The sequence below is a fragment of the Mucilaginibacter sp. genome, from assembly GCF_025359345.1.
In the GTDB taxonomy this organism is placed as follows: Bacteria; Bacteroidota; Bacteroidia; order Sphingobacteriales; family Sphingobacteriaceae; genus Mucilaginibacter.
The window spans coordinates 1-115,343 of sequence record NZ_JANYGQ010000034.1; the positions used below are offsets into that span (position 1 = coordinate 1).

The following is a 115,343-nucleotide window of genomic DNA, read 5'->3' on the forward strand; positions in this document are numbered from 1 at the left end:
CTTAAGTACTATCCCGGCATAATGCAAACCCAGGTGGGCGGACCTGACTACAAGAACTTCACTGCAACAGTGGCCAATACCTTTACGTCAATTACTGCAACCCCTACAACGCAGGATCCGACAGCTACAGTTACAATAAATGGAACGACAGTAGCCTCGGGCGCCACCTCCACCCCCATAGCGCTGAACGTTGGCCTTAACACCATTACTACGGTTGTAACGGCCCAGGATGGAACAACAAAAACCTATAAGTTAACCATAAGACGTCAATCGTCGGCATTGCTAACCGGCCTTAGCTACAGCCCGCCAATTGTACAAACTACAGTAGCAGGCCCTAACTACAGGGATTACACTGCAACCGTACCTAACAAAAACAGTTACATTATAGTAACCCCAACGGCGGCAGACCCCGGAGCGACCATTAAAGTTAACGGCACCATAGTACCGTCAGGTACAGCATCGGCACAAGTGCCATTGTTAGCCGGCCAAAACACTATCAATACAGTGGTAACCGCTGCCGATGGCTTAAGCTCAAAAACATATAGCCTGGTGGTAACAAGACAGCAATCGAGTTTATTAACCACACTAAAATACTACCCTGCATTGATGCAAACATTAGTATCCGGAAGCAACTACGCTGATTACACGGCTACTGTAGCAAACGATTATACCTATGTTAAGGTAACGCCAACCTCACAGGGCGCCGGTGCAGCCATTAAGGTTAACGGAACCACCGTAGCGTCAGGCTCAACATCCGGCCCTATATCGCTTGATGTCGGCTCAAATCTGATTACTACCGTGGTGACCGCAAGCGATGGCTCATCAACCACTACCTACACATTAACCATAACCAGGCAAGATGTGCCTCCGGTTGCTGTTGTTATGCAATATCAGCCCCAGGAATCGCCGATCACTAACACCGCAATTGTTGTTCACCAGAACGTATCGCCAAATGGCGACGGGAACAGTGACGCATTGGTTATTGAAGGTATCGCTGCGCATCCCGATAACAAGATACAGATCATGAGCCGAAGCGGAGCTTTGGTATACGAGGCTAAAGGTTATGACAATGCAACAAAATCGTTTGATGGACACTCCAGCACCAACGGTAAATTACAACAGCCCGGTACTTATTTCTACTCTTTGGAGTATAAAGACGGAAATGAAACTAAACACAAAACCGGCTTTATTGTACTTAAGTACTAGCAAAGTCTGAAAGATGAATTTGAATAGAAGCCTTGCCCAGTTTAAAAACTGGGCAAGGCTTCTTTATTCTTAGTCGTTAACGGTAATGAACTTGCGCCCTGTGACGTTTTTGGCAAATAGCCCGGTGCATCGTAGATCATCGAAGTTTAATCAGCGGCCATTAGGAAAACCCAATCGCTCCCTTCTTCTACATCCAACCACCATAGCATTGGAAGTACCCCGTGCAATAGGGTAATAAAAAAGAGATCGCAGACCAGGGGAAACAATCCTGCTCAATCTTTGATCTCTTTAAATCCTGGCTAATCTATAATATTAATCCCTATCCCTGCTCAACTTAGAGAACACCAGCGGATTTTCCTGAAGCTCTAGGGTCTCGCGGCGATGTTTAACAATGTGCATTGCCGTAAACATTGCTTCGCGGAAAGAAATTTCTGACGCCTGGTTTTTACCGGCGATGTCATAAGCTGTACCATGGTCGGGCGAAGTGCGTACAAAGTTCAATCCGGCCGTAAAGTTAACGCCCGATTCAAACGCGATTTGTTTAAATGGTATAAGGCCCTGGTCGTGGTACATGGCCAGCACAGCATCAAACTGCAAATAAGTTCCGTTTGCAAAAAAACCATCGGCAGCGTACGGACCGAAGGCCAATATATTATTGTTACGGGCTTCTTCTATTGCCGGGGTAATCACATTTTGTTCTTCGGTACCAATAAGGCCATTATCGCTTGCGTGGGGGTTTAGGCCCAAAACGGCAATCCTGGGCTTGCGTATCCAAAAATCGTTACGCAGGCTGGCATCCATTAGCTTAAGTTTCGAAAGTATTTTGGCAATAGTAATACTTTCAGCAACTTTTGCCAGGGGAATATGGCCTGTTACTACGCCAACGCGAAGGGTATCGCTCACCAAAAACATTAGCGACTCAGCGGCCCCGTCCTTTTCCTGCAAATATTCGGTATGGCCGGGAAAATTAAATTGTTCACTTTGTATGGTATCCTTGTTTATAGGGGCGGTAACCAACGCATCGATATGGCCGTGAATTAAGTCGCTGGTGGCCCGTTCTAACGACAAGAAGCCGTATTTGCCAACTTCGCTATTGGTAACGCCTGGCTCAATCTTAACATCTTCTTCCCAGCAGTTAATCATATGTGGCTTTTTGTGATCGCGCCTGGCGTCCTGTGCCTGGTTAATCACAAAAAAGTTAAGATCTTCCACCTGTGTGGTACGACGGTAAAACGATGCTACCTTGGTATGCCCATATACTATGGGAATGCAATAATCATAGATACGGCTGTCGGCCAATGCTTTGATAATAATTTCGAGACCTATCCCGTTTACGTCGCCTATGCTGATCCCAATTTTTATTTTTTCGCTCATATTATTTTATGGTTACACCGATTTAGGTATGACCTCACCAATAAAGGTGATTTCGTTGACTTTTACGGTGAATAATGTACCTGGTTTATTTGAAGGCTTTGGGCTTTTTGCTCTGTGCTTTCGGCTTTAACCACCACAAATAAAAAGATTTTAACCTATTAAAGCACAAATATGCCTTAATTTGCTCAAATATTTGATTAATAATGACATTGGTAAGAGCAAAAAAGCATTTAGGTCAGCATTTTCTTACTGATAAAAATATAGCTGCTAAAATAGTTGACAGCCTTCGCCCCGAAAATGGTTACCGCCAGGTACTTGAGGTGGGCCCCGGGATGGGCATATTATCCGATTTTTTGCTGCAGAAACCTGAACTGGAGGTTTCGTTAATTGATATTGATACCGAATCATATGAGTATCTTCAAAAAAAATATCCTGTTTTAGGCAAACGGCTAATCAACGCCGATTTTTTGGAGATGGATTTTGCCGCGTACTTTAACGGACCACTCGGTATTATTGGCAACTTCCCTTACAACATATCGTCGCAAATACTTTTTAAGGTGCTTGATAACCGGCAGCAGGTTGTTGAAGTGGTAGGTATGTTTCAAAAAGAAGTTGCAGAGCGCTGCAACGCCAAACCTGGCAGTAAGGAATATGGCATCCTGAGCGTGTTTTTGCAGGCCTACTACAAAGTGGAATATTTGTTTACCGTAAAAGCCGGGGTATTTAACCCACCCCCAAAAGTATTGTCGGCAGTTATCCGGTTGACCCGTAATAAGACCGAACAGTTAGGGTGCGACGAGAAATTGTTTTGGCAGGTAGTAAAGGCCGGATTTAACCAGCGCCGTAAAACCTTGCGCAATGCGTTGTCATCGCTAATCAATAAAGAGAAAATGACCGCTGAGCCAATGCTCGATTTACGGGCGGAGCGATTGAGTGTAAATGATTTTGTAAAGCTAACTAACCAGATAACCGCAAACAGGTAAACAATTATTCTATAATGATCACAACCGGCTCACCATGTAACTTTTTTACCGAATGCGCCATCCGTTTTATAAACAAATAGTTTGCAGTGCCGCCAATTACCGCACCAACAATTGGCACCAGTCTTTCGGCAGTGCGGGTGCCTAATATCATCAGCAACTTTTCGGCAATGCCTTCCATCATTGTTTTGGTAAGGGTAACACCAGCCTCAACCTTTAACGATGTAGCTATGAATTGCATAAATTCATCGAACCCTACCTAGTAGTTGCCCCTAACATTATACATAATTGCCATGGTAACACGAAATTGCTGGGTTATCAGGTTAACAAAGTCAAGCGGAACGCCAACAACCATGGTTAACATGCCACCGGTGCCCGAAATAACGCCTGAACCAGCGGCCATGTAAGCGCATTGTTCAATAAACTTGTCAAGACCCATTTTATCAACCCCTGCTTTTATGTTAAGCTGGTTGATGCGGTCGAATATTTGTTTGAAGCCTTTCTCTGAAAGCCTGCCGGCTTGTATTTTCATGTCGGCCCCTAATTTTTTAAATCTCATTGGTTTTATTTCGCGGGGATTTACCCGCACAGTATCAACAGGCGATAAGCGTGCCAGTTTTAAAAAAGGCGCAAAATGTCATATTTTATTAATAAATGGTTGCGTCAGTGTTAATTACCTGGCATTTTCTAATTTTACACCCTTAAATAATTCAAAACGCTCTTGAAAAATAATATCCTTATTGTTGACGATATCCACCCGGTATTTATTGAAATGGCCGAAGCAAAAGGCTATGAATGCGATTATCAACCTAAAATTACTGCGGCTGAAGCCCTGGAAATAATTGGCGGCTACGCCGGACTGGTAATACGTTCTAAGTTTAGAGTAGATAGAAAAGTGATCGACATCGCCAAAAACCTGTGCTTTGTTTGCCGTGCAGGTGCAGGCATGGATAATATTGACGAGCCATATGCTGCAGAAAAAAACATAAAATTAATAAATGCTCCGGAAGGGAACATGGATGCCGTTGGCGAACATGCCGTGGGCTTGTTATTAGCCCTTATGAACAACTTTAACGTAGCAGACGAACAAGTACGTGCCGGTAGCTGGCTGCGCGAAGCTAACCGGGGCTACGAGTTAAAAGGACGGACCGTAGGCATAATTGGTTATGGCTTTATGGGCAGAAGCTTTGCGAAGAAGCTATCGGGTTTTGAAGTAAATGTTATTGCTTACGATAAATATAAAACCGGTTTTAGCGATAAATACGCCCGCGAAGTAAGCATGGAAGAAATTGTGAAGCATAGCGACGTGCTCAGCTTGCATGTTCCGCTAACCGCGGAAACAGCAGGATTGGTGAACGAAGAATATTTGTTCCATTTTAAAAAGCCTATTTTCTTTATCAACACCTCGCGTGGCAAAACCGCGCAGATAAGGCCGGTCCTGAATGCCATAAAACAGGGTAAAATTTTAGGCGCTGGTCTTGATGTGTTGGAGGTAGAAAAGTTCCCGGCGCTTGCCGAACAGGAATGGTTTGATGAGCTGAAGCAAAGCGGTAAAGTGATACTTACCCCCCACGTTGCCGGCTGGACGTTTGAATCGTACCGTAAAATCAGCGAGGTGATGGGCGGGAAGCTGCAAGTCTATAGTCCAAAGCCATAAGTCGTTAGTCTTTTTGACTTCAGACTATAGACTTAAGACTCAGGACTTCAACATCACGTTATCTATCAACCTCGTCTTTCCAACCTTTGCGGCTACAAGGGCGACAATCTTTTCAGAATCCGGGGTTGCTGTATGCAGCGTATCGCCATCGGCAATTTCAAAATAATCCAGTTCAACACCCCGTTCAGCGTTTATCAAGTGGGCTGCTTCCTGTTTCAAAGCAGGAATGCCATGACTGTCAAATTTATCTTTAATAAAGTTTAGGGTTTTTGACAATACTAATGCATGAAGCCTGTCATCTGCAGAAAGATGTATATTCCTCGAGCTCATTGCTAAGCCGTCAGTCTCGCGTTTTATAGGACACATTACCATCTTAACCGGCATGTTCAGCATATCAACCATTTTGCTGATGATCAAAAACTGCTGGTAGTCTTTTTGCCCGAAGTAAGCCGCATCCGGTTTAACAATATTAAAAAGCTTGTATACTACTTGAGTGACGCCCTGGTAATGCCCCGGGCGAAACTCGCCTTCAAGTAAATGCTCGGTTTCGCCTATGTTTAAATGCCATTGTTCATTGTCATCATACATCTCATTTACCCCGGGGTTAAACAAAATATCGCAGTTACCTTGCTCCAAAAGCTTGATATCGGCTTCAATAGTGCGTGGGTATTTCTCCAGGTCTTTAGGGTCGTTAAATTGGCTGGGATTTACAAAAACACTGCAGATAATTACGTCGTTATGCTTTTGCGCCAGCTCAATTAACGATAGGTGCCCCTGATGCAGCGCCCCCATTGTGGCCACAAAACCAACGGTTTTGCCCGATGCCTTTATTTGTGATAAATACTGGCCTACAGCCGCTTTGGTAGTAAATATTTTCAATACAACAGAATTTAAAAAACGCGGTAAAGTTGTGCAATTGATTAATATTTACCAAAAGTTACTTGCATAATTGGTTGCCAGTTCATATAATAATGCTTATATTTGCAGACTCAAATTTTTGACTGACTTCTTTAATAAATTTAATAACTGATATAGTGATGGGTAAATCTAAGCTTCTGTTTATAACTCACGAAATGTCTCCCTTTCTTGAAATCTCAAAAATTGCTGAAATTACACGCCAGCTTCCGCAGGCTATGCAGGAAAAAGGTTACGAAATTCGTATCCTTATGCCGCGTTTCGGGAATATTAATGAGCGCAGGAACAGGTTACACGAGGTGATTCGCTTATCCGGTATGAACATTATCATTAACGATAATGACAATCCGTTGATCATTAAAGTTGCGTCTATCCCTGCTGCACGCATGCAGGTTTATTTCCTGGATAATGAAGAGTACTTTCAGCGTAAACATGTATTTGCCGATAAAGACGGTAAATTTTATGCTGACAACGATGAGCGCATGATATTTTTCTGCAAGGGCGCTTTAGAAACTGTTAAAAAACTAGGCTGGGCGCCGGATGTTATCCATTGCCATGGCTGGATGAGCGCTTTAGTTCCTGCTTATTTAAAAACTACTTACAAAGACGACCCGACGTTTAAAAACTCAAAAGTTGTTTACTCTATTTACAAAAACGACTTTGCCGGGGAACTGGATGCTGATTTTTCGCAAAAAGCCGTTATGGGTGATATGAGCGAAAAACATACCGAAGTTTACAAACCGGGAAACAATTCGGCATTATATGCCGGGGCAATACAATACAGTGACGGGATTGTGCTGGGTGATGAGAATATCGATGAAGATGTGTTAAATAATGTTAAAAACAGCAATAAATCGGTTTTAGAATTCGAATCGACCGCAGATTTCGAAAATTATTACAATTTTTACGACGAAATTGCCAACGAGGAACTGGCACATGTTGTATAAGCTTTGAGATCATATATGAAATTTTTCCGCTTAGACTTATTGACGTTGTTGATAAGTCTTTTTATTTTGAATAGTTGTAAAAACCAGGATACTATTGGCTTGGGTGTTAATTCACAAACCCAGGTTAATGGCACTATGATTGATACTTCAACAATAGTTGTTAACACAGTTAAGGAAGATTCGGTTGTAACATCGGGGCTTACCAAGTTACCCCTTGGTTATTTTCAGGATCCAATTTTCGGCACAACAGAATCAAACCTGGCCGCCAGCCTTAGCCTGCCAGGAGCCACAGCATACGCTCTTCCGTCAGGCACAATATCTATCGACTCAACAAGATTGGTACTGCGCTATTCTGACGGTTTTTATGGCGACTCGGTTGCTTCAAGCTATAAGCTGAATCTTTACCAGTTACAAGAGGCATACAGCTCGAACACCGGATATTACGGCAACAAAGTATGGAAAGTTAACCCGGCGCTGCTAGGTTCAATTACATTTAAGGCCCGCCCGCACGACTCAATTAAGATTAACAACATTATAAAAGGGAAACCCGACTCGCTGATAAAAGTACCATCGCAAATCAGGGTTCCTATTGATAATAATTTCATAATCACCAATTTTTTTAATGCCAGCAGTGCAACGCTTGCTTCAAACAGTGTTTTCCAAAATGCTGTTAAAGGCTTATATTTAACCCTCGATAAAACTTTATCAACAGGTGCAGGCGGTACGCTTATGTTATCAAACACCGACTCGGTTAACGTTTATTGCAAAATATCAAATAACGGCGTTATTGATACGACAACCATAAAGTTGCCGATAAGCCAGTTTGCTGCATCAATTACACATACTTATTCAACAACTATTAATGCCGAGCTTGCCAACACAACTACCTCCGGCAATGTATTTTACCTGCAGGGACTTGCCGGCTTGCGTACTAAAATTAGCTTTCCTAATTTATTGGCCAACTTACGAAACGACCTGTTGAAAAACGGTGAAGATATTGTGTTAAACCGCGCCGAATTGGTTATTAGCCCGGCACCGGGATCTTATACCCAGTACCGGCCGCTGCCAAAAATCTCCATGTACAGATTGGATATTGCACACCAGCGTATTTTACTGCAGGACGCTACACCAAGCGATTCCCGTTCACAGGGCGTAGGCAGTTTTGGCGGTTACTACAGCTCTAAAACAAACCAGTATCATTTTATTATCACAGCATATTTACAAGACCTGTTACTGAAAAAAACGTCCGACTATGGCACTTTTATAGCCCCGGTTGATACACTTAATAAAAGCAGTGTTGATTATACGGCTACCCCTTCAATTGCTGCAAGGAGTGTTGCCGTTGGTTCAGACAAAACATCGCCTTACAAAATAAAGCTTAACATTATCTACACTAAGATAAAGAGATAAGCGCTTATAGCTATGTACTGGCGATAAATTAAGCATAAGAAAAAAGGGAGATAAACAAGCTTGTTTATCTCCCTTTTTTCTTCAAATGCCTTAAAACATTTTTCCGAGCCGGATCTTCATTTCGCGATATTCGGGAAGTGGCGGCACTTTTTAAAATAATTTAATATTAACCATATCCGGTATAATCCAACAAATAATCATCAATGTTGTTATTTTTGCGCGGAAAACATTATTAAAAGAACTATCTATTTATGTGTGGAATTGTAGGTTACATAGGCTTTAGGGATGCTTACCCTATTGTTATAAAAGGGCTTCACAGGCTTGAATACCGCGGATATGACAGCGCCGGGGTATCTCTATTTGATAAAGAATTAAAAGTATATAAAAAGGCCGGCAAAGTTAGCGACCTGGAAGATTTTGTAAAAGATGTTGACCTTGGCGGCACAATTGGCATGGGCCATACCCGTTGGGCTACGCATGGCGTACCAAGCGACCGGAACTCGCACCCGCATGCTTCGGGTAATCGCAAGCTCACTATCATCCACAATGGCATCATCGAAAACTATGGTAACATTAAGGAAACTTTGTTGAGCAAGGGTCATGTGTTTACCAGCGATACGGATACCGAGGTATTGATACATCTTATAGAGGAGATACAGGACGTAACCGGGTTAGACTTGCAGGAATCTGTAAGGGTTGCCTTAAACAGGGTTGTAGGCGCCTATGCAATTGTAATAATGAGCGAAGACGACCCGGACCTGCTTATAGCAGCCCGCAAAGGCAGTCCGCTGGTAATTGGCGTTGGCAAAGGCGAGTATTTTGTAGCATCAGATGCTACACCTATTGTTGAATACACTAAAAACGTAATTTACCTTAACGACAACGAAATTGCCTACCTGCGCCGTGAGGACCTGCTTATAAAGAATATTGACAATACTGTTCAAACACCTTACATACAGGAGCTTGACTTAAAACTGGACGCGCTTGAGAAAGGCGGCTTTGATCACTTTATGCTCAAAGAGATATACGAGCAGCCCCGTTCAATACGCGATTGTATGCGCGGCCGTATCTATCCTGAAAAAGGCCTGGTTAAGCTGGGCGGGCTAAAGGAATATACCGAAAAGCTAAAAAACATCGACCGTATTATCATCGTGGCATGCGGCACATCATGGCATGCCGGTTTGGTGGGTGAGTATTTGATTGAAGAATATGCCCGTGTACCGGTTGAGGTTGAGTACGCTTCGGAATTCAGGTACCGTAACCCGATTATTACCGAAAAGGATTTGGTAATAGCCATCTCGCAATCGGGTGAAACTGCCGATACCATGGCTGCTATTGAATTGGCAAAAGAAAAAGGCGCTACTATTTTTGGTATCTGCAACGTAGTTGGTGCGTCCATCCCGCGTACTACGCATGCCGGTGTTTATACACATGCCGGACCTGAAATCGGTGTTGCATCAACCAAAGCGTTCACTGCACAGGTAACCGTTTTAACACTGATTGCTTTTTACATAGCTCAACAACGTGGCACGATTAAAGAAAGCAAGCTTATTGAATACTTAACCGAGCTGGATGAGATACCTGAATTGGTTGAACAATGCTTACAGTTAAACGACCATATAAAAGATATTGCCTGGGAGTTTAAAGACTCTACCAATTGCCTGTTCTTAGGCCGTGGCAGCTCGTTCCCGGTAGCGCTTGAAGGTGCCCTTAAGCTAAAGGAAATATCTTACATACACGCCGAAGGCTATCCTGCTGCCGAAATGAAGCACGGACCGATTGCCTTAATTGACAACGATATGCCGGTGGTATTTATCGCAACTAAGGATTCGTCGTATGGCAAGGTAGTGAGTAATATACAGGAAGTAAAAGCCCGCAAAGGCCACGTTATTGCCATTGTAACCGAAGGTGATACCGAAGTAAAGAGCATGGCCGATTACGTGATTGAAATACCGCAAACCGGCGAGGCATTTGTGCCGCTGCTGGCAACCATACCACTACAATTACTGGCCTACCACATTGCCGTAATGCGCGGCTGCAACGTCGACCAGCCAAGAAATTTGGCGAAATCGGTAACGGTGGAGTAGTGAGGAGTTCAAAGTCTTGAGTCGAAAGTCCTGAGTCTGAATTCTGGTTACATCTAATAAATAAAGCCGGGGAGTCATTAGACCCATCCGGCTTTATTATTATACAGCCTAAGACTTTCGACTCCAGACTTTAGACTAAGGACTAATTCACATATGCGCCGCCATCGAACTCATTGCTGCGTCCATGTCAAGCTGCAGGCCTTTGGCTATGGCCATTCCCAGGCCAATATCAGCCCTGAACCAGTGGCAAAGCTGGCGGTTTACTATCAAATCCTTTTTAGGCCCGCCAATGCCTCCCATGGAGTTAACTATGTTGTTTATTAAATCACGTTTGGCACTATCGTCCATCAGGCGGTATAGATTGCCCGGTTGCGTATAGTGGTCATTTTCGCCTTCTGCGTTGCGGTCGTACCAATCGGCTACGCCTGTCCCCAAATCCCATGATGGTTCTTTGTATGCTTCATCAGCAACAATGTCGTCAAAGCTGTTAGGGAAATAGTTTGGCGCCGAGCCCTGGTTACCATCAACACGCATCTGGCCGTCGCGTTCATAATTATTTATGGCAAACGGGCAACGGTTTACGGGTATCTGCTCATAGTTGCCGCCCAAACGGTGCCTGTGGGCATCAGGGTATGAAAGCAGGCGACCCTGCAGCATTTTATCTGGCGAGTAACCAATGCCATCAACTACGTGAGCCGGCGCAAATGCAGATTGCTCAACATGTGCGAAGTAATTATCCGGGTTTTTATTCAACTCAAGTACGCCAACATCAATCAGCGGAAAATCGCCGTGCGGCCACACTTTGGTAAGGTCAAAAGGGTTCCATTGATAGGTTTTGGCCTGCTCTTCGGTCATAACCTGTATCTTCATATCCCACTGCGGAAAATTGCCGGCATCAATATTGGTTAGCAAGTCGTGCTGGGCAAAGTCGGGGTTTTTACCGCGCATTTCTCCCGCCTCAGCATCTGTAAAGTTTTTGATTCCCTGTTTGGTTTTAAAATGGAACTTTACCCAATGCCTTTCGTTATTGGCGTTAATCATGGAGAAGGTGTGACTGCCAAAGCCATCCATATGGCGGTAACCATAGGGTGTACCCCTATCGCTCATCAAAATAGTTACCTGGTGCAGGCTCTCCGGGTTCAACGACCAAAAATCCCACATCATGGTTGCGCTTTTACAATTGGTATATGGGTCGCGTTTTTGGGTATGGATAAAATCGCTGAACTTTTTAGGGTCTTTCACAAAAAATACCGGGGTGTTATTGCCCACTAAATCCCAGTTGCCTTCTTCGGTATAAAATTTCAAGGCAAAGCCACGTGGGTCCCGTTCAGTATCGGCCGAACCCTTCTCGCCTCCGACGGTGCTGAAACGCAGGAAAGTCTTTGTTTCCTTGCCAATGAAGTTAAAAAGTTTGGCGCGGGTATATTTTGAAATATCATGAGTTACTGTAAAAGTACCATACGCGCCTGAACCTTTTGCGTGCACTACCCGTTCAGGAATACGCTCGCGGTTAAAGTGCGCCATTTTTTCGTGCAGGATAAAATCCTGCAATAATATGGGGCCTCTTGGCCCAACACTCTGCGAATTCTCGTTCTCGTAGTAGGGTATGCCGGATGCCGTGGTGAGTTTCTTCTTGTTAGTTTCCATAGTAGTTTAGTTTTATAACAATCAAACTTCATCATAATAATTCAATAGAAAAAATCAATAATTACTATATTTGAATAGAGAAAATCTATATAGAGAGAAGCAAGAGTCAAGAAACCAAGAGTCAAGAACGGGAAGAGATACTTTGGCTCCATTTTCTATCTTGATTCTTGACATCTTGATTCTTGCATCTCATTTTTAAACCATGACCATTACCCAACTTGAATACATAGTAGCTGTTGATACTTACCGGAGTTTTGTTGCAGCAGCCGATAAATGCTTTGTTACCCAGCCTACGCTTAGCATGCAGGTGCAAAAACTGGAAGACACACTTGGCGTAAAAATATTCGACCGCAGCAAGCAACCGGTAACGCCTACCGAGATCGGCATCGAAATTATAACACAGGCCCGGATTATGCTGTCGGAAAGCGAAAAGATAAAGGAGATAATTACCGACCGGCAAAAGGAACTGTCGGGCGAGCTAAAGGTTGGCATTATACCCACGATTGCCCCTTACATACTGCCAAAAATACTGCACGGCTTTATTGAAAAATACCCGCAGGTAAAACTGATAGTTTGGGAGCAAACAACCGAACAGATTATAGCGCAGCTGAAGCTGGGCGTTATTGATTGCGGCATACTATCAACCCCTCTGCACGAAAGCACGCTTACTGAAGTGCCTGTTTTTTACGAAAACTTTGTGGCCTACGTATCAAAAAACAGCAAGCTATCAAAAAAAAAAAACATTGTGCCCGACGATATTGATATGGAGGAGATTTGGATACTAAACGAGGGCCATTGCATGCGCGAACAGGTTTTAAATATTTGCCAGCGCCGCAAGGCTACCCAGGGCTTTAAACATTTTGAATACAACACGGGCAGCGTTGAAACCCTGAAACGTATGGTCGACCAAAACAATGGCGCCACCATTTTACCTGAACTCGCCCTTGCTGATCTTACCGACAAACAACTGGACAAGGTGCGCTACTTTAAAGCCCCCGAACCGGCCCGTGAAGTGAGCATAGTTATACAGCGTAATTTTTTAAAACGCCGCATGATAGAGGCACTAAAAAACGAAATACTGGAGTTTTTACCGAAGCGTATGAAGAGTAAAAAGAAGAAAGAGGTAATGGAGATATAGAGGAGAGTACGAAAAGTCGGAAGTTAGTAAAGTCTGAAGACGAAAAGCCGGTTTCCAAACAAATTTGATTATCGAACATTAATATATTATTCCGTAAATTAGCATAAAAGTACCGGCAATGCATACCACAATACCTGCAACAGCAATTGATATTTACAGGAGCCTGCCTGAAGGCACCAGGTGCGAGGTATTGTACAACCAGCTAATTATGACACCTGCACCTAATACGAGCCATCAATTTTTATCATTTAAATTAGCCGGCCTAATTTTTAACTTCCTGGAAGAAACGGCTATAGGGGTGGCCTTGTCTGCACCGACAGACGTTTATTTAACAGAACAGCAATCGGTTGTACAACCAGACATTTTGGTAATATTGAATGAAAATAAAGGCATTATTTACGATGACGGGATTCATGGCGCTTCGGATATCGTTTTCGAAATACTGTCGGGAAACCACATCCATGATACTGTGAAAAAGAAATCACTTTATGAAGATGCTGGCGTAAAAGAATATTTTATTATCGACCCATCCAATAAAATGGTGATAATGTTCGCCCGGAACAACGACGGCAAGTTTGATATTATTTACGAATTAACAGGGAAAAGCACTTCGGGAATTTTGGCAACAAGTTTCGATTTGTAATTATACACCCACCACACTAAGTTGGCTGTATCCGTCGGGGGTCAATAGCCTGCAAAGCGGCATTGGGGGAAAGAAAAGCACGAAATCACCCCATTCAAAAAAATCCGAAATCGAACATCCGAATTCCGAAATCACTACCTTTGCCCCATGGCTAATGTTCAATCTTTTGTAAACAACCCTTACCAGGAAAATACCTATATTTTGTTTGATGAAACCGGCGAGTGTGTTATTATAGACCCGGGAATGGAAACTGCGAGTGAGCAAAATGCTGTGGTAAATTTTATCCGCAATAACAACCTGAAGCCTGTTTTGCTGTTGAACACCCATTGCCACATAGACCATGTGCTGGGCAATAAATTTATCTTCGACCAATATGGCCTTAAGCCAAAATTTCATGAGGGAGAACTACCATTGCTGGAGGCTGTATCAGCCTATGCGCCGTCAATGGGCATACGATATGAACTTTCACCTGTGCCGGACGAGTTTTTGCCCGAAACAGGTAGCATAAGCTTTGGCAACACTACGCTGCATTTAATATTTGCCCCGGGTCATTCACCTGCGCATTTATGTTTTTATGACGAGGTTGGTAACCTGCTGATAGGCGGCGATGTGCTATTCAGGGGCAGCATAGGCCGCAGCGATTTACCCGGTGGCAACTTTAGCCAGCTGATTGATAATATCGAACAGAAATTATTCCGGCTGCCGGGCGATTGCGTTGTTTATCCTGGTCATGGCCCGGAAACTACCATAGAATATGAAAAGATGACCAACCCTTTTCTGAATTAAGCAATGGACTGTATCACTGTACTGGTCAGTAGAGCAATACGGACGATACAAGACTAACCCTTTTCCGCTGCAATATAAAAATGAGACCTGCTGTATCGCTTGTATCGGTGTATTGAGCAAGGTGGTGATACAGAACACTTGCAAAGTAGTCTGAAATTAATGTACTGTATCGTCTGTATCGTGGTATTGGTCAATACAGTGATACAGAACACTTCTAAAGTCTCAAATTAATGTACTGTATCGCTTGTATCGTGGTATTGGTCAATACATTGATACAGAACACTAGCAAAGTAGTTGTCTCAAATTAAGTTATTGTATCGCCTGTATCAATGTATTGAGCAAGGCAGTGATACAGAACACTTGTAAAGTTGTCTCAAATTAAGTTATTGTATCGCCTGTATCGATGTATTGAATAATATAGTGATACAGAACAGTAGCAAATTAATTTATTAAGTATTTATATCTATAAAATAGATTGGCTTTGATAGTGGCATAGAATTCTCAAAACAACTTTAAATAGAATATATTGAAATATAAATATAAAATAATAGTAAAGTGTATTGCTGTATCACCAAAGTGACCAGTACACCGATACAAGCGATACAAAACCTAACAACTTAAATCTACATAAGCTATAAATACAACTGACGTATCACTGTATCACTAAAGGGACCAATACACCGATACAAGCGATACAAAACCTTACAACTTAAATCAGTATAAGCTATAAATACAACTGACGTATCACTGTATCACCAAAGTGACCAGTACACCGATACAAGCGATACAAACTTTACCCGCCAGCCAACCGTTGCATAAATATTGCCAAAAAGCGATACCTTTAGGGCGTTTTAATGCATGTTTTAATCATTAATTCTACATTCTGCTAATTTGAACACGTCCATCTACATAGCCAAAAGGTATTTATTCTCGCGCAAAAAAATGCACGCTATCAATATCATTTCGGGCATATCAATGGTTGGGGTATTTATTGGCAGTGCCGCCCTGATTATTATCCTGTCGGTGTTTAATGGTTTCGAAACAGTTATCCTATCGTTTTACAACAACTTTACGCCTGAATTGAAGATTGAGCCCAAACTTGGTAAATCATTCAATCCTAATACTGCGTATTTTAACTCGCTAAAAAACGACAAAAAGGTATTCTCCTATATCGAGGTATTACAGGAAAAGGTATTGGTAAAGTATGATGGCCGCCCATTTATCGGCACCCTAAAAGGCGTGAGTGCACAGTTTATGAAAAAAGGCAAAATGGACAGCATTGTGCAAACAGGCTCGTTTACGCTTAAAAAAGATGGCATTAACTTCGCAGTGATAGGTTCAATGGTGCAAAATAGCCTGGGCATTAGCATACGCGACCAGTTTACCCCGATGGAAATATTCTCGCCAAACCGCAGCGCAGGTATTGGTGCCAACCCGTTAGATGCGTTTACTGTGCGGCCCATCAACGCATCCGGCGTTTTTACGCTGGGCCAACAGTTTGACGACCTGGTGATAACCCCTATTGATTTTGCCCGCGATTTGCTGAATCAGCCGGTAAACGTTACCTCGCTTGAGTTGAATTTTAACAAAGGGACAAAGATTGCCGACGTGCAGGAAGCCATACAGGGTAAAATCGGCAAGGACTTTACCATCAGGAACCGCGCCCAACAGGACACCGAATTGTACAAAACGCTGAATTATGAGCGCTGGTTTATATTTATGATATTGGTATTTGTATTAATTATTGCAATATTTAATATCATAGGTTCGTTAACCATGCTGGTTATGGATAAACGTAAAGACATAGCCATTTTAACCAGCCTTGGCGCAAATAAGCAGCTTATACAGGGCATCTTCTTTTTCGAGGGGATGATGATATCGATAATTGGCTGTTTGGCAGGTATTTTTTTCGGATTTGTATTTTGTATATTGCAGCAGCGTTTTGGTTTGGTAAAAATGGGCTCCACAAAATCAATGATAGATGCTTACCCGGTTACCCTAATGGCCGGCGATTTTATCCTTGTTTTTTTAACGGTGGGCATCATTGCGGTTATTGCTGCAGGCATAAGCGCGCGCTTAAGCATTAAAGGACTTAATGATATTAAACAGGACTTGTAAATTTAGGGAATGCATTTAAAGCGGATTAAAATTTTGGCGGGGCTGGTGATAATTGCGATATGCTCATGCAACGGCGGTGCCGATAAAACTCCACATGTGGTTTTTAAAGGCTTATACAGCTTTGGCCCGGGCGTTAATTCGTTTAAAGATTGCGACAGTGGCCGGGAGTTTTGGGTTACCGACAGCACCAAGCAAATGGAGCTAAAGTACTCGCAGCTAAAATTCGAAAAGCCTTATGAGCCGGTTTATGTTGAAGTAGAGGGAGCAAAGATACACTCCAACAAAGAGGGCCTGAGCCTGGAATACGACAGCACCGTAGTGGTAAAAAAACTGATAAAGATAACGAAGGAAATCCCGGATGATATGTGTAAGTGAGGTGATTAGCGGTTGGAGATTAGAGATTAGTTAAACGCGGGATAGAATAGAATAAAATAATGATTGCTTAGGGCTTTCTGCTCAACAAAATATATGGAATCAAAACGTCAGCAAAAATTTGCAGGAGTAATACAAGAGGACCTTGCCGCCATATTTCAGCGCGAGGGTATGGGCTATTTACCAAACACGCTTATCACCATAACCAAGGTAAGGGTAACGCCTGATTTGGCTATTGCAAGGGTGTTTTTAAGCTTTTTTAAAAATGACAATGCACAACTGGCGCTGCATACCATCAAATCGCATGCATCCGAAATAAGGTACAAGCTGGGTGCACGTATAAAAGACCAGGTGCGTATAATACCCCAACTGGAGTTTTTTGTGGATGATACCGGCGAATACGTGGAGCGCATGGATAAGATTTTTGATAAGATAAGCAAAGAAGACCGGCAACCCGAAACCGAATAATTGCGATGGACGCTACCCAACGGTTAGCTGCTTATATTGAGACTCATCCCGATGCCATTAGCAAAGTGGTGAATTTTGATGCTGTGTCAGACAGGCTCTATCATTTTAATTTCACAGCTTCGAACACCGAACTGGATGAAGCTACATTTTCGGATACCGTTAAATTCAGCGCGTGGGTAAACCAACAACTCAGTGATAACAATTGCCGGTATGGCGTAGGTGGCTACATGGAGCACCGCACTATTTATGCCCGCAGCGCACACTTTGATACGGATGACGAACCACGCCGCCTGCATTTGGGTGTTGATATTTGGTCACAGGCCGGTACAGCGGTTTATTCACCTTTGGATGGAATTGTCCACAGCTTTCAAAACAACAATAACTTTGGCGATTACGGGCCAACTATCATCCTGGAACATCAGCTCGATGGCTTAAAGCTTTATAGCCTATACGGTCATTTAAATACCGAAAGTTTGGATGGATTGTATATTGGCAAACCTATCAGCAAAAATGAAAGGATAGGCAGCTTTGGCACAATGGATAAAAATGGCCATTGGCCGCCGCATCTGCATTTCCAGCTGATGTTTGATATGGAAGGCAAAAAGGGCGACTATCCCGGGGTTTGCCGCTTTTCGGATAAGGCCATCTACCAAAAAAACATTCCCGACCCGCAACTGATTTTGAGGTTTCCGCAGGCTGTTAACGCCCGGTAACAACCCGGCTAATTGTAATCTAAATTGTCGCTCTTACACTTTTGGCTAAAGCCATCATCACACCTTTCGAGGTCCGTTCCTTAAAAGGAACGGCAATGATCAAACAATCATATTTGATTCATTGCCGTCTGGCTTTAGCCGACGGATCAAAAATAAGAGCAACATCCGGCTTTAGCCAAATTGTGGGATGTGATCTAATCGGAAAAATGAGTAGGTATTGAATCATTAAAACGGTGTTCCGAGCTGCGCTTCAAACCCGGCGAATTGCCGGGAACTATTTATATTTGCGTTAAGCATCTAACCAATTATGGCTGAACCGAATTTTTACGATAGCGTTTACGAAGTAGCCAGACTGATACCCAAAGGCCGGGTAACGTCATACGGTGCCATTGCTGCTTATTTAGGCACCAAGGGCTCGTCGCGCATGGTTGGATACGCTATGCAGGCTGCAGGCAGGGTACAGCCACCTGTACCGGCACACAGGGTTGTAAACAGGCAAGGCTTACTGACAGCTAAATTTCACTTTGGCGGCAACTTGATGCAAACTTTACTTGAAAATGAGGGCGTAAAAGTTGTTGACGACCAGGTGCAGGACTTTAAAAATGTTTTCTGGGACCCATCAATAGAGTTGGCGCTATAGCGTCAAACCTGTAGAGACACAATACTTGTGTCTCGGAACCCGCATTGTGAAAAGAAAAACTATTTATTTATCAGAGACACAAGTATTGTGTCTCTACAAAAAAAATCCGATTATAATTTTGCCATGCTATGCACACTGTCGCCGCGGTAATCGGTAACCAGCCAGGTCAGCAGCAGGCAATTGCCAAATATTACGTAAAACAACTTGCCGTTGGCATTACCATCGAACAATGTGTAGGCCAAAATAATTACGGCTACTGCAACAACAAATTCGATCAGTTCATGAATGCTTACCGGGATAATTTTTACCAGGCCCATGCTTGAGTCTGTTAACAAAGTAAGCGCCAGGTGTGCCACACCCAATGCATAAGTAAAAGTTGCCAGGGTGCCTGTAAAGCCAAAAATTATAGGCGACGCCAGTAAAAATACACAAACCAGTATATCTATTATTCCGTGAACTTTGGGCGACATGAATTTCATAACTGTACGTTTTATTTGTTTGCCGGTAACTAATCTACAATTTTATATTTAATATACAACACTATTAATCAAGGTATTGCAGCAATTCCACCCGGTTGCCAAAAGGATCGTGGAACGAAAACCTGTTGCGGCCCGGAATTACCGCTTCCTGCAATACTTGTACGTTGTGTTTTTCCAAATGTTTCGCCGCCGCATCAAGATTTTTTACCTCGAATGCAATATGCCGTATCGATTGCGGTTTAGGCGGTTCGATACCAATATGCAACTCAATATCAACTACCTGGAACCAGTAGCCGGGTGCACCAAAAACGTCAGGGCGATATTTTTCGGGCAATCCGATTACATCCCGGTAAAAGAGCCTCGCTTCTTCAAGTTTTTCGGGTGGTACACAAATATTAACGTGGTCGGTGCGGGTAAATTCAATCATTATTCGTCTTCGGCAAAAGTGAGCACATAGTTGTTATTATCCAGTATCGAAAACTCGGTGGCGCCGTAAAATGTTTTGTCCAACCCCTTCAATACCGTCACGTTATCCTTTATCAGATCAAAATACTCACGGATTTTTTTAATGTTGATATAAAGCAGCATAGAGGCGCCATTTTGCCGGCTTATTTGCGGCAGTTCTTCGCCAAGGCTTACAAACGACTGGAACATAAAGGTAACGTTGCCATTTGTCATCATCGCCCATATCAAATCGCCGCCATCTTCGGGAACGGTCATCGTTAAAGTAAAACCTATCGATTGATAAAAAGCAATGGTTTCAACCATGCTTTCAACAAAAATATTGGGGGTTAAGTTTTCCATGCCTTATAATTAGTGAATTAGTGAGTGGGTGAATTAGCGAATTTTGAAAAGTTAGATTTAAGATTCTTTACAATTGAAAGAGGAAAATTACAAAAATGAATTTAATCTATATTGTAACTTGCGCTTAATATTCCGGATTAATTAGGCGCTGAAATTGAACGATGAGATCCGAATCCAAATAAATCACTAATTCACCAACTCACTAATTCACTAAATAAACACCTATGGGAAAGCTGATTGACGATTTTGAAAGCTATCGCACCAAAATGAACGACCGGATAATGGAGTCGTCGAACACCAATATCAAACGTTTTTTCGCGCTGGATACCACCACCTATGCCGATGGCGCGCTCGATGTAAAGACCAAAGAAATGCTGGGCATGGTAGCATCGATGGTGCTGCGTTGCGACGATTGTATAAAATATCACCTGGGCAAATGCCACGAGGCCGGTGTAAATCATGATGAGATGAACGAGGTGTTTATGATTGCGAACTTGGTAGGCGGCTCAATTGTGATTCCGCATTATAGAAGAGCGGTGGAATATTGGGATGAGTTGAACGAAAGCTAAATTGTAGCTTGCATTGTTATTTGTTGCAATATTGTTGCAAATTAAAAATAAACAGCTTAGATTTAGGTTTCAATTTAAGCAATGTATAAAGCGAAACGTAATTGGTTGCGGCCACGAGTCGATCTTATCCCACTATGTGATATTGCTATAGTGATATTATTGTTCATGGCTTTTAGATGGGGTACTACCTTTTGGAAACCTATGAAGATAGAGGAACCTGCCATATCGGTCGCGCCTCAATACAGTAGTCCGCGAGGTGAGTTTAAAAGCACGGTATTTATAGGCCGCACACGGGCTGTAATGTACCAGCTTTTTGATAAGCACCTTCGCAAAGCAACCTTACAGCAAATGGGAGAAATATACAACATACAATTTGATTCTGCTGAAATTGAAAAGTTTTCAAAAATCGACGTTGTTTGCGTGCCCATTGCCAGCCTAAAAAAATATCTTGCCGCATATAACGACAAACAGCCCTTTTTTAATCAGCCAGGCATTCCGGTTACTCCAGGAAATAACGAATTAGCAGATTGGATTTTAGAGTCTAGAAAGGTCAGCAGGGCTTTGCAAGGCCATGATTTAAATGTGGCGATAGATGCAGATAAAACGCTTCTATACCCTGATATTGAAAATATATTTAACACTTTACGCAAACAAAATATTTTTTTCTTTCGGTTGATTGCGTCGATAAATCCTTCGAACGACAACTCAAAAGATTCGGAATCCGACTCCATGAAACGAAGTGACTATAGCCGGGTTATTTATTAACACAAAAAGAAACTAAGACCATGTACAAAGGCAAACTAAAGCGTCAAAACCTGTCGGTAGACATGGCGGCCATGTGCGATATTGCATTCCTTATATTGATCTTTTTTATTTTATGTGCAACCCCCAAGGCACAACGACCGATTGATGTGGAGCGTCCACTGGCATCAGGCGGTATTTATGACCCCGGGGAGGGCAATTTTAAAATAATACTTGCACAGGGAAAGACTATGATTGAACTCGAAAACAGGGACCGGGCAAAAGTATTGACAAAAATGGGTGAAAAATATCATATTAGCTTTACAGCAGCTGAGCTGGCAAAGTTTAATAAAATTGAAACCGTAGGCGTGCCTATGGCCACGATGAAACAATTTATTGATGGCTATTACAACGTAAAAGCGTTTATGGAACAGCCCGGTATCCGCATGGATTCAAAAAAAAACGAACTGTTTGATTGGCTGATTGCAGCAAGACAAGTATCAAAAGAAAACCATGGCTACGATTTGAGTATGACGATCGACGCTGATAAAAGCGCAATGTACCCCGAAATTAAAAATGTGATAAACACCTTAGAAAGTCAAAAAATATTTAAGTTTGAGTTGATGCACGACATCAAACATTCCAAAGCTGCTATTTAATGACCAAAGAACTACACCGCTGTAAATGGGCCGGAACAGACGATCTCTACGTAAAATACCACGACGAAGAATGGGGTAAGGAAGTCCATGACGACCATACCTTATTTGAGTTCCTTATTCTTGAGTCGGCGCAGGCCGGCTTAAGCTGGATAACCATACTGCGCCGCCGGGAAGGTTATAGAAAAGCCTTCGCAAATTTTGATGTAACGAAGGTCGCCGAATTTACCGATGCCGATGTGGAACGCTTGATGAACGACGCGGGCATTATCCGCAACCGTTTAAAAATACTCGCGGCCATTAATAATGCGAAACTGTTTATTGAGGTGCAAAAGGAATTTGGCTCGTTCGATAAATATCTGTACAGCTTTATGCCCGATGGAAAGTCAATCAATAATCATTCGGGGCTTACTCCGGCCAGTACACCCATATCCGATGCCATTAGCAAGGACATGAAAAAACGCGGCTTCAAGTTTTTCGGCACCACCATTTGTTATGCCCACATGCAGGCTACAGGAATGGTTAATGATCATGTGCCGGACTGTAGTTTTAAATAGAGGATTACACCGATTGTTTTGATTACACTGATTACCATTGATTTTAAAAAACCGCATTACTGTTGAATTACTCCACAACATAATTGTATTTTTGAATTCACTCAAATGGTTAACGGGTTAGTTAAAGCGTAGCAAATCTGTGTAATCAAAACAATCGGTGAAATCATTTAAATACAATGAAAAAACTATTTCTTTTGGATGGCATGGCGCTTATTTACCGGGCGCATTTTGCATTGAGTAAAACTCCGCGGTTTACATCAAACGGATTTAATACATCGGCGGTTATGGGCTTTACCAATACACTGCTCGAGGTTTTACGAAAAGAGAAACCCACCCACATGGCGGTGGTATTTGATACCGATGCCCCAACCGAACGCCATACCGATTTTGCCGACTATAAAGGCCACCGTGAGGCTATGCCCGAAGATTTGAGCAAGGCACTCCCCTACATATTTAAAGTGGTATTGGGTTTCAATATCCCGCTGATAACTTCTGACGGTTTCGAGGCCGATGATATTATAGGCACGCTTGCCAAAAAAGCCGAAGCAAAAGGTTACCAGGTTTACTGTATGACTCCTGATAAGGATTTCGCGCAACTGGTATCGCCGAACATATTTATTTACAAGCCCGCCCGCATGGGTAACGATATGGAGATATTAGGTGTAAAGGAAGTGCTGGAGAAATGGGAGATTGAGCGCGTTGAGCAGGTGATAGATATTTTGGGGCTTTGGGGCGATGCAGTTGACAATATCCCCGGTATCCCGGGCATTGGCGAAAAAACGGCTAAGCTGCTTATAAAACAATATGGCTCAATGGAGGAAATCATCGCCCATAGCCACGAATTAAAAGGCAAGCAGCGCGAAAACGTTGAAAACTTCGCTGCCCAGGGCCTGATGTCGAAAAAACTGGCTACCATCAATTTGAATGTGCCGGTTGAACTGGATGAAGCAGGTTTGGAAATGTGCGCCCCAAGCAAAGATTTACTGGAGCCATTGTTTGCCGAACTGGAGTTCCGCACGCTGGGCAGGCGTGTTTTTGGCGATGATTTCAGCATCACTGAAACCAAAGCAGTATCCATCCAAACCGACCTGTTTGGGAATGCAGTTGCCGAAGGCCGCACCACAATGTCGGTCGACGTGCAGGATATTTACGAGCCACCTGTTCCGGTTGATATCAAAAACATCAACACCGTACCACACGAATACCATTTAGCTGATACTTTCGAAAAGCGTGCAGAGTTAATCAACCTGCTGAAACAGCAAAAAGATTTCTGTTTTGATACTGAAACTACGGGTACAGATGCCAATAATTGCGAATTGGTGGGCCTTTCGTTTGCCGTAAAAGCAAGCGAGGCATGGTATGTGCCCGTACCAGTTGATGATGAAGGGATCAGGAAGATTGTCGCCGAATTTAAGCCTGTACTGGAAGATACATCAATCGGCAAAACAGGGCAGAACCTGAAGTTCGACATATTGATGCTGAAATGGTATGATGTTGAGGTGAAAGGCGACTTGTTTGATACCATGATGGCGCATTACATTATCGACCCGGATACCCGCCATAACATGGATATCCTAAGCGAAAATTATTTGAGCTACAAACCCGTTTCAATTACTGAACTGATTGGCGCCAAGGGCAAAAACCAGGGCAGCATGCGCGATGTGGAAATTGAAAAGATAAAGGAATATGCTGCTGAAGATGCGGATATCACCCTGCAGCTGCGCACCGTTTTTGAGCCTAAACTAAAAGAAGCCGAGGCCGAAAAACTGATACACGAAATTGAACACCCACTGATTTACGTATTGGCCGATATCGAATACGAAGGTGTAAAAATAGACCACGACACACTCCGTGAGTTCTCGAAAGAACTGGAAACAGACATAGCCAAACTGGAGAAAATAGTTTACGAAAAGGCCGGCGTACGTTTCAACATAGCATCGCCAAAACAACTGGGCGAGGTTCTTTTTGAAAAACTGATGCTCGACCCCAAGGCTAAAAAAACAAAAACCGGCCAATACCAAACCGGTGAAGATGTGCTGCTGTCACTGGCTGCCAAAAGCGATATCGTACGCGATATTTTAGATTACCGCCAGCTGCAAAAACTAAAATCGACCTATGTGGATGCCTTGCCAACCATGGTTAACCCCAAAACCGGCCGGGTGCACACGTCATACAACCAGGCGGTAGCAGCAACCGGGCGTTTAAGCTCAACCAACCCTAACCTGCAAAACATCCCCATAAAAACCGAACGCGGCCGCGAGGTGCGGAAGGCATTTATCCCACGGGATAGCGGGCATACCATCGTATCTGCGGATTATTCGCAAATAGAGCTGCGCATTATTGCCGAAATAAGCAAAGATGCCAATATGATGGATGCGTTTGTAAACAACCTGGATATTCACACCGCAACTGCTGCCAAAGTGTATGGCATCGGGCTTGACGAAGTAAGCAGCGAACAGCGACGGAACGCAAAGGCGGTAAACTTTGGGATTATTTACGGGCAGTCGGCATTTGGATTATCGCAAAGCCTGGGCATACCACGTAAAGAAGCAGCCGAGATTATTGAAAACTACTTTGCGCAATACCCGGGCATAAAAAACTACATAAGCGATACCATGAACTTTGCCCGTGAGCATGGGTATGTGTGTACGCTGATGGGCCGCCGCCGCTATCTGCGCGACATTAACAGCGCTAACCAAACCGTACGTGGTTTTGCCGAACGAAATGCCATTAACGCTCCCATTCAAGGTTCAGCAGCGGATATGATTAAAATAGCGATGATCAACATCCACCGCGAGTTTTGCCTGCGAAAACTGGATGCCCGTATGACCATGCAGGTACATGACGAGTTGGTATTTGACGTGCCCCACCATGAGGTGGAAATAGTGAAGCCCATTATTATGGAGAACATGAAAAACGCTATAAAAACCACGGTGCCAATAATGGTAGAGATTGGAACTGGTGTAAACTGGTTAGAGGCGCATTAATTAATTAATGGGTGAGTTGGTGAATTAATGAGTTTATTACGGCAATGGATTAATGGTCGATCAGATCAATTCACTCTTAAAACATTTTCGCCAACCATAAATACCGGTAAAGAGCCAAGATTCAATATCCTGTCGTGAAAGTTTTTGATATTGAATTTGGTGCCTTCCCGTTTTTGTAATGTTTGTTTCCATTGCATTATCTGGCCGGCGCCGTATTTATAGGTGATGCACTGGGCGGGCCAGCGTTTTACCCGCGCAATTTCGCGCAGGGCTATATCGTCCTGGTTTTTAATGTTCTTTTTCCAAAAGGCAAGCGCCTGGTCGTCCGTCCATCCGTAGTAGTTAAGACCGATATCCATAGGCACGCGTACCGAGCGCACGATATCCCATTCCCATTTGCCGAGTTCTTCGTATGGCGTTTTATAAACGCCCACATCTTTGCCCAGTTCTTCTACGTAAGCACCCCAGCCTTCTTCGAGCCCCAAAAAATAAAAAAGCTGGTGAACTTTTGATTGCTTAACATCGGAATTAATTGACGACTTGTAGTGATGCCCCGGCACCGCTTCATGCAAAAAAAGCCAGTCGAACTGGCGTTTATTATACGGTTTACTGAACAGGTTGTAGTAAAACACATTGTTATCATAATAGCCAGGTGTTTGTGCCATTGCGGCGTTGGCACCTTGCTCAATTTTCAAGGCCGGTATTTTACGCAGACTAAATACATTGCCCAGGTGGTTGTAAACAATATCTTTAGTATGCTCAAACTGTTTTTGCACTCCTCTGGGGTCGGCAATAAAAAACTCCTTTTCGTTTAAATGCTTATAGAATGCTTCCTCGGTTAGTCCGCTTTGTTTACGAATGGCCTCAATATGCCCTTTTACCCTTTCAACCTCACTAAGGCCGAACTTGTAAATATCATCGGGCGTAACGTTTGCACTTAGCCAGTTCTTTAAAAAATATGCGTACCAAGCCTTACCATTAGTTATAGAATGCAAACCCGCGGCTGAAATTTCTTTGGGCTTATTGGCTACCCACTGTTTTTCTAATGCCAGTCGCTCAAGGTTCAGGTCGGTTTCGTAGGCAATCAACTCGTAGTCCTGCTTTTGGTCGACGGTTAGTCCCATGGTGCTGATTTTCTTTTGTTCTGACTTTATAGTTTCAAAAAAATCCGTTTGCTTTTTGATTTCTTCCGCCGGTTTGATTTGTTTCAGCATATTAACGTAGCTGAGCTCCAATTGCGGAATTTTAAGTGCGGTGTAGCCTTTTACAAATTTTGCAGCAAACCGGTTAAAGTCAGGCTGATTTCTAAATCCCGACAGGCAAAGCAAGCAAACAAATAAATAAGCTGATTTAATTTTCATAAGTACCCTGATGTTAATTAATGCGGAACTAATTTACATTAATGTATCGCAAACTTACTTTTAAAAGCACGCGTTATCATCACCCGTTAAGAGGGATATTTACAATCTGTTTAACCAAGTGAAATTTAACAAACATTAGCACCTGGCTGTTAACTAAAGTTAAATAGCACTTTCCGGTGAAATAAACAATTGGATTATTGGTTTTTGGAGAAATAAATAAACATAAAACCTTTAATCATTATGAAAAATCTATCAAAATTTGTTGTGGCCGCTACTTTTATTGCTGCTGCGTTTTTTACCCCCGGTGTTAAAGCACAGACCGCTCCGGCAAGCCCCTTCAGGTTCGATGTCGGAGCCGAAAGCGGCATCACCAACGGTGCCATGCATTACACCTCCAGCAGTTATATTGGCCTTACGGCGCGATTGCAATATAGCCTTTCGCAAAACTTTGCCTTAACGCTAACTTCTGGCTATTACGAATTTTTAGCGCGAAGCACATACGCATCCATGGGCATGATTCCGGTAAAAGTTGGATTTAAATACTTTGTGGGCCAGCACTTCTATTTTAGCGGCGAAGCAGGCGCAGGATTTGAACTAAGCGATTTTCACGCGTATAAAAATAGCTCCTTTGGCATCCCTAAAAGCACTAAACTGATATGGTCGCCAGGGGTGGGTTATACGTTTAAGTCGTGGGATTTTGGATTGCGATATGAAAATTTCTCAAGCAGAAAAACATTCATCGGCGAAAGAAACAATTATGGTTTCGTTGGGTTACGGGTTGCGCATAGTTTTGGCTTATAAAACTGTATAAAACAAGAAGCGCCCCTGATGGGCAGGGGCGCGTTCTAACCAATTATAAACCTAAATTATGAGAAGACTTTTTTAATATCTTAATGGTGTAAAAGTAACACTATCTTTTTATATTATCGTAATTAAATTGTAATTTTTTTGTGCTAAATCAATTACGCCTTATTCACATCACAAAAATACAAACATTTCATTAATAATATAATAATTTTTCATTTTTTTTCAAATTTATCTCATCAATTTCAGCTTGTTGGCGTTTTTTATCTAAAAAATTGACAAAATTTCACTATATAACTCGCGATATAGTGAACTTTAATTGATATTATCTTAATGTTAACTCGGAAATTAAGATAGTTTTTGAATTAAACGCGGCTTTATTCAAAAAAGTATCGAGTTAGCCATCAAAAAATAGAACAACATTCATATTTTTTCGATTTTTAAGACTATTTCTATCGCCGTTAGTGAAGAATCCCTTTAAATAAGCAAGAATACTGCCATTCTTTCAATTTTAATATACGTTTGATGAGTTAAACGGATCAAATTGTTCATCCCAGCCATAAAATATTGCACAAACCAAACATCAAAATAAAAATGCTTCGCCATTTTTGCGCATAATTGATAAATAAAGCAATGCAAAACAGCCACAATCCAAAAAATCACCCGGGACTTACCCCGCTAACTTTATGGATAATGACTGTGGCCACCGGCCTTATTGTGGCAAACCTGTACTACAACCAGCCATTACTCGAAGACATGGCCAATACTTTTCATACTACCAGGGCTAAAGTCGGACAGGTTTCTATGCTTACTCAAATTGGTTATGCCACGGGCATGTTCTTTTTGGCGCCATTGGCCGATATGGTAAAACGCAAGCGCCTGATGATGGTGGTTTTCGCCTTTATTGTTTTATCCCTTATAATAACTGCGCTATCTCCGTCAATTAATATACTTGTAGCGGCAAGCTTTTTCCTGGGGGCCGCATCCATGATTCCGCAGCTATTGGTGCCTATGGCGGCGCACCTTGCAAAGCCCAGCGAACGCGGTAAAAAAATTGGCGTTATAATGAGCGGACTGTTAATAGGTATATTATTGTCGCGCACGTTTAGCGGATACATTGGCGACTATTTTGGATGGCGGGCTGTGTACTACATAGCCGCCGGGATAATGCTGCTGATGTGGCTAATGATCGGTCTGTTTTTGCCAGAAGTTGAGCCTGAATATAAAGGCACCTACAAAAAGCTGATGATTTCGCTTATAGATTTGGTGAAGAACGAACCGAAATTGCGTCTTGCTGCTTTGCGTGGAGCACTGTGTTTTGCCTGCTTCAGTGCCTTCTGGACAACCATCGTGTTCCTGCTAAAACAAAACTTTAACATGGGCAGCGGCGTAGCAGGCGAATTTGGCCTTGTTGGCGCTTTCGGTGCATTGGCTGCCGGCTTAATGGGCAGGTTGAGTGATAAAATGGATGCGTATAAATTATCGGGCTTTACTTTATTGCTGATACTGGTCTCGTTTATCATCTTTTACTTCTCAGCCTATAGTATTGTTGGATTAGTTATAGGCGTAATTATTTTAGATATGGGTGTGCAGGCAACCCACATTTCAAATCAATCCATAATATTTGCCTTAAAGCCCGAAGCGCGCAACCGCATCAATACCATTTACATGGTTACTTATTTTATTGGGGGTTCCATCGGCACCTCGTTTGCCACACAGCTCTGGAAAAACTACCAGTGGACGGGGGTATGTATTACCGGAGCTACTTTATCCATCATAACACTCATCATCCACTTTGCAAACCATGCCAAAACCTCAAATAAACCCGTTGCTGCTTAATTTTTGACTACTGTTTACAACAACTGTACTAAAATTTTAACAGTAAAAGGTTTGGCAAAGGTAACTCATGCTGACGCGAGTTTGTTTATTTTATGTTGATTTTCAGCGCGTTGCAAAAATCATATTTACATATTGATGTACAACTTCGACTACATTGATTTTTTTGGCACTGATTTGGAACAGTACATATCAAATGCAATACAGGATGGCACTCGATATCAGGAAACATCGCGAAAGCGGAGAGAAAGAATGGGAGAACCCTGTTGAGCCGGCAAACACTTCGGACGAGCGGGATAAGGAACAACTGTTGCGGCAATATAAAGAAGCTAAACGCCGAAAAGATAATTTAACCGAAAGTGAAGACGATAAGACCGGGAAAACTAACAAATAGACTAAAGACATTAACCATGAAAACTTACAATAAACCCGCCCCAACCAAAATACTGGCAAAGTTTGATAATGAACTTAAGAATTTGCTGGCTAACGATTTAAAAGAATTTATGGGCCGCAACCCATTTTTAATGCGCAAGAAACAGGCTATGACGCAAAACACTTTGTTTGTGGCCTGACCATCATATATCTATTCTATCTACCGAAAAACCGTACTAACATCACCTATGAAAACGATAGAGCTTTGCAATATGCAGGGCTCTATTTTTTTGTGGTGTATTTTATAATAAGTTCTGCTGTTTTAGCTGAAGCACCGGGCTTGCCCATTTTCACGTCAAGCTCGTCGTAGTCCGCAAGCATTTTTTTGCGATATGCTGTATTGTTTACTATTGCTTCAAGTTCCGCGCTAATTTTCTCGGCCGAGCAATCGGCCTGTATCAATTCATTAACTACTTCGCGGTTCATTATTAAATTAACCAGCGATATAAACTTTATTTTAACCACCATGCGGGCTATACCTATAGATATAGGGTGCCCTTTATACACCACCACCTGCGGAACGTTAAATAATGCAGTCTCCAAATTGGCAGTGCCCGATGCTACAATAGCAGCTTCGGCGTTGTTGAGTAAATCATAGGTGGCATTAAAAACAACCGGTATATTTTCGCTGCGAATAAATTGTGTATAATAATCGACAGTAAACGAAGGGGCGCCAGCTATAACAAACTGATGATTTGGAAACTTTTCGATAACGGCAATCATTTCCGGCAATAGCCTACTAATTTCCTGCCGGCGGCTGCCGGGTAGCAATGCAATTATTTTTTTTGCAGGAAGACGATGGTTACCCGCGAAGCTTTCATCCGGCTTAAATGCCGCCACAGCATCAAGCAGCGGGTTGCCTACATAATCAACCTCCATTCCCCAACCCTTATAAAAATCAACCTCAAAAGGCAAGATGCAAAACAGGTGGCCGACAATCCGTTTTATTTTTAAAACCCGTTTTTGGTTCCAGGCCCACACTTTAGGCGAGATATAATAGCAAACCAAGATATTATTCGCTTTGGCAAACTCAGCAATTTTCAGGTTAAAGCCGGGGAAGTCAATCAATATCAATACGTCCGGCTGCCATGTCGTAATATCATGCTTACAGGCTTTAAGATTTTGTAAAATAGCATTCAGGTTAAGTACCACCTCAATAAAACCCATAAAGGCCATATCGGCATAATGCTTTACCAGCGTACCACCTTCGGCCTGCATAAGGTCGCCGCCAAAATAGCGGAACTCTGCTTGATTATCACGCTCTTTTAACGCCTTCATCAGGTTTGCGCCATGCAAATCGCCCGATGCCTCTCCGGCTACCAGGTAATACTTCATCGTGCACGTACTTTAAACATAAACAATACCAACATAATAGCAAATGTGCCCAGCATTACACCCCTTGCAGTTTTATCCAAATCCTTTTTAACGGTAAAACGCAACATCAATAAATTCAAAGCTATAGCTATAACATATGGCAGCGCCGGTTTGTTGATGAGATCAACATTGTTTTTTAATAAAGATGCTACCAACCATGCAATGGCCGGAAACGGAAGGGCGAGTAAAACGCCCATTAGCATGGTATTTTTGTATTGCATTTACTTATATATTAAATTCCCAGCTATTTAAAACCGGGATGGCATGGTGTGCCGTCATATCAAATTGTACCGGCACTACCGAGGCATAATTATGTTCGAGCGCCCAAACGTCGGTATCTTCGCCATTGTCGCTGGTTTGAAATACACCTGTTAGCCAGTAGTAAGGCCGCTTGTGCGGGTCCATTCGCTCGTCAAATTCTTCGGCCCACTTGGCATTTGCCTGGCGGCAAATTTTTATCCCTTTAATATGTGGCCCTGCGGGGAAGTTGACATTAAGCAAAGTGGCAGTCGGCAAGCCGTTTTGTAAAACCTGCAGCGCAATTTCCTTAACAAATTTTAGGCAATGGCTAAAATCGGCATCCATCGTATAATCATCAAGCGAAAATCCTATTGACGGAATGCTTTCAATAGCCCCTTCAACCGCTGCCGACATGGTGCCGGAGTATAATATATTAATGGAGTTGTTTAACCCATGATTTATACCCGAAACACATAAATCGGGCTTTTTGCCTTTAAATATCTTGTTCACTGCCAGCTTCACGCAATCAACCGGGGTGCCCGAGCAGCGGTACATTTCAATACCTTCGTAAATGTCAACAGGGTCAAGCCGTAAAGGTTTACCTATGGTGATGGCATGCCCCATACCCGATTGCGGACTATCCGGCGCAACTACTACCACACGACCAATTTCGGCCATGGTTTCCAGTAAGGCTTTAATACCAGGGGCAGTTATGCCATCGTCGTTTACTACAAGTATAGTGGGTTTGGCTTTTGTCATTTGGCACAAAATTAGTTATATTTGATTTATGCTTGCCGTTGAAAAGAAAAAGAAATACACCGTTGCTGATTATATGCTGCTGGAGGAAGGTGCGCCTTTTCAATTAATTAATTATGATTTAGTTATGTCACCAGCTGCGAACCCTGTTCACCAGGCGATTGTTGCGCGCCTGTCGCAATTAATACTTAATTTTTTAGAACTTAAAAATATAGGAGGCTACACTGCCGGTACAGTTGATGTGGTTTTTGATGAAGGAAATGTACTTCAGCCGGACTTTCTATATATTGCGCCAGAGCGTGAGGCAGATATCGTTAAAAACAAAATTGAAGGTGCGCCCGATTTGGCCATAGAAATACTTTCGCCATCCAATGCCTACTACGACCTTCGACAAAAAAAAGATGTTTACGAAAAATATGGCGTAAGAGAATATGTAATTATCGACCCTATTGTTCAAACAATAGAATTATATGCTTTAATGGACGGAAAATATTATTTACATAAAAAAGCAAAAAAACCGGAGCATCTTGATTCCCTGGTATTGGCCGGGTTTACTTTTGATTTGAATAAGATATTCCGATAATTACACTATATCGCCTTCTTCACCCCCGGCATCAATACCACCAGCCCGGCCAGTAAAAAGCTGCCAACAACAGCAACCGGTGCAACCACCAAAAGTTTCAGCACAGGGTCAATATTCCAGTTATGCACCGCAAGCGAAGCTGAAATCACTACCAGCGGATGAAAAATATAAACAGCGAAAGTATACCGGGACAATTTTGCCAATAAAGGTGATGACCTGTTCCACAATTCCCTGCCAAAAACCAACAGCGTAGTAATAATTGAAAAGCCTATAAGCTGCTCCCATACTGCATATAATATAGCCTGGAAGTGAAATCCGCCCGAATACCATTCACCGGGCATATGGAATTTTGTTTGGATGATATAAAACACCGGGAAAAACATTAATAAAAAAAGAAAGAAGAAAAAAAGCTGCTTCCCTGTTTTGAATGTGATTGTATTTAGCCAGTTGTTTTTATAGGCTACCAGCCCTAAAATAAAAAGCGCAATGTATTGCGAGAAGTGTGCAGGCTGAAACCCCAAAGGCTTTAACACCCAGCCCACCGGTAGCCGGGTGCGCACAAAAAAGCTGGCTATGCCAACTGCCGCCGCAAATAACATAATTGCACCTGCTGAAGGCGCTGCGAGCGGCTTTGGCACCCAATTCTTAGTGTAGGCTCGTACAGCCACATATACCAAAGTAAACAACAACAATGCTGCGACAAACCATAGTACACCAAAATCAATCCACGGATGGAAACCACCGAGGTATTGCAAGTACGTAACATGCTGCCCGTATCCAAAGTAATAAACAAGGTAACTTAACAGCGGGGAAAGTATGAACGAATAGAAAACCAATGGTACACCCAGTCTCAACAACCGGTCGGTTATAAACTTAGCTGCACCCTTCCTGTCATACGACGGTTTTATAAAATAAGCCGACAGGAAGAAGAAAAAGCCCATAAAAAACGCCTGGTTGACGCTCACAAAAATGGTCATGGGCACAATGGCGATCGCGTTCTTCGCGTTTTCGCTGTAGTACCATCCGCCGGGTGCACCATAAGTGATAAAGCAATGATGCAGCACCACTAATATGGTAAGCAATACCTTCAGCGTATCGATGTAGTGAATCTTTTTTGGCTGGTTTGCTTTTTGTGTTGTGGGTGATGCCGGCATAAACTAAAGGTTGATTACATGCGAATAGACATAAACTTATTTTTATAGTTGCAGCCGGGCAAGTTTTTGCACCCCAAATTTTGCCTATTATTTGCTGCCAACACAATATTTCTTTACATACTCGTCAGCTTTTGGCACATTAAGTAATTGAGCTCTCGTAAAATCTGTACACGCCGAAACTTTTCTATCCAGGTAATATTCATAGATCCCTCTGTATAGGTAGGCCGAGTTTGCCGTGGTTTTCAAATCAATAGCACTGGTTAAATCATCAATAGCCTCTTTATATTGCTTGCTTTCGCCGTATAGAATTCCCCTGTTATAGTAAGTGGCGATATTGCTTTTATCCAGCCTTAAAACTTCCGAATAGTCTTGTATCGCCCCTGCTATATCCCCAATATTGCGTTTCATGGCGGCCCTCGAAGCGAATGCGCGGTAAAAATCAGGTTTAAGTTTGATCACTTTATCAAGGTCATCAATAGCCTTTTGTGCGTCGGCAATTGCGATATATTCGGTTGCCCTCGTGTAATATGCAAAGGCAAAATCATTTTTCAATTCTATTGCCCTGGTGTAATCTGCAATCGCTTCCTTGGATTTGCCTTCTATTTGCTTTACTTGTCCATCCGCATAATAAGCCATCATAAAATTTGGATTTAGTTCAACAGCTTTATCAAAAGCTGTGATTGCATTGTTTGAGTTTCCGGAATAAAAATAGCAATATCCTAACTCGTAATAAGAATTTGCGTTTTTAGGATTAACTTTAAGTGAAAGTTGAAGTTCAGACTCTGCTTTTTCAAAATCATTTGCGAGTAAATAGTTAACTCCATTTATATAATGATCGTCACAAGCAGATTCAACTCTATTTTTACAGGAGGCGATAAAAATAATGGCAGCAATTACAATAAGGTTTTCCAGGTGTTTCATATTTCAATAAATATAAAACACTTTCCGTTTAAAACCGAAGACTGTAAAATAAAACGGGCTATTCGCCCAATGCCATTAAGTTAAGGTCTATATAGCTTTTTACAACTTGTAAAACAAGACCGCTTTTCTCTCGACTACCGGAAAAAAGAACGAAAAATTGGCTTTCACCAGGATTAAAACTCATTGTCGGTGGCGATTTTTCGACATTTTAATAGATAGCAGTTATACCTTACTATGCCTCTTGATTATTAGCGCCTGTTGCTAATCATCTATTAAGATAGCAGCGTATTGTTTTGAGAACGAATAAAAAAAAGATAAAATGTCGTCCTTTAAAGAAGTTAAATAACAACTTACAAAAAATTAATTTTAACATCTGCTAAGGTTTTCTACCCCCATGTGACTAATTGTATAAATATCAATAATTGAAAGAGCAGTTCATTTTATTAATAACCAATAATCAAGGCCTGATTCTAAAGGTTTGCAATATGTATTGCAATAGTCGCGAAGATAAAGAGGACCTTTTCCAGGACATCATATTACAACTTTGGCGAGCCTATAGCTCGTTTAACGGTGACTCAAAAGTTTCGACATGGATCTACCGGATAGCGCTAAATAATGCCATAACCCGGCTTAGAAAAGAGACCAAACGAGAAAAATTTGCTGGACTTGACGATCATGCTTTTAATATAGCGGCTATAGACAATAAAGGAGAAAACGAACAGGTACAACAAATGTACAACGCTATAAAAAAACTATCAGAGGTGGAACGGGCCATTACCATGTTGTATATGGACAATTATAGCTACAAGGAGATCGCCGAGGTTATGGGTCTTTCCGAATCGAACATTGGGTTCAAACTAAATAAAATACGCACCAAATTGAGAACAATTGTAAACAACGGATAATATGGAACTGGACGAATTTAAAGCGCACTGGAACATAATCCAGGATAAAGAATACCAACAACAGAAAATTTCACCAGAGAAATTAGAAGAAATTATTATGACTACAACAGACACATTAGGCCAAATGCATTCAAAAAGTATTTATTGGAGAACAATCGGCAAGCTTACTATCAAAATTCTTATTGGTTTAGTGGCAGTAGTTTTTCTGATTATATTAATAAAAGGCATTTACCTGCATAGTCTGAGCGTCATTCTAACGTCTATTATATACCTGATTATATTAGTACTTTATTGTATCATTACTTTATGGGTTTTTAAAAGGCAGGAACAAATATTTACTATAAACAATAGTGGCAATGTAAAGGAATCCATTAAACATACCATTGCAGCCTTCAAAAGATTTTATTTGATAGTTAACATTATTTACCTGTTTTTATATCCTGCATACTATTATGCCGTTATTAAACTTTTCATGCCTTACTGGCATCCGTCCCCACAAACCATCTTTATAACCTGCGCAATTGCAACTGCTTTATCACTTATAGGTGGTCATTGGTATTACAAAGTTAAATTCTTTAAAAAGCTAAAGTCGCTTGAGGAAAATTTGAAGTATTTAGAAGGTTAACAGTCTTAATCATGTCGACACTGAAGCGAAAAAGATTAGATTCTACAAAAAAAGGGGCCTTTCGCGCCTTAGTATTTCTATAACTCGTTAAGCCATTTTACCAGCTCATCGCGGCCTTTGCCGGTCTTCTTTTGCATTTTACCCAACAGTTCATCGTCCTTGCCTTCTTCGCGCACCAAATCGTCGTCGGTAAGGTCGCCGTAGGCTTGTTTTATTTTGCCCTTCAACTCGTTCCAGGTGCCTCTTATTTTTAAATCGCTCATGATGTTTTTTATATTAGATGTACTTAAATAACATCCAAAACATCATAAGGTTTGACAAAAGAGAGACAAGAAATCAAGAATCAGGAGTCAAGAGGGAACATTATCGGTTTTTTTATCTTGATTCCTGACTCTTGCCGTCTTGATTCTCTTCCTACAAAGCTCCCTTCTTTATATCCTCCACTACACCCGGGTCAAGCAATGTAGAGGTATCTCCCAAATTACTGGTGTCACCCTCAGCTATCTTCCTTAAAATACGGCGCATTATTTTGCCGGAGCGTGTTTTGGGCAGACCTGTCACAAACTGGATTTTGTCCGGTTTGGCTATTGCACCTATAATACGCTGTACGGTCATCATGATATCTTTACGGGCCAGTTCATCATCTCCATGATTACCCGGACTTATAACAAAGGCGTAAACGCCCTGTCCTTTGATGTCGTGCGGGTAACCTACCACTGCCGACTCAACCACGCTGCTGTGCATATTAATGGCGTTCTCCACCTCGGCAGTACCGATACGGTGACCGGAAACATTCAGCACATCATCTACACGACCAGTTATACGGTAATACCCATCTTCGTCGCGCAGGCAGCCGTCGCCGGTAAAATACATGTTTTCGTAAGTGGCAAAATAGGTGGTGCGGCAACGCTCATGGTCGCCATAGGTGGTGCGCAGCATGCCCGGCCATGGGAACTTGATACAAAGGTTGCCGCTTACGCCGTTTCCTTCAATCACATTGCCGTTTTCGTCAACCAGAACAGGTTGAATGCCTGGCAGTGGCAAGGTTGCGTAACCCGGTTTGGTTGGTGTTACGCCGGCAATAGGCGATATCATTATGCCGCCGTTTTCGGTTTGCCACCAGGTATCAACTATCGGGCATTTATTTTTGCCGATATTGTCATCGTACCAATGCCAGGCTTCCTCGTTTATCGGTTCGCCTACCGAGCCTAATTTTTTGAGTGAGCCAAGGTCTTTATTTTTTACAAAATCAAGCCCGAAACTCATTAGCGAGCGAATAGCCGTAGGAGCTGTGTACAATATATTTACCTTGTGTTTATCTACAATATCCCAGAAACGACCGGCATCCGGAAAGGTTGGTATCCCTTCGAACATCAAAGTTGTGGCTCCCTGTGATAACGGTCCGTATAAAATATAGGAGTGCCCGGTTATCCAGCCCACATCGGCTGTACAAAAAAACACTTCGCCGGGCTGATATTGGAATACATTGCTGAAAGTGTAGCCCGCATACACCATATAGCCGCCGCAGGTATGTACCACACCTTTAGGCTTACCGGTTGAGCCGGAGGTGTATAATATAAACAGCATATCCTCGGCGTCCATTTCCTCGGCCGGGCTTGCAACGTTACCCTGGGTTTCAACTTTCTTAATTTCATCTTCCCACCAAACATCGCGGCCCTTTATCATCGATACCGGCGTACGGCTGCGGGTTACCACAATTACCTTTTTTATCGATTTGCATTGCACCAGCGCATCGTCAATCACGCCTTTCAGCTGTATTTCCTTATTTCCCCTGAAGCTGCCATCTGCGGTTATAACAATGCTGCATTCGGCATCATTTATCCTGTCGGCAATTGATTGTGCCGAGAAGCCACCAAAAACCACCGAATGGATGGCACCTATACGTGCACAGCCCAAAACGGCTATAGCCAGTTCGGGTATCATTGGCATGTAAATACAAATACGGTCGCCTTTTTTAGCGCCATTGTTTTTTAGCACGTTGGCAAACTGGCAAACTTTTTCGTGTAGTTGTTTGTAGGTAAGCACGCGGTGGTCTTCATGCGGATCGTTTGGTTCCCATATCAAGGCAGGTTTGTCGCCCAGGGTTTCCAGGTGGCGGTCGAGACAATTTTCGGTAATATTAAGCTTAGCGCCCTGGAACCATTTTATTTTTGGTTCTTTAAAGTTCCACTCCAGCACTTTATCCCACTTTTTGCGCCATTGAAAATTTTCGGCAATACCGGCCCAAAATTCTTCGGGATGCTCAACGCTTTGCTTATAAACTTGTTTATAGTCGTCGAAAGACGTAACCTGTAAGGGAGTTCTCATTGTCTACTAATTTGGTGGGTGAAAATTAGTCATTTTTCGAGAAAACAGATAATAAATAAAGACTTTTTAAATTATTTTAAGAAGTTATTTATTTTACGGCTATATCATCGTCGCATCATAAGATTCCTTTTTCAAACTATTGAAAACTTAGTCTGCCTATCGTGCTTCGGCCGATAATAATTGGACGTAAGAGGTTATTTTTCTTGTCGTATATTCTATCTTTAACAATGAATTTATTTAAGTCATTATTGATATTGATGATTTTTCTGATTGCTTCCTGTAAAAAGCAAGTTCCGCCGCTAACACAAGTGTACGATTTTGGTGAGGTAGAGGCACTGCGCGGAAAGGTAAAACAAATAATAATGGGTGCAGATACTCCCCATACTAACTTTTTTTATCGAGCTGATTTTAACAGGGAGGGTTACCTGACATATATAAGAAGTACGCGCCCGGACACACGTACGGTCCGCCGAAAAACAAGTAATTTGATAAATACGCGCGAAACCGGTTATAAATATGAGTTTGACAAAAATGGAAATAAAACCGCAGTCATTGCTTCTACTCATGCTGATAGTAGTTTTATTTCAAAATATGAGTTTGATAAGAATGGCCTGTTGATAAAATACATTAACAACACTCAAGATAGCTTATCTTATATAGGAAGTTATAATTACGATATAGATGGCAATATATTGGGAAGTAAAATTGTTTTGAACAACAACACAGACACCGCAGTAACTAAGAACAGGTTTGATAGCCATGGAAATATGGTAGCTTTTGAATATTTCAGAAACAGAACGTTGATTTTTGCAATAGACTTTAAAATTCTTTTGTTTGATTCACATAAGAATTGGACAAAATGTATCATGGTCACCAAACCTGGTTTGTCTACTTCATTAAAGGCCTATCAAGATACCATTAACCGCAAAATCACCTATTATTAATCGCAAGTAAAAACAATACCCCCTTTTTTAATGATTTGGTTGACATCACGATAAAAAGATTTACCTACTCCAAATAGCCTATTTCGAAACAGCAAACTCAATATGGAAAAAATCGCTATTCGATATTATTTGCTGATCATCATTTTTGCAGGTATTAGCCGGTGTTTGGGTCAAACGCCCGATTCCGTATTAATAAAACATGAAAACGCTACCGGACTGGAAAAAATCTACATTCATTATGATAGAAATAACTATTCTTTAGGTGATACGGTGTGGTTCAAAGCCTATCTTTTTAATGGACGGGCTAAATCGAAAAGCAAAAACTTCTATTTTGAATTATTTGATGATAAAGGCAAACTTTTAAAGAGAATAATAGCGCCAATATTTGAATCAACGGCTTCTGGCAGCCTTGTTCTTCCTGAAGATGATAACATCAACGGGTTGTTTTGCAGGGCGTACACTGCTGCGATCCTGAATGAAAATCCCGCTTTAGCATACAACAGGCAATTGCCGGTAATTGACCTGAAACGTGAAACGCGCTCAAGTACAAATAATCCGGTAAGTATCCGTTTTTTACCGGAGGGTGGGGATTTGATAACTGACATTCCATCAGCAGTAGCATTTAAAATTACTGACTTGAATGGGTTCCCTGTCGCGGGTTCAGGAAAAGTAATGTTTAGAGATTCAGTTGTTGCAATGTTTTCTACCGTACACGACGGCATGGGGGTATTTACCATGGTTCCGAAAGATGGCCAGGTTTACAGAGCCATATGGACAGATCGGTTTGGCACAAATCACAATACGCTGTTGCCGGCGCAAAAGCCGAAAGGTGTTGTGATTCACATTGGTGAAGCTACAAATGGGAAAAAGTTTTTTGTTTTCAGATCGCACCAGGTTGACGAAGCCGACAAAACGCTGCTGCTCACTGCCACACAAAATGGTCGTATTGTGTACGAAGCAAAATTAAATTTATCAGGATCGGAAAGCGCGAGCGGCACGATCCCCGTTAAGGATTTACCCTCTGGAATCCTTAAAATCACCATTTTTGATAAATCTTTAATGCCAGTTGCTGAACGAATAACTTTTGTCAACAATTATGAATACAACCTTGATGCAGACATTAAAGCAATTGCTATTAACACCCAAAAACGATCAATAAATAAATTTAAACTTATTCTGAAGGATACCACGAGGGCGAATTTTTCGATTTCGGTGACCGCTGCTGATTCAGCGACCTCATTGACACGCAAGGATAACATTATTTCGTACCTGTTTTTGACAAGCGATCTTCGCGGTAAAATCATAAATCCAACTTACTACTTCGGAAAAAATAGTGATAGCCTGGTAAAACACTTAGACCTTGTGATGCTAACCAACGGGTGGAGAAAATACAATTGGAACGATGGTGATAAAAGCGCCCACACACAACAACTTACAGAACATAATTATTTGACTATTGAAGGAAATATAAGCGGCGTTAAAAACCTTTCAAATATGGCGCATTTGGAAGGCAATATTATTGTACAAACTGAAGATTCCGCTAGAACATTATTGCCTGTAAACATTAATAAAAATGGTTTTTTTTACAAAGGTGGGGTGATTTTTTACGGTGATGCGAAGTTGAGTTTTAAATTTAGCGATAACGCGTTACTAGCTGAATATGCTCGTTTAACGATCAAAAATGGATTGATTGATAATCTACATATTCCACCATTTAAACCGGTGGATTTATTAACTGATATTGAAAATCCTGCTTCATTTTCCGCAAACCCCGTATCGAATTATCCTGCAAAAAAAGGAACTAAATTATTAAAGGAAGTGGTTATTAAAGGTAGTCGCGAATCCCAAATTCATAGATTAGATGACAGCTATACATCAGGATTGTTCAGTCGGGGTATTTCCACCAATTTCATAGTCGGCGAGGACCCGAAAGCATTAAATAACTTCACCATTTTTCAATATTTGCAAAACAAAATACCCGGGCTGGAAATATTTAACCCTGTATCTGACAATCCGACGGTACGGTGGAGAGCCGAAACCCCGGTAAAATTCTTTCTGAATAATATTGAAAGTAACACCCAGGATATCAGGGAAATCGGCATGGGGGAATTCGACTATGTGAAAATTTATGATCCGGCGATGGGTGGTGCGTTTGGTGCTCCGGGAGGTGTAATATCAATTTATACAAAAAAAGGCAAAGGGTTTAATTTCGACGTTAATGATAAACTGAATACTACAATGTCCGGCTATACGCCTGTGAAAGAGTTTTATTCTCCCGATTATGCTACAACGGCAAAAACATTGGCGAATGACACGAGAACTACGCTCTATTGGAACCCCAATATTATTTTAGACAATAAAAACAGGGAATTCGATCTGCAATTTTATAACAATGACATTACTCGCAAATTCAAAATAGAAATGGTGGGGTCGATCAGGATGGTAAATTGATAAGTATAGAAAAAGTTGTTGAATGACGTTTACATTTATGGGAGTTCTCATTGTCTACTAATTCGGTGGTGTAAATTAGCAAAATTATGAGAGATGGGTAATAGTAAAATTATCTCTATAATATTGGTAATTTTATATGCCTAATTCAAATAGATGAAGAATTTTGATAACTTGAAATTAATTGCGTTTATACCGCTTCTCCTTGGCATTCAAAATGCTAACGCACAAAGAACCAAGATTATATTACAGCCTGAATATATTTATAGCCGAGTAAAAGCAATCGTTGAAACACCCCATGCCAAAGATGGAATAACTCAAACTAAGGAAACAATCATCAATGTATTAGACGACAGGCTAAACTTTATTAAATGCTATGCAACCGATACAACAAAGGACGCCAAAGAAGTTCCTATGCAATGCATAGATGACCAATTTATTAAACCAACTAACACTCAAGACACAGCAAAAAAAGGTTTTATTGACGTATTTGACGCAAATGGTAACAAAATAGCTTTGATATGCGAATTAAAAAACGGGACCATGTATTTTAGTAACAAATACAAATACGGAGAAAACGGTATCGGAAATAACATAACGGAATTTTGTATTTATAACTCAAAAGATAGCCTTGTTTTTAAGCAAGGTTATCTTTTTAACGACAAGCATTTATTGATTGAGGTAAATAACTACTCAGGTGCAAACCGCATAACAGACAGGGCGATTTATAAGTATACCGCGTATGATAAAAACGGGAATTGGATAAAAAGAACAGAAATTAAGAAATCACGGAAGGGGAAAATTACTGCGCTTGTTGAAACTAATAGAAAAATCGTCTATGATTAAGCCACAGCAAATGTTTTTTCAAATATTGAATATAAGGTGTTATTAACCCCAATTATGTTCAAAACTATCGTCCTAAAATAATTTGAAAAAATAATTTAAATCAGTATTGCCTATTTCACTTAAAATCCTGATATTTGCAAACTCTTTACAAAAAGGGAGAATTAAAAAGATTTCGTCATGTCAAGAATTTGTGATTTAACAGGAAAGGCATCTTTAGTTGGTAATAACGTTTCAAACTCAAACGTTAAAACAAAACGCAGGTTCCATCCAAACTTAAAACTTAAGAAGTTTTATATTCCTGAAGAGGATAAATGGATTACCTTAAAGGTATCTACTTCGGCTGTTAAAACTATCAGCAAAAATGGTATCACTGCGTGTATCAATAAATTTGTAAAAAAAGGATACATTTAGTAGAGGGTTGTTGGTTGATTAGGTGAGTAGTTGATTAAGTTTAGCTGCAAGTCCAAAATCACTAATTCACTCATTCGCTAAATCAATAAATAGAAGAAAATGGCTAAGAAAGGCAATAGGGTTCAGGTAATTTTAGAATGCACCGAGCATAAAACAAGCGGCATGCCTGGTATGTCTCGTTACATTACTACCAAGAACAAGAAAAACACAACAGAAAGACTGGAAATGAAAAAATTCAACCCGGTTTTAAGGAAAGTAACTGTTCACAAAGAGATTAAGTAATTTGTTGATTAGTCGACGTTAAATCACTAATTCACCAACTCACTAATTCAAAATTAAAAAAACATGGCAAAGAAAGTAGTTGCAACACTGAAAGTAGCAGGTAAAGGCAAAGAATATTCAAAAGTTATAACAATGGCTAAGTCGCCGCGTACAGGTGCTTACTCATTCAAAACACAAATCGTAGCTAACGATTTCGTTAAGGATGCGATAGCCGGAAAATTATAAGGATAATTTTTGACCACGATATTAAAGCCATCTTGTTTACACGGGAAGGCTTTTTTTGTTGATATAATTTGATGCCTGGTCGAAATGGCTTAAATTGGGTTTAATGAATATGTCTGTTTACTTACAATCTGCAGCTATTAAATCCGCACATTTGCATATCAGCACAATTGCACATTAAAAGAATATGGGATTATTCGATTTTTTCAAGAAAAAGGAAAGCACGCCACCGGAGCAAGAGGCGCTGGATACCGGGTTGGAAAAAACCAAGGATAACTTTTTTTCAAAAATAACCAAGGTTGTCGCAGGCAAGTCTTCAGTTGATGATGATGTGCTGGATGACCTGGAAGAAGTGCTGGTAACATCGGACGTTGGCGTTAAAACCACCCTGAAAATTATAGAGCGCATACAGGCCCGTGTTGCCCGCGATAAATATGTAAGCACATCTGAGCTTAATACCTTATTAAAGGACGAAATACAAAAACTCCTCGCCGAAAACAACAGCAACGATTTTACCAGTTTTGAATATGGCAACCAAAAGCCCTATGTAATAATGGTGGTCGGCGTAAACGGCGTAGGCAAAACTACCACTATTGGTAAGCTGGCTCATAAATTAAAACAGGCCGGTAACAAAGTAGTATTAGGTGCAGCAGACACATTCCGTGCAGCTGCGGTTAGCCAGATACAGCTTTGGGGCGAACGCGTTGGCGTTAAAGTTGTAGCCCAGGCTATGGGGTCCGACCCTGCGTCAGTAGCTTACGATACCCTGCGTTCAGCAGTGGCCAATGGTGATGACGTGGCAATTATTGATACTGCTGGCCGTTTACACAACAAAGTAGGCCTGATGAACGAGCTCACCAAGATCAAGAATGTAATGCAAAAAGTGGTGCCTGGCGCCCCGCACGAGATCTTGCTGGTACTGGACGCTTCGACCGGGCAAAATGCCATTGAGCAATGCAAGCAATTTACCGAAGCAACTGACGTAAATGCCCTGGCTTTAACCAAGCTTGACGGTACTGCAAAAGGTGGCGTGGTAATAGGAATTTCGGATCAATTTAAAATACCGGTAAAATATATAGGCGTGGGTGAAGCCATGAATGATTTGCAGTTGTTTGACAGGCAAGCATTCGTTAACTCACTATTCAAGCAATAAATAACAAACTTTGTCATTGCGAGGAACGAAGCAATCTCGTCGTAAGCATGGCAAATATACATTGGCGACGAGGTTGCTTCGTCATTCCTCCTGGCAATGACAAACGGGCGTAAGTTATGAGAACAAAATCAATCAATGAGCCGATACTAAAAGCTAAACCCCGTGTAAACGTGGTTACATTAGGCTGCTCAAAAAACATATACGATTCTGAGATATTGATGGGCCAGCTGAAGGGCAATAGCTTTGATGTGGTGCACGAGGCCGAAAAGGTTAACAGCAATGACATAATCGTAATTAATACCTGCGGATTTATTGACAATGCCAAACAGGAATCGATAGATACCATTCTGCAATACAGCGAGCTTAAAGAGCAAGGCAAGGTTGGGAAAGTAATTGTTACAGGCTGCCTTTCCGAACGCTACAAACCTGAGCTGGAAGCTGAAATTACGAATGTCGATTCCTGGTTTGGGACAAACGATTTGCAAAACCTGCTAAGTTCTGTTGGTGCAAATTATAAGCACGAACTGATTGGCGAGCGCCTGTTAACCACCCCAAAACACTTTGCATATTTTAAAATAGCCGAAGGCTGTAACCGTCCGTGCTCGTTTTGTGCTATCCCCTTAATGCGTGGCAAGCATTTAAGCCAACCGATAGACCAATTGGTTAAAGATGCACAAGCCCTTGCCAAAAATGGCACTAAAGAGCTGATATTGATTGCCCAGGATTTAACCTATTACGGGCTCGATCTATATGGCAAACGTAACCTGGATGATCTGCTTCGCCGCCTATCAGATGTTAACGGCATCGAATGGATACGGTTGCAATACGCCTACCCTTCAGGCTTCCCGATGGAGATCCTGGATGTGATGAACGAGCGCGACAATATTTGCAAGTATATGGATATGCCGTTACAGCACATCAGCGATAATATGCTGAAATCAATGCGCCGTGGTATTACCAAGCAAAAAACAATTGATGTTGTTAATGAAATCCGCGATAAGGTTCCCGGCATAGCCATGCGCACCACGCTGATAACCGGTTACCCCGGCGAAACTGAGCAGGATTTTGAAGAAATGCAGCAATGGGTTGAAGAAACCAAGTTCGACCGGTTGGGTTGTTTCACTTACTCGCACGAGGAAAAAACTCACGCCTTTTCGTTAGTGGATGACGTACCTGATGAAGTAAAACAACAACGCGCCGATGCGATAATGGAAATTCAGCAAGGAATCAGCTTTGATAAAAACCAGGAGAAGATAGGTAATACATACAAAGTGCTGGTGGATAAAAAAGACGGCGGGTATTTTGTCGGCCGTACTGAATATGATTCGCCCGAGGTGGATAACGAGGTTTTGATAAATGCAGCCGTTGATTATGCCACTATCGGCAGCTTTGTAAACGTGCAAATTGATACCGCCGAGGACTTCGACCTTTATGGACATATTGTAAAATAAACAGGTTTTAGGCTAGCCTTCTTGATTTTAGAAATTTAAAATCTAAATTCGGCTTGGTTTTGTTTGATGCCGCTGTTAAATCCGACATCGAAAATCCGACATCCGAAATTCAATGGACTCAGCCTGTATAAACTATAAAGACACAGGGGCCTTCTCCCCCACCGTTATCGATTACCTTGAAGATGCCCCGGCGCTTCGCCCTTTTTATGGTTACCGCCCCGACTTTAACGGCTTTGCCGAACTCCTAAAAAGCAAAAAAGTTGTTGCAGACCGGAAAATTTTGTTTGAAGTATTAACTGAGCAGTACAGCCATCTAACCCCGCTGCTGCCTGTTCAAAATAACCTTTCTCTTCTAAAAAAAGAAACCACTTATACTGTTACTACCGGCCATCAGCTTAACATATTTGCCGGCCCGCTCTATTTTATCTATAAAATTGTAACTGCCATTAAATTGGCACAACAGCTAAAAAAGCATTTCCCGGATAAAGATTTTGTGCCTGTTTACTGGATGGCGAGCGAGGACCATGATTTTGCGGAGATAAATTACACCAACATTGGCGGCAAAAAAGTGCATTGGTGGTACGAAGCCTCAGGTGCAACCGGTCGCATCAATCCGGATACTATGCGGCAGGCAATCAACCAGTATAAGGGTGCACTTGGTATCGACCATCACGCCGATGAACTTGCTGAAATTGTTGAAACCGCATACACCAAATTCGACAAACTGGCCGATGCGACCCGATACCTGGTAAACGCCCTGTTCGGCCAATACGGCTTGATAATTATTGACGCAGATGATCATCGCTTCAAACAATCATTTTCGCCAATAATTGAGAAGGACATCATCGAACAAAACAGCTTTAAGAATATTGAGGCTACCAATAAACTACTGCATGATTTAGGCGTACATATACAGGTTAACCCACGCGAGATTAACTTCTTTTACCTGCTGGAAGGCCTTCGCGAGCGGATAACTTTTGAACATGAGGTATATAAAGTATTAAATACCGAGATCAGCTTTACAGAAGCTGAACTGAAAGCTGAGATTGCCCAATACCCCGAACGGTTTAGCCCCAACGTGGTTATGCGCCCACTATACCAGGAGTGCATTTTACCAAACATTGCTTACATTGGCGGCGGCGCGGAAGTAGTTTACTGGCTGGAGCTTAAATCCAACTTTGACCATTATAAGGTTGATTTCCCTATTCTTATACTGCGTAATTCGGGTTTGGTTATCGGAAAGGAAACCGCATCAAAAATCGCCAAAATGGATTTGCAGCCAGCCGACCTATTTAAAAGCAGCGATGCGATAAAAAACGACTGGATAAAAAAGCACAGCGAACATACTTTATCCCTGGCCGATGAATGGCGCGAGCTAACCGCAGTATTTGAAAAACTGAAATTGCGCGCATACAAAATAGACAACACGCTTGCGCCATCGACAGAAGCCGTGCAGGCAAGGTTAAAACATGCCATTGACAACTTAGAAAAGAAATTAATAAAGGCAGAGAAGCGTAATTATCACACCCGGCTGGAACAGGTGGAGCACATTAAAACCGACATTTTCCCAAAAGACAGCCTGCAGGAACGAACCGAGAACTTCGGTTTGTTTTATGTTAAATGGGGACAGGGTTTTATTGATGAACTTGTGCGCGTTTTTGAGCCGCTTGACTTTAAGTTTACGGTGCTGACGGAGAAATAAACCATTTTATATTTCACAAATGACCTTTCAATCAACCATCCTCATCATTCCCGGTCTTGGTAATTCAGGTCCGCAGCACTGGCAGTCGCTTTGGGAGCACAAATTTAATTTTAAGCGCGTTGAGCAAAAAGAATGGGATGCCCCGTTTTGCACCGACTGGATTGAAAATATCAATAACGAAGTTAAAAAACACAACCCAGCCAATGTTATTTTGGTTGGCCATAGCCTGGCCTGCTCAACTATAGCATACTGGGCCTTAAAATATGATGTGAAAATCAAAGCGGCGTTATTGGTGGGACCGAGTGACACCGAGGCTGATACTTACCCACCGGGAACAACCGGTTTTAAACCCGTGCCGTTATTTAACCTGCCATTTAAAACCATAGTTGCCGCCAGCACCAATGACTTTTTTGTAACCTACGAACGCGCCAAAATTTTTGCAGACAGCTGGGGCAGCGAGCTGGTTAATGTTGGCGATGCCGGACATATCAATTTATCATCGGGGTACGGGGAGTGGAATGATGGATTGGAATTATTGAAGAGGTTAGATTCGCTATAAAGTCTTAGTGCTCTCTGTGCCTCCTCTGTGACTCTGTGGTTAAATTAACCACAGAGTCACAGAGGGAAAAACGCAGAGGACACAGAGAATAATGAGAAAGGCTCTGATCAAACCTACTATATTTGTCACATGCTTATTTCCCAATCAGCTCTTCGCGCTTTCACCGAAAACATATTTCTAGCCATGGGCTGCAGCGCCGAACATGCTGCGCTTGCTGCTGATGTTTTATTGCAGGCCGATTTACGCGGCATTGATTCGCACGGCGTAGCCCGGCTTATCGGCTACGTAAGGCTTTGGGAGAGCAAACGCATTAACACCAGCCCCAATATCACGATAGTACACCAAACGCCCACTACGGCCACCATTGATGGCGATGCAGGCCTGGGTTTAATAGTTGCCCCCTTTGCGATGCGATTGGCTATTGAAAAAGCGGAGCAATACGGTTCAGGTTGGGTATCGGTGCGCAACAGCAACCATTTTGGTATAGCCGGTTATCACGCTTTAATGGCCGTTGAAAAAAACATGATTGGCTTTGCCATGACCAATGCCAGTCCGCTGGTGGCGCCAACATATTCAAGTGAACGGCTGTTAGGTACAAATCCTATGTGTTATGCCTTCCCCGCAGGCAAATACCCGCCGGTGGTGGTTGATATGGCTACTTCGGCTGCGGCGAATGGTAAGCTTGAGATAGCACAGCGTGCAGGCAAGCCCGTGCCCGAAGGATGGATACAGGATGCCGAAGGCAATTACACCACCGACCCGCACGCGTTAAAATCAGGCGGATCGCTTTTGCCTTTGGGCGGTGATAAAGAGCATGGCAGCCATAAAGGGTTTGGATTAAGCGCAACCGTCGACATCCTTTCGGCTGTACTATCGGGCGCTAATTATGGCCCTTGGGTGCCGCCATTTGTTTCGTTCCTGAAGCCCCCTGCTGATCCGGTTGGCCTGGGCATCGGGCATTTTGTTGGCGCTATGCGGGTTGACGGGTTCCGCCCTGTTGATGAGTTTAAAACCCACATGGATAACTGGGTAAACCGGTTTAAATCAGCTCAAACGGTTCTTCCTGACCAAAAAGTCATTATTCCCGGTGAGCCAGAACTGGAAGCAAAAGCACACAGAAAAGTGAATGGTATACCGCTGGTTGATGCGGTAGTGGACGATTTGAATGGGTTGGCGGAGAAGTTCGGATTAAAAAAATTATAAAATTCGTCATTGCGATCCGCTGGCGAGCGGAGGGCAACCGCACGCCGTGCACAACTGCCAATGCAAGTTGGCTACCTATATATTCGCCCTGTAAAGTGTGCGGTTGCCGCACTCGTTCCTCGCTCGCAATGACAAAAGGCGCTATTTTATTCCCTTAAATATCCGCCCCCACCTTGTTTGATGTAAAAATCCCGCAGTTTCATCAGTACTCATCCATATAAACAGCGCCTTGCCAACAATATGGTCTTCGGGTACAAAGCCCCAGAAACGGGAGTCTTCGGAGTTGTGACGGTTATCGCCCATCATCCAGTAATAATCCTGCTTAAAGGTATATTCCGTAGCTTTTTTTCCGTTGATAAAAATTGTATTGCCTGCTACTTTAACCTTGTTATTTTCGTAAACCCCGATAGCCCGTTTGTACATAGGGATGGTTAATTCGTTAAGCTTAACTATCCATCCTTTTTTTGGGATAATTATGGGGCCAAGGTTATCCAGCGTCCAGTTAAAATGCTTGTCGTGCGGGAAAATGCCTGGGTTATATCCTGATACTGACTGGTAATATTCAATTACATTATTAATTCCTGGATGCTTTTGCAATTGCCTGGCTGCTTGGCGAGTCATCAGCATTTCGTAGTCTTTGCTGCTGTATTTTAGTTTTACATCAATGTGCAAACTGCGGGTAAACAGCGAGTCGAGGGGTTTTCCGTTAGTGTGTACAATGTAAGCTTGCTGACCTTCAGCCGGCTCTGGCGATTTTTTGCCGTTAACATAAAGCTGGGCGTTTATTACCCTCACTGTGTCGCCGGCTACTGCCACGCAGCGCTTGATAAAGTTTTCGCGTTTATCAACCGGCCGGTAGTAAGGTGAGTCCGCATCCATTGGGTAATTAAAAACTATCACATCGCCTCTTTTAATCTCACTTAAGCCCGGAAAACGATAATATGGTAACTGTATGCCATCCCAATAGGCTTTCGTATAAATAAGCGGTAGGGTGCTATGTGCAAATGGGAAAGAAATTGGTGTTATCGGGAACCTGGCGCCATAATTCACCTTGCTTACCAGTAAATAATCGCCGGTTAATAGTGAACTTTCCATCGATGGGCTGGGGATTAAGTAGGCCTCGATAAAAAACGTGCGGATAAGCGTGGTGGCCAGCAAAGCAAACAGGACAACTTCGGTCCATTCCCGTGCCGGAGATTTCCTTAGTTGCTGATGCCTGGCCTGTTTAAATTCTGAAGATGCGGATGGACCCAAATATTGCGTCCGTTTTTCTATACCCCATTTTGGAAGAAATACAAATGGCACCAGGATGGCCGCCGCCTGCTGTCGTATGGTAAATTTGCCGTACGATTTAACAAAATCGGTATAAATAACAACGGCAGCAATTGCATTGATGACGGGGACGAAAAACCACAGCAGCCACCAAACAGGCCTGCCGCTAATTTTCAACATTATGTATACTGAATAAACAGGGATAATCGCTTCCCAACCAGGGCGACCAGCTTTTTTAAACAGCAACCCAAAACCAGCGAGGCAAAGAAAACCGAACAGGGCCAGTATAACATAAGTTGCCATGGCGCTGCAGGGTGGCTATTAGTGTATACCGTTAAACAACCTGCTCCAGCGTATTTTACTGAAGAACGATGCGTTTTCATCCCAGCTCATCCATATGAACAGAGCCTTGCCCACAATATGGTCCTCGGGCACAAAACCCCAGTAACGCGAATCGTCAGAGTCGTGGCGGTTATCGCCCATCATCCAGTAGTAGTTTAATTTAAAAGTATAGCTGTCGGTTTTTTTGCCATTGATATAAATATCGCTGCCTTTAACTTCAAGCTTGTTGTTTTCGTAGGTGTTAATGCAACGCTCGTAAATAGGGTACGTTAAACTGTCAAGTTTTACCGTCCAGCCTTTTTTAGGTATAATTATCGGGCCGTAGTTATCTACGCTCCATTTATAGTCGGGCTGCTTGCCATTGAGCATTAAGTTAGGCGGGCCAACCGGGTGACCAGGATTTGTTGGGTAAACCGGGCTTTGCGGATCGGTAACGCCTTTTTTAGATAACACCGGTTTAAAGTCTTTTACATTCGAATACCCTTTTAACGCATCAGCGGACGCTTTGGTCATGGTCTGGTAATCGCGACCCGGGTATTGTGTTACGTTCAAATCGCTCAAAACCTGCGGGTTAAGATCGCCCCCATTTGTAGTGAAGGTGTACTCCATTTCAGATCCCGGCGGGGTTGGTGCAGCCCTCCCATTAACATACACCTGTGCATCAACAACACTCAACGTATCGCCAGCGATGCCCTGGCAACGCTTTATAAAGTTTTCGCGTTTGTCAACAGGGCGATACAACGGCGAGTCGGCATCCATAGGGTAGTTAAAAACTACTACATCGCCGCGCTTTACATCGCTTAAGCCAGGCAGGCGGTAGTAAGGTAGTTTTATACCGTCCCAATAAGCCTTTGTGCCAATTAACGGCATGGTATGATGCGCAAACGGGAATGCTATCGGTGTTATAGGTGTACGTGCGCCATAGTTTACTTTGCTGACAAATAAAAAGTCACCAACCAGCAAACTCCGTTCCATTGATGGAGTAGGTATTACGTAGGCTTCAATAAAAAATGTTCGTATTAAAGTTGCTGCTATTACCGCAAATACAATGGCGTCAGTCCACTCGCGCAAGGCGCTTTTCTTTTTTTTAGGGGTAGTTTTATTTTTTTTACTCCAGAATTTCCAGTTCATCTTACAATATTGGTGATTTTTATTTTAGAATCAAGAGTCAAGAGCCAAGAATCAAGACAAAAAGTGTTTGTCGATTCTCCAGGATCCTTATATCCTTATCTTGTTCCCTGATTTCTTTTTTTTTATTTCTTGATTCTTTTCTCTCGATTCTTGGTTCTTGATTCTTTCCTCTTGGCTCTTTCCTCAAAAGTCAAACATATCCTGTACCGAATAAAAACCTTGTTTGCCCTGTATCCATTCGGCAGCCAGTACCGCACCAAGTGCAAAGCCGTTACGGTTATGGGCAGTATGTTTAAATTCGATGGAATCGACCTCCGAATCGTAAATAACAGTATGCGTGCCCGGCACGCTGTCAATTCGGTGCGATTCTATTAACAATTGATCGGCTGTAACGTTTGCGTCGTCGGTTTGGGCGTCATCAGTGCTTAACGCATTAACCCATTCTTTTTTCGCATCAAGGTTTTCAATAATTCCTTCAGCTATAGTTATGGCCGTGCCGCTTGGAGAATCAAGCTTTTGGGTATGGTGAATTTCTTCAACCTGTATGTCGTAATACGGGTAGTTGTTCATCAATTTAGCCAGCACCTTGTTTACGTGGAAGAAAATATTTACGCCAACGCTAAAGTTCGACGCATAAAGCATGGCAGTATCGCTGCTTTCAAATTTTTTCTTTAAAACAGGCAGGTTATCGTACCAGCCGGTAGTGCCTACCACAACCGGGACGCCTGCATTTAAACACTGTTCGATATTAGCTAATACAGTGTGCGGGGTACTAAACTCAATAGCAACATCAGCCAGTTGCAGGTTTTCGACGGTAAGTTCGTGCTGGTTATCCTGGTCAATTTTTAATATAATTTCGTGTTTGCGGTCGTGGGCTATCTTTTCAATTATTTTGCCCATTTTGCCGTATCCTAATAGTACAATCTTCATATCTGTATTAAAAGGCACTAATTTCACGAATTAAGGCGAATTTCACGAATTTAAAATCGAATGTAGAAGCAGATTGATGAAAATTCATCTTAATTCGTGTAATTCGTGTTTTCTCAAAGTGTAAACGTAATTTTTAACCCCGGGATATATGAAATTGGTGAATTTTGAGCGTACACCGGTTGATTGATAAAGTCGGGGGCTATACGCATGGTAAAGTTATTATCGAGCGTATAGCTGTGTATAAACTTGGCATCGATATAGGCATCAATAGTATTTATACCCCAAAAAGCCACAAAACCTAATATGCACAAATCGCGGTCGCGGCGGTAACCGTCCTTCGCGTTATAAATTGCCTGGTCGCCGAATTGCGAATACTGGTTAAACTCTAAATAGTAAGGATCCTTGGGTCCCGGCGTTATTAAATGATTTCGATATTTTGAGAGCGCCAAAAACAGCCGGTAATTTTTTGCATTATAAACATATGCCCATCCAAACCCAATCAATCCGCCATAAACAAGTGGCACTTTCCAAATCTTGTGGTTATAAACCTGCCCCCAGCCCGGAACAATAAGCGAACGCATAACCGCCCGGTGCGGGCTGTGTGTAGTATCAGGATGATAGACTTTTTCTTTACGCACCTTGGGCTTGCGCGATTGCATAAAGTCGGTATCTGCCCGCGATGCTTTCAGCGTATCCATTTTATTTTTTAAAATGGTTGACGATGTTGTGTCGGGATTTTGGGCCCTGGCAGTAAGCGCAAACCCGGCAAGCAGGCAAATTACAAGCAAGTATTTATACATCTGTTAGTTAAAAACCCCCGGGGTATTGGGGATGCTGTTTACCAATCCATAATTTCAAGGATGCGGGTAAGGTCGCTTTCGGATAAAAAAGGAATCTCGATAGTACCGCGCCCCTGGCCACCAATTTTCAGCTTAACCCTTGAACTGAATTTCGAAGCCAGGTCATCCTGTATCTTTTGAATCTGGAACGATATAGGCTCGGGTTGTTTGCCTTCTTTCTTTATCGGCGCCGTTTGCATATCGCGAACCAGTTCTTCAGTTTTACGAACGGATAAACCTTCCTTAATAATATGCTGATGAATAAATATTTGTTTGGCAGGGTCGTCGATAGTAATCAGTGCTTTAGCATGGCCCATGGTGATTTCGCCTTCGCGGATGGATGCCTGTACAACCGGCGGCAGTTTCAACAACCGCAAATAGTTAGATACGGTCGAACGGTTTTTACTCACCCGCTCGCCCAGTTCATCCTGTTTAAGGTTACATTCCTCAATCATTCGCTGTAAACTTATGGCTACTTCTATTGCATTCAGGTTTTCGCGCTGAATGTTTTCAATAAGCGCCATCTCCAGCATTTGCTGGTCGTTGGCAGCCCGTACGTACGCGGGAATTTGTGTTAAACCAGCAATTTTTGATGCACGGAAACGCCGCTCGCCAGATATCAGCTGGTAGCTATGGGCGTTTAAGCGCCTAACGGTGATTGGCTGTATCAGGCCCTGCAGCTTAATCGAGTCGGCCAGTTCCTGCAATGCATCCTGGTCGAAATCGGTACGGGGCTGAAATGGGTTTACCTCAATTTCAGACAGCTTAATTTCGTTTATCGAGCCCAGGTTGTTTACCTCGGGGCTTGATGCGGCATTGTTTTTATCGGTATTGTTGTTTTGATTGTGGTTAACGCTTTCCGAATCTTTCAGCAATGCACTTAACCCTCTGCCTAAAGCGTTTCTTTTTTCTCCGGTCATCTTTATAATTAAACTATTGCTGTATTAGTATCGGCCTCCTCTTTAACCAAGCCGTTTTTGCGCAAAATTTCGCGGGCCAGGTTCAGGTAGTTTATTGCGCCCTTGCTTGTAGCATCGTGCATAATTACTGATATACCAAAGCTTGGGGCCTCGCTTAAACGGGTATTACGCTGTATAATGGTATCAAACACCATATCCTCAAAATGGCTCCGCACTTCTTCAACCACCTGGTTCGAAAGGCGAAGCCTTACGTCGTACATGGTTAACAATATGCCTTCAATTTCGAGTGTAGGGTTCAACCTCGATTGTACAATCTTAATGGTATTTAATAACTTACCTAAACCTTCCAATGCGAAATATTCGCACTGTACCGGAATAATTACCGAGTCGGCGGCAGTTAACGCATTTATGGTTATCAGACCCAGCGAAGGCGAGCAGTCGATGATGATGAAATCATAGTCGTCGCGTACACTGTTAAGTACCGCTTTCATTTTATATTCGCGGTCGGTAAGGTTTATCATCTCGATCTCGGCGCCTACCAGGTCGATGTGGGCTGGTAAGAGGTCGAGATTGGGTGTTTCGGTTTTCTGGATAGCCTCACGCGGGTCAACCTGGTTGATTATACACTCGTAAATACTGTTTTTTATGTTACGGGGGTCAAACCCAATACCCGACGTTGAGTTAGCTTGCGGATCGGCATCAACCAATAATGTTCTAAACTCCAACACGGCCAAACTTGCGGCCAGGTTTATAGATGATGTGGTTTTACCAACGCCACCTTTTTGATTGGCCAAAGCAATAATTTTACTCATTTTATACGTTAAAAAAATTTATAAATGGGTTTTTAGTAACAACGAAATACAGGAACGGTTAATATACCTTCCCATAAGTTTTAATGCGGGCTAAAGATACGTATTTATATAATTCCGAAATCCACAGGTTTTGCCTATTTACAAACAGTTTGAGCCCGGAAAACCGGAAAAGTCCGGTAGTCCGATCGCGCGCCGCCTTAGCTCTATCGGTGGCACAAAGAAGCTTCGCGCGTGGATATGTGAGGCGAACTCAAATCAATACATTGTCAATTTCCCAATCACTAACTCGCTAAATCACTAATTATTTTATTACTTTGTTCCTCCGTGGGTTTGCCAAATCGCTAATTCACCAGTTCACTAAATAAATCAATGACCACTACTATCATATCATCCACTAACCGGCCCAATAGCTCAACTTATAAGCTATCGCAATATTACCAGAAGCGATTGCGCGAAAAAGGGGTGGACGCCGGCATTTTGTCCTTAACACAACTGCCCGCCAACATCATCGAAAGCGATCTTTATAATAAACGAAGCGAGGCTTTTAAACCGATACAGGATATTGTTAGCCAGACTGATAAGTTTTTATTCATCATACCTGAGTACAATGGGAGTTTCCCGGGAGTTTTGAAAGTATTTATGGATGCCTGTACCTTCCCCGAAAGCTTTTATGATAAAAAGGCAGCCCTGGCGGGTTTATCGTCGGGCAAATATGGCAACATCCGTGGCATCGACCATTTTACAGGCGTTTGCCATTATATGCACCTGCAGGTTATGCAGCTTAAAATTCATATCGGCAGTATTAATAAGGAATTCGATGCGGATAATAACCTGTTCCAGAAAGACACTGTGCAGTTTACCGAAGAGCAGATGGATAAGTTTATTTTATTTTAGTTTTAAGATTTCACCGATTGGAGAAATGATTGCACCGATTTTTATTCAGTGCTTTCGCCCGGTGGCGTGTTAATCTATAAACGCATTAATTATTAAGGGAAATTTTATACCTTGTTTTCTTATTTATGCAACTATCTTAACCTTTCAAAAATTCACCCCTAAAATTTAATTTAAACCAAATCACATGAAGATTTTCTACAAGCTTTTTTCGTTTGCATTTCTTTTGCCATTTTTTTCGTTGGCACAAAGTAATTATAAACCCGGATTTGTTGTTAACCTAAAAGGAGATACATTGCGTGGATTTATTGATTACCGTGAATGGAGCAACAACCCGAATGCCATTTCATTTAAGCACCAGGTGACTGACGCCTCCGGTGCCAAATATACTCCGGCTGATATTAGCTCTTTTAATATCAATAGTATAGAAGCCTATCAAAAGTATACCGGGCTAATCAGCATGGATGTTGTAAATACCGACCATTTAACCACCGGCAAGGATACTAGCGTTAAAATGGCCGATGTTTTTTTGAGAATATTGCAAAAAGGCAAAAATGTGACATTATACAGCTATACCGACGACCTGAAAGCCCGCTATTTCATTGGCGATGGGCCCAACTTTTTCCCAAAGGAATTGGTATACAGGATATATGAGGCCAATGATTCAAACGGAAATGGAAAAACCTTTACCGACGAAACTTACCTTAAACAGTTAAATACACTCGCCATAAAATACAGCGCTTTAAATGACGATTTGGCCCACACGCTTGAAAAGGCCGATTATCAAATGCCGCAGTTAATGGTTATCGTAAGTAAAATAAACAACATTACAAAGCAGGAATTTAGCGCCAAATATGACGATAAGGGTAATAACTATTTTTACGGCGGGCTGGGTTTGGCCATCGCCACCACAACCCCGTCACCAGGTGGCACCTACAAGCAAGCCGGGGGCAAACCTTGTACGTCAATATTGCCCGCTGTTAAATTTGGCATAAATGTTTTTGCCAGCCCGAACAGCGAGCGCCTTTCGTTCCGTTTTGAGCTGTCGGCAGCGCTGATAAAATATACATCAACTTACGACAACGCATTTTCGCCATATGTAAACATTACCTATGGTTACACGAATCTTGCTATAGCTTTTTCACCGCAGATCATATACAATTTTTACAACGGGGAAAACCTGAAAGTGTTTGCGGGCGGCGGTATCGAGATATCAAAGTACACTTATTTTAGCCGTGAGTATAAAAACAATAAAGATGGCAGCCAGGTGCCAACATCTGCTAATCCGTTCAGTCAAAATAACTTCAGTTTACCCATAGTAGTTAAAACGGGGATATCTATTAGCAAGAAAATTGACATTTATGCTGATTACCTGCTCGCCGGGCCGGTTTCTGACGATTATGTGTTTCGCTTAAACACAAGTTCCGTTCAGGTGGGGGTTAACTACAGATTTAAGTAAGATATTTCTTATCATGAAAAACTTAATAAGGATTTTTCTATTTATAGCCGCTTTGCCGTTGCTTGCAACGGCGCAAAGCAATTACAAGCCGGGCTATGTTATTAACCTGAAAGGCGATACGCTGCGTGGGTTTATAGATTATAGAGGGTGGGACACAAACCCGGACGTAATAAAATTTAAACAGGCACAAACCAGCACAGTTGAGAGGCTGACCGTAAATGAAATTAACTTTTTCAGTCTTGATAAAGTTGTCTCCTACAAGAAATATACAGGCACCCTGTCAATGGATAATGCCAACCCCGACAACGTACAGGAAAATAGGGATACCACTTTTAAGATAGCATCGGTGTTTTTGAAAGTGCTGCAAAAGGGTAAAAATGTCGCTTTATATTCTTATTCGGATAATATAAAAACAAGGCTGTTTATTGGCGACCAGCCCAACTATCAACCTGCTGAACTGGTTTACAGGTTGTATTACGACATGGAAGCGGTAAAGATTTTCGAGCACGGCCGTACGGTTAACGAAAACACCTACATGTCGCAATTATATACGCTTGCTGCTAAATACAATGCGGTTTCGACCGCATTGCAGCGCGATATCGAGGATTCCGCCTATAGGGAATATTATGTATTGCAGATTGTTAAAAAAATAAACGAAGCGGTCAAATAATGTATCTAACAAACTCAGGCATGAAAAAATATCTTTATACCACTTTAGTAGCGCTCTTTTTTATTCCCTTTTTTGCAGTTGCGCAGGACACCACACCCGATAAAATATTTTTCTACGGCGCGGTCGCGATGAATATCACAACTAATACGCCGGGTTCAACGGCACCCTATGCTCAAAACGGCGGAAAAGCTTATACTTCGTATCTGCCTGCGTTTTCTTTTGGCTTTAGCGCCCCTACCGACCCCAATAGCGGAAAAGTGTGCTTCAGGGGCGAGCTATCCGTTTCTTTTTCAAAATATAACTCGCAATATAAAAACAGGGCGTATCCATATGTTAGCGCCCGGGCATCGTATAATGAAATGTCAATAGGGTTTACGCCACAAATAATCTATAATTTTTATAATGCTCAAAACTTTAAAATATATGCGGGGGCGGGTCTTAATATCTCAAAGCCATCATATAGCAAAGTATATTACGGTCCTCAGGACCCTGGCACTTATTTCCCGCCGAACAACACCTATGATTTTGTCGATTTTGATACCCGGGTTTTATTAAAAGGCGGCATACAGGTACATAAGCACTTTGAAGTGTTTTTTAATTATTTAACAAACGCCGAAACGACTAACCGAGGCTATTTTCAGTTAAATAAAAACACCGAGCAGGTTGGTGTAAATTATATCTTATAAATTGGAGGGAACTGTGGAATGGCATCAAAACACGGACATTAGACCTGTTTATTTGAGCAGATTATACGCCAGCAAACTCGCTGCATAAGCCAGAATTGTCATATAAGCAAATTGTATAGCCGGCCAGCGCCAATTTTTAGTTTCGCGGTAAACTACGGCCACGGTGCTGGCACACTGCATGGCAAACGCGTAAAACATCATTAACGAGAAAGCCACCGCCAGAGAAAACACCGGCTTGCCTGTCTCCGGATTTTTAGCTGAGCCCATCTTTTTTTGTACCGATTCTATTTTTTCAGCATTGCCGTCAACGCTGTAAATGGTGGCCATGGTGCCTACAAATACCTCGCGGGCAGCAAATGAGGTTATAAGTGCTATACCAATTTTCCAATCAAACCCCAATGGCCTGATAGCTGGTTCTATAAAATGTCCCAATGCCCCGGCATAAGAGTTTTCCAGCTTTTCGGAGTTAATAGCCCGGGTAAGATCATCAGGTTTTAGTTTTTGAGCGTATTGTGGCTGTTTATACTTTTGTTCGATTTTTGCAAAGCGGTCGCCCGGACCGTAAGATGCCAGCACCCAAAGAATGACAGACACAGCGATAATTACTTTACCGGCTTGCAATACGAAAGCTTTCGATCGGTCATACATGCTGTAGGCAACATTGTTCCAGCGGGGCATGCGGTACACCGGCAGTTCCATAATAAAATAGCCGCGTTCCCGCCCTTGTAATATCAGCTTAAAGGCAAACGCTACCACTACTGCGGATATGAGGCTGAATATATACATGCCTGTTAATGCTAACCCCTGGAGGTTAAATACCCACCAAACATTGCGGTTAGGTACCACCAAACCGATAAGCAATACATAAATAGGCAACCGGGCCGAACAGGTAACCAACGGGGTAACCATAATGGTTATCATCCTGTCTTTCCAGTTCTCGATTGTACGGGTGCTCATAATTGAGGGCACAGCACACGCAAAGCCACCAATAAGAGGCACTACCGATTTACCGTTGAGGCCAACCTTGCGCATCAGCTTATCCATCATAAACGTAACCCGCGACATATACCCGGTATCTTCCAGTATGGATATAAAAGCAAAAAGGATAGCTATTTGGGGGATAAATACCATTACGCCGCTCAAGCCGCCCAGTACACCATCAACAACCAGCCCTGTTAACGGGCCGGCCGGTAAAACCTGGTGCAGGAAGTTTTGGGCCCAGGCAAACAGGTCACCAATTTTTTCCATCGGGTAGGCCGACCATGAAAAAATAGACTGGAACATAAATAATAATATCCCAAGGAAAATAAACAGGCCGAATACCCGGTGGGTAAGCACCTTGTCTATCTTATTACTTACGGTTTCGTCCTTTGCGGTTTCCGGTATTTTAACCGTGTCGTACAACAGATCATTAATAAAGCTGTAACGGGCAATGGTTTCTGCACCCTGCGCTTTTTGCGAGTGGAACGAAAATTCCTTTTCAAGCTCCTCAATCCGGTCGCTTTGCTGTGGTGTTAAAAACTTTACGGTTTCATGCTGGTGGGCAAGCTGCAGGGCGAAGTACGGGTTATCGAGTTTTAATTCTTCGCTTATTTGTGCTATCAGCTGCGGGGCTATTGCCTCCACATCAATCGAAGGCTCCTGCAGCGCAATTTTGTTGGCAAAGCCGATTGCTGCTTTTAGTTTATCGATGCCTTCCACTTTGCGCGCCGAAATGGGAATGACGGGCACGCCGAGTTTTTTGGCAAATAGATCAATATCGATAGTTATCCCTGCCTTTTTCGACAGGTCAATCATATTTAATGCAACGATAACCGGTATTTTAAGGTCGGCAACCTGGCTGTAGAGCAGTAAATTACGTTTGAGGTTAGTTGCATCAATAATTACGACAACCAAATCGGGTGTGTGGGCATTTGCCTTATCGGCCAATACAGAAAATACAATAGATTCGTCCTGGCTTTTCGGATAAAGACTGTAAGTGCCCGGAAGGTCAATTATTTCGGCCGTGCGGCCATCAGGCAGGGTGCAAATGCCGGTTTTTTTATCAACCGTTACCCCTGGAAAGTTTCCAATTTTTTGATTTAAACCGGTTAATGTGTTAAAAAGAGTTGACTTACCGGTGTTGGGGTTTCCTACTAGCGCAACTCTTATATCGGCCTTCAATGGTTAACGTGCTACTGCAGTATAATGGTCGACGCTTCAAATTTCCGGAGGCTGAGCTGGTAACCCGATACGTTGATAGCAATTGGGTCGCCAAGCGGCGCAACGCGCGACACGGTGATTGACTCGCCGGGCAAGCAACCCATTTCCATTAATTTAACCGACATTTCAAGGTCAGTAAACTCTTTTACAATTCCAATTTCACCGGGTACAAGTTCTGAAAGCGTCATATCTTTATTTAAAACTTAGGTCAAATGTAAAGCTTATTTAAATTAAATCCAAATAAGGAGTAGCAAAATTTACATCATGGTGTTAGTTTTACGAAAATGCGCCTGAAATAGTTGTCGGTGCCCGTTTTTACTTAATAATAATTACACCAGGCGTTGTTTTTGCGGGTGCTTCAGCCTTGGCGGTAAAAGGACATCTAAAACGAGCAGGGAGTAGTTGGGGAGTAAAATTTCATTCAAGAGGCTGACAATTAGCCAATTAAGCCATTCCTGCTTTTGGAAGAACCGTATGGTTTACACTCCCAAAGGTGGGGCAACCGCAACCTTTATGGAATATACCGCATGAGGAAAGAGCAAGTAACCCAAAGAGCGCTAAAAAGATGAGTTTATTTTTTTTCATAGCTTGTTGCTTTAAGCATTATAAAGATACTAAATGCCGCCATTAAAACCCCTATAATATCGGCGAACAAATCGTTCCACTCGCCGCTTCGCCAGGTAAAGATATATTTTTGCAGTATTTCAATCGTTCCGCCGTAAATAACAGTAATAACGGTTAGTATTGCTATTGCTTTAACGGATAGAACGACCGGAGTATGTTTCCTTGTATAACCGGCTGTAATGAAAACCATCATCACAAAAAACAACCCGCAGTGCACCAGTTTATCAAAGCCCGGGAAAAACAAAGGCGATGCGGAAACTTCGCCCAGCTTAATACTGCAAAGTATTAAAATAAACAAGGCCCACAAAATTGCGGGCCAGTAATATTTTAAAGCGACTTTCATTAAGCCCCAACAAGCGATTGGTAGCTATCGGCAGATAATAAGGCATCAACCGAAGCAGCGTCTGAAACAGTGATTTTAACCATCCAGCCTTCGCCGTACGGATCGGAGTTTACCAGTTCGGGCTGTTTATCCAGCGCTGGGTTAACCTCATTAATTGTACCGGCTACCGGCATAAAAAGGTCAGATACGGTTTTAACCGCCTCAACAGTGCCAAAAACTTCATCTTTGGCTACTTCCTTACCTAACGAATTAATATCGATATAAACTATGTCACCAAGTTCGCGCTGTGCAAATTCGGTAATGCCTATGTATGCAACATCGCCTTCAACTCTTATCCACTCGTGGTCTTTGGTGTACTTTAATCCTGCCGGAAATTCCATGATTTTTTTGATTTAATGGGTCAAAAATAATAAAACTTTAAGCTAACGCAATAGGTAACAATTTAATAAATTGATTGCTGGCATGTCACCCGACTTTATTAATAGAAACTAAACGAAGTCTGCTTTGTTTATAATGTCCTTAACAACATCAAATTTATGAAAAAGCTAAGCCTGTGGATTTCGGTTATAATCATTGCCCTATCCGCTAACGCGTGTAAAAACAACAAGCACGACAGCGTGTCAAAAGCCGATAGCCTTAATAAAGTGAAAGACACTACCAAAAGTTTAAGCATAGCTGTTGACCGGGTTGATGCCGAATTTACTGTTAAAGCAGCCAGCGGCGGCATGGCCGAAGTGGAACTTGGCAAACTGGCGCAGCAAAAGGGAGTAAGCAAGCAGGTTAAAAACTTTGGAGCCATGATGGTAACAGACCACTCAAAAATTAATGATTTTATAAGGGCGCTGGCTGTAACCAAAAATATATCTATCCCAAAAGCACCCGGTGCACGTGATCATAAGGCTATCGGCAAACTCGCAGGAAAATCGGGGAAAGCGTTTGATAAGGCTTACATTAATAGCATGATTGACGACCACAAAGCTGATATCAAATTATTTGAAACAGCCGCCAAAAAATGTATCGATCCTGATGTTAAATCCTTTGCGGTAAAAAATCTCCCTATTTTGCAGGAACACCTGGATGCTATCAGTGCGATAAAAGACAGCATGGAATAGGGTTAAGAACCAAGAGCCGGGAATCAAGTGGACCGGGAAATCGCAGCTTAATTAATAGTCCTGAAGATCCGGTTCCACCTTATTTTGTCGAAAAACGTACCGGCCGAATCAATGCTCATCCAGGTTATCATGGCTTTTCCTACCACGTGGTCTTCCGGCACATAGCCCCAAAAGCGCGAGTCGAGCGAGTTATGACGGTTATCGCCCATCATCCAGTAATAGTTCATTTTAAAGGTATAGGTATCCGCCTTTTTGCCGTTGATTAAAACCTCTTTCCCTTTTACCTCCACCTTATTGTTTTCATAAAGCTCTATTGCCCTGCGGTATAAGACCATGGTCGAGTCGTTTAGCGGAACTGTCCAGCCGCGTTTTGGCATCACCAGGGGGCCGAAGTTGTCCTGGTTCCATTTAAATTTTTCGTTATGAGGAAAAACGGTGGCATCATAGTCACCGGGTGTCTGTACAACGGGAGTTACGCTTTTTATATTGCTAAACCCCTTCAACGTCGCAAGGCTCGATTTGGGAACCGTCATCGCATAAGTGCTGGCGTTTTGTCCCAATACTTCTATATTCAAATCTTTAAGTCCCTGCGGGTTAATATCGGTACCGTTGGTAACAACCTCGTACGTTGTTTGTGATTTTTCGGCGTTTGGTGCAGCTTTTCCATTAATATATACCTGCCCGTTTACAATGGTCAGCCTGTCGCCCGGTGTAGCCTGGCAGCGTTTTATAAGGTTGGTGCGTGCGTCGACTGGTCTTTTATAACTTGGATCAGCTTCTTCTGGTTTATTAAAAACCACGACGTCGCCTTTTTTAACTTCAGTTAAACCCGGTAGGCGGAAGTAGGGAAGTTTAATACCATCCCAATAGGTTTTAATGCTATCTTTTGTAATTGTCGATTCTAAAAAAGGGACTGAAACCGGCGTAAACGGCATCCTTGGGCCGTAGCTTATTTTACTTACAAACAGGTAATCGCCGGTAAGCAGGGTGCCTTTCATCGAGTCCGATGGAATTGCATAAGCCGAAAACAACAAACCGCGGATAATGGTAGATGCAATTAATGCAAATAGTATCGCATCAACCCACTCGCGTGTTTTTGTTTTTTTGGGCTTAATGCCGTTGGCTTTTTTAGTAAAAGGCAGCTTCCATTTCATAGCAAAAGGTTTTTGTAAATGGTTTGACGCACAGGATTATGGTTTGTTACAATTTGCTCCTTTAAAAACTGAGACAATGCTGTCGGCGATTTCGTCATTAAAAATTGGCGTTTGGTGTTTTTAAATGGGCGATACATGCAAACCTGTTATATATTTAGGCAATGAAACGCAAGTATGTAATTTTATTGCACACAGTTTTCTGGGTTTTGTACCTGGCGAATAACGTTTGGAGCTCCATTTCGAGAGCGATACTTACGGGGCATAAAAGCACTCTCCTTAACTTTCCTCTGTTTACTAAATACCTGGTTGTGGAAACAGGGTATATAATTATCCCCTTAGCATGTTTTTACGCTGCCTGTTTATTGGTGGCCCCGCAAATAACCGTTAAAAAAAGCTATGGTAAGGCGGCGCTGTTCACCCTGCTAACGGCGCTATTTATCATCGTTTACAGGTACGCGCTGGAATATTATTTCTTTTTGCCGGTACTTGGCTTTGATAATTACAACGGCAACGCCTGGCCTGCCGGCAGGTACATAACCAACATCCTGCTTTTTTATTTCCCAAGTTATTTTATATACGGGCTGATGTATTTTTTTATAACCGACTGGTACAAAAACCGACACTGGCAGCAAGAACTTGAAAAGGAAAAAGCTGCTGCTGAACTAACCTTTTTACGATCGCAGTTAAACCCCCATTTTTTGTTCAACAGCATCAATGATATTTACTCGCTCACTTACCAGCAGTCGGACCAGGCACCGGCTGCTTTGCTAAAACTGTCGGACATATTGCGTTATATGCTGCGCGAAGGCGGGCAGGATACCATGCCGCTGCAAAGCGAAGTTAAATACCTTGAAAACGTAATTGAACTGCAGCGCATCAGCACCAAGGGCGCCGCCAGTATTAATTTCAATATTGAAGGGTATATTGGCGGGCAAAAAATAGCCACATTGCTTTTAATTGCCTTTGTTGAAAACGCTTTTAAACATGGCATATTAACCGACCCGGAAAACCCTGTTGACATTAGCCTAGCGGCCACGAATGACAAAATTGACTTTTACGTGCACAATAAAAAGAATGACCATCAAAAAGATAAAACACCGGGCATAGGCTTAAACAATGTGCACCGGCGGCTTGCATTAATGTACCCCGGAAAACACAGGTTGGTAATTACTGATGATGCCGGATTTTATACCGTTACTTTAAATCTGAAGGTAATATGAAACTAAGATGCCTGGTAGTTGATGATAAGCCTTTGGCCATTGATGTGCTGGCCGACTACGCCGGCAAAGTTCGGTTTTTAGACTTGGTTGCCACTACAACAAACCCAATTGAAGGGTTAAATATTGTGAGGGAACAAAACATCGACCTTGTTTTTTTAGATATCCAAATGCCGGAGCTTAATGGGATGCAGTTTATTAAATTAGCAGGCAAGCAATGCAAAATAGTGCTTACCACCGCCTATGCCGACTATGCGCTTGACGGTTTTGAACACGATGTGGTCGACTACATTTTAAAGCCTATTGCTTTTGAACGATTTTACCGGGCGGCCGAAAAGGCATTAAATTTATCCTTACACAAACCAACGCCAGGCAACGAAAGTCCGCTTGTCTCGCAACAACCACCACCAGAGTACTTATTTGTAAAAACAGAACATCGCATCCAAAAAATAAACCTGGCTGATATTTTATACGTCGAGGCGCTGCAAAACTATGTATCGCTTAATACCACAAACGGCCGCGTGATGAGTTTGCAGCCTTTAAAGAAAATTGAAGAACAACTGCCGGCTGCAGAATTTGTTCGGGTGCATAAGTCCTATATCGTATCGTTAAGGCATATCGGCTCAGTTGAACGCAGCCGGATATTTATTGGCGATACTATTATACCTGTTGAGGATAGCTACCGGGAAGGGTTTTACAAGTTGATAGACAAAGGCTGAATTAATACTCCAGCCACTTGTTCAGCTTCAAATTAACCTTGTTGCCTTCGGCGTATTTGCCGAACTGGTCGTTAAGTACGCGGATGGTTACGCCGTTGTACTCAAGTATTAAATCCTCATAACAACCTTTAAATAACACCTGCGTTACTTCCCAGTCGTTGTTGGTCCAGGTCTTAACGGTTTCAATCCATTCGGGGTAGATCACTACGTGTTCGGATTTTGTTTTCAGTCCACAAATTTTTGCTTCAGCAGCGGTTAGTACTGTGCAATTGGTTAGCAACCGGGCGGTGTACAGATTTTTCGGGGCCTGGTACATTTCTTTAGGATTTCCTAACTCAAGGATGTTACCGTCTTTCAGCACGATCAATTCATCAGCCATTGAAAGCACTTCGGCCGGGTCGTGCGATACAATGATTACGGTAAGGCCGGTTTCTTTAACAATCCGCCTGATATCCTGCTGCAAGCCCTCGCGGAACGAGGTATCAACCTGGTTAAAAGGCTCGTCAAGCAAAAGCACGTCCGGGCTGGTTATCAATGCACGGGCTATGGCTACCCGCTGCCTTTCGCCCCCGCTAAGGTCGGCTACCCGTTTATCGGCAATGCCGGTCATTTTTAGCTGGGTAAGCATTTGTTCGGTTTTCTGTTGTTTGGCTTTAAGGTCGGTGCTGGGCAGCATAATTGCTACGTTATCACGAACCTTGGCAAAAAGGTTCAAATCGTCCGATTGCTGGGTGACCATTTTCATCGAGTCGTGGCCGGGTATCAGCTTTTCCTCCGGCCCCCAAATGCGTTCGCCTTTAAATTTTACTGTGCCGTTATCCGGCGACAATAAACCATACAGCAACTTTAACAGCGTACTTTTCCCACTGCCGCTTTCACCAATAATAGCGGTTATAAGTCCTTGATTTATGGTTAAATCTGTTTTATTAATTCCCGAGTTTTGTGCACCAGGGTATACCTTGCTTACCGAAACCGCCTGCAAAAAGGGTGTATTTGCCATCGGCGGTAAAGATAAACTAAGATTTTTAGGATTAAAAGATTGCGGGATTTTTAATCCTATTTTCAAGAAATCCTATAATCCAACCAATCCTATAAATCTTAGTTTAGTTTTACGCAGCCTTCGAAATATATTTCACCAAACTCCTTTTTGCCACCGGCAGCAGGGTTTGCTCGAGCGGGAAGGTGATATCGCTTTGCACATAATAAACTGCGGGGTTAGGCATGTATTGGTTGCGGCGGATGAGGTTGAGCTTTAAGGCCTCCGGCGTATTCAAAATACTTTCCTCATAGGTGTCAATAAAATTAATGTTGATGCCGCGGTACTTATCGTCCTTGTTTTCAAATATGGTTATGTTATACTCGTAAATAAAGTTGGTGCGTTGGCGGCCATTGCGAAGCGAAAAGTAGCCATTGAACGGTTGCAGCGGCACAATGCCCACAGGGTCGATATTTAGCTGGCTTTCCACAAAATCGTAGATCTCTTTGCCGGTTTGTATAGCTGGGTCCATCTTTTGCAGTGCGTAGGCTATTATCTGTTCAATTTCGCGCATCGAGCTGTCATCGTCCACAATTTTTTGATACGTGAGTTTTACAGCGGCAATGTCGGCCTGGGTTAAACGCTGTGGAAATGCCTGCTGCAGCATGCTTTTGTTCTTCTTGAAATACAGTAGATTGTTGTAATGAAATATTAAATCGGTAAGGTTGGGGTAAAGTTTACTCTTGTCGAAATAGCGATTTATCTCTTGCAGATAGTCGAGCAGGATATACTTTTTATACTCAAAATCGATAGAACCTTCTATAAACCAGTTAATGCCTAATGATTTCATATTTTCAATTCCCTTTCAATAGCTTAAATTAAACAAAAAACAGCAATTTTGCAATATGCCTTTAGGAACACTTTATTTAATACCCGTACCCCTTGCCGACGATGCCGCTGCGAAGTCATTCACCCCTTACCTTGTTGATACCATAAACAGTATTAAAGAATACATTGTGGAGAATGAAAAAACGGCCCGCAGGTTTTTAAAAGAGGCCGGGTTAAAAACACCACAAAGCGAGCTGGTGATACACGATTATGGCAAACATAACCGTGCTGACGGCACAGCCGAGTTTTTTAAAGGACTACAAGCAGGCAACGACGTTGGCCTGATGAGCGAAGCAGGCTGCCCCGGCGTTGCCGATCCGGGCGCCGAGTTGGTAGAAAAGGCTCACCGCATGGGTATAAAAGTTGTTCCTTTGGTTGGCCCAAGCTCTATTTTAATGGCGCTGATGGCATCAGGCTTTAGCGGGCAAAGTTTTACATTTCATGGTTATTTACCTATAGACAAGGCAGCACGCAGTAAAAAGATAAAAGAGCTGGAAATACTTTCCGAAAAAAACGACCAAACGCAGCTATTTATCGAAACGCCTTTCCGCAACAACCCTATGCTGGAAGAGATTTTGAAAACAGCGCACCCCAAAACACGTTTATGTATAGCGTGCGATATAACCGCAGCAACAGAATTTATACAAACAAAAACCATTGCCGACTGGCAAAAGAAAGCGCCCGAATTGCATAAACGGCCCGCAATTTTTTTAATATATCACAGATAATTGCTCATTACAGCAACACATACCAAAGTACTGATAGTTGGCGCCGGTCCATCCGGCCTGATGATGGCTGCACAGTTGCTAAGATATGGCATCATCCCTATAATTATAGATATTAAACAAGGCCCTACCGACGAATCAAAAGCGTTGGCGGTACAAGCACGCTCGCTGGAGATTTACCGGCAGATGGGTGTTATTGACCGTGTGATTGAAAACGGCAAACAGGCCAAAGCTGTAATTTTTAACGAGGATGGTAAGCAAGTAGCCAGCCTGGCTATGGAAAATGTAGGCGAAGGACAAACCCGCTTCCCTTACATCCTGCTTTACCCGCAAAGCAAAAATGAGCGTGTGCTGCTTGATTATTTAACCATTAACTGTTGCCCGGTTTATTGGGCGACTACCCTTAAATCGTTAAAACAGACTAATAGGCAGGTTGAAGTAGAATTGCACAATGGCGAAGACATTACTTTCATTAATTGTGACTGGGTAGTTGGATCTGATGGTGCACATAGTACGGTGCGCAAACAATTGAACATCCCGTTTGCAGGAGACACTTACAGCCATAATTTTTACCTGGCTGATGTGGAGCTGGGAGGTAATCATTTTGATAACGATAAGGTGAACCTGTTCCTGGCTAAAAATGGATTCTCGGCTTTTTTCCCGATGCCGGAGGCCAGGCGTTTTCGTGTGTTGGGCAACCTGCCGGATGAGATGGTGAAAAAAGAAGATTTAACAATAGAAGACATCCTGCCCGGACTCGAAAAAAACACTGGTAAACCAATAGAAATAAAAAAAACTTACTGGTTTACCAGCTACCGCCTGCACCACCGTATGGCCGATAGCTTCAGGGTGCAGCGCTGTTTTTTGGTGGGCGATGCAGCGCATATCCATTCGCCGGTTGGCGGACAGGGTATGAACACCGGCTTGCAGGATGCCTATAACCTGGCCTGGAAATTGGCCGGAGTTGTTAACGGGCGATTTGATGAGAAAATATTAGACAGTTATGCCGCTGAACGGATGCCGGTAGCCAAAAGGTTACTAAGCACCACCGATAAGGTGTTCAACATCATAATATCGCGCAACTGGATTAACCGGGTTTTTAAACGCTGGATAATACCCCCATTACTTAAGCTGGCTTGGGGTAATGAAAAACTACGGGCAACATTTTTTAAACAGGTATCGCAAATTGCCATCAGCTATCGCGATAGCAGTATCAACCTGCATGTGGCCCAATCAACCCAAATAAAGGCCGGCGACAGGCTGCCGTACTTAAAAGTATTCGACGAAAAGAAACAACTGGAAACCGACCTGCACGAATGGTGTACTAAACCAGGCTTTACGCTTATTGTATTAGGCAAATTGGCAGAAGGCGACCTGTTTGCCATCGCCAAATGGATAACCGTAAAATATCCCGGTATGCTTAACTTTTTCTACCTGCCGCAATCGACAAAAAACCAGCATATATTTGATGCATTTGAGGTAAATATCAAAGTGGGTAAATCAATAATCGTGCGGCCTGATATGTACATCGGCTTTATGAACGATAAGATCGATATGGTGCTGATGGAGAACTATTTAAAGAACGTTGTCAGCGTAGTTGATAGTCCATAGACCATGGACGATAGACCATAGTAGCGGCAACTTTATAGTCATGGTCTATAGACCATGGACTAATAAAAAGCGCCTGCACTCTCCAATGCAGACGCCAAACAACAATTATTATTAAAAAAGGGGTATTACTCGCTAATGCGGGACGGTTTCGCTGATAACCGAATCGCTGATTTTCACCACCAAATGGCTACTTAAAACTACCAGCTTCCTCAACAATTTCCTGGTAAGTAGCTATTGATAAATCGGGCTGCATCTTTATTACGAATGTGAGCGCAGGTTCATTATCAGCAGGATTATCTTTGGTAAGTAGCAGGTATTCCCCCATAAAATCAATCAACATTAATGTTTCTGTTTGATAATTGATTGCTACTTTATGTAACTGCACATCTTCGGTGTGTGATTCTATCAGCTCAAAAGCTGCCGTTTCAAATGCCAGCTTATTGCCCAGGTTATCTTTCAATACTGGTATTTTATTATTGAGCTGGTCAATAAAATGCAGCACAGAAAAACTGAGCTTATAATGCAGCGAGTTTGCACGGCCGTCGTTGGCCTTCATACGGCTGAAAGTTTTAAACTTGCCGTCCAGATTATAGGCCTGCGATTTAAGCAGGAACTCCTGGTATGATGCCTGTATGATCGCTTTTTCAAATGCACTTTCAGATTGTGCATCAATTACCTGTTTATAAACCAATTTTATTTTTGCCTTGTACATGGTTTGTTTTTTATTTCGGGCGTATGCAATACGCCCCTACAATTTTGCCTGTTAAATGTGCCGTTTAACGTTGGGGCGTATTACACACGCCCTAACCACGATTAATACCTACAACGCCAACCCAATATTATGCGAACCGCTATACCCCGCAGAGATGCTGCCCACCAATGCAACGGTTTCGTTAGCAAGGTCGGTGGCCGAGTCGCCGAGGATACTGTCATTGGCGTTCCGGGTTGGGTTTACACCGAGGGAGTAAAGCGTTGAAACATGTACAGCATCTGATATTGTTTCGGAGAAGGTTATCTGGGTGGTTTTCTTCATCACATTGTTTACATACACTTCCAGGTGTATGTGTGTGGCCCTGCCGCTGTACCAACCCGGGTAAATGGTGGTGAACGTTACTGCTCCGTTTGTAGTGCTAAGCTGGTAACCGCGCAAGAATGTTTGGCCTACGAAGCTTTTGCCGCCGCCCTGGTTGGCATAGCCTGAATAATACCCGTCCTTATTACAATGCCAGATATCCACCCTTGCATCGGCAACCAGGTTACAATTGTCGTTAGCATTTACTACCAGGAAGGTAAGCGTTAACGGCACGCCGGTTTGCCCGGCTGTGATGTCTGCCCTGTTTAGCGGATTGGTTAGCTCGCCGCCTACATATGGGTATGGCCCCTCGGTTTCGGTTGGCGATACTACACAGCTGCTGCTACTGTCGGATGTAGTGGTTGTAGTTGTCCCGGTGGTTGTAGTGCTTTTGGTGATTGATTCTTTTTTACAGCCATCCAATATTAGGGGGCCGGCTGCTGCCGCTACTGCAAACGCTTTCAGAAAGTTTTTCCGCTCCATGGTACAAAAGTTTAATTGTCAATAATTTGATTAACTGTTGTAAACTTATTGCGGATTAACAGGTGTTTCTTAGGAGTGTCGGTGAACGGTAAGTATGTGCCGATAAACCGGCTCTTTTCATTTAAATTTCATCCAGTTACGGGCAAAATCGGTGTAACTGTCACTGATGGGCAGTTCAATACCAGCCAATTGTACCCTGCGGTTATGGATAGATTTTATCTTATTTACAGGCACAATATAGCTGCGGTGTATGCGCTGAAATTTATCGGCGGGCAGTTTTTCCAGCATCTTTTTAAGTGGCATAAGTGTTAAAATTGTTTTGGCATCGTTTACATGGATTTTTATATAATCCTCCATACTCTCGATATATTCAATATTGGCAAGGTCGATTTTCACCATCCGGTATTCAGAGTATACGTAGATGCTTTCATCCTGCTTTTCATTAGCGGCGTTTTTATATTTGTAGTAATCAACCGCCTTTTCCACCGCTTTGGCAAAACGTTTAATATCTATCGGTTTTAATAAATAGTCAATGGCTTCCAGCTCGAAACCTTCGAAGGCAAAGTTTTTATAAGCGGTGGTAAATATCACCAGGGGCTTTTGCTGTAATGAGCGCACCAGTTCAATGCCGGTAATATCGGGCATGTTAATGTCGATAAACAGCAGGTCGGTTGTGCCTTGTTTAAGATATTCGGCTCCGGATATGGCATCCTCAAATGTTTGCACCATTTGCAGTTGCGGGAATTCCAGTACATATTTTGCAATCAGCCTCAGGGCCAGTGGCTCATCGTCAATAGCAATACATCTAAGCCTTTTCATCAGGTTTGCAGGGTGAGGTTAACCGTGTATAAGTTGTTTTGGTTGTTGATAGTTAGTAAATACCTGCCGGGGTATAAATGTTCCAGCCGCTTGCGGGTATTTTTAAGGCCGATGCCGGTGCGGTTGTTTTCGTTTACATCCTGGAAAATACGGTTCTCACAAAAAAAGGCAATCTCATCTTTCGTGGTAGAAATTTTTATAACTATGGCTGATTCTTCGTGCTTGCTTACGCCATATTTAAATACGTTTTCAACAAAGGTTATCAATATAAGCGGGGCAATGCTTTTGGGTTCGATATTACCTGAAACACCAAAATCAATAGTCGTTTTTTTGCCCAGCCGCAGGCGCTGCAACTCAATATAATCATTAATGCAATCCACTTCGCTTTGCAGCGCTACAAAATCGGCATTGGCATCGTCGGTTACATAGCGCATAATATTCGATAGCTTCATGATACTGTCGGGCGCATTATCATCTTTCATTACCGCCAGGGTGTAAATATTATTTAGCGTGTTAAACAGGAAATGCGGGTTTATCTGCGCTTTTAAAAAAGAAAGTTCGGCGCTGGCTTTGTCTGCCTCGGCCTGGGTGGCCCGATGCTCGGTAAGCTGCCATTGCCTTATGGTTTTAATAGCGGTGCTCAAGGCCATTATCATCATAAACAAAAAAAGACTTGTGGTGTCGAAAAACACATGCCTTCCGCCCGGTGCCGGGCCAAACTGTGGCGGTCCTTCACCATAGCTGGGCGGCAAATGTGCCGGCGCTTTGTGCATACCATCATCCGCCGGCGGTGGCCTGTGCCCACCCGGGCCTTCATCAAATGGCGGTGGTGGCGCATGTTCACCGGGATTAATTGTTTGCATAGGAGGAGCTGGCTGGCGCATTGCGGTATTGTTAGGGCCGCGCTCATTATGCCGTAATAAATTATCATAAGGCATTAAATAGTATATGCCGGCATACAATACAATAACCACGAAAGCGTATTGAACATATCGCCTTTTTATGAATAATCTTGGGATAAAAAAATAGCCATTTATGTAAAACAAGAAGATATAAGTGGCACAAAACAGCCAGTAATAAGGCGACAGTAACAACTTAAAACCCTCGCCACCCTGTTGCCCGCCGTTTAAAAACAGCAGCGGGAAGGCCATAAACAACAGCCAGCCCGCAATATGCACCACCACTAAATAGGTTTTAACCCGAAACATATACAAAGCAACGTATTACAAATCACAATTTACAAAATGTATCGGTGATTGGGTAGTTTGTGCGGACGAGACCGGGATTAAACTGATTTGACGGATGCGGAAGGATTTTCATTCTGAACCTTGATTCACAAGATTTAAGGAGTTGCAGGATATTGTCCGAACCTTGATTGTTCACCAGTTGATTGTTTTTTATTGGCGTTCAAGAAGGCTGCGCCGTTCGCTTAACTTTAAGATTGAAGGATGTTCGCCGAAGCAATCATGAAAATCCTTTAGTCGTGCGAATCATGGTTAAGACAAACACTTAATCTTCTATAAACTCCACCGGCTCCAAATCCTTCATTTCCTCATCAGTAAACAGGCGGGAGTGGATCATAAAACGATAACCGGTAGGTATTTCGATTGAAAAGCTGGAACCACGGCCTTTGGTGATGCCGATGGTTAGCTGAGTATGCTGCCAGTATTCAAACTGATCTTTGCTCATCCAAAATTCGCACCCGTCAATAGTGCCAAGCTTAACATCGCTGCCACCAAGCTTAAACTCGCCTTTTTCGAAACACATAGGCGATGAGCCATCGCAACAGCCGCCGCTCTGGTGAAACATCAGGTCGCCGAAGCGGGCTTTAAGTTCTTTTATAAGATTGGAAGCTTCGGCATCAACTAATACTCTTTTTGTCATGGGGTGGTTTTGTGCAAGATACAAAAAGGGAGATGTCATGGTGAGCCTGTCGAACCACGACATGCGGGCAAAAGCCTCTGCGCGCGTCGCCCTTCGACAGGCTCAGGGTGACATCCCCTTATTAAAACAATAAGATGCTAAAAAAAGCCCAGCTTGTTTTTATTGTATGATATCAGCATGTTTTTTGTTTGGCGATAGTGGCCCAGCATCATTTTGTGGTTTTCGCGGCCAAAGCCTGATTTTTTGTAACCGCCAAATGGTGCGTGGGCAGGATAAGCATGATAGTTGTTTACCCAAACCCTACCGGCTTGTATGGCACGCGGTACCTGGTAAATTTCGTGTGCGTCCCGGGTCCACACGCCGGCTCCAAGTCCGTATAAGGTATCGTTGGCAATGGCAATGGCTTCTTCGGTAGTTTTAAAGGTGGTAACGCAGGCAACAGGGCCAAAAATTTCTTCCTGGAAAATGCGCATCTTGTTATGCCCCTTAAACAAGGTTGGCTGTATATAATAGCCGCCGCCAAGTTCGCCGTCCAATTTTTTTACCTCGCCGCCACACAATACTTCCGCCCCTTCTTCGCGGCCAATTTTAAGGTACGATTGTATTTTTTCGTACTGATCGTTCGATGCCTGGGCGCCCATCATGGTATCGCCGTCAAGCGGATTGCCCATTTTTATGGCGTTTGTACGCTCAATTACCCGCGACATAAACTTATCGTAAATGTTTTCGTGCACCAGAATACGCGACGGGCAGGTGCAAACTTCGCCCTGGTTTAAGGCAAACAAAACGGCACCCTCAATGGCCTTGTCGAAAAATTCATCATCGGCGGCACCTACCGATTCAAGGAAAATATTTGGCGATTTGCCGCCCAATTCCATTGTTACCGGTATCAGGTTTTCTGACGCGTATTGCATAATCAACCTGCCGGTAGTGGTTTCGCCGGTAAACGATACCTTGGCGATGCGCGGCGACGATGCCAGCGGCTTTCCTGCCTCGGGGCCGAAACCTGTAACGATATTTAATACGCCCGGAGGCAATATATCCTGTATCAGCTCCATCAGCACCATTATTGATGTTGGCGTTTGCTCGGCGGGTTTTACCACGCAGCAGTTGCCGGCGGCAAGGGCGGGAGCAATTTTCCAGGTAGCCATCAGTAAGGGGAAGTTCCATGGGATAATTTGACCAACTACGCCAATAGGCTCGTGCAGGCAAATGCTTACGGTGTATTCGTCATGTTCGGATATACCGCCTTCTTCGGCGCGGATTACCCCGGCAAAATAGCGGAAGTGGTCGATAACCAAAGGTAAATCGGCAGCCCGTGTTTCGCGGATGGCTTTGCCATTGTCAATACACTCAACTATTGCCAGGTATTCAAGGTTCGCTTCGATAACATCGGCAATTTTGTTAAGTATGGATGCCCTGTAGGCCGCTGATGATTTACCCCAGGTTGCAAATGCTGAATGGGCGGCATCCAATGCAAGCTCTATGTCTTCCTTACCCGAACGGGCGGCCATTGTAAATGCCTTGCCATCAATTGGCGAAATGTTTTCAAAATACTCGCCTTTAACCGGCGGCACAAATTTGCCGCCAATAAAATTGCCGTACTTTTCTTTAAAAGCTGGTTTTGCAGGAATGCTCATGTTTTTTAGTTTTAATTGGTGGTACTAATTTAGGGTTACCACAAACGGGGCATTTGCACGATGGTATCAAATGGTAGCACAATAATATCAATTTGCGCAAGTTGTTGTAAATGAATTATAGTATGCCTAATTTGTACTCCAATAGGCCGCAACCAATTATGACCAATAAAAACCTGGTATCGCCGTTAGCGCTTTCAAACCGCAGGGAAATAAGTACGCTTGTTGAAAACAGGAAGGCCTATACTTTGAACCAGTGCGAGCTTAATATTTTTGAAACTTACCAGCGCAGCGAGCTGGTGCCGCTTACATTTAGCGACCTGGTAATTACGAGCATGTTGCGCGGTAAAAAGGTAATGCATTTGTTTGATCAGCCGGGATTTGATTACCTGCCCGGCGAAACGGTGATTGTGCCCCCTAACATTACCATGAAGATTGATTTCCCGGAGGCAACGGCCAACCAGCCCTCGCAATGCACTGCGCTGGCCATAAACCAGCAGGAAATAATGAGCACGCTTGATTTTTTAAACGAAAATTATCCCCGCGAAGACAACCGTACCTGGAAGCTTAATTATAACCAGTTTCATTTTTTTAATAATTATGAACTTGCTCAGCTTATCAATAAACTCATCCGCATCAGTACCGGGGATGCTTTGACTAAAGATGTGTTAGCCAATCTTACCCTAAAGGAACTGCTGATACGCATTATGCAGATGCAAAACCTGCACGAGGTAAACACCAATATGCACGAGTTGTCGCAAAGCAGCAGGTTTGCTTACGTGGTTGAATACATCAGGATTCATCTTACTGAAAAACTGAATATAGATGCGCTTAGCCAGATGGCTTTTATGAGCAAGCCCAGCTTTTTCCGGGCATTTAAGCATGAGCTGGGGGTATCGCCGGTTGATTACATTATTAAGGAAAGGATACAGTTTGCCAAGCAGTTGATGAATAACCCTTACAACAGCATATCTGAGGCCTGCTTTAAAGCTGGTTTTAATAATCTCAATTATTTCAGCAGGGCCTTCAAGAAGATTGAAGGGATAACCCCGAGTTTATACAAGTCGGGAATTAGAAATGCCTGAAACGCACTGTTAATGTGCAGGCGCTAACCCTACAGGTAAATCAAACACATTAGTGACTGATTGACAATTATTTATCAGCATTATTGTATTTTAGGCTATTGAAAAAACTTGCATGTGTAAATTCTTAATTTCCTGTTTCCTGCTATTGAGTTTATTTGTGCTAAAGTCGACGGCTCAAAGCAGTAGCGTGGGCGCTTACGAAATTAAAACAGATACCGCCTATCGATTACAACTACCCCTAACCAACGTGCAGAAGCTGGAAGACCAGTCGGGTAAATTAACCATTAGCCAGGTGAGTTCGCCGGCTATGGATGCAGGCTTTGTACAGCTTACCAATAAGAATCGCATCATTAAAAAAAATGTAAATGTGTATTGGCTGCGCTATCGCCTAAAAAATATGATGGCCAGGCCCGTACGTGTAATGATGTACGCCAACAACGGTGTAGTTGAATTTTATATGCAGCAGCCGGGCGGCACCTGGTTAAAACAAACCACGGGCAGGGATGCTGAATGGGACAAAAGGAATGGTTATAAACAAATATTGGCCGTGTACTACGACCTGCAGCCCGGGCAGGAGTCCATATTTTACAAGCGTAGTTATGTTGATAATTTTAACCTGGCCAAATTAGCCGGGAAGTCCACTTTAGGCGCGACCGTGGGTTATTTCGAGCCGTTTTTGAAGGCGCGTTTCCCGGAGGATAATAAATACCTCACCACTACCAACGAAATGTGGTTGTTCGGTTTTATGGTACTGGCCGGCATTATAACCCTTATATTTTATGCCCTTATTAAGGACAAGCTATACCTTTATTTTGGTATAGCTGCAATTTGTTTTGGTTTCATAAGCGAGAATGTTAGTTACGATTTGTTTTTTAGTAACAGCCCGATATTGTACCGGTATCTCGGCAACAACTTGCTACAAGCTATTTTTATATTTGCGGTATGGCGGTTTTTCGATCTCTACTTTGAGTTCAGGAAAAACTTTCCGCGGCTCGGCAAGCTTATGCTTGGGTTAACTTTACTTTTAACGGTACTTGAATATTTCACCGACATTATTCCAGGATTGGTATCTGATACGTTTGGCGTAGTAGCTATAAGTTATGTGCTGTTAGCTATAGTAATAATTCTGGTGTGCCTTATTAATCGCAAAACAAGGTCTGCAAAAAAAATACTTACTGTATTACCCTTTATGCTGGCTTGCTTCTTTGCTTTTTTTAACGGTGTATCCAACGGGATATTCAAGGTGTCATTAAGCCAGCAACTGGTTGGCCAAGTAACTGTTGCCTGTATCTGCTGGCTTGTGGTCTCGTTTTTATGGACGTTGCTGGACCGCCTGATGAACACCATAAAGCAAACCGAGGCCGAGCGTACCAAACTAGTACAGGAACAAAACCTACAGCTGGAGTTAAAGGTTGAAGAACGCACAGCAGCACTTAAAGCGTCAATAGACGATTTGCGCACCACCCAGCGGCAACTTATCCAATCAGAAAAGATGGCGTCGCTTGGCGAGCTTACTGCCGGCATAGCGCACGAAATACAAAACCCGCTAAATTTTATCAATAATTTTTCGGAGGTGAGCGTTGAGTTGATTGCCGAAATGAATGATGAGCTAAAAACCGGCAACATTACCGAAGGCATGGAGATAGCGGCGGACATTGAAACCAACCTCCAAAAAATAAACAGCCACGGCAAACGCGCAGACGCTATTGTAAAAGGCATGTTGCAGCATTCGCGCCAAAGCTCCGACAAAAAAGAACCTACTGACATCAATGCCCTATGCGATGAGTATTTACGGTTAAGCTACCATGGATTAAGGGCTAAAGACAAAGCTTTTAATGCCGTGCTCCAAACTGATTTTGAAACCGGCTTGCCTTTGATTAACGTTGTTCCGCAGGATATTGGCCGGGTAATGCTGAACCTGTTTACCAACGCATTTTACTCGGTAACCGAAAAGAAAAAGCAGGGTACTAAATTTGAGCCGAAACTGAACGTCACAACAAAACTAACTAACGGTTTTATAGAAATAACTGTTAGAGACAATGGGATTGGGATACCGCAAAAAATTATCGATAAAATTTACCAGCCATTTTTTACCACCAAACCAACCGGGCAGGGGACCGGGCTTGGCCTGTCATTAAGTTATGATATTATCACCAAAATGCACAATGGCGAACTTTTGGTTGATACCAAAGAAGGAGAGTTTGCACAGTTTATTGTGCGGATACCAATGACAGCATAAATTTTACCCGGGAGCACAGCATTGTGTTCCCGGGTAAAATTATTATTTAAACGTTAGCAGCCAGCCAATCGCCAACTTCAGTTGTTTTATAGGCTTTGTTTTTACCGGCTAAATCTTCGGTAACAATTCCTTCAGCTAATGATTTATTTACAACGGCGCGAATTGCTTCGGCTTCGTCTTTTAGTTTAAAGGCATCCTCAAACATCATAGCGGCTGATAACACAGTTGCCAATGGGTTAGCGATGTCCTTGCCTGCAGCCTGCGGGTATGAGCCGTGGATAGGTTCAAACAATGATGTGTGTACACCTATCGACGCAGATGGCATTAAGCCCATAGAGCCTGATATTACAGAAGCTTCATCAGTTAAAATATCGCCGAAAAGGTTTTCGGTTATCATCACGTCGTACGTGTTTGGCCATTGTACCAAACGCATGGCAACAGCATCAACAAATTCGTAGGTTACTTTTACTTCGGGATAATCTTTTTCCATGTCCTGCACGGTTTCGCGCCACAGGCGTGAGGTTTCAAGTACGTTAGCCTTGTCAACACAGCAAAGGCGTTTACTTCGGGTCATAGCCATTTCGAAACCAAGTTTTGCAAGGCGCTGAATTTCGGCACGGGTATAGGTACAGGTATCAAATGCGGTGTTGCCGTTATCCAGCCTGCCACGCTCGCCAAAATAAATACCGCCGGTAAGTTCGCGCAGGATGATCATATCAGTCCCTTCAATACGTTCGCGTTTTAAAGGCGAACTATCAATTAACGATGGGAAAGTAAACGTAGGGCGCACATTTGCAAACAAGCCCAGTTTTTTACGCATTTTAAGTAGTCCCTGCTCGGGGCGTACAGTAGCTTTCGGGTCGTTATCAAAACGCGGGTGACCGATAGCGCCAAACAGAACAGCATCGGCCGCCATACAAACCTCGTGGGTCGAATCAGGGTAAGGTTCGCCAACAGCATCAATTGCGGCAGCGCCGGTAAGGGCAGGTGTCCAGTTTATTTCGTGGCCGAATTTTTTTGCAACGGCGTCAGATACTTTTACAGCCTGGGCAATAACCTCAGGGCCTATTCCATCTCCGGCAAGGAGTGCGATGTTTAGTTTCATTTAGATTTTATGTGTTATGCTTTGTTTAGGTATCAATCCTGGCGCTTTGCTATTTTTGGCTAAAGCCGAACCTAACCATTCTTTCTACCGTTGGCTAAAGCCAACGGCAATGATTTATTTTCTTCATTGCCGTCCCATTTATGGGACGGACTAATATAGATTACTTTTGGGCTTCAGCCAAATTTCCGCGTTGCCGTTCTGCTTTTCAGTCATCAAATATTCAATTCTTCTTCTTGATTCCTGCCGTCTCGACTCTTGTCTCTATATTATATTCAACATTTTCTGCGTAGCCTTAATTGCGCAAACTGTTTGGTCGGAATCCAGGCCCCTGGTAACAAACTTTTTCTTATCATCCTTCCAGGTAATAATGGTTTCGCACAATGCGTCCGAACTACTGCCGGGAGCTATACGCACAGCATAGTCAATCAGCTTTGGCAGGCAGCGTTGTTTTTTAACGTACACCTTGGTGAGCGCATTCATAAAAGCATCAAACTGGCCATCACCTTGTGCATTTTCCTCAAACTTCTCGCCGTCAATTTTTACGGAGATGGTAGCGGATGGGCGCAATCCCATCGAATGCATTAATACATATGATTCTATAATAACCTTTTCTTCATAAAGGTTGCTGTCAAGCACATCCGATATAATATAGGGCAGGTCCTCCTTAGTTACCGTTTCCTTTTTGTCGCCCAGCTCAATAACTCGCTGGGTTACTTTTTTAAGATCGGCATCATTTAGTTTGAGGCCCAATTCCTGCAGGTTTTTTTCGATGTTGGCTTTACCGGATGTTTTGCCCAAAGCATATTCGCGTTTGCGGCCAAAACGCTCGGGCAACAGGTCATTAAAATACAGGTTGTTTTTGTTGTCGCCATCGGCGTGGATGCCCGCAGTTTGGGTGAATACATTGTCGCCAACAATTGGTTTGTTGGATGGTATCCTTACGCCCGAAAACGTTTCAACCAGCTTGCTTACTGTATAAATAGCCGATTCTTTGATGCCGATTTTTACCTCAGGCACAAAATCATTTATTACCGCTACGGCACTGGCCATGGCCGCATTACCTGCCCGTTCGCCCATGCCGTTTACGGTGAGGTGCAGGCCGCTTACGCCGGCTTTTACCGCTTCCAGAACATTGGCGGTACCCAAATCATAGTCATTATGTGCATGAAAATCGAAATGGGTAGCCGGGTATTTAGCAATTAGTTCTTTTAAAAACTTTGCGGTTTCTACCGGGGTTAATACGCCCAGTGTATCGGGCAATAAAATCCTTTTTACAGGTTGTTTGGTAATAAACTCAAGGTACTGGTAAACATATTCAGGCGAATTTCGCATGCCGTTGCTCCAGTCTTCCAGGTAAACGTTGGTTTCAATACCCTTGCTGTGGGCAAGGTCGATTACATTTTTAATCTCGGCAAAATGCTGTTCGGGCGTTTTTTTAAGCTGATGGGTTAGATGATTTAACGAACCCTTTGTCAGCAGGTTTTGAACCTTCACGCCCGATTTTACCATCCAGTCGATAGAAACACCATCATCAACAAATGACAGTACCTCAATACGGTCGGTGTAACCGTTTTCTTCGGCCCAGGTTAAGATGCTCTTAACTGCCTGGAACTCGCCTTCGGATACGCGTGCAGAAGCTATTTCAACCCTGTCTACGTTCAATTCTTCCAACAACAGCTGGGTAATAGTTAACTTTTCTGAGATAGAAAACGACACCCCCGATGTTTGTTCCCCATCGCGGAGGGTGGTATCCATTATCTCTATTTTCCTTCGTTCCATTATATGGTGGGATGAGAGTCAAGAATCAGGAGTCAAGAGTCAAGAAAGCGCATTTGCGTTCTCTCGAATATCCTGATTCTTGGTTCTTGACTCCTGATTCTTGATTCTATTTTTTAAAGCGGTAGGTTGGCTGCAAATTCCTCAATCTCGCCTTTAATACTTTGCAGGTAATCAATATCATCAAATCCATTAATCATGTTATCCTTTTTGTAGGGGCTGATGTCAAATTTTTCAGTGTCTCCTGTCGAAAGGATGGTAATACTTTGCGCCGGTAAATTAACCTCAATTTCTGTTTTGGGATCACCTATAACAGCCGTGAAAATCTTCTCGGCAAATTCAGCGCTAACCTGTACCGGCAATACGCCAACATTAAGGCAGTTATTCCTGAAGATATCCGCAAAGAAGCTGGATACCACGCAACGGAAGCCGTAGTCATAAACCGCCCAGGCAGCATGCTCACGCGATGAGCCGGAGCCAAAGTTTTTGCCGCCAACCAGTATTTTGCCGCTGTAAACAGGGTTGTTCAGCACAAAATCCTTTTTAGGGGTGTTATCAGGATTGTAGCGCCAGTCGCGGAAAAGGTTGTCGCCGAAACCAACGCGTTCCGTAGCTTTTAAAAAGCGGGCTGGTATCAGCTGATCGGTATCCACGTTCTCTATCGGAAGCGGAACCGCGGTGCTTGTTATTATATTAAATTTATCGTAAGCCATTGTATTTAGTCATTAATCATTGAGTCATTAGGTCATTGACGCTTCGTCGTTTGTCCTGCTACTCGCTTTTACAAATTAAACCAGTTCCTCAATTAACGTCCTTGGGTCGGTAACTACCCCGGTAACGGCGGCAGCTGCGGCAACCAGCGGACTGGCCAGCATGGTGCGTGCTCCGGGGCCCTGGCGGCCTTCAAAGTTTCTGTTTGAGGTGCTTACTGCATATTTACCGGCAGGAACTTTATCATCGTTCATGGCCAAACATGCAGAGCAACCGGGCTGGCGTAAAGTGAAACCCGCTTCGGTTAAAATATCCAGCAAGCCTTCTTCTTTAATCTGCGCTTCAACAATGTGCGAGCCGGGAACCAGCCATGCAGTAACGTTGTCGGCTTTGTGTTTGCCTTTTACAAGGGATGTAAATGCCCTAAAATCCTCAATACGGCCATTGGTACAGCTGCCTACAAATACAAAATCAACGGGTTTGCCAAGCATCGAGTCGCCTTCGTGGAAACCCATGTAGTTTAATGATTTCTCGTAGGTTGCAGCGCCGCCCTCAACATCGGCAGCATCTGGTATATCGTGTGATATACCCATGCCCATGCCCGGGTTGGTACCGTAGGTTATCATCGGCTCAATATCTGATGCACTAAAGGTTAGTTCCTTATCAAAAATAGCATCGGCATCGGTTTTTAAAGTTTTGTAGTAGGCTAATGCCCTGTCCCAGGCTTCTCCCTTTGGAGTAAACTCGCGGCCTTTCACGTACGCGATGGTGGTTTCGTCTGGGGCAATCATACCGCCGCGCGCACCCATTTCGATACTTAAATTACAAACCGTCATACGGCCTTCCATCGTCATATTCTCGAAAACATCACCCGCGTATTCAACAAAATAGCCGGTAGCTCCCGATGTGGTGAGTTTTGAAATTATGTATAGTGCAACATCTTTGGGTGTAACGCCAAATCCTAATTTGCCATTAATGTTAATGCGCATTTTCTTAGGCTTCGGCTGCATAATGCATTGGGTAGCCAATACCATCTCCACTTCGGATGTGCCGATTCCAAACGCAATGGCGCCAAAAGCACCATGGGTTGAGGTGTGCGAATCGCCGCAAACTATGGTTGCGCCGGGCTGGGTAATGCCGTACTCCGGGCCAACAACGTGAACAATACCATTTTTTTGATGGCCAAGTCCCCAGTAGCTGATGCCGTATTCGTTTGAATTTGACTCCAACGCATCCAGCTGATTGGCCGACAATGGGTCGGCAACTGGCAAGTGCTGGTTAATTGTTGGTGTATTATGGTCGGCGGTAGCAAAAGTGCGCTCCGGGTATAAAACCCTGATGCCCCTGCTTTTTAACCCCAAAAAGGCTACCGGGCTGGTAACTTCGTGAATCAAATGACGGTCGATAAAAAGCACATCAGGCCCATCCTGGATTTTACGCACCACGTGAGTGTCCCAAACCTTGTCAAATAATGTCTTGCTCATTTTATGTTTATTATTTATTTCTTATTTCTGTAAAACGCCTACGTTGTTCGCCAGCGTTAAAAGGTCTTCATCGGTTATATCCAACTTGCCATCGGCAAGGGTTAAAAAGTTCTTGTATGCCTCGTCTAACCCGGCTTTATCCAAATGCTGGCCAAGGCGCTCCAAATGGAATTTTAGCGCATGCCTGCCGCTGCGTGCGGTAAGCACAATGGTTGCGCTTGGGAAACCTACATCCTCCGGCCTTATAATTTCGTAGTTTTCGCGATTCTTTAAAAAGCCATCCTGGTGTATGCCGCTGCTGTGGGCGAATGCATTGCTGCCGACAATGGCCTTATTTGCCTGTACCGGCATGCGCATTTGCGTGCGTACCAGCTGGCTAATCTCGTAAAAATTACGGGTATTTATGTTGGTGTGCAGGTTAATGGACTCGTGGGTTTTAAGTATCATTACCACCTCTTCAATCGAAGTGTTGCCGGCACGTTCGCCGATGCCATTGATGGTACCTTCTATTTGCCTGGCGCCGTTTTGAAGACCTGCTATGGAGTTTGCAGTGGCCAGGCCTAAATCGTTATGGCAATGTACCGAAATAATTGCCTTGTCGATATTTTGCACGTTTTCTTTCAGGAAACGTATTTTATCACCGTATTGGTTAGGCAGGCAATAACCGTTAGTGTCAGGAATATTGACCACGGTTGCGCCTGCCGCGATGACCGCTTCGACCATTTGCGCTAAGTAATGTATATCAGCACGACCCGCATCTTCAGCGTAAAACTCTATGTCCTCAACAAAACGCTTCGCATATTTAACGGCGTCAACAGCGCGAACCAATATCTCCTCACGGGTGCTGTTAAACTTGGTTTTTATATGCATATCTGACGAGCCTATGCCGGTATGGATACGCGGATGCTTAGCATATTTAAGCGACTCAACCGCCACATCAATATCGCCTTTATTTGCACGCGTAAGCGCACAAACCGTAGGATTGTTTACCGCTTTTGATATTTCTACCACGCTCTGGAAATCCCCCGGGCTTGATACCGGGAAGCCGGCTTCAATTATATCAACACCCAATGCCTCCAGTTCGCGGGCTATCTCTATCTTTTCGGGGGTAGTTAGCTGGCAGCCCGGTACCTGCTCGCCATCGCGAAGCGTGGTATCAAAAACATAAACGCGGTTTGGATCGTGTATCATACTATCTTAATTTTTGGATGCCAGCTTTGAGTTGCTATTCTCTTACTGTCATCGGTTAAAATTTATTTCTTCTTTTTTCTGAATCAGAATTTACAGAATTCTAAAATTTTCAGAATACCTTGATTTCTGCTAATTCTTTATGATTTTATGTTATACTTTGGATTAAATATCAACTTGTACTGCAAACTCTGGCTTCCGAAGTTGATTAACAGTCCCAAGGGATAATCGTAGGCAACGGTATAATTTTTAGCCTGTGCCAAATGCACATCTTCCAAATTAATAAGCGCCTTCAATTCCGCGGTTAATCTTTCTTCTACTACAAAATCTGCCCTTCTTGTTCCTACGTCAATCCCATCATAAAAAATGGTGTGTTCTTGTTCCCTGATAAAATTTACGCCTGCCCTTGCAAGTTCAATAGCCAAACACCTTTGATAAATCAGTTCCTGGAAACCGTTTCCAAGTGTGTTGTGCACTTTCATTGCGCACCCAATTATTTTATAAGTTAACTCGTCCCTTTCCACAAACCAGATTTAGCAAACTTTCATTTTGTAAATTCTAAAATTCTGTAAATTCTGATTCCGACAATTACGCTTCTACAACCTGGTTCTCAGGGCGTAAACTCCGTACGGTTTTGCCGGCTTGCCACATTTCGCTTTCGCGCAGTTCTTTTAATTCGGCATCCAGTTTTTCGCGGTAGTCAGGTTTGCTGTTGCTGTCGATTGATTTTTGCGACTCAACACCTGTTGCCACGCTTTTGTATAATTCTTCAAATACCGGCTGGGTAGCGTCACGGAATTTCTTCCACCAATCTAACGCGCCGCGCTGTGCAGTGGTCGAGCAGTTGGCGTACATCCAGTCCATACCGTTTTCAGCAACCAATGGCATTAACGATTGGGTCAATTCTTCAACAGTTTCGTTAAAGGCTTCTGATGGCGAGTGGCCGTTTTTGCGTAACACTTCGTATTGTGCTGCGAAAATGCCCTGTACGCAACCCATTAAGGTACCGCGTTCGCCGGTTAAGTCGCTGAATACTTCTTTCTTAAAGTCGGTTTCAAAAAGGTAACCGCTGCCTACAGCAATACCTAATGCAATTACGCGATCTTTTGCTTTACCGGTTGCATCCTGGAAAATGGCGTAACTTGAGTTTAAGCCACGGCCTTGTAAAAACATACGGCGCAATGAGGTACCCGAACCTTTAGGGGCAACCAAAAATACGTCCACATCAGCAGGGGGAACGATGCCGGTTTGCTCTTTAAAAGTGATGCCAAAACCGTGCGAAAAATACAGGGCTTTACCGGGAGTTAAGTGTTTTTTAACGGTTGGCCATACTGCAATCTGCGCAGCATCGCTCAACAGGTAACAAATAATTGTGCCTTTTTCAAGGGCTTCTTCAATTTCAAAAAGTGTTTCGCCGGGTACAAAGCCATCGCTTACAGCTTTATCCCATGTTTTTGTGCCTTTACGCTGACCAACAATAACGTTTATGCCATTGTCTTTTTGGTTAAGCGCCTGGCCAGGACCTTGAACGCCATAGCCTATTACTGCTACAACTTCGTCTTTTAATACTTCCTGTGCCTTTGATAAAGGGAACTCTTCGCGGGTAACTACGTTTTCTTCAGTACCGCCGAAATTTAATTTTGCCATCGTATTTGATTTAATGATTACACCGATTTTTTGATTGATTGCACCGATGCTTGGTTGTTTTATATTTTAGTTTATAATTTTTTATTCCTCGTTCCGAGACGCAAAGTATTGCGTCTCTACGTCGTTTATTTTTTTGTAATGATCACTATCCCTGTTGCCCAGCCCATTTTTGTTAGAATGATATCCTCGCGGCCATCTAAATAAGTTATTAAGTCGGTTGCTTTTTCGGCGTGGCCGGTGGGCCAGTTTGCCTGGGGCAGCATGTCGTCAATAATGTAAAACCCGCCGGTTTCAACCATGTTCAGCACTTCATCCAGCAACAAATATTTGCCCGGCCAGGTATCGGCAAAAACAAAGCTGAACTTTTGGGCAGCATTTTGTTTTATCCAATCGCCACCGTCGGTGCAGATCAGTTGCAGCCTTTTATCAACCCCAAGGTTTTCTTTGGCTATGCTGAGCAGCGTTTCATCGTTATCGATAGATATCAATGTTGATTTGCTGTCCATGCCGTCCAGAATCCATGTTGTTGACAATCCTGTACCTGTCCCCAATTCCAAAAACTTACCACCCGGTTTCGATGCCGCCAGTGTTTTAAGCAGTGAACAAGTCAATACTTCTGATGGCATGGTAAAACCACTTGCTTCCGTAGCAACTTTTATAGCGTTGTAAGCTGATGGGTATTTTTGTCTGATCTCTTCTAACATCTGAGCCCCCTACCCCCCTAAAGGGGGGAATTAATTATCTTTTTTAATTTCATTTTCCTACTACCCCTTCAGGGGGCCGGGGGGCTCACATCGTAAACACTTTTTCCCCTTTATTTAAATATTCGTTCTCTATCACTTCTTCGCCTGGTTCCAGCCGTTCAAACTCGCGGATTTTGGCGTTGAAGCCTTCGCTGTCTTTGATGATGGCTACGCGGGCGCTGCGCACAAACTCAATCAGTCCGTAAGGCTGTAAAATGCTGATGAGATTGTCCGTTTCTTCGCGGTGGCCGGTGGTTTCAAACACGGTGTAGTCTTTGCGCAGGGTTACTACGCGGGCGCCGTTCTCGCGCAGCAAACGTTCAACGCTCACCTTTTCGGCAATTACATCGGTTGACACTTTGTATAGTGCCAGTTCCTGCCAGATCACATCTTCGTTGGTGTGGTAGTATACCTTTAACACTTCCACCTGTTTTTCAATCTGGCGGCAAAGCTTGCGCACCACATCTTCCGACTCGGTGATCACTATATTAAAACGGTGAATGCTCTCAATTTCCGACGGAGAGGTATTCAAGCTGTCGATATTTATTTTGCGGCGGGTAAATATTATCGCTATCCGGTTTAAAAGACCAATCTGGTTTTCAGTATAAACCGTGATGTTATATTCCTGCCTGTCTATTTGGTTTTCCATTTTGTTTTTGTTTTTAATTGGCTTGTCGTAGCCTCACCTAAATCCTCTCCAAAGGAGAGGACTTGAACATCGCTCTTTTTTAGCCCTCTCCTTTGGAGAGGGTTGGGTGAGGCGTCCCAGCCTTCTATTTCAACCTAATTTCAGCAACACTGCAGCCCTGTGGCACCATCGGGAACACGTTGTTCTCCTTGGTTACCATTACCTCCAACAGGAATGAGCCTTTGTTTTCCATCATTTGTTTTAATGCTGATGGCAGATCCTTGCGGTCGTCGATCATTTTGCCGGCGATGCCGTATGCCGCGGCCACTGCCACAAAATCCGGGCTTTGGATATCTACAAACGAGTAACGTTTCGAGTTAAACAGCTCCTGCCACTGGCGTACCATGCCCAGGAATTTGTTGTTAAGGATGATGATTTTTACATCAACACCGGTTTGCATAATGGTGCCCAGTTCCTGCAAAGTCATCTGGAAACCGCCGTCGCCGATGATAGCAATAACATCACGCTCCTGTGCACCGAATTTGGCGCCAATGGCTGCGGGCAATGCAAAGCCCATGGTACCAAGGCCGCCGCTGGTAATGTTGCTGCGGGTTTTGTTCAACGTTGCGTAACGGCAGGCCACCATCTGGTGCTGACCTACGTCGGTAACTATTACTGCATCACCTTTGGTCAGCTCGTTTAACTGTTTGATTACTTCGCCCATCGTCATTTGCGGCGATGTTGGGTTTAGCTCGGTATGGATAACCGCGTCGTATTCTTTTTGGGTGTATTCATTAAACAACTTCACCCATTCGGTATGATCGTTATGATTAACCAAAGCGGTAAGCATTGGCAGGGTTTCCTTGCAATCGCCCCAAACTGGCACGGTCGATTTTACGTTTTTGTCGATTTCGGCAGGATCAATATCCAGGTGGACAACCTTTGCCTGTTTGGCATATTTATCAAGGCGACCGGTTACACGGTCATCAAAGCGCATGCCGATGGCTATTAATACATCGCACTCGTTGGTCAACACATTCGGGCCATAATTGCCGTGCATGCCCAGCATACCCACGTTAAGTGGGTGACCGGTTGGGATAGCGCCTGCACCAAGGATTGTCCATGCTGCCGGGATGCCGCTTTTTTCCACAAATGCTTTAAACTCCTGCTCGGCGCTGCCTAATATTACGCCCTGTCCCCAGATAATGAATGGTTTTTTTGCGCTGTTAATCAGTTCGGCCGCCTCTTTTATGTATTGCGGCCTAACAATTGGTTTTGGGCGATAACTGCGGATATGGTCGCAAGGGGTGTAGCCTTTGTATTCGAATTTTTGTATCTGCGCGTTTTTGGTAATGTCGATCAATACCGGGCCGGGCCTGCCGGTCCTGGCAATATAAAATGCCTTGGCAATAGCTTCCGGGATTTCGTTTGCATCAGTTACCTGGTAGTTCCATTTGGTAACCGGTGTGGTAATGTTGATCACATCTGTTTCCTGGAAAGCATCGGTACCTAACAAGTGCGCAAACACCTGGCCGGTAATGCATACCAAAGGTGTGCTGTCTATCTGTGCATCGGCCAAACCGGTAACAAGGTTTGTAGCGCCGGGACCACTGGTGGCAAACACCACGCCCACTTTGCCCGATGTACGCGCATAGCCCTGGCCGGCATGAATACCGCCCTGCTCGTGGCGCACCAATATGTGGTTTAATTTATCGCTATAATCGTATAAAGCATCATAGATGGGCATAATTGCGCCACCCGGATACCCGAAAATTGTATCAACACCTTCAATAATCAAAGCATCAAGCAAAGCCTGCGAGCCTGTTAGCTCAATGGCTGCCTTTTGTTCCGGTGCGGTTAATGTTTCCTGTGCAACTTCCATATCTTTTATTTATTTCGGAATTCGGATTTTCGAATTCGGATTTATTAAAATTCTAACCTTTCGCCTTTGGGTTTTCACCTCCCTTATGGCATCTCATCCGTAACACAACCTTCGGCGGCTGTGGTGACGGTTTTGGCGTACCTGTATAGTAAGCCTTTGGTAACTTTTAACTTTGGCTGAACCCAGGCTGCCTTGCGGGCTGCCATTTCTTCGTCTGATAAAATTACATTGATCTTGTTGGTAGTCGCATCAATAATAATTTTATCCTCGTCTTTTATTAAGGCTATGGCACCGCCGTCAAAAGCTTCGGGGGTGATGTGGCCTACCACAAAACCGTGTGTTCCGCCGCTAAAACGACCGTCGGTAATCAGTGCTACCGAGCTGCCTAAACCTGCGCCGAAAATGGCTGATGTTGGCTTAAGCATTTCGGGCATACCGGGTGCGCCTTTAGGGCCTACGTTGCGGATAACCACCACATCACCTTTTTTGACTCGACCGCTTTGTATGCCGGCTATCAGTTCAAATTCGCCGTCGAAAACGCGGGCCGGGCCTTCAAAATGAGTGCCCTCTTTACCGCTTATCTTGGCTACGCTGCCACCTTCGGCAATATTGCCGTAAAGTATCTGTAAGTGCCCGGTGGCCTTTATCGGCTTTTCAACCGGCCATATTATTTTTTGAGTTTCAAATTCAATTTCAGGTACATCGGCCATGTTTTCGGCAATGGTTTTACCGGTAACGGTTAAGCAATCGCCATGCAGCCAGCCTTGTGCCAGGCAATATTTCATTACCGCAGGCACGCCGCCAATGTTGTGGAGATCCTCCATCATGTATTTGCCGCTTGGCTTCATGTCGGCCAGTACAGGTATGCGGTTGCTTACCGCCTGGAAATCGTCCTGCGTAACTCTAACGCCAACGCTTTTAGCCATGGCTATCATGTGCAAAACGGCGTTGGTGCTGCCGCCCAGCACCATAATTACCACCATGGCATTTTCAAACGCTTCGCGGGTCATGATATCGCTTGGCTTGATATCTTTTTCCAGTAATATTTTAATGGCTTTGCCTGCTGCAAGGCATTCCGCTTTTTTCTCGTCGCTTAATGCCGGGTTTGATGACGAGTAAGGCAGGCTCATGCCCAATGCCTCAATAGCGGCAGCCATAGTGTTGGCGGTATAGATACCACCGCAGGCGCCTGCACTTGGACAAGCATTTTTTATAACGCCCATAAAATCCTCAGGACTGATGGTGCCGGCCATTTTTTGACCCAAAGCCTCAAACGCCGAAACAATGTTCAGGTCCTCGCCTTTCCAATGACCGGGTTTTATGGTACCGCCATATACCATTATCGACGGGCGGTTTAACCTGCCCATGGCCATAATGGAGCCCGGCATGTTTTTGTCGCAGCCCGGCAGGGTGATCAGGCCGTCGTAATATTGAGCGCCGGTTACGGCTTCAATCGAGTCGGCAATTACATCGCGGCTTACCAGCGAGTAGCGCATGCCTTCGGTGCCGTTGCTCATGCCATCGCTTACGCCAATGGTATGGAATATAAGGCCCACCAAATCTTCGGCCCAGATGCCTTGTTTAACTATTTTGGCAAGATCGTTCAGGTGCATGTTACAGGTATTGCCGTCGTAACCCATACTGGCCACGCCCACCTGCGCTTTTTGCATGTCCTCGTCGGTTAAGCCGATGCCGTAAAGCATGGCCTGCGCTGCCGGTTGGGTAGGGTCCTGGGTGAAGGTTTTGCTATACTTGTTTAGTTCTGTCGCACTCATATTTTAAACGCCGTTGCCGGTTAAATTTTATAAAAAATGTTATCGTAATTAAGGTTTGTGCTGGTAACACAATTTGATATTTCCAAGGTAGATATAGCCCAAAGGAATAGCAAGCGATTAAAGGAAAAATTTCAATTAGTATTTAATTTGGTATTTATAGTATTTTACAATACAATGCATTGTATTAATTCAAATCAAAGATACAATATATTCTACAATTTATACCAAAGTTCAAAACGGTATACGGTATGTTTTTTATGCATGCATAGTATGGGGGTCGGATTTCGGCGTAAAATGGGAAAATTGATGTGCGGATGTGCGGATTAACTGCGTTGAGGCTTCGCGTTTTTGATGTGCGGATGAACCCTCCCGAACCGTCTTTGCGAGGAACAGCTGCTCCCGATTTCGGGAAGGAAATCGGTGCCCGTCTCCGCATAGGCTGTCGCATGAAGCCGCCGCCGCGGATTAACTTCATGGTGTGAAATAAATCCAGGCGTTTTTCATCTTCCTTGAAAACAAAAATTCGTATTTTTCGGTTTTGGAAAAACGATATGCAATTACAGGACAACGAGCAGTTAAATTTGATTGTACAGAGTGCCCCGATAGGCATCTGTATACTTGATGCGGCTACTTTTAAAGCCGAATTACTTAATCATAAATTCCTGGAAATTGCGGGAAAGCCTAGAGAGGCCATTATTGGCAAATGGTACTGGGAAGCTTTCGCCGAAGTCCGCCCATATTACGAAACCGCCCTTAACGAAGTAGCGCGTACCGGCATAGCCTATTATGCCGATGAGGTGGAGTTAATGCTTATCCGTCACGACCGAGAGGAAACGATCTTTGTGACGTTTGTTTACGCGCCGGTGAAGGACGCTCAAGGTAAAGTAGCCAAACTGGCGGTATGGGTACTCGAAAACACCAGCCAGGTAAACGAACGCCGGGCCATTACCGCCAGCGAAGAACGACTAAGGGCGTTGGTTACGGCCACATCTGATGTGATATACAGCATGAGCGCGGATTGGGAAGTGATGCGGGAACTGGACGGACGCGGCTTTTTAACGGATACGAAGGAGCCGGTAACGGGATGGCGCACACAGAATATTCACCCGGATGACCTGGCAATGGTAAACGCGACCATCAACGAAGCCATCCGTGAAAAAAAGATATTTCAGTTGGAGCATAGGGTTTGGCGTACAGATGGCTCGGTGGGATGGACGTTCTCGCGGGCCGTCCCTATCCTCGACGCCGGCGGCGAAATCACAGAATGGTTCGGTGTTGCAGGTGATATTACCGAACGTAAGCGTATAGAAAATGCGTTGCGGGAAGCAAGGGAGCAGGCCGACCAGCAAAAAAGAGTTTACGAAACCATCACCTCAGGCACGCCCGACCTGATGTATGTATGGGACCTGGATTACCGCTTTACCTATGTAAACAGCGCTCTGCTTGCCATGTGGGGAAAAACCTGGGAGACAGCAATAGGTAAAGGCCTGCGCGAAAACGGTTATGAAGAATGGCACGCCGCGATGCACGAACGTGAAATAGACCAGGTACGGGCAACAAAGCTACCCGTTCGGGGCGAAGTGTCTTTTCCGCACGCAACATTGGGCAAGCGTATATACGATTATATTTTAATACCTGTGCTTAACGACGACGGGGAGGTGGAGGCCGTGGCTGGTACCACCCGTGATGTTACCGAGCGAAAGCAAATGGAAGAGGCCCTGGCACAAACCTCAGAAGAGCTGCAGTCTATTAATGAAGAGCTGGCTGTAACTAATGAAGAACAAGCCGCCTCGAACGAAGAGCTGAGCGCCACCAATGAAGAACTGGCTTTTGTAAACCAGCAATTGCTGGAGGCCCGGCAAAAGATAGCGGAAGGCGAAGCGGCACTGCGCCTGGCTATAGAGGCGGCTAATTTCGGTACCTGGTTCATCCACTCCGTAACGCGCGAATTCATTACCAATAGCCGGTCGAAAGAGTTGTTCGGTTATTATCCTGATGAGGATATGTCTATTGAACAGGCACTGGCGCAGATCACTGAAGAATACCGGGGCTTTGTAACCGATAAGCTCGAAAAGGCCATTTATCAGAACGGCGATTATGATGTAACTTACCCTGTAGTGGGGCTGCACGACAACCGGCTGCGGTGGCTGCGCGCCATTGGCAATCTGAAGGCCGATCCGTCCGGAGCTTTTTCGGCCTTTACAGGCGTGTTGATGGATATTACCGAACAGCATTTGGCTGCGCAAAAAATTGAGGAGAGTGAAAAACATTTCCGCCACCTGGCGGACCTAGTGCCCGCCAAGATCAGTAATGCGCTTCCTAACGGCGAGGTTACCTTTTTTAATAAACAATGGCTGGATTACACAGGTATGGGTTTCGAAGATCTGCGTAATTTCGGCTATTATGCTATGATGCATCCTGACGAGGTACCTGTTTTCCAGGAACAGCTGGCCGAAGCTGCCGCTAAAGGCAGACCGCTTGAAAGCGAAATACGGTTTAAGGATACTAATGGTAACTACCGCTGGCACCTGAACATCGCCTCGCCTATACTAAACGAGAAAGGCGAGATCACCATGTGGGTGGGCTCCACTACCGATATCCAGCGGATGAAAGAGGAAGACCAGCGCAAAAGTGATTTTATCGGGATGGTAAGCCATGAGCTGAAAACACCACTTACCTCGCTGAACGCCTACCTGCAGGTAATGCAGGCCAAATATAAAAATTCAACCGACGTGGCTACGCAGAATTCACTCGGACAATCGTTGAAACAGGTTAAAAAAATGACGGCCATGATCAATGGCTTCCTGAATGTTTCACGGCTGGAGTCGGGCCAGATACCTATTAATAAAACGGCGTTCGAACTCCGCGATCTTTTTGCCGAGATAGAGGCAGAAACCGCCCCAATGAATACCTCGCACGCCATCATTTTTAATTGCACCGCCCTGGCGCGGATAAATGGCGACTTTGAAAAAATAGGCCAGGTGCTCAATAATTTTATCAGCAACGCGGTTAAATATTCCAAACCGGGCACTGAGATCCGTGTGAGTTGTTTAACTGATGAAAAACAGGTAACAGTTGCGGTAAGCGACCAGGGTTCCGGTATAAAGCAAGCCGACCTGCCGCACGTATTCGACCGGTATTTCCGTTCGGAAACCCAGGGCCATATTTCGGGCTTTGGTATCGGGCTTTACCTGTGCGCCGAAATTATCAAACGGCATCACGGCAAAATCTGGGTCGAGAGCGAAGTCGGCACAGGGTCGGTATTTTACTTTTCCTTACCGTTGGAAAAAGCGAGGTGATGGTTAGTTATTAGTTACCGTTTAAATTTTTATCATTCAAGCGAAATGCCTGAATTGGTGAGGCTTCGCGTTTTTGAGGTGTGGATGGGGTCGCTAAAACCCGTCGTTGCGAGGAACAGCCTGTCCCGGGTTTTTCGGGACATCAATCTCTGCGGAGTACAATCGAGGAACTTAAGGTTGAAGCGAACCTGCAGCCAGCTGATTGGTTGCCACAAGCTTTTTGGTCCAGGTCACGAGTCGCTGTTGCGCTTTAGGTCACCTTGGCACACGTCGCGCCAGGATGGGGAAATTTATGGCACATTTTGCAGCCATCGCAGTGCGGTAGGAATGATCCGTTCAGCATCAACCGGAACGTCCGGCTGAAGTCTTTCCATGTAGGTGTGCCCATTGCGATCTGCTTCCCAAAAAGCAGCCACCATTAACGTAGCATTATACAACACGTGCGTGAGATTAGCTGTAACATAACCGCCGGTCGGCCCGCCAAAGGACCGCGTCTTTTGTCTTCCAGCCAGGGAGATGGCGACTGCCTCGCCGGCACTTTGGGTCAGCGGGCCAATCAGCACCGCAATTTTACTGTTTGGCCTAATCTTGCAAAGCGATCTGGCGGACGCCAACCGGTTATCATCCAGGTAGGCGTCCCCATTTTTGATATACCAGTTTTGCGATTGCACAAACGAACCTACCTTGCCGTCGCCTATCAGCGGGCCCAAACCTGCCAGCATGGGCCACATATTACCACCCAAATCCATACGAAGGTCTATTATCCAGCCTTTGAGCTTTAAGGGGCCCAGTTTGCAGATGGAATCCCGGATGTCCTGTGCAAAGCGGTCATTGTCCGCCTGGCTCCCCCCATTAAACGGTGGTATCAAAATATAACCGTAAGCATCTGCAAGTACACTGACCTTTAGTTTCGGCGGCCCCTGTGCACGCAGCTGCGCCATCATTGCCGGGCTGATTGCTGGTGCCTGCCAGGCCATCCCGTAGCGCACACCTTTATAAATCAGTCCGCCATGTCCATCTTTTAACCCCGTAAATAACAACCGGACAGCGGGCGCCAGTTCTTTCCGGTAAACTTCTTTTTCCAGGCTGTCCCAGTTAACCTCATTGCGGTGCAGCGCTTCTTTATGCACAATGGACATAACCGTATCTAAAAGATGCCGGACACTGTCGGTGCTTTGCGCATTTGCTGTTAGCGGGTAAACAAAAAAGAGCAGTAAATATTTTTTCATGAGAATTGGGCTAAAACCTGTTTTATGTGGTTAATGTGCTGGCTAAAGCTGCGTTCGAGGCTGAATTGCTTTAGCAGGTAGATGGCTACCAAAAACACGCCGTAGCAAATAATCCGCAGTGCCACCGGTTGCTGGTACCAATCTGCAAACAATGGTTCCGGATGAATTTCCAGTAAGATTACAAAGAGCAGCGCCATAGCCTGCAAAGCAGCAGCATGCCAGCGGATGCCCTTTTCGAGCACCCCTACCAACGCCTCAAAGTGTGCCCTTACCGGGCGGTGAAGCGTTTGCAGCTCATTCAATAGTGACAACCGGTGCCAGTAATAGGCGGCGATAGCGTAGCAGCAAATAATAAAAACCCACATCAGCACATCGTTACCGAACTGGAAAATATTCTGTATGCCCAAAGAAGTACTAACCATCAGCAGCACCAGGAACTTTTTCCGGAAATTTCGCTGCAGGGCCGCCACCGGCCCCAGGCTTCGCTGCTGCAGCGGCGGCATCAATTCAAAATTGGCCGCCTTTGTATTTTCCTTTTGCCTTTCCCAGGCGCTTTTCAACTCATCCAGTTCCATCAGGCTTCCTTTTTTGTTAACTGCCTTAATCTATCCTTTATCCGTTTAACCCGCACACGCAAGCTGCCCTGGCTAAGGCCCAGGATCTCTTCCATTTCTTCATAACTCTTATCCTCCAGGTATAGCATTACCAGCGCCTTGTCCACCTCGTTCAGTTCCCGGATTGCAGCATAAAGCTGGCGCAGCTGACTTTCCTGTTCGGCACCTTCATTATTTTCGGGGCGGTCAAATGCGCCCAGGTCAGGCATAAATACCAGCACCTCCCGTTTTTCCTTACGTAAACCCGAAATAGCTGTATTGAGCGCGATCCGGTAAATCCAGGTTGAGAGCCGCGATTCCTGCCGGAACCGGGGAAAAGCTTGCCAGAGCTGCAGTACAATCTCCTGGAACAAGTCCTGCCGGTTCTCCGCCGTATAGGCATAGAGCCGGACCACCTGGTAAATTATTCCCTGGTGCTCCCGAAGCTGCTCTGCAAAACTTGATTTCAAATTGACTGACACTATCCTATTGGTCGCAAAAAGTACAGAAAGTTACATTGGCAAATAAATAAAGTCCGGCGTATGGGTTTAACCGGCTGATTTTCTATGCCCGGCGCGCAGGGCCGGCAGCGTTTTTTCGCAAGTTGTTTGTATTTTCAAGGTGCTCAAGAGCACTACGCCGTTGTCGGATTTCGCCCGAAGCTTATCTGCTGACGGGAAACCCAAAAAATATGCGGTAAACTAATAGTAGTCCAAAATGTCAAGCAATAATTAATCCACTGACAATAAGCAAATTGCAATCTAATTGCATTATCGACACAATAATTAATGTTAATTAATGTTAATTCTTTTCAGCACTAAAACTTTAGTTGTATTTTAGTGCGGTAAGCCTGACACATGAAACTCACAATTTTACTATTAACAGCCTGTTTTTTATCGACATTTTCGGCCCTTGCGCAAAACCCTTATTCCGTTAAAGGATCGGTTTCTGACACATCGTCGAACTCCAAATTGGTAAACACTTCCATAAGTGTTTTAAACGCCAAAGATTCAACACTTGTTAATTATACCCGGGCAGATGCCGCCGGCGCTTTTTCACTCACCGGCTTAAAAAAGGGTAAGCTGATCTTGCTTGTAAGCTACCCCGGCTATGCCGATTACGTCGAACAGTTTAGCCTCGATTCTGCAAAAACAACGCACAACTTCGGGCACATTAGTATGGTGCTTAAGGCAAAGCTGCTGCAGGACGTGATCATCAAAGCCAGCCGTTCTGCTATGAAAATGAAGGGCGACACTACCGAATTTGATGCAAAGGCCTTTAAGGTGCAGCCGAACGCGAAGGTTGAGGACCTGTTAAAACAGTTCCCGGGCATAACGGTGGACAAGGATGGTAAAATTACTGCCCAGGGGCAAACTGTTAGTAAGGTACTTGTTGATGGCGAAGAGTTTTTTGGCGACGACCCCACCCTGGTAACAAAAAACCTTAGGGCCGATATGGTTGACAAGGTGCAGCTGTTTGATAAAACAAGCGACCAGGCCGCATTTACCGGCATTGACGACGGCAAGAAAACAAAGACCCTGAACATACAGTTAAAGGCAGACAAGAAAAACGGATATTTTGGTAAAGTGGAAGGTGGCGTAGGAACCGATGGCTATTACTCGGGCCAGGCTTTATTTAATAAATTTAAGGCTAAAGAGAAGATCTCGGCGTATGCCATAGTTTCGAATACCGGTAAAACCGGCCTCGGTTGGCGCGATAGCCAAAAATACGGAAACTCGAACCTGGAAGTGATGGACGACGGCGGGCTGATGTTTACCGGCGGCGGCGACGATGAAATTGGCGGCTGGAACGGCCAGTACAACGGCCAGGGTATCCCGCTCGCACGAACGGGCGGCCTGCATTATGACAGCAAATTTGATAAAGATAAAGCAACTATAAACCTCAATTACAAAGCCGGCTCGTTAGAGGTAAAAGGCACCAACAATAGCCTGCAGCAAAACAGCCTTACTACAGGTATTCAAAACACCGATGCGAACCAGGCATATGATAACTTTATTTTCCGGCAAAAGCTGGATGGCACTTACCAGGTAAAACTGGATACCACAGCCAACTTAAAAATAATGGTTGACGGTACATTAAAAAATAATAAAACCGACAATAACGGTATCACGAAAACTACCCGCGAAGATGGTTCGGCACTGAACGATAATTACAGCAATACCAGCAACAACGCCCACACCCAGCTGTTTAATGCCAGCGCGCTTTATACCAAAAAGTTTAAAAAGAAAGGCCGCACCATTTCGGCGCTGATAAGTGAAGCGTACAGCAATGCCGATTCGAAAGGTTTTTTAAAATCCGATGCGCATTTCTTTAACGCGCAGGGCGCTCTTGACAGCCTGCAGCACATCGATCAATATAAAACCAATAAAATAAAAAGCAGCATATTAAACGCAAACTTTACCTATACCGAGCCATTATCGAAAGCATCCTCGTTAATTGTTAACTATGGGCTGGGCGTTGACAATGGGACATCAGACAGGGAATCGTACAACGCCTCGGCCCCGGCGAATTACAACCTGCTAGTGGATTCATTGAGCAACAACTTTAAGCTGAAACAGCTATCGAACCAGGTGGGGGCTTTTTATAATTTCAAAAAAGGTAAGATCACCGTTAACTTCGGCAGCAAGGTAACTGATGTAAGCTTTAACCAGGTTGACCAGGTTAGCGGCAACGAGTTTAAACGGCATTTTGTAAACTGGGACCCGCAATTCAGGTTTCAATACAGGCCATCGCAGCAAAAATATTTTAGCTTTAGCTACCGCGGCAGCCCTACCCAGCCTACTATCGACCAGATACAGCCGGTAGCGGTGAATACCAACCCGCTGCTTATCATTATTGGTAACCAGGGACTTAAGCCATCTTTTAACCACAACATCTCTGCCGATTTTAATTCGTACAAGGTTTTAAGCGGGATGTCGTTTTTTATGTATGGTTATTATTCCTTCACCACTAACCCTATCGTTAGCAACCAGGTAACCGACGCTGTGGGCAAAAGCACTATTCAATATGTAAACCTTAATACAAAATCGCCGTCGAATTTCTATTTGGATGCCAATGTGAGCCGTAAAATGGGGAACAGTGATTTTTACCTTGGCTTCAGCGGCAATGTTAATGGCAATGAGGGCTACAACCTATCGAACGGCGCCCTAAATCATACCAAATCAAACACTGTTGGCGTAAGTTTACGTGCCAATGAATACATACAGAAAAAGTTCGACTTCAACTTTAGCTTTGGGCCAAACTATACCTTCAGCGGCTCGTCGTTACAGCCGGATGTAAATAACAATGGCAGGGGATTTAATGCCAACGGTGGGTTTACCGTTTACCTGCCGGCCAAATTCCAGGTTAGTTCGGATGCCGACTACCAGTTCAGGGCAAAAACACAAACCTTTGCAACCGACTTTAACCGCACCCTGGTAAATGCATCTTTAAACAAAACGTTTTTTAAAGAAGATAATTTAAAGCTGTCGTTAGCGGTTAACGACCTGCTGAACCAAAACAAAGGCTTTGACCGGAACGTGCAGGGAAACTTTATAAACCAAACCACTTATACTACCATAAAACGGTATCTTATGTTTACCGTAACCTGGGATTTTAGCAGCATGGGCGGAGCCGCCGTAAAAAAATAAGCAGACATGAAAAACAAGATCATCACAACTATAGCTTTCCTTGTATTGTGCAGCAGCATGCTTTTTGCGCAAAACGAGCACTTTACCGTACATGGCACCATCGAGTTTGAAAAGAACATTAACATGTTCGCCATGATCCAAAAGCAAATAACGCCCGAGAATGAAGCATTTTTTACGCCCATACTTGAGTCGTACAAAAAAACACAGCCGCAGTTTAAAAAGGTAAAAAGCACGCTCAGCTTTACCGATAATAAGACGCTGTACCGGCCCATCGTACCTACTGAAACCAACGATATGTTTTTTAGTGATATGGCCATGTCGGGACAACCAAATATTATTTATACCGACCTGGATACTAAAACCACCGCCACCCAGAAAACGGTTTACGAGGAGCTTTTTATGGTGAGAGATACCGCCCGCAAAATTAGCTGGAAAATCACTGATGAAACCCGGGAAATTGCCGGCTATACCTGCCGCCGGGCAAATGCGCTGGTGCTTGACAGTATTTACGTGGTGGCATTTTATGCCATACAGATCCCCGTATCCGGCGGGCCGGAATCATTTAGCGGCCTGCCTGGCATGATACTTGGCGTTGCTCTTCCGCACGAAAACGTTACCTGGTTCGCAACTAAAGTGACCGACATGGTCCCCGAGCCGAAAGCCATGGTGATGCCAAAAAAAGGCAAGGTGGTTACCGGCAAAGAGCTAACCGAAACCCTTAAACAGCTGATGAAAAACTGGGGGCCGTGGGCAAACGCGCAAAAAAAGGCGTTGTTGTTATAGGAGATGGGATTTTGAATGTAAAAAGCGACGTGATGGTTGATTTGTAGTTACTGCTCTCCAACCCGTCGTTGCGAGGAACGAAGCAATCTCTACGTAGGACAATCAAGTACCTTTATGTCGATGGGACCTTGCAGCCGACTGATTGGTTGCGATAAGCTTTTGGGTCGAGGGTCACGAGTAGCCTTTGCGCTTTAAGCCATGGCATCGTGTCTGACGATAAAACTTACTGGAGACAGCGTCTCCAGGCATAGTAGTCCGTAGTTTCTACGGACAGCAGAAGAAACTCATAAAGTGCAGTTTATTTTGCCACATTACTGAGCAGCTCCTGACGCCGAAGAAGGAGCAATCGCCTTTTGTTAACCCTGTCCAATATCTTTCGATTTTCACGCAATTGCCGTATAATAACATACATAAAAAACAGAAACAAAAGCAGGAATATTAAGGATTCTTTGATATCAGCACCTTTAAAAATAGACAAAGGTCCATCTTCCACATAAAGCAACATGATAATATTTCGTTGCTGAGGGTCGCGAATTTGCTCCACTTTGCCTTCCAGAAGGTAAATGTTTTGAAAATTCGATCCGGAGGTTCGCAGCTGCGAAGCGAAGAAGGCACTTCTCAAAGCCGGAAGGTTACTGTTGTGAATTCCTCTGGGGAAAGAAAGAAGGATTGGTTTGATATCAAATCTGGTACCGGTTTGACCTGGTGAAATATCCTTAAAATAATGACAAGTGTCAAAATGGTAGGCAGGGTCGTATATTCCATGAAATGTCTTATCCGCAACGCTGTCAGCCTTTCCGCGAATAAATATCCGGTAGGTATAAAAGCCATCGTATGCACTGATGTTTTTTGCCAGTTCCCCTATAGCGGCTTGGTAGTTCCGGTCATCGTCATCAAAAGTATACCAGCCACCTTTAAACGTAAGGATTTGATGATATTTAGTTTCTTCCAAATCAATGAGAAAAAACTTTCCAGTTTCATTGCCAAATATTTTTTTTCTGTCGCGAATGGACCTGTAATTCTTCGCTGCTCCATCGCCTTGCTCCAAACTGACATTCAAGTCATTTATTTTAAGAATCGCTGACCGGATATATCGCGCTTGAAACAATGCCATAATCAAAAGAAATCCGCTAAGGATGATAATGATCGTTCGATTATTTTGCAATTGCCGGACTTCCAAGGAAAGATTGTTATTCGAGTCTTTCTTTTTCGCGAAATGTTGCTTTAACAAAATTAAGGCGGGGAATAGCAACAACAGATTACTGAAAAGCAGAATGACAAAAGTTAAATAGGCGTTGTTTGGGTCAGAGAAAAAATGAAACATACATGGTTGTGATATGGTCGGTTAAACAGTTACAACTGATTAAACGAATTTAGCCATTTTTATTAAATAAATTATTGTAATACTGGATATTATAACTGCCAGCGTGTTAGGAAACAGCCTGTCCCGGGTTATTCGGGAAAGTAATCGCTAAGGAGGACAATTAAGTACCATTATATGTTAATGGAGACAGAGTCTCCAGGCATAGTAGTCCGTAGGTACTAAACTATGGACAGCAGGCGGCGGGGTACCGCATTTTACATATATTTATTTGTGAGATTTTTAGTACATTAGAAGTTATTACCGAACCTAGGTTACAAATGGCAAATATTAAAATTCCCGCAAGATTCGAGAAAAAACTTAATGAGAACCAATATTTAGAAGGAATAGTTAAATCTACGCTTTCGGCATTCGGTGATATTTTAAGAGATAATAAACTTTATTTCTTCGAAGAATACACCGACCATGGAATATCGCATATAGAGAATGTTATGGCCTCGTCCGACAATTTAATTGTGGATAAGACCTTTGATGAAGTTTTGAATAGTAAGGATATAGGCTTTTACCTGTTATCGGTAATATTGCATGACATTGGTATGCATTTGAACCTGGATGGATTTAACGTTCTTTTAGGTGGCCAATTTGATAGCGTTATTGTTAATGAAATAGACAAAGTAACATGGAAGGACTCGTGGAATGATTTTTTAAGTGAAGCGAAAAAATATAGTGGTAAACAATTGAAAAGCGTCTTCGGAGATGAGAACATTGTTATTAGAGATCCTCCTTTAAGCCAACCAGGAAATATAAACAACAATGATAAAATTCTTATAGGTGAATTTTTAAGAAAAAATCATGCAAGATTAGCTCACGAAATAGCTCTTAATGGATTTCCTGGCCGGGGGTTTATAAAGTTTGCCGATAATCTTGATTTGAAAGAAAAATATTTGATTGGCTTAATAGCGAGAAGTCACGGCGTTGATTTAAGAAAGTGCGTCGATAATATAGAACATTATTACGGAAAAAATGCGAAACGCTACCCCTTAAGTGTACACGCAGCGTACCTGATGGTAATATTAAGAACCGCTGACTATCTACAAATTGACAGAAATAGGACGTCGGAAACACTTCTGAAATTAAAAACATTTGCAAGTCCAATTTCGGAATTAGAACATGGAGCCCACCTCTCCGTCGACTCGATCGACGATAAATATCAAGAAGATCCTGAAAGAATTTACGTTTATGCTTCTCCCAAAGATAGCAGAATGTACTTAAAGCTAAAAAAACTTTTATCAGACGTACAGTACGAGTTTGATATCTCTTGGGCGGTACTTGGGGAACTTTATGGAAAAGCGGCTGAAAAACTTGAATTCAAATATCGAAGAATAACTTCAAATCTAAATGAAGAAAGTTTTATTGAAAGGCAAAACTATGTTGCGGATAGCTTTGCTTTTAAAGCGAACGATGAAATAGTTAAATTATTAATTTCTCCATTGTATGGGAACGATCCAAAATACGGTGTAAGAGAGTTGTTGCAAAATGCCGTCGATGCATGCAACGAACGGGATCTAGTTGAAAAGGATAGGTTAAACAACTCCTATGAACCGATAGTTAAAATTGCTATAGTTAAAGAAATTGATGATTTTTTCTTTTGCATAATAGATAATGGCATCGGGATGAATGTTGACACAATAAAAAATTATTTTTTAAGTGCGGGTTCTTCATTTAGAAAAAGCGCCGATTGGCAAAAAGATTTCGTTGACGAATTTGGTAAGGTAAAAGTTAGAAGAAGTGGGAGATTTGGTGTTGGGGTGTTGGCTGCATTTTTAATAGGTAAAGAAATTACTGTTGAAACTAAAAATTATAAAAGCCTAGGTGGCTTTATTTTTACGGCGAATATTAACACAGATCAAATTAATATCACCAAAAAGGACGATCTCCCAATAGGTACTACGATTAAAATAAAACTTGATAAAAATATTCTGACGGCGCTTGGCCCTGATGGAACCAAAGATAAATATGGCAATCATAACAGTGGTGTTATATGGCATCAATGGTATACGCTATCTCGTCCTAAAATAGAATGCTCTTATCTAGAAGAAAAGATTGAATCTTACAAGAACTTTAATCCTGATTTATTGGATGAACTTCCCATACAATGGAACGCTATCGACTTTCAAGGATATAATAAAATACTATGGACCAATAGCAGGAATTTTTGCGCCTGGAAGTTTATCTGCAATGGGATCGTCATTCCTTTTGCGAATGTTTCTGACATTGGTTTAATAAATGATTCTAATTTAAGAATTTCTGTTTTTGACAACAATGGTTTCTTACCATTATCATTAAGCAGAGACCAATTAACTAACGAATTACCATTTTTAGAAGAACTTAGACGAGACCTATATAAGGACTTTATTGCTTATCTGTTAACGTCTAAGGTTAACCAAAATATAACCAACAAATACACGTATTTCAATCAAAAGTTGGGTTATCCGGATCCTTTCACCTATAGAAATACCGATTATTTCCACTATGGCAATCAATGCTATAATATGGAAGAGCGAACTAATTATTCTGTATCTAATTTATTAAATACTATATTGATTGGAAAAACAGGGTTTATTTTGAATTACAATTACTTTATTAAAGAATTAGAGACAGTAAAAATACTTTTTGTACAATTTAGTTCAAGTGATTTTAACGGAAATATTGAATTAGATTTAAAGGACCGCTTTATGGAACTCACCAACGCAAATATCAATTCCATATACGATTATGCAGCAGCCCTAGAGCCTAGTTATTTTAATTATATTACTCGGGAATTTGATGATCCTTGCGCTACAGTTTTTATGAAAAATTCTAAATATAACTTTCTTTTTCAAGCGGATAAAAAAAGATTAAGTGTATGGTTGAAAAACCTTTGCAAGGTTAAATTTGTAAAAAAACAATGGGTGTGTTTAACAATGGGCAATCCCAACGAAAGTATCATCACTGATGGCTTTCTAAACAAATATCCTAATTTAAATTTTATAAGAGAACATGAAGTTAAAAGCCTTTATAGGGGAGACTTTATTTTAGATGAATTATTGGAGAAATACATAGGAAAAGAAGTAATTATTCCGTTTGAATTAGAGAAAAGAGCTGAAAAATATCCTTTAGCCTTCAAGGAGTTAGATAGGTATATGCAGAAATATAGGAAACTTTGGGATCAGGAAAGATAGGTTCCTTCAATCAAATGTAAGGGGGACGTACAACAATCTTTAAACAAAACAGCATCAATTCCCAAACTCGACTAACGATCATTTAGTAACATAAGCCTGATGCTGACCTGTACATGGTTTAGGACATTATCCATCTATGGCTTATTTTTAAATTGGGTTGAAAGATTTTTCCGTATTGCATCTTTTTCCAAACCCTCCTTGTAACTACTATACAGTCCAGCATCGTTTCCTTCGTAAGTTCCATCAGAATAAACAATCATACTGATTACAATAGTTGGTGTAGTTGCAAAAGAGGACTCTATGTTTTTACAAATTATGGTTTCTGTGGACTTTGGTGGTATGGATACTTTAAATTTTTGAGTTGTGATTAAATTTTTGTCAGGTTGCCCCCCGCTCCCGCAAGCTTTTTTTTTCGCTGCCGCAAGACTCACGTCTTGTGGCCCGCTGACAGGTAATAAAGCGGAAAGTAACCCAGCAGCTAATCAATAATAATCTTAATAGTATAGATTTTACATTCAAATAGTCCGCTTGCTGGTAAACGTGCTACCTAAACGCGCACGACATGGCTGGGTGGTAGCGGAAAATGGGTAACAGGAGTCTATTTAATTAAATACTGAAAAGTTGTAGATGGATTGCCGGTTCGGTCACTATTAGTTACGATACTGCTTGTTGGAAATCCATCGCTATTATAAACATAAGTTGTAATAGCGCCAAGACCCACGTCTTTGGTAACATTGTTTATGAAACTCACCGGAGTTCCCATTAGAAACATCAAACTAAAATTTCTGGCCCCTATCATTGACAACGGATGTTTTTTATCATCATATTGATAGGTATCCGATTGCTTTAAAACACAACATTGCGCATATCCGGCCAGGTTACCAATTGCGTCATACGTAAACTGTTGACTTCCCTCAAGCGAAGATGATACTACCTGCTTCTGAGAACTGAGCGTAAAGGAATAGGTGTTAGTTATACCAGGATCGGGGGTGCTACTATTTACTGTAATAACATTACCAGTGTAAACGTACTTATCGCTTGTTTGCAGAATATCGTTTTCATTGTACGTAACTACGGTAGCCAGATTGTTATTGTCGTCATATGTGTATTTGTATCGATTACCTACAGAAACCTTTAATTCTGTAACCCGGTTTTTCTCGTCGTAACTATATTGATTAGTAACAGTTAGCAACCCGTTAGCAGTTACAGAAGTACTTGATTTAAGCAGGTAAACCTTGTTACTGTTTACAGGCTTTGTTGAGCTGCTCTTACTGCAGCCCAAAAGTAAAATTGCTGAAAAAAATAAAACTGCAAAAAAATTTTGTTTCATAACACCGGGCGAAATATTCCCAAATTTAACTTTGTGTTAAATGGAGCTGCAAGTTGTTAAAATTATTTGAATTATCTCCTCCTCCGCTGCCGCAAACATCTCTTTTTTTTGCCGCCGCAAGACTCACGTCTTGTGGCCCGCTGACCGGTAATAAAGCGGCAAGTAACCCAGCAGCTACCCCATCGCCCCCGCAAATCTACAAACTCTCTGAAAAATCTATCTTTTTCAACGGCTGCAACTGCCCTGGCGCAGGGATAGCTGCATCCGGCACCATTACCGGGTATTGGTAATACTCTACGGTGGCCGCAGCTCCCTGTAGCTGTACCAGCGCAAAGCCATGTTCATAAAACTGGTACGTTTTTGATTTCCAGGTAACGGCGTCCGTATCTACTTTTACAATGGGGCTTAAATACGGATAGGTTGGGTTTGCTACTGTGTTGTATGCATCTTCTCCTCCCCATTCTTCGTAGCCGCTATTGCCTACCAGCCGGCCTTTTGCAAGCCCGGTTTGATTGGTATCGTCGGCAAAAATGCCCAGGATATGCTCGTGGCCCCAAAACCAGGCTACCACCTTTTTATAGTATTTGGAAAAGGCCGCCTGCAGGTGCGGGTTGATATAAGTTTTGGTTTTACTATCAATAACCGCCGAGGCAGAAAACAGCTGGTGGTGCGATAGCAGGATAGTTTTGCCGCCAAAGTTATCCAGCTTATTGGCATGCCATAATACTTCGCTGGGCTGCAGCGCCGGCGGATAGGCGTTGGTGAGGATGGTGAACACATTGCCCTCAACAGAATTTACACCGGTATCCATGCCTAAAAGCTGCCAGTTGTTTTCGGCTGTCCGCAAACAAAAATAGCTGGCTTGCTGATTGTAATTACCCAGGTTATTAGTGGCGTTCATGCCGATTACGTGCTTAAAAAAGCCCAGGCCCTCTGATAAATATTCGTGATTACCCGGGATGGAAAACACCGGTATCGGCGAAATACCCAGCCTGGTGAAAGCATCACTAAAAACCTGCGTGTAAACTTCACATTCGGCCTCGGTGCCGGAATAATAAATGTCGCCCAGGTGGATGATGAAATGGGGCTGAAGCTCTTTGATCAGCGCCATCAGCATAATTGTAGCATCCGGAAGCCCGGTGCCAAAGTCGCCGATTAACGCAATCCTGGCATTTTCGGGGATGGTTATCACGCCGAAGGTATTGATATCTTGCCCTGATTTTTGCCAGTCGATATAAGGCGAAGCTGGCTCGAAAGGGTTGGTGCGGTGGGCCAGCCAGTCTAAAGCCGCCTTTACCCAGTGTACATACGCATAATCGCTTTCCGGGAACTCCGGCGGGTGCGCTGGCACGGAAGCGTCCCTTTTTTCCAATACCGCCATCACCGCATTAAAATAAAATTGGGAAAGGTAGCCGTTTGTTAAAGCCTCGTGGCTATTGTTGGGGGCCGTTGCTATGGCGCGGTTGAACTCTTCAAAAGCAACGTCGGGAACGGCCCTGTTCTTCCTGTCGACAAAAATATTGGTGCCCAGCACCATCTTATGCAGCAGCGCCTGCGCGTGGATTTCCCCGGGGGTGAGGGCTTCTTCGGTGCAGCGGCTCACCTCGGCCCTGGAAACATTGGCCACAACTGATTGCCATAAGGCTAACGCTGCGTTGCCGGAACGCACAAAAGGAGATATTTTTGATGCTGTCATAAAAATACTGTTTAGTAATGAGCGGTTTTTAAAGAAGTGATAAGCAAAAGTATAAGACTAATATAGGTTATATTTTGTCGGTTTTGCAGTTGCAACGGTAAATAAGCAGAGTTGCGCGCCACGCTTTTATTTATCTCCCTTATCCCATATTGCCATTTCCCAATTTATTTAATATCTTTCATAAAATAAACTATAATATATTATATACTGCATTTAAACCCTAATAATGCAGTATAAATAAGGCATACATCGCTAAAAGTTTATTTGTGCGCATCCGGCAATAATAATATCTATAATATATTTTCCTGTTAACCAATTTAAATGAAAACATTTTCACTGTTAATTGTGCTGCTATTTTTCGGGGCGATATCATTCGCCCAATCGCAAAAGATCGGTTTCGAGCATTTGAATATGCGCAACGGCCTGCCATCGGAGGCTGTAGGGGACATATTACAGGATGATAAGGGATACATTTGGTTAAGCACACAAAATGGACTGACCCGTTTCGATGGCTTTCGCGCAAAAATATACCAGTTAAATACAACCAGCGACAAAAACTCGTTCGACAACGTACCCAGCGCAATGTTCCTGGATGGCAAAAAACGGCTTGTTACAGGCACTTATGGCGGAAACATTTTCCGGTATGATGCAAAGCTGGATTCGATGGTACTTGTTAGAATAGGAAAGAACCAAAGTGCAAAGGGAGTATACGCCCCCCTAACCTTTAGCGACAAATACGCTAACCTGTGGATATATTATGTTGAAAATGGGGGCATACTTGCGGCAGAACGATATGATCCTTTGACCGGCAAGACCAGGAAATTTTATCCGAAACAGGACAAAAATCATTTGTTACCAACAGGGCTTCAATGTTTCTACCGATTGCCTGGAGGTGACTTTATACTGGGTACAAAAAACGGGTTGTACACTTACGACTATCGTGAAAACAGGTTTGCCGGGCACCTGGTCCAAAAAGACTCCCTTAAACAGTTAGTTGTGCAGCAGGTGTTCCGTGAGCAGCAGGGCGACATGGTGACGTGGTTTTTAGCAAAAACCAAGAAAGACACAACAGTTACCCTTTACGGGTATAATATGCAAACCGGGGCCTTAAAACCCTATGCTACTTTGCCTGGCGCAGTAGTGAACGGCAGTTTACCGGTACCCCTGGATAAAAAAGGACGGCTTGTACTAATGACTGATAAAGGGCTGTTTTTATACGACAAAACATCCCACCAAAAAACAGACTACCCCTATCCGGCTAATGATGCGCTTGTAAAGGACCAGGGAATAAGAGATTTAACTGTTGACAGCGATAATGTTTTTTGGATTGCTACCAGTGCCGGACTACTTAGCCTTGACCCGGCTACCGGTTTGTACCACCGCTACACGGCCAACCAAAGCGACCCCTATGCACTGGGCCATAAACATGTTTTAAAGGTTTTTATAGACAGGGCCGGGGTAAAGTGGGTGGGCATGGATGAATACGGTGTGGACAGGATTGAGACGCTGCACGTGGCCTTTTCGGGCATGAAGAACAATCCGGACCAGCCAAACAGCTACCCCGAAAATACTACAGACATAGCAGCTAAGGCGGGCGGCGGATATTGGATAGCCAGCCAGGGCGGCCTTTTTGAATGGGATGGCATCAAAAACCATTTTACAAAGATTACGCCACCCGGCAAAAACAAAGATGCAAGTATTAGCAACACAATTGTTTTGGCAGACGGAACACTTTGCTACATAGACGAAAAGGGATGGAATATGTACTCCCCAAACGGCAAAATTAAAACTATTGCTATCCCCTGTAACGCGGGCACGAGAGCGATTTATAAAGACCGGCAATCGAACATATGGATGATAACCGACAAAGGAAATTTTTATCGTTTTGATATTATCACCACTAAGTTTGAACAGTACGCGTATGTAAGCCTGTCGGGGAAAAAAATAAAGCCTGACAGCCTTTCGTTTATCAATTCTTCGGAGATTTACCAGGATGGGGCAGGCACGGTATGGCTGTCTAATTCAAAATTTGGCCTGGGTGCGGTTAACGTGGCTAAAAGGCAGGTGCTTGTTTCGCCGGCACTGCAGGGCCGGGTGTTTAGCGACGTTAACAAAATGTATGAGGATAAGGCCGGAAATTTTTGGCTGGGAACGCTCGACAACGGTTTTTGGCTTTTTGACAGACGCTTGCAAAAGCTGGTAAAACAAATAAAAGACGAACAGGGCATACTGGAGAATCAAATAAGGTCTGTTGCAGAAGACAGAAGCGGCAACTTATGGATAGGCAGCCAAAGGGGCCTTATCAAATTCAATTACAAAACCGGCCGGTTAAAGGGTTATACCGTTGCGGATAATATCCCGCTGGAAGTGCCGGTAAAGCTGGCCACTGAGCCCGGCGGCAGGTTTATCTTTTTGATGTTCAACAGCCTGCTTACCTTCAACCCCGACGATATTAAGATCAACACCGTGCCACCGCTGGTACAGATTGAAAGTGTAGTTTACAGTAACCCTAAAAAGGAAAAAAGCGAACACCTGGTAAATGCATTTGCGGCTGATACTGCCACACTTGCCTACAACAATAACCAGGTTACTTTTAACTACGTGGCGCTGCATTTTGTAAACCCGGCGAAAAATAAGTACGCCTACCGGCTTGACGGCTTCGATAACAACTGGATTGAGGCCCGGACGCAGCGCTGGGTAACTTACAATAACCTCGGGCCCGGCACCTATACCTTCCGGGTAAAAGCAGCCAACAGCGACGGCGTGTGGAACAATACCGGGGCCAGCTATACCATAATAATTGAAACAGCCTGGTGGCTGCGTTGGTGGGCATGGCTGGGTTACGCGATTATTACAGCAGCGGCAATATCAGGGTTTATCGCATACAGATCGCGGAGGCTGATAGCCGTAAACAAAATATTGGAGCAAAGGATAGCTAAACGTACCGGGCAGCTTAGCGAAGCCAACGAAGAGCTGCAGGCAAAGCAGGAAGAAATTACTTCGCAACGGGACCAATTGGTGGAAACGGTAAGCAAGTTGCAGAGCACGCAAACACAGCTCATCCAATCGGAGAAAATGGCCTCGCTGGGCGAGCTTACGGCCGGCATAGCGCACGAGATACAGAACCCGCTGAACTTTGTGAATAATTTTTCGGAAGTAAGCATTGAGCTTTTGGAAGAGATGGAAGCCGACCTGAAAAACGGCGAACAGGAAGATGCCATCAGCATAGCGGCCGACATCAGGCAGAACCTGGAGAAAATAGGCCACCACGGCAAACGCGCCGATGCCATTGTGAAAAACATGCTGCAGCACTCTCGCAACAACAGCGGCGAACGAAGACCTACAAATATAAATGCGCTCGCAAACGAATACTTGCGCCTGGCCTATCACGGCCTCCGCGCCAAAGACAAAACATTTAATGCCGACCTTGTAACCAATTTTGCACCCGATCTGCCCGAAATAAATATCATAGGTCAGGATATTGGCCGTGTTTTGCTGAACTTATATAACAATGCATTTTATGCTGTACAACAAAAGCAGCTAACAGCCGGCCCGGGTTACAAGCCAAAAGTTGAGATAATTACGGTCCTCCAACCCCCTAATGGCAGAGCAGAAGCAGTAACTATAACAGTACGCGACAACGGTAACGGCATACCCGATGCCATTAAAAACAAAATAATGCAGCCGTTTTTTACCACCAAGCCAACAGGCGACGGCACGGGGCTGGGCCTGTCGTTAAGTTATGATATAGTGGTGAAGGGCCATGGGGGGAATATCGAGGTAATTAGTACAGCGGGTGAAGGAGCGGCGCTTGTGGTGACGTTGCCGATTGGATGATTTATATTCAGATTATCAGCTACTTGTATATTGTTTAAAATGCAATTATCTGATAATGAGCATATTTTATAGCGTTCCGGGTGTTCCACGTGGGAAAATGGAACGCGTTGGCGGATTTTCGGTTCCCACAAAGGCGGGGCAGGGTCGTCGCTGACAGACCCTGCGGGGACAAAAAATATTTTATTGCGCTGTTCCCTCCGTCGATATAAATCTATCAAAAATTGGAAGCCCTGATAATGAGCATGTTTCACAGCGTTCCGGGTGTTCCA

At 43.4% G+C, this 115,343-nt stretch carries 105 protein-coding genes; 53 read left to right on the top strand and 52 right to left on the bottom strand.

The features are described 5' to 3' along the window. Nucleotides 1-1,206, top strand: a 1,206-nt coding sequence (locus Q0R52_RS23905; protein WP_295799626.1) for a cadherin-like beta sandwich domain-containing protein, incomplete at its 5' end; no start/stop codon positions are given. A 312-nt stretch (nucleotides 1,207-1,518) separates the two neighbouring features. On the opposite strand, the gene pdxA is transcribed toward Q0R52_RS23905, so the two are convergent. Continuing rightward, nucleotides 1,519-2,580, bottom strand: coding sequence for a 4-hydroxythreonine-4-phosphate dehydrogenase PdxA (gene pdxA, locus Q0R52_RS23910; RefSeq protein ID WP_295799629.1), 1,062 nt, complete (start codon nucleotides 2,578-2,580; stop codon nucleotides 1,519-1,521). A 203-nt stretch (nucleotides 2,581-2,783) separates the two neighbouring features. Here pdxA and rsmA point away from each other — a divergent pair, with 203 nt between their 5' ends. Further along, a complete protein-coding gene (rsmA, locus tag Q0R52_RS23915; RefSeq protein ID WP_295799633.1) occupies nucleotides 2,784-3,563 on the top strand; it encodes a 16S rRNA (adenine(1518)-N(6)/adenine(1519)-N(6))-dimethyltransferase RsmA in 780 nt (259 codons plus the stop codon). Nucleotides 3,564-3,567: 4 nt separating this feature from the next. Here rsmA and Q0R52_RS23920 read toward each other — a convergent pair whose 3' ends face one another. After that, nucleotides 3,568-3,801, bottom strand: coding sequence for a hypothetical protein (locus Q0R52_RS23920; protein WP_295799635.1), 234 nt, complete (start codon nucleotides 3,799-3,801; stop codon nucleotides 3,568-3,570). 18 nt (nucleotides 3,802-3,819) lie between these two features. Beyond that, entirely contained in the window at nucleotides 3,820-4,119 is a 300-nt protein-coding gene (locus Q0R52_RS23925; RefSeq protein WP_295799638.1) for a hypothetical protein, read from the bottom strand. Between the two features lie 162 nt (nucleotides 4,120-4,281). Between Q0R52_RS23925 and Q0R52_RS23930 the strand changes: the two genes are divergently transcribed. Further along, on the top strand, nucleotides 4,282-5,217 hold the full coding sequence (locus Q0R52_RS23930; RefSeq protein WP_295799642.1) for a 2-hydroxyacid dehydrogenase: 936 nt from the start codon (nucleotides 4,282-4,284) through the stop codon (nucleotides 5,215-5,217). A gap of 39 nt (nucleotides 5,218-5,256) precedes the next feature. Here the strand turns inward: Q0R52_RS23930 and panC are convergent, their stop codons facing one another. After that, nucleotides 5,257-6,096, bottom strand: a complete 840-nt coding sequence (gene panC / locus Q0R52_RS23935; RefSeq protein ID WP_295799644.1) for a pantoate--beta-alanine ligase — start codon at nucleotides 6,094-6,096, stop codon at nucleotides 5,257-5,259. Between the two features lie 158 nt (nucleotides 6,097-6,254). Here panC and Q0R52_RS23940 point away from each other — a divergent pair, with 158 nt between their 5' ends. From Q0R52_RS23940 to glmS, 3 genes are all read left to right on the top strand, one after another. Next, nucleotides 6,255-7,079, top strand: a complete 825-nt coding sequence (locus Q0R52_RS23940) for a glycogen/starch synthase (protein ID WP_295799647.1) — start codon at nucleotides 6,255-6,257, stop codon at nucleotides 7,077-7,079. A 66-nt stretch (nucleotides 7,080-7,145) separates the two neighbouring features. Then, entirely contained in the window at nucleotides 7,146-8,489 is a 1,344-nt protein-coding gene (locus tag Q0R52_RS23945) for a DUF4270 family protein (protein WP_295799650.1), read from the top strand. A gap of 251 nt (nucleotides 8,490-8,740) precedes the next feature. After that, on the top strand, nucleotides 8,741-10,576 hold the full coding sequence (gene glmS / locus Q0R52_RS23950) for a glutamine--fructose-6-phosphate transaminase (isomerizing) (RefSeq protein ID WP_295799652.1): 1,836 nt from the start codon (nucleotides 8,741-8,743) through the stop codon (nucleotides 10,574-10,576). A 147-nt stretch (nucleotides 10,577-10,723) separates the two neighbouring features. Here glmS and Q0R52_RS23955 read toward each other — a convergent pair whose 3' ends face one another. Beyond that, entirely contained in the window at nucleotides 10,724-12,223 is a 1,500-nt protein-coding gene (locus Q0R52_RS23955) for a catalase (RefSeq protein ID WP_295799654.1), read from the bottom strand. Between the two features lie 202 nt (nucleotides 12,224-12,425). On the opposite strand from Q0R52_RS23955, the gene Q0R52_RS23960 reads away from it, so the two are divergent. The 8 genes from Q0R52_RS23960 to Q0R52_RS23995 all read left to right on the top strand — a co-directional run bounded on the left by Q0R52_RS23960 (nucleotide 12,426) and on the right by Q0R52_RS23995 (nucleotide 19,101). Next, nucleotides 12,426-13,361 carry a hydrogen peroxide-inducible genes activator gene (locus tag Q0R52_RS23960; RefSeq protein ID WP_252789982.1) on the top strand — a complete coding sequence of 312 codons (936 nt, stop codon included), beginning with the start codon at nucleotides 12,426-12,428 and terminating at the stop codon, nucleotides 13,359-13,361. Between the two features lie 118 nt (nucleotides 13,362-13,479). Continuing rightward, entirely contained in the window at nucleotides 13,480-14,004 is a 525-nt protein-coding gene (locus Q0R52_RS23965) for a Uma2 family endonuclease (protein ID WP_295799658.1), read from the top strand. Nucleotides 14,005-14,151: 147 nt separating this feature from the next. Continuing rightward, on the top strand, nucleotides 14,152-14,790 hold the full coding sequence (locus Q0R52_RS23970) for an MBL fold metallo-hydrolase (protein WP_295799660.1): 639 nt from the start codon (nucleotides 14,152-14,154) through the stop codon (nucleotides 14,788-14,790). Between the two features lie 942 nt (nucleotides 14,791-15,732). Next, nucleotides 15,733-16,908 carry an FtsX-like permease family protein gene (locus Q0R52_RS23975; protein ID WP_295799663.1) on the top strand — a complete coding sequence of 392 codons (1,176 nt, stop codon included), beginning with the start codon at nucleotides 15,733-15,735 and terminating at the stop codon, nucleotides 16,906-16,908. Nucleotides 16,909-16,917: 9 nt separating this feature from the next. Further along, nucleotides 16,918-17,283 (top strand): hypothetical protein, encoded by a 366-nt coding sequence (locus Q0R52_RS23980; RefSeq protein WP_252789988.1) that lies wholly within the window; start codon nucleotides 16,918-16,920, stop codon nucleotides 17,281-17,283. A 93-nt stretch (nucleotides 17,284-17,376) separates the two neighbouring features. After that, nucleotides 17,377-17,748: a 30S ribosome-binding factor RbfA gene (rbfA, locus tag Q0R52_RS23985; RefSeq protein WP_295799665.1), complete on the top strand. Its 372-nt coding sequence runs from the start codon at nucleotides 17,377-17,379 to the stop codon at nucleotides 17,746-17,748. Nucleotides 17,749-17,753: 5 nt separating this feature from the next. Further along, the gene (locus Q0R52_RS23990; protein ID WP_295799667.1) at nucleotides 17,754-18,461 is read left to right on the top strand and encodes a peptidoglycan DD-metalloendopeptidase family protein; all 708 of its coding nucleotides are present in this window, start codon (nucleotides 17,754-17,756) and stop codon (nucleotides 18,459-18,461) included. A gap of 307 nt (nucleotides 18,462-18,768) precedes the next feature. Continuing rightward, nucleotides 18,769-19,101, top strand: coding sequence for an MGMT family protein (locus Q0R52_RS23995; protein WP_295799670.1), 333 nt, complete (start codon nucleotides 18,769-18,771; stop codon nucleotides 19,099-19,101). Between the two features lie 110 nt (nucleotides 19,102-19,211). Here Q0R52_RS23995 and Q0R52_RS24000 read toward each other — a convergent pair whose 3' ends face one another. The 3 genes from Q0R52_RS24000 to Q0R52_RS24010 form a co-directional block, all read right to left on the bottom strand. Continuing rightward, nucleotides 19,212-19,580 carry a hypothetical protein gene (locus Q0R52_RS24000; RefSeq protein ID WP_295799672.1) on the bottom strand — a complete coding sequence of 123 codons (369 nt, stop codon included), beginning with the start codon at nucleotides 19,578-19,580 and terminating at the stop codon, nucleotides 19,212-19,214. 64 nt (nucleotides 19,581-19,644) lie between these two features. Further along, nucleotides 19,645-20,007, bottom strand: coding sequence for a VOC family protein (locus Q0R52_RS24005; protein WP_295799673.1), 363 nt, complete (start codon nucleotides 20,005-20,007; stop codon nucleotides 19,645-19,647). Further along, nucleotides 20,007-20,384, bottom strand: a complete 378-nt coding sequence (locus tag Q0R52_RS24010; RefSeq protein WP_295799676.1) for a VOC family protein — start codon at nucleotides 20,382-20,384, stop codon at nucleotides 20,007-20,009. The genes Q0R52_RS24005 and Q0R52_RS24010 overlap by 1 nt, the downstream gene beginning before the upstream one ends. A 224-nt stretch (nucleotides 20,385-20,608) precedes the next feature. Here Q0R52_RS24010 and Q0R52_RS24015 point away from each other — a divergent pair, with 224 nt between their 5' ends. From Q0R52_RS24015 to polA, 5 genes are all read left to right on the top strand, one after another. Continuing rightward, complete coding sequence (locus Q0R52_RS24015; protein ID WP_295799678.1) at nucleotides 20,609-20,953, top strand: carboxymuconolactone decarboxylase family protein; 345 nt, start codon at nucleotides 20,609-20,611, stop codon at nucleotides 20,951-20,953. 201 nt (nucleotides 20,954-21,154) lie between these two features. Beyond that, complete coding sequence (locus Q0R52_RS24020; protein ID WP_366520942.1) at nucleotides 21,155-21,718, top strand: hypothetical protein; 564 nt, start codon at nucleotides 21,155-21,157, stop codon at nucleotides 21,716-21,718. A 20-nt stretch (nucleotides 21,719-21,738) separates the two neighbouring features. Continuing rightward, nucleotides 21,739-22,353 carry a biopolymer transporter ExbD gene (locus Q0R52_RS24025; RefSeq protein WP_295799684.1) on the top strand — a complete coding sequence of 205 codons (615 nt, stop codon included), beginning with the start codon at nucleotides 21,739-21,741 and terminating at the stop codon, nucleotides 22,351-22,353. Next, a complete protein-coding gene (locus Q0R52_RS24030; RefSeq protein WP_295799687.1) occupies nucleotides 22,353-22,907 on the top strand; it encodes a DNA-3-methyladenine glycosylase I in 555 nt (184 codons plus the stop codon). The genes Q0R52_RS24025 and Q0R52_RS24030 overlap by 1 nt, the downstream gene beginning before the upstream one ends. Nucleotides 22,908-23,083: 176 nt before the next feature. Continuing rightward, complete coding sequence (polA, locus tag Q0R52_RS24035) at nucleotides 23,084-25,894, top strand: DNA polymerase I (RefSeq protein ID WP_295799690.1); 2,811 nt, start codon at nucleotides 23,084-23,086, stop codon at nucleotides 25,892-25,894. Between the two features lie 65 nt (nucleotides 25,895-25,959). Here polA and Q0R52_RS24040 read toward each other — a convergent pair whose 3' ends face one another. Beyond that, nucleotides 25,960-27,255, bottom strand: coding sequence for a DUF885 domain-containing protein (locus Q0R52_RS24040; RefSeq protein WP_295799693.1), 1,296 nt, complete (start codon nucleotides 27,253-27,255; stop codon nucleotides 25,960-25,962). A gap of 240 nt (nucleotides 27,256-27,495) precedes the next feature. Between Q0R52_RS24040 and Q0R52_RS24045 the strand changes: the two genes are divergently transcribed. The 4 genes from Q0R52_RS24045 to Q0R52_RS24060 all read left to right on the top strand — a co-directional run bounded on the left by Q0R52_RS24045 (nucleotide 27,496) and on the right by Q0R52_RS24060 (nucleotide 30,467). Next, nucleotides 27,496-28,056 carry a hypothetical protein gene (locus Q0R52_RS24045; RefSeq protein WP_295799696.1) on the top strand — a complete coding sequence of 187 codons (561 nt, stop codon included), beginning with the start codon at nucleotides 27,496-27,498 and terminating at the stop codon, nucleotides 28,054-28,056. A gap of 636 nt (nucleotides 28,057-28,692) precedes the next feature. Continuing rightward, complete coding sequence (locus Q0R52_RS24050) at nucleotides 28,693-29,898, top strand: MFS transporter (protein WP_295799698.1); 1,206 nt, start codon at nucleotides 28,693-28,695, stop codon at nucleotides 29,896-29,898. 205 nt (nucleotides 29,899-30,103) lie between these two features. Next, a complete protein-coding gene (locus Q0R52_RS24055; RefSeq protein ID WP_252790001.1) occupies nucleotides 30,104-30,289 on the top strand; it encodes a hypothetical protein in 186 nt (61 codons plus the stop codon). Nucleotides 30,290-30,305: 16 nt separating this feature from the next. Then, a complete protein-coding gene (locus Q0R52_RS24060) occupies nucleotides 30,306-30,467 on the top strand; it encodes a hypothetical protein (RefSeq protein WP_295799704.1) in 162 nt (53 codons plus the stop codon). A gap of 82 nt (nucleotides 30,468-30,549) precedes the next feature. Here Q0R52_RS24060 and lpxB read toward each other — a convergent pair whose 3' ends face one another. From lpxB to surE, 3 genes are read right to left on the bottom strand one after another with little or no spacing between them, the layout of a single operon-like run. Beyond that, complete coding sequence (gene lpxB, locus Q0R52_RS24065; RefSeq protein ID WP_295799707.1) at nucleotides 30,550-31,662, bottom strand: lipid-A-disaccharide synthase; 1,113 nt, start codon at nucleotides 31,660-31,662, stop codon at nucleotides 30,550-30,552. After that, on the bottom strand, nucleotides 31,659-31,922 hold the full coding sequence (locus tag Q0R52_RS24070) for a hypothetical protein (RefSeq protein WP_295799709.1): 264 nt from the start codon (nucleotides 31,920-31,922) through the stop codon (nucleotides 31,659-31,661). Before Q0R52_RS24070 ends, lpxB begins: the two co-directional genes overlap by 4 nt. Before the next feature lie 4 nt (nucleotides 31,923-31,926). After that, nucleotides 31,927-32,700, bottom strand: a complete 774-nt coding sequence (surE, locus tag Q0R52_RS24075; protein ID WP_295799712.1) for a 5'/3'-nucleotidase SurE — start codon at nucleotides 32,698-32,700, stop codon at nucleotides 31,927-31,929. A 28-nt stretch (nucleotides 32,701-32,728) separates the two neighbouring features. Here surE and Q0R52_RS24080 point away from each other — a divergent pair, with 28 nt between their 5' ends. After that, nucleotides 32,729-33,280: a Uma2 family endonuclease gene (locus Q0R52_RS24080; RefSeq protein WP_295799714.1), complete on the top strand. Its 552-nt coding sequence runs from the start codon at nucleotides 32,729-32,731 to the stop codon at nucleotides 33,278-33,280. Between the two features lie 5 nt (nucleotides 33,281-33,285). Here Q0R52_RS24080 and Q0R52_RS24085 read toward each other — a convergent pair whose 3' ends face one another. Both Q0R52_RS24085 and Q0R52_RS24090 read right to left on the bottom strand, forming a co-directional pair. After that, a complete protein-coding gene (locus Q0R52_RS24085) occupies nucleotides 33,286-34,434 on the bottom strand; it encodes an acyltransferase (protein ID WP_295799716.1) in 1,149 nt (382 codons plus the stop codon). Nucleotides 34,435-34,521: 87 nt separating this feature from the next. Continuing rightward, nucleotides 34,522-35,355, bottom strand: coding sequence for a tetratricopeptide repeat protein (locus Q0R52_RS24090; protein ID WP_295799718.1), 834 nt, complete (start codon nucleotides 35,353-35,355; stop codon nucleotides 34,522-34,524). A 422-nt stretch (nucleotides 35,356-35,777) separates the two neighbouring features. Between Q0R52_RS24090 and Q0R52_RS24095 the strand changes: the two genes are divergently transcribed. Together Q0R52_RS24095 and Q0R52_RS24100 are read left to right on the top strand one after the other, a co-directional pair. After that, the gene (locus tag Q0R52_RS24095; RefSeq protein WP_295799720.1) at nucleotides 35,778-36,260 is read left to right on the top strand and encodes a sigma-70 family RNA polymerase sigma factor; all 483 of its coding nucleotides are present in this window, start codon (nucleotides 35,778-35,780) and stop codon (nucleotides 36,258-36,260) included. Nucleotide 36,261: 1 nt separating this feature from the next. After that, entirely contained in the window at nucleotides 36,262-36,885 is a 624-nt protein-coding gene (locus tag Q0R52_RS24100; RefSeq protein ID WP_295799721.1) for a hypothetical protein, read from the top strand. A 77-nt stretch (nucleotides 36,886-36,962) separates the two neighbouring features. Here Q0R52_RS24100 and Q0R52_RS24105 read toward each other — a convergent pair whose 3' ends face one another. Both Q0R52_RS24105 and acs read right to left on the bottom strand, forming a co-directional pair. After that, entirely contained in the window at nucleotides 36,963-37,148 is a 186-nt protein-coding gene (locus tag Q0R52_RS24105) for a CsbD family protein (RefSeq protein ID WP_252790007.1), read from the bottom strand. A gap of 151 nt (nucleotides 37,149-37,299) precedes the next feature. Next, a complete protein-coding gene (gene acs, locus Q0R52_RS24110) occupies nucleotides 37,300-39,213 on the bottom strand; it encodes an acetate--CoA ligase (RefSeq protein ID WP_295799723.1) in 1,914 nt (637 codons plus the stop codon). A 227-nt stretch (nucleotides 39,214-39,440) separates the two neighbouring features. Between acs and Q0R52_RS24115 the strand changes: the two genes are divergently transcribed. The 11 genes from Q0R52_RS24115 to Q0R52_RS24165 all read left to right on the top strand — a co-directional run bounded on the left by Q0R52_RS24115 (nucleotide 39,441) and on the right by Q0R52_RS24165 (nucleotide 50,434). Next, the gene (locus tag Q0R52_RS24115; RefSeq protein ID WP_295799725.1) at nucleotides 39,441-40,157 is read left to right on the top strand and encodes a hypothetical protein; all 717 of its coding nucleotides are present in this window, start codon (nucleotides 39,441-39,443) and stop codon (nucleotides 40,155-40,157) included. 102 nt (nucleotides 40,158-40,259) lie between these two features. Beyond that, on the top strand, nucleotides 40,260-42,608 hold the full coding sequence (locus Q0R52_RS24120; RefSeq protein ID WP_295799727.1) for a hypothetical protein: 2,349 nt from the start codon (nucleotides 40,260-40,262) through the stop codon (nucleotides 42,606-42,608). Between the two features lie 153 nt (nucleotides 42,609-42,761). Further along, nucleotides 42,762-43,451 carry a hypothetical protein gene (locus tag Q0R52_RS24125; protein ID WP_295799729.1) on the top strand — a complete coding sequence of 230 codons (690 nt, stop codon included), beginning with the start codon at nucleotides 42,762-42,764 and terminating at the stop codon, nucleotides 43,449-43,451. A 177-nt stretch (nucleotides 43,452-43,628) separates the two neighbouring features. Next, a complete protein-coding gene (gene rpmB, locus Q0R52_RS24130) occupies nucleotides 43,629-43,862 on the top strand; it encodes a 50S ribosomal protein L28 (protein ID WP_096355826.1) in 234 nt (77 codons plus the stop codon). Between the two features lie 99 nt (nucleotides 43,863-43,961). Next, on the top strand, nucleotides 43,962-44,144 hold the full coding sequence (rpmG, locus tag Q0R52_RS24135; protein ID WP_067063463.1) for a 50S ribosomal protein L33: 183 nt from the start codon (nucleotides 43,962-43,964) through the stop codon (nucleotides 44,142-44,144). 63 nt (nucleotides 44,145-44,207) lie between these two features. Further along, the gene (locus tag Q0R52_RS24140) at nucleotides 44,208-44,369 is read left to right on the top strand and encodes a DUF4295 domain-containing protein (protein ID WP_252790010.1); all 162 of its coding nucleotides are present in this window, start codon (nucleotides 44,208-44,210) and stop codon (nucleotides 44,367-44,369) included. Between the two features lie 184 nt (nucleotides 44,370-44,553). Continuing rightward, nucleotides 44,554-45,519: a signal recognition particle-docking protein FtsY gene (gene ftsY / locus Q0R52_RS24145; protein ID WP_295799732.1), complete on the top strand. Its 966-nt coding sequence runs from the start codon at nucleotides 44,554-44,556 to the stop codon at nucleotides 45,517-45,519. A 116-nt stretch (nucleotides 45,520-45,635) separates the two neighbouring features. Beyond that, the gene (rimO, locus tag Q0R52_RS24150) at nucleotides 45,636-46,970 is read left to right on the top strand and encodes a 30S ribosomal protein S12 methylthiotransferase RimO (protein ID WP_295799735.1); all 1,335 of its coding nucleotides are present in this window, start codon (nucleotides 45,636-45,638) and stop codon (nucleotides 46,968-46,970) included. Nucleotides 46,971-47,082: 112 nt separating this feature from the next. Continuing rightward, complete coding sequence (gene bshC / locus Q0R52_RS24155) at nucleotides 47,083-48,672, top strand: bacillithiol biosynthesis cysteine-adding enzyme BshC (protein ID WP_295799739.1); 1,590 nt, start codon at nucleotides 47,083-47,085, stop codon at nucleotides 48,670-48,672. A gap of 19 nt (nucleotides 48,673-48,691) precedes the next feature. After that, complete coding sequence (locus Q0R52_RS24160; protein WP_295799742.1) at nucleotides 48,692-49,231, top strand: alpha/beta fold hydrolase; 540 nt, start codon at nucleotides 48,692-48,694, stop codon at nucleotides 49,229-49,231. 129 nt (nucleotides 49,232-49,360) lie between these two features. Continuing rightward, nucleotides 49,361-50,434, top strand: a complete 1,074-nt coding sequence (locus Q0R52_RS24165; protein ID WP_295799744.1) for an Ldh family oxidoreductase — start codon at nucleotides 49,361-49,363, stop codon at nucleotides 50,432-50,434. A gap of 141 nt (nucleotides 50,435-50,575) precedes the next feature. Here the strand turns inward: Q0R52_RS24165 and lepB (Q0R52_RS24170) are convergent, their stop codons facing one another. The 6 genes from lepB (Q0R52_RS24170) to Q0R52_RS24195 all read right to left on the bottom strand — a co-directional run bounded on the left by lepB (Q0R52_RS24170) (nucleotide 50,576) and on the right by Q0R52_RS24195 (nucleotide 56,680). After that, nucleotides 50,576-52,009, bottom strand: coding sequence for a signal peptidase I (lepB, locus tag Q0R52_RS24170; RefSeq protein ID WP_295799747.1), 1,434 nt, complete (start codon nucleotides 52,007-52,009; stop codon nucleotides 50,576-50,578). 18 nt (nucleotides 52,010-52,027) lie between these two features. Continuing rightward, nucleotides 52,028-53,179: a signal peptidase I gene (lepB, locus tag Q0R52_RS24175; protein ID WP_295799749.1), complete on the bottom strand. Its 1,152-nt coding sequence runs from the start codon at nucleotides 53,177-53,179 to the stop codon at nucleotides 52,028-52,030. A 183-nt stretch (nucleotides 53,180-53,362) separates the two neighbouring features. Further along, nucleotides 53,363-54,109: a 4-hydroxy-tetrahydrodipicolinate reductase gene (gene dapB, locus Q0R52_RS24180; RefSeq protein WP_295799751.1), complete on the bottom strand. Its 747-nt coding sequence runs from the start codon at nucleotides 54,107-54,109 to the stop codon at nucleotides 53,363-53,365. Between the two features lie 113 nt (nucleotides 54,110-54,222). Further along, nucleotides 54,223-54,909, bottom strand: a complete 687-nt coding sequence (locus tag Q0R52_RS24185) for a DUF5683 domain-containing protein (protein ID WP_295799753.1) — start codon at nucleotides 54,907-54,909, stop codon at nucleotides 54,223-54,225. A 38-nt stretch (nucleotides 54,910-54,947) separates the two neighbouring features. Continuing rightward, complete coding sequence (locus Q0R52_RS24190; RefSeq protein ID WP_295799755.1) at nucleotides 54,948-55,868, bottom strand: ParB/RepB/Spo0J family partition protein; 921 nt, start codon at nucleotides 55,866-55,868, stop codon at nucleotides 54,948-54,950. Between the two features lie 8 nt (nucleotides 55,869-55,876). Further along, nucleotides 55,877-56,680 carry an AAA family ATPase gene (locus Q0R52_RS24195; protein ID WP_252790022.1) on the bottom strand — a complete coding sequence of 268 codons (804 nt, stop codon included), beginning with the start codon at nucleotides 56,678-56,680 and terminating at the stop codon, nucleotides 55,877-55,879. Nucleotides 56,681-57,049: 369 nt separating this feature from the next. Between Q0R52_RS24195 and Q0R52_RS24200 the strand changes: the two genes are divergently transcribed. From Q0R52_RS24200 to Q0R52_RS24215, 4 genes are all read left to right on the top strand, one after another. Then, entirely contained in the window at nucleotides 57,050-57,574 is a 525-nt protein-coding gene (locus tag Q0R52_RS24200) for an NAD(P)H-dependent oxidoreductase (RefSeq protein WP_295799762.1), read from the top strand. A gap of 184 nt (nucleotides 57,575-57,758) precedes the next feature. After that, on the top strand, nucleotides 57,759-59,030 hold the full coding sequence (locus tag Q0R52_RS24205) for an outer membrane beta-barrel protein (protein WP_295799765.1): 1,272 nt from the start codon (nucleotides 57,759-57,761) through the stop codon (nucleotides 59,028-59,030). A 13-nt stretch (nucleotides 59,031-59,043) separates the two neighbouring features. Further along, entirely contained in the window at nucleotides 59,044-59,700 is a 657-nt protein-coding gene (locus Q0R52_RS24210) for a hypothetical protein (RefSeq protein ID WP_295799768.1), read from the top strand. A gap of 20 nt (nucleotides 59,701-59,720) precedes the next feature. Further along, on the top strand, nucleotides 59,721-60,386 hold the full coding sequence (locus Q0R52_RS24215; protein WP_295799769.1) for an outer membrane beta-barrel protein: 666 nt from the start codon (nucleotides 59,721-59,723) through the stop codon (nucleotides 60,384-60,386). A gap of 48 nt (nucleotides 60,387-60,434) precedes the next feature. Here Q0R52_RS24215 and feoB read toward each other — a convergent pair whose 3' ends face one another. The 4 genes from feoB to gcvH all read right to left on the bottom strand — a co-directional run bounded on the left by feoB (nucleotide 60,435) and on the right by gcvH (nucleotide 63,935). Then, the gene (gene feoB, locus Q0R52_RS24220; RefSeq protein ID WP_295799772.1) at nucleotides 60,435-62,549 is read right to left on the bottom strand and encodes a ferrous iron transport protein B; all 2,115 of its coding nucleotides are present in this window, start codon (nucleotides 62,547-62,549) and stop codon (nucleotides 60,435-60,437) included. Nucleotides 62,550-62,560: 11 nt separating this feature from the next. Next, a complete protein-coding gene (locus Q0R52_RS24225) occupies nucleotides 62,561-62,776 on the bottom strand; it encodes a ferrous iron transport protein A (RefSeq protein WP_295799774.1) in 216 nt (71 codons plus the stop codon). A gap of 383 nt (nucleotides 62,777-63,159) precedes the next feature. Continuing rightward, on the bottom strand, nucleotides 63,160-63,555 hold the full coding sequence (locus Q0R52_RS24230) for a VanZ family protein (RefSeq protein ID WP_295799776.1): 396 nt from the start codon (nucleotides 63,553-63,555) through the stop codon (nucleotides 63,160-63,162). Next, on the bottom strand, nucleotides 63,555-63,935 hold the full coding sequence (gcvH, locus tag Q0R52_RS24235; RefSeq protein WP_252790028.1) for a glycine cleavage system protein GcvH: 381 nt from the start codon (nucleotides 63,933-63,935) through the stop codon (nucleotides 63,555-63,557). Before gcvH ends, Q0R52_RS24230 begins: the two co-directional genes overlap by 1 nt. A 156-nt stretch (nucleotides 63,936-64,091) precedes the next feature. On the opposite strand from gcvH, the gene Q0R52_RS24240 reads away from it, so the two are divergent. Beyond that, nucleotides 64,092-64,667 (top strand): DUF4142 domain-containing protein, encoded by a 576-nt coding sequence (locus Q0R52_RS24240; RefSeq protein ID WP_295799781.1) that lies wholly within the window; start codon nucleotides 64,092-64,094, stop codon nucleotides 64,665-64,667. 47 nt (nucleotides 64,668-64,714) lie between these two features. On the opposite strand, the gene lepB (Q0R52_RS24245) is transcribed toward Q0R52_RS24240, so the two are convergent. Next, entirely contained in the window at nucleotides 64,715-65,821 is a 1,107-nt protein-coding gene (gene lepB / locus Q0R52_RS24245; RefSeq protein WP_295799783.1) for a signal peptidase I, read from the bottom strand. 161 nt (nucleotides 65,822-65,982) lie between these two features. On the opposite strand from lepB (Q0R52_RS24245), the gene Q0R52_RS24250 reads away from it, so the two are divergent. After that, a complete protein-coding gene (locus tag Q0R52_RS24250; protein WP_295799786.1) occupies nucleotides 65,983-67,041 on the top strand; it encodes a histidine kinase in 1,059 nt (352 codons plus the stop codon). Beyond that, nucleotides 67,038-67,757, top strand: coding sequence for a LytTR family DNA-binding domain-containing protein (locus Q0R52_RS24255; RefSeq protein WP_295799789.1), 720 nt, complete (start codon nucleotides 67,038-67,040; stop codon nucleotides 67,755-67,757). The genes Q0R52_RS24250 and Q0R52_RS24255 overlap by 4 nt, the downstream gene beginning before the upstream one ends. A 1-nt stretch (nucleotide 67,758) precedes the next feature. Here Q0R52_RS24255 and Q0R52_RS24260 read toward each other — a convergent pair whose 3' ends face one another. Together Q0R52_RS24260 and Q0R52_RS24265 are read right to left on the bottom strand one after the other, a co-directional pair. Further along, nucleotides 67,759-68,757 carry an ABC transporter ATP-binding protein gene (locus Q0R52_RS24260; protein ID WP_295799792.1) on the bottom strand — a complete coding sequence of 333 codons (999 nt, stop codon included), beginning with the start codon at nucleotides 68,755-68,757 and terminating at the stop codon, nucleotides 67,759-67,761. Nucleotides 68,758-68,866: 109 nt separating this feature from the next. Beyond that, nucleotides 68,867-69,583 carry a hypothetical protein gene (locus Q0R52_RS24265; RefSeq protein ID WP_295799794.1) on the bottom strand — a complete coding sequence of 239 codons (717 nt, stop codon included), beginning with the start codon at nucleotides 69,581-69,583 and terminating at the stop codon, nucleotides 68,867-68,869. Nucleotides 69,584-69,638: 55 nt separating this feature from the next. Here Q0R52_RS24265 and Q0R52_RS24270 point away from each other — a divergent pair, with 55 nt between their 5' ends. Both Q0R52_RS24270 and Q0R52_RS24275 read left to right on the top strand, forming a co-directional pair. Beyond that, nucleotides 69,639-70,349 carry an SAM-dependent methyltransferase gene (locus tag Q0R52_RS24270; protein WP_295799797.1) on the top strand — a complete coding sequence of 237 codons (711 nt, stop codon included), beginning with the start codon at nucleotides 69,639-69,641 and terminating at the stop codon, nucleotides 70,347-70,349. Continuing rightward, complete coding sequence (locus tag Q0R52_RS24275; RefSeq protein WP_295799800.1) at nucleotides 70,350-71,957, top strand: FAD-dependent monooxygenase; 1,608 nt, start codon at nucleotides 70,350-70,352, stop codon at nucleotides 71,955-71,957. It begins immediately after the preceding gene. Nucleotides 71,958-72,144: 187 nt separating this feature from the next. Here the strand turns inward: Q0R52_RS24275 and Q0R52_RS24280 are convergent, their stop codons facing one another. The 6 genes from Q0R52_RS24280 to Q0R52_RS24305 all read right to left on the bottom strand — a co-directional run bounded on the left by Q0R52_RS24280 (nucleotide 72,145) and on the right by Q0R52_RS24305 (nucleotide 77,855). Further along, complete coding sequence (locus tag Q0R52_RS24280; RefSeq protein ID WP_295799803.1) at nucleotides 72,145-72,669, bottom strand: hypothetical protein; 525 nt, start codon at nucleotides 72,667-72,669, stop codon at nucleotides 72,145-72,147. 108 nt (nucleotides 72,670-72,777) lie between these two features. Beyond that, nucleotides 72,778-73,512, bottom strand: coding sequence for an intradiol ring-cleavage dioxygenase (locus tag Q0R52_RS24285; RefSeq protein ID WP_295799806.1), 735 nt, complete (start codon nucleotides 73,510-73,512; stop codon nucleotides 72,778-72,780). 117 nt (nucleotides 73,513-73,629) lie between these two features. Then, nucleotides 73,630-74,331: a LytTR family DNA-binding domain-containing protein gene (locus Q0R52_RS24290; RefSeq protein WP_295799809.1), complete on the bottom strand. Its 702-nt coding sequence runs from the start codon at nucleotides 74,329-74,331 to the stop codon at nucleotides 73,630-73,632. Then, nucleotides 74,331-75,539 (bottom strand): histidine kinase, encoded by a 1,209-nt coding sequence (locus tag Q0R52_RS24295; protein ID WP_295799811.1) that lies wholly within the window; start codon nucleotides 75,537-75,539, stop codon nucleotides 74,331-74,333. Before Q0R52_RS24295 ends, Q0R52_RS24290 begins: the two co-directional genes overlap by 1 nt. 301 nt (nucleotides 75,540-75,840) lie before the next feature. Further along, nucleotides 75,841-76,215, bottom strand: coding sequence for a DUF779 domain-containing protein (locus tag Q0R52_RS24300; protein WP_252790039.1), 375 nt, complete (start codon nucleotides 76,213-76,215; stop codon nucleotides 75,841-75,843). Nucleotides 76,216-76,352: 137 nt separating this feature from the next. Further along, a complete protein-coding gene (locus Q0R52_RS24305) occupies nucleotides 76,353-77,855 on the bottom strand; it encodes an aldehyde dehydrogenase family protein (protein ID WP_295799817.1) in 1,503 nt (500 codons plus the stop codon). 158 nt (nucleotides 77,856-78,013) lie between these two features. Here Q0R52_RS24305 and Q0R52_RS24310 point away from each other — a divergent pair, with 158 nt between their 5' ends. Both Q0R52_RS24310 and Q0R52_RS24315 read left to right on the top strand, forming a co-directional pair. After that, a complete protein-coding gene (locus Q0R52_RS24310) occupies nucleotides 78,014-78,937 on the top strand; it encodes an AraC family transcriptional regulator (RefSeq protein ID WP_295799820.1) in 924 nt (307 codons plus the stop codon). A gap of 112 nt (nucleotides 78,938-79,049) precedes the next feature. Then, the gene (locus tag Q0R52_RS24315; RefSeq protein ID WP_295799822.1) at nucleotides 79,050-81,176 is read left to right on the top strand and encodes an ATP-binding protein; all 2,127 of its coding nucleotides are present in this window, start codon (nucleotides 79,050-79,052) and stop codon (nucleotides 81,174-81,176) included. A gap of 46 nt (nucleotides 81,177-81,222) precedes the next feature. On the opposite strand, the gene leuB is transcribed toward Q0R52_RS24315, so the two are convergent. From leuB to ilvD, 11 genes are all read right to left on the bottom strand, one after another. Continuing rightward, on the bottom strand, nucleotides 81,223-82,281 hold the full coding sequence (gene leuB / locus Q0R52_RS24320) for a 3-isopropylmalate dehydrogenase (RefSeq protein WP_295799823.1): 1,059 nt from the start codon (nucleotides 82,279-82,281) through the stop codon (nucleotides 81,223-81,225). Nucleotides 82,282-82,542: 261 nt separating this feature from the next. Then, nucleotides 82,543-84,060 carry an alpha-isopropylmalate synthase regulatory domain-containing protein gene (locus Q0R52_RS24325; protein ID WP_295799826.1) on the bottom strand — a complete coding sequence of 506 codons (1,518 nt, stop codon included), beginning with the start codon at nucleotides 84,058-84,060 and terminating at the stop codon, nucleotides 82,543-82,545. A 113-nt stretch (nucleotides 84,061-84,173) separates the two neighbouring features. Further along, the gene (leuD, locus tag Q0R52_RS24330; protein ID WP_295799828.1) at nucleotides 84,174-84,770 is read right to left on the bottom strand and encodes a 3-isopropylmalate dehydratase small subunit; all 597 of its coding nucleotides are present in this window, start codon (nucleotides 84,768-84,770) and stop codon (nucleotides 84,174-84,176) included. A gap of 75 nt (nucleotides 84,771-84,845) precedes the next feature. Further along, nucleotides 84,846-86,252: a 3-isopropylmalate dehydratase large subunit gene (leuC, locus tag Q0R52_RS24335; RefSeq protein WP_295799831.1), complete on the bottom strand. Its 1,407-nt coding sequence runs from the start codon at nucleotides 86,250-86,252 to the stop codon at nucleotides 84,846-84,848. 21 nt (nucleotides 86,253-86,273) lie between these two features. Then, complete coding sequence (locus Q0R52_RS24340) at nucleotides 86,274-87,443, bottom strand: 2-isopropylmalate synthase (protein WP_295799833.1); 1,170 nt, start codon at nucleotides 87,441-87,443, stop codon at nucleotides 86,274-86,276. A 137-nt stretch (nucleotides 87,444-87,580) separates the two neighbouring features. After that, nucleotides 87,581-87,964 (bottom strand): GxxExxY protein, encoded by a 384-nt coding sequence (locus tag Q0R52_RS24345; RefSeq protein WP_295799836.1) that lies wholly within the window; start codon nucleotides 87,962-87,964, stop codon nucleotides 87,581-87,583. A 64-nt stretch (nucleotides 87,965-88,028) separates the two neighbouring features. Continuing rightward, nucleotides 88,029-89,087 (bottom strand): ketol-acid reductoisomerase, encoded by a 1,059-nt coding sequence (gene ilvC / locus Q0R52_RS24350; RefSeq protein WP_252790046.1) that lies wholly within the window; start codon nucleotides 89,085-89,087, stop codon nucleotides 88,029-88,031. A gap of 125 nt (nucleotides 89,088-89,212) precedes the next feature. Beyond that, complete coding sequence (locus tag Q0R52_RS24355) at nucleotides 89,213-89,713, bottom strand: class I SAM-dependent methyltransferase (protein ID WP_295799841.1); 501 nt, start codon at nucleotides 89,711-89,713, stop codon at nucleotides 89,213-89,215. Nucleotides 89,714-89,876: 163 nt separating this feature from the next. After that, nucleotides 89,877-90,479, bottom strand: coding sequence for an acetolactate synthase small subunit (ilvN, locus tag Q0R52_RS24360; protein WP_295799845.1), 603 nt, complete (start codon nucleotides 90,477-90,479; stop codon nucleotides 89,877-89,879). Nucleotides 90,480-90,603: 124 nt separating this feature from the next. Then, entirely contained in the window at nucleotides 90,604-92,340 is a 1,737-nt protein-coding gene (ilvB, locus tag Q0R52_RS24365; protein ID WP_295799847.1) for a biosynthetic-type acetolactate synthase large subunit, read from the bottom strand. An 83-nt stretch (nucleotides 92,341-92,423) separates the two neighbouring features. Continuing rightward, a complete protein-coding gene (gene ilvD, locus Q0R52_RS24370) occupies nucleotides 92,424-94,115 on the bottom strand; it encodes a dihydroxy-acid dehydratase (protein ID WP_295799850.1) in 1,692 nt (563 codons plus the stop codon). 551 nt (nucleotides 94,116-94,666) lie between these two features. On the opposite strand from ilvD, the gene Q0R52_RS24375 reads away from it, so the two are divergent. Next, complete coding sequence (locus tag Q0R52_RS24375) at nucleotides 94,667-97,414, top strand: PAS domain S-box protein (protein WP_295799853.1); 2,748 nt, start codon at nucleotides 94,667-94,669, stop codon at nucleotides 97,412-97,414. 290 nt (nucleotides 97,415-97,704) lie between these two features. Here Q0R52_RS24375 and Q0R52_RS24380 read toward each other — a convergent pair whose 3' ends face one another. The 3 genes from Q0R52_RS24380 to Q0R52_RS24390 are packed head-to-tail and all read right to left on the bottom strand — an operon-like array spanning nucleotide 97,705 to nucleotide 99,706. Further along, nucleotides 97,705-98,643 (bottom strand): S41 family peptidase, encoded by a 939-nt coding sequence (locus tag Q0R52_RS24380; protein WP_295799857.1) that lies wholly within the window; start codon nucleotides 98,641-98,643, stop codon nucleotides 97,705-97,707. Beyond that, nucleotides 98,640-99,218: a hypothetical protein gene (locus Q0R52_RS24385; RefSeq protein ID WP_295799860.1), complete on the bottom strand. Its 579-nt coding sequence runs from the start codon at nucleotides 99,216-99,218 to the stop codon at nucleotides 98,640-98,642. Before Q0R52_RS24385 ends, Q0R52_RS24380 begins: the two co-directional genes overlap by 4 nt. Then, complete coding sequence (locus Q0R52_RS24390; protein WP_295799863.1) at nucleotides 99,218-99,706, bottom strand: sigma-70 family RNA polymerase sigma factor; 489 nt, start codon at nucleotides 99,704-99,706, stop codon at nucleotides 99,218-99,220. The genes Q0R52_RS24385 and Q0R52_RS24390 overlap by 1 nt, the downstream gene beginning before the upstream one ends. Nucleotides 99,707-100,093: 387 nt before the next feature. Here Q0R52_RS24390 and Q0R52_RS24395 point away from each other — a divergent pair, with 387 nt between their 5' ends. After that, nucleotides 100,094-102,886, top strand: coding sequence for a TonB-dependent receptor (locus Q0R52_RS24395; RefSeq protein WP_295799865.1), 2,793 nt, complete (start codon nucleotides 100,094-100,096; stop codon nucleotides 102,884-102,886). Between the two features lie 6 nt (nucleotides 102,887-102,892). Continuing rightward, entirely contained in the window at nucleotides 102,893-103,669 is a 777-nt protein-coding gene (locus Q0R52_RS24400; protein ID WP_295799868.1) for a GLPGLI family protein, read from the top strand. 298 nt (nucleotides 103,670-103,967) lie between these two features. On the opposite strand, the gene Q0R52_RS24405 is transcribed toward Q0R52_RS24400, so the two are convergent. Beyond that, nucleotides 103,968-104,993, bottom strand: coding sequence for a hypothetical protein (locus tag Q0R52_RS24405; RefSeq protein WP_295799871.1), 1,026 nt, complete (start codon nucleotides 104,991-104,993; stop codon nucleotides 103,968-103,970). 317 nt (nucleotides 104,994-105,310) lie between these two features. Between Q0R52_RS24405 and Q0R52_RS24410 the strand changes: the two genes are divergently transcribed. Beyond that, nucleotides 105,311-108,211, top strand: coding sequence for an ATP-binding protein (locus tag Q0R52_RS24410; RefSeq protein WP_295799873.1), 2,901 nt, complete (start codon nucleotides 105,311-105,313; stop codon nucleotides 108,209-108,211). Between the two features lie 598 nt (nucleotides 108,212-108,809). Here Q0R52_RS24410 and Q0R52_RS24415 read toward each other — a convergent pair. Together Q0R52_RS24415 and Q0R52_RS24420 are read right to left on the bottom strand one after the other, a co-directional pair. Then, on the bottom strand, nucleotides 108,810-109,541 hold the full coding sequence (locus tag Q0R52_RS24415) for a hypothetical protein (protein ID WP_295799876.1): 732 nt from the start codon (nucleotides 109,539-109,541) through the stop codon (nucleotides 108,810-108,812). Nucleotides 109,542-109,737: 196 nt separating this feature from the next. Continuing rightward, nucleotides 109,738-111,237, bottom strand: a complete 1,500-nt coding sequence (locus Q0R52_RS24420) for a metallophosphoesterase (protein WP_295799879.1) — start codon at nucleotides 111,235-111,237, stop codon at nucleotides 109,738-109,740. A gap of 321 nt (nucleotides 111,238-111,558) precedes the next feature. Between Q0R52_RS24420 and Q0R52_RS24425 the strand changes: the two genes are divergently transcribed. After that, nucleotides 111,559-115,074 (top strand): triple tyrosine motif-containing protein, encoded by a 3,516-nt coding sequence (locus tag Q0R52_RS24425; protein ID WP_295799882.1) that lies wholly within the window; start codon nucleotides 111,559-111,561, stop codon nucleotides 115,072-115,074. Nucleotides 115,075-115,343: the final 269 nt, after the last annotated feature.

Bases quoted from the DNA above. Each gene is read 5' to 3' on its own strand.
- Q0R52_RS24380 (WP_295799857.1), bottom strand. From the start codon at position 98,643: ATGAAAAAATATTTACTGCTCTTTTTTGTTTACCCGCTAACAGCAAAT.
- Q0R52_RS24140 (WP_252790010.1), top strand. From the start codon at position 44,208: ATGGCAAAGAAAGTAGTTGCAACACTGAAAGTAGCAGGTAAAGGCAAA.
- Q0R52_RS24265 (WP_295799794.1), bottom strand. From the start codon at position 69,583: ATGAAATCATTAGGCATTAACTGGTTTATAGAAGGTTCTATCGATTTT.
- Q0R52_RS24395 (WP_295799865.1), top strand. From the start codon at position 100,094: ATGAAACTCACAATTTTACTATTAACAGCCTGTTTTTTATCGACATTT.
- gcvH (WP_252790028.1), bottom strand. From the start codon at position 63,935: ATGGAATTTCCGGCAGGATTAAAGTACACCAAAGACCACGAGTGGATA.
- leuD (WP_295799828.1), bottom strand. From the start codon at position 84,770: ATGGCTTACGATAAATTTAATATAATAACAAGCACCGCGGTTCCGCTT.
- Q0R52_RS24205 (WP_295799765.1), top strand. From the start codon at position 57,759: ATGAAGATTTTCTACAAGCTTTTTTCGTTTGCATTTCTTTTGCCATTT.
- Q0R52_RS24230 (WP_295799776.1), bottom strand. From the start codon at position 63,555: ATGAAAGTCGCTTTAAAATATTACTGGCCCGCAATTTTGTGGGCCTTG.
- Q0R52_RS24055 (WP_252790001.1), top strand. From the start codon at position 30,104: ATGGCACTCGATATCAGGAAACATCGCGAAAGCGGAGAGAAAGAATGG.
- Q0R52_RS24070 (WP_295799709.1), bottom strand. From the start codon at position 31,922: ATGCAATACAAAAATACCATGCTAATGGGCGTTTTACTCGCCCTTCCG.
- Q0R52_RS23955 (WP_295799654.1), bottom strand. From the start codon at position 12,223: ATGGAAACTAACAAGAAGAAACTCACCACGGCATCCGGCATACCCTAC.
- ilvD (WP_295799850.1), bottom strand. From the start codon at position 94,115: ATGAGTGCGACAGAACTAAACAAGTATAGCAAAACCTTCACCCAGGAC.
- dapB (WP_295799751.1), bottom strand. From the start codon at position 54,109: ATGAAGATTGTACTATTAGGATACGGCAAAATGGGCAAAATAATTGAA.
- ftsY (WP_295799732.1), top strand. From the start codon at position 44,554: ATGGGATTATTCGATTTTTTCAAGAAAAAGGAAAGCACGCCACCGGAG.
- Q0R52_RS24015 (WP_295799678.1), top strand. From the start codon at position 20,609: ATGGGAAAGCTGATTGACGATTTTGAAAGCTATCGCACCAAAATGAAC.
- Q0R52_RS24410 (WP_295799873.1), top strand. From the start codon at position 105,311: ATGGCAAATATTAAAATTCCCGCAAGATTCGAGAAAAAACTTAATGAG.
- Q0R52_RS24405 (WP_295799871.1), bottom strand. From the start codon at position 104,993: ATGTTTCATTTTTTCTCTGACCCAAACAACGCCTATTTAACTTTTGTC.
- polA (WP_295799690.1), top strand. From the start codon at position 23,084: ATGAAAAAACTATTTCTTTTGGATGGCATGGCGCTTATTTACCGGGCG.
- Q0R52_RS24425 (WP_295799882.1), top strand. From the start codon at position 111,559: ATGAAAACATTTTCACTGTTAATTGTGCTGCTATTTTTCGGGGCGATA.
- rsmA (WP_295799633.1), top strand. From the start codon at position 2,784: ATGACATTGGTAAGAGCAAAAAAGCATTTAGGTCAGCATTTTCTTACT.
- Q0R52_RS24325 (WP_295799826.1), bottom strand. From the start codon at position 84,060: ATGGAACGAAGGAAAATAGAGATAATGGATACCACCCTCCGCGATGGG.
- Q0R52_RS24120 (WP_295799727.1), top strand. From the start codon at position 40,260: ATGGAAAAAATCGCTATTCGATATTATTTGCTGATCATCATTTTTGCA.
- Q0R52_RS24020 (WP_366520942.1), top strand. From the start codon at position 21,155: ATGAAGATAGAGGAACCTGCCATATCGGTCGCGCCTCAATACAGTAGT.
- Q0R52_RS24210 (WP_295799768.1), top strand. From the start codon at position 59,044: ATGAAAAACTTAATAAGGATTTTTCTATTTATAGCCGCTTTGCCGTTG.
- Q0R52_RS23975 (WP_295799663.1), top strand. From the start codon at position 15,733: ATGCACGCTATCAATATCATTTCGGGCATATCAATGGTTGGGGTATTT.
- Q0R52_RS24010 (WP_295799676.1), bottom strand. From the start codon at position 20,384: ATGGAAAACTTAACCCCCAATATTTTTGTTGAAAGCATGGTTGAAACC.
- Q0R52_RS24295 (WP_295799811.1), bottom strand. From the start codon at position 75,539: ATGTTTCGGGTTAAAACCTATTTAGTGGTGGTGCATATTGCGGGCTGG.
- Q0R52_RS23940 (WP_295799647.1), top strand. From the start codon at position 6,255: ATGGGTAAATCTAAGCTTCTGTTTATAACTCACGAAATGTCTCCCTTT.
- Q0R52_RS24115 (WP_295799725.1), top strand. From the start codon at position 39,441: ATGAATTTATTTAAGTCATTATTGATATTGATGATTTTTCTGATTGCT.
- Q0R52_RS24000 (WP_295799672.1), bottom strand. From the start codon at position 19,580: ATGAAATTCATGTCGCCCAAAGTTCACGGAATAATAGATATACTGGTT.
- Q0R52_RS23960 (WP_252789982.1), top strand. From the start codon at position 12,426: ATGACCATTACCCAACTTGAATACATAGTAGCTGTTGATACTTACCGG.
- Q0R52_RS24200 (WP_295799762.1), top strand. From the start codon at position 57,050: ATGACCACTACTATCATATCATCCACTAACCGGCCCAATAGCTCAACT.
- Q0R52_RS24305 (WP_295799817.1), bottom strand. From the start codon at position 77,855: ATGAGCATTCCTGCAAAACCAGCTTTTAAAGAAAAGTACGGCAATTTT.
- Q0R52_RS24300 (WP_252790039.1), bottom strand. From the start codon at position 76,215: ATGACAAAAAGAGTATTAGTTGATGCCGAAGCTTCCAATCTTATAAAA.
- Q0R52_RS24310 (WP_295799820.1), top strand. From the start codon at position 78,014: ATGACCAATAAAAACCTGGTATCGCCGTTAGCGCTTTCAAACCGCAGG.
- Q0R52_RS24385 (WP_295799860.1), bottom strand. From the start codon at position 99,218: ATGGAACTGGATGAGTTGAAAAGCGCCTGGGAAAGGCAAAAGGAAAAT.
- surE (WP_295799712.1), bottom strand. From the start codon at position 32,700: ATGACAAAAGCCAAACCCACTATACTTGTAGTAAACGACGATGGCATA.
- leuC (WP_295799831.1), bottom strand. From the start codon at position 86,252: ATGAGCAAGACATTATTTGACAAGGTTTGGGACACTCACGTGGTGCGT.
- Q0R52_RS24400 (WP_295799868.1), top strand. From the start codon at position 102,893: ATGAAAAACAAGATCATCACAACTATAGCTTTCCTTGTATTGTGCAGC.
- Q0R52_RS24165 (WP_295799744.1), top strand. From the start codon at position 49,361: ATGCTTATTTCCCAATCAGCTCTTCGCGCTTTCACCGAAAACATATTT.
- pdxA (WP_295799629.1), bottom strand. From the start codon at position 2,580: ATGAGCGAAAAAATAAAAATTGGGATCAGCATAGGCGACGTAAACGGG.
- Q0R52_RS24280 (WP_295799803.1), bottom strand. From the start codon at position 72,669: ATGTACAAGGCAAAAATAAAATTGGTTTATAAACAGGTAATTGATGCA.
- Q0R52_RS24190 (WP_295799755.1), bottom strand. From the start codon at position 55,868: ATGACCGGAGAAAAAAGAAACGCTTTAGGCAGAGGGTTAAGTGCATTG.
- Q0R52_RS24085 (WP_295799716.1), bottom strand. From the start codon at position 34,434: ATGCCGGCATCACCCACAACACAAAAAGCAAACCAGCCAAAAAAGATT.
- Q0R52_RS24090 (WP_295799718.1), bottom strand. From the start codon at position 35,355: ATGAAACACCTGGAAAACCTTATTGTAATTGCTGCCATTATTTTTATC.
- Q0R52_RS23980 (WP_252789988.1), top strand. From the start codon at position 16,918: ATGCATTTAAAGCGGATTAAAATTTTGGCGGGGCTGGTGATAATTGCG.
- Q0R52_RS24030 (WP_295799687.1), top strand. From the start codon at position 22,353: ATGACCAAAGAACTACACCGCTGTAAATGGGCCGGAACAGACGATCTC.
- Q0R52_RS24215 (WP_295799769.1), top strand. From the start codon at position 59,721: ATGAAAAAATATCTTTATACCACTTTAGTAGCGCTCTTTTTTATTCCC.
- Q0R52_RS24185 (WP_295799753.1), bottom strand. From the start codon at position 54,909: ATGTATAAATACTTGCTTGTAATTTGCCTGCTTGCCGGGTTTGCGCTT.
- Q0R52_RS24025 (WP_295799684.1), top strand. From the start codon at position 21,739: ATGTACAAAGGCAAACTAAAGCGTCAAAACCTGTCGGTAGACATGGCG.
- Q0R52_RS24040 (WP_295799693.1), bottom strand. From the start codon at position 27,255: ATGAAAATTAAATCAGCTTATTTATTTGTTTGCTTGCTTTGCCTGTCG.
- Q0R52_RS24260 (WP_295799792.1), bottom strand. From the start codon at position 68,757: ATGGCAAATACACCCTTTTTGCAGGCGGTTTCGGTAAGCAAGGTATAC.
- Q0R52_RS24415 (WP_295799876.1), bottom strand. From the start codon at position 109,541: ATGAAACAAAATTTTTTTGCAGTTTTATTTTTTTCAGCAATTTTACTT.
- Q0R52_RS23925 (WP_295799638.1), bottom strand. From the start codon at position 4,119: ATGAGATTTAAAAAATTAGGGGCCGACATGAAAATACAAGCCGGCAGG.
- Q0R52_RS23990 (WP_295799667.1), top strand. From the start codon at position 17,754: ATGGACGCTACCCAACGGTTAGCTGCTTATATTGAGACTCATCCCGAT.
- Q0R52_RS24255 (WP_295799789.1), top strand. From the start codon at position 67,038: ATGAAACTAAGATGCCTGGTAGTTGATGATAAGCCTTTGGCCATTGAT.
- rimO (WP_295799735.1), top strand. From the start codon at position 45,636: ATGAGAACAAAATCAATCAATGAGCCGATACTAAAAGCTAAACCCCGT.
- Q0R52_RS23965 (WP_295799658.1), top strand. From the start codon at position 13,480: ATGCATACCACAATACCTGCAACAGCAATTGATATTTACAGGAGCCTG.
- ilvN (WP_295799845.1), bottom strand. From the start codon at position 90,479: ATGGAAAACCAAATAGACAGGCAGGAATATAACATCACGGTTTATACT.
- Q0R52_RS24105 (WP_252790007.1), bottom strand. From the start codon at position 37,148: ATGAGCGATTTAAAAATAAGAGGCACCTGGAACGAGTTGAAGGGCAAA.
- glmS (WP_295799652.1), top strand. From the start codon at position 8,741: ATGTGTGGAATTGTAGGTTACATAGGCTTTAGGGATGCTTACCCTATT.
- Q0R52_RS24270 (WP_295799797.1), top strand. From the start codon at position 69,639: ATGCCTTTAGGAACACTTTATTTAATACCCGTACCCCTTGCCGACGAT.
- Q0R52_RS24340 (WP_295799833.1), bottom strand. From the start codon at position 87,443: ATGATACACGATCCAAACCGCGTTTATGTTTTTGATACCACGCTTCGC.
- Q0R52_RS24005 (WP_295799673.1), bottom strand. From the start codon at position 20,007: ATGATTGAATTTACCCGCACCGACCACGTTAATATTTGTGTACCACCC.
- Q0R52_RS24080 (WP_295799714.1), top strand. From the start codon at position 32,729: ATGCTTGCCGTTGAAAAGAAAAAGAAATACACCGTTGCTGATTATATG.
- Q0R52_RS24420 (WP_295799879.1), bottom strand. From the start codon at position 111,237: ATGACAGCATCAAAAATATCTCCTTTTGTGCGTTCCGGCAACGCAGCG.
- Q0R52_RS24225 (WP_295799774.1), bottom strand. From the start codon at position 62,776: ATGACGCTTTCAGAACTTGTACCCGGTGAAATTGGAATTGTAAAAGAG.
- bshC (WP_295799739.1), top strand. From the start codon at position 47,083: ATGGACTCAGCCTGTATAAACTATAAAGACACAGGGGCCTTCTCCCCC.
- rpmB (WP_096355826.1), top strand. From the start codon at position 43,629: ATGTCAAGAATTTGTGATTTAACAGGAAAGGCATCTTTAGTTGGTAAT.
- lpxB (WP_295799707.1), bottom strand. From the start codon at position 31,662: ATGAAGTATTACCTGGTAGCCGGAGAGGCATCGGGCGATTTGCATGGC.
- lepB (WP_295799749.1), bottom strand. From the start codon at position 53,179: ATGAACTGGAAATTCTGGAGTAAAAAAAATAAAACTACCCCTAAAAAA.
- leuB (WP_295799823.1), bottom strand. From the start codon at position 82,281: ATGAAACTAAACATCGCACTCCTTGCCGGAGATGGAATAGGCCCTGAG.
- Q0R52_RS24240 (WP_295799781.1), top strand. From the start codon at position 64,092: ATGAAAAAGCTAAGCCTGTGGATTTCGGTTATAATCATTGCCCTATCC.
- Q0R52_RS23995 (WP_295799670.1), top strand. From the start codon at position 18,769: ATGGCTGAACCGAATTTTTACGATAGCGTTTACGAAGTAGCCAGACTG.
- acs (WP_295799723.1), bottom strand. From the start codon at position 39,213: ATGAGAACTCCCTTACAGGTTACGTCTTTCGACGACTATAAACAAGTT.
- Q0R52_RS24050 (WP_295799698.1), top strand. From the start codon at position 28,693: ATGCAAAACAGCCACAATCCAAAAAATCACCCGGGACTTACCCCGCTA.
- lepB (WP_295799747.1), bottom strand. From the start codon at position 52,009: ATGGCAACTTATGTTATACTGGCCCTGTTCGGTTTTCTTTGCCTCGCT.
- Q0R52_RS23970 (WP_295799660.1), top strand. From the start codon at position 14,152: ATGGCTAATGTTCAATCTTTTGTAAACAACCCTTACCAGGAAAATACC.
- Q0R52_RS24315 (WP_295799822.1), top strand. From the start codon at position 79,050: ATGTGTAAATTCTTAATTTCCTGTTTCCTGCTATTGAGTTTATTTGTG.
- rbfA (WP_295799665.1), top strand. From the start codon at position 17,377: ATGGAATCAAAACGTCAGCAAAAATTTGCAGGAGTAATACAAGAGGAC.
- Q0R52_RS24375 (WP_295799853.1), top strand. From the start codon at position 94,667: ATGCAATTACAGGACAACGAGCAGTTAAATTTGATTGTACAGAGTGCC.
- Q0R52_RS24125 (WP_295799729.1), top strand. From the start codon at position 42,762: ATGAAGAATTTTGATAACTTGAAATTAATTGCGTTTATACCGCTTCTC.
- Q0R52_RS24355 (WP_295799841.1), bottom strand. From the start codon at position 89,713: ATGCCATCAGAAGTATTGACTTGTTCACTGCTTAAAACACTGGCGGCA.
- Q0R52_RS24290 (WP_295799809.1), bottom strand. From the start codon at position 74,331: ATGAAAAGGCTTAGATGTATTGCTATTGACGATGAGCCACTGGCCCTG.
- Q0R52_RS24285 (WP_295799806.1), bottom strand. From the start codon at position 73,512: ATGGAGCGGAAAAACTTTCTGAAAGCGTTTGCAGTAGCGGCAGCAGCC.
- lepB (WP_295799783.1), bottom strand. From the start codon at position 65,821: ATGAAATGGAAGCTGCCTTTTACTAAAAAAGCCAACGGCATTAAGCCC.
- Q0R52_RS23920 (WP_295799635.1), bottom strand. From the start codon at position 3,801: ATGCAATTCATAGCTACATCGTTAAAGGTTGAGGCTGGTGTTACCCTT.
- Q0R52_RS24195 (WP_252790022.1), bottom strand. From the start codon at position 56,680: ATGAGTAAAATTATTGCTTTGGCCAATCAAAAAGGTGGCGTTGGTAAA.
- ilvC (WP_252790046.1), bottom strand. From the start codon at position 89,087: ATGGCAAAATTAAATTTCGGCGGTACTGAAGAAAACGTAGTTACCCGC.
- Q0R52_RS24250 (WP_295799786.1), top strand. From the start codon at position 65,983: ATGAAACGCAAGTATGTAATTTTATTGCACACAGTTTTCTGGGTTTTG.
- Q0R52_RS24045 (WP_295799696.1), top strand. From the start codon at position 27,496: ATGAAAAATCTATCAAAATTTGTTGTGGCCGCTACTTTTATTGCTGCT.
- Q0R52_RS24100 (WP_295799721.1), top strand. From the start codon at position 36,262: ATGGAACTGGACGAATTTAAAGCGCACTGGAACATAATCCAGGATAAA.
- Q0R52_RS24060 (WP_295799704.1), top strand. From the start codon at position 30,306: ATGAAAACTTACAATAAACCCGCCCCAACCAAAATACTGGCAAAGTTT.
- ilvB (WP_295799847.1), bottom strand. From the start codon at position 92,340: ATGGAAGTTGCACAGGAAACATTAACCGCACCGGAACAAAAGGCAGCC.
- Q0R52_RS24160 (WP_295799742.1), top strand. From the start codon at position 48,692: ATGACCTTTCAATCAACCATCCTCATCATTCCCGGTCTTGGTAATTCA.
- rpmG (WP_067063463.1), top strand. From the start codon at position 43,962: ATGGCTAAGAAAGGCAATAGGGTTCAGGTAATTTTAGAATGCACCGAG.